The organism is Streptomyces sp. NPDC003635, assembly GCF_053587635.1.
Map to the genome: position 1 here is coordinate 1 of NZ_JBSFOK010000040.1, position 88413 is coordinate 88413.

Below are 88413 nucleotides of genomic sequence, written 5' to 3' on the forward strand. Positions count from 1 at the left end.
GCCCTCGTACTGGACGTACTTGGGCTTGTGCCCGGTGCGGCGAGAGTGCGTGCCGGGCGTCGCGACGGGGCGAACGTTGCCTGACGCGGCACTAGTGCCGGGGGAGCCGACTGGGGGCGGAACCGCGCGGCCGGCCTGGTCAGGCCGCCACGGGCTGTCGTGTCTTGGCGGGCGGCGCCCCTCGGGCGCGGGCGAGCGACACTCCCCCGCACCCAGAGGCAGGCGTCAGGCCGAAGGCTCCTCCGGCGTCGGATGTTCCGGATGGACATTCGCCCCTTCGGCGGAGCCCTTCCGCGCCGAACCCGCCTCGTCCGCGTCCGGCACCTCACCACCCCGGTCCTCTTCCGAGGGCTCAGGATCCACATCGATGTCCCATGGGTCCTCACCCTCACCGGCCTGCTGATCCGGCAGATCCCTGGGGACCGGCTCACTGTTCCGGTCGGTCACGGCGTCCTCCTTCCCTCGCGTCACCAGAGGCCTCACGCGAGTACCTCCCGCCCCCGGCGCGAAACGTCACCGGGGCGCCCGCTCCTCCAGCGCCGCCCGCCAGGCAGGCTGCGGCCCCTCGGGCGCGGGTTCGGCACGGCGCCCCCCGTGGGCGAAGAAGTCGGCCAGCGGAAGAATCGCCGCCCCGACGGTCACCGCGTCGGGCCCCAGCCCGCCGAGGTCGATCGCGACCCGCTCCGCGGGGTACCGCAGCGCGTACGCGCCCGCGTGCCGCCGTACGTCCGCCAGCAGCGCGGGCCCGAGCCGCAGCCCCGCCCATCCCCCGATCAGGATGCGCTCGGGCTGGAACAGATTGATCAGGTCGGACAGCCCGGCCCCGATGTACTCGGCGGTCTCGTCGAGGAGAACCCGCGCCGCGGGCTCGGGCTCGGCCCCGTCCGCCGGGTACGCGGCGGCGACCAGCGCGGTCAGGGCGCTCTCCTGGTCGGCGCCCTCCGGCGGACGTCCACCCGCCTCACGCCACCGCTCCAGCAACGCCTCCGCCCCGGCGTACGCCTCCAGGCAACCGAGCGCCCCGCACCGGCACCGGCGTCCCCCGACCCGTACCGTCAGATGCCCCCCTTCGACCGCCCGCCCGTCCTCCGCCTCCGGAGTGACGACACACGCGCCCACCCCCGAGCCGATCAGCACGACGATCGCGCTGTGCGCACCGCGGCCCGCCCCGAACCACATCTCCGCCTGGCCGAGGGTGCGGGCGCCGTTGTCGATGAAGCAGGGCACGCTCGTGGGCAGTTCGCAGCGCTCCCGGAGCAGTGACTCCAGCGCCACGGCGTCCCAGCCGATGGTCTGACCGTGCACCACGGCTCCACGGTCCTCGGTGCGCTCGACGATCCCGGGGACGCCGATGCCGACCCCGAGCAGCCGGTCCGGAGCGAGGTCGGCGGCGCCGAGCACCTCGGTGACGGCGTCACGGATGTGTCCGACGACGACGTCGACCTCGTACCCCTCGGCACCCAGCAACCTCTCGGCGCGGGCGAGTTCGGTGAGCGCGAGGTCGAACAGCTCCACGCGCACCCGGGTCTCCCCCACGTCCACACCGATCATGTGGCCGCTGCCGGGTGCCACCCTGAGCAGGGTGCGGGGCCGGCCGCCGTCGGAGTCGACGTTGCCCGCTTCCTCGAGCACACCGTCGGCGAGCAGGTCGGCGACGACGTTGCTGACCGAACCGGAGCTGAGCCCCGTGGCCGGCCCGAGCTCGAAACGGCTGAGGGGCCCGTCGAAGTAGAGGCGCTGCAGGACGGCCGAGCGATTGGCCCGCCGAAGATCGCGTACCGTGCGCCTGTTCCGCCCCACCATTGGCTCCCCCTGTCGACACGCCGTCCGATCTGGACGTCCTGGAAGATACCGGGTCAGCGGCTGAAGCCCGCGATCTCGTCCAGCGCGGCCACCAGCTCCGGTCCCACGACCTCCCGCGCCCAGCGCAGCCGCCCCCCGTCGACGGCGCGCGGGACCGTCTCGGTGAGCATGATCAGGTAGAGGTAGGCGCGGTAGAGGGCGAGCCGGAGCCGGGTGGGCCCGTCGAACTCGACCAACCCTCCCTCCTGCCGATAGCCACCGAGGAACGCCGTGTCCTTCTCGATGTCCCCCAGCAGAGCCAGCGAGACGAAGTCGGCGACCGGGTCGCCCCAGAACATGCGCTCCCCGTCGATCAGCCCGCCGATCCGGGGCGTGCCGGTGGAGTCGTCCACCAGGATGTTCCCCGGCCAGAGGTCGAAGTGGACCAGGGACGGGACGGTCACGTCGTCGAGGCAGGAGTAGGCGCTGCGGAGTGTCCCGGCGGTCTCCTCGACGGACCGGGGCAGCCAGGGGCGGTAGCGGCGGGCGTCGTCGAGGACGGCGTCGAGCATGCCGGTGAAGGCGGTCCGCCAGTCGGCGGCGAGCGGACCGAGAGCACCGGACGGATAACCGAACCCCGGCCCACCGACGCGGTGCAGTCGGGCCACCTGACGCCCCAACTCGCTTCGCAGGGCCTGTTGTTCGACCTCGCTGGGCGACTCGTCCCAGGCCTTCCCGGGGCAGGTCGTCATCAACAACTCCCGCGTGGTGGCGGCAACGACGCGCGGAGCGGCCACCCCGACGGTGGCGGCCCCCCGGTAGAACTCCGCCTCGGCGACCAGCAGTGCCCGTTCGTGCCGCATCCCCGGCACGTCCTCCGAGGGCGGCACCTTCAGCACGTACCGGCTGCCGTCGCCGAGCAGCAACTCCTCCACGGTGTTGTAGGTCCCACCGGTCAATGGGCGGACGCCAGTGAGCTCGCCGGGATCGAACCCCGCCGCCCCCAGAATCCGCCGGGCCCGCTCCCACGACTCCGCCCCCACGCCCCGCCCCTTCCCCTCTCGGCCGGCCGGCGTCCTCCAGGTACCGTCCGGCCGGGCATGCGCTCGCGGTACAGCGTACGAAACGCCTCCCCGAAATCGACGGCCTCGAAATTCACTGGCCCCTCCCGGAGCAAGACCTTTAACCTTAGGGAGAAACCTAGGAACCCTAGGCATTACACGAAGGCCTTACGTGAGCAACCAGCGGCAGGCGACCCGCGACGGGCGACAACCCAGGAGGCACCCATGCGAGCACTCACCGAGCCGGAGATCCGGAACTCGTTCGTCAACTGCTCGAAAGGCGAAGCCAAGCGACTGAGCGTGCCGCGGGAACTGGACCGGCTCCCGTGGGGCGACCTGGACTTTCTGGGCTGGCGAGATCCGGGGGCGCCCGACCGGAGCTTCCTCGTCACCGAGCGGGAGGGGCGGCTCGTCGGGGTCACCCTGCGTTTTCCGTCCCAGCAGCGCGGATTCCTGCACCGCAGCATGTGCTCGCTGTGCCTGACGACGCACCGGGGCGGCGGCGTCTCCCTGATGACCGCCCGCAAGGCGGGCCCGGCCGGCCGCGAGGGCAACTCCGTCGGCCTCTACATGTGCACCGACCTCGCGTGCTCGCTCTACCTGCGCGGCCGGAAGACCCCGGACTGGGGCCTGCGTATCGAGGAGAGCCTCACGCTGGAGCAGCAGATCGCGCGGACCGTGGGCAACCTGGCTGCCTTCCTGGACAAGCTGTACGCCTGAACCGGCGGCGGCCGAGAGGACGGACGTCGCGCCGCCGGGGATGATGAACAGGGTCGGGGCCCACGCACGCGGTCCACCGCCGTTTCATGATCACAGGTCGGGGGGTTTCCCCGGTCCTCCCGCCCGCGCCTCCCGTCAGGTGACCCCGAGTCGATCAACTCGGCCTCCTTGCGGAGTGTTGCAGTCCGCTTCACGGGGAACCGTGATCACGTTCGTTGCACCAGGAGAGGGAACGGCGCAAGGATGCTAGACGTACGACAGTGGCGGGTGTCGCGGGAGCGGCTGACGAGGCTGCGACGGGACCCCGTGGTCGTCCAGATGCTGCGCTCGACCGCGGCGGCGACGGTCGCGTACGTCATCGCCCTGCACCTGAGCCCAGAGAAGGCGCCGCTCACCGCGCCGCTGACGGCGCTGCTGGTCGTCCAGGTCACCCTGTACGCGACGCTCACCAACGGCGTGCGCCGGGTGAACTCCGTGGTGGCCGGGGTCGTCGTCGCCATCGCCTTCAGCCTTCTGGTGGGTCTGACCTGGTGGAGTCTGGCCCTGCTGATCCTGGCATCGCTGGTCGTCGGTCATCTGGTCCGGGTCGACGAGTACGTCCCCGAGGTCGCGATCAGCGCGATGCTGGTACTCGGTGTGACGACCGTCGGGGACACCGCGTGGGCGCGGATCCTGGAGACGCTGATCGGCGCGGTGGTCGGGCTCGCCTGCAACGTGCTGCTCGCGCCGCCGGTGTGGGTGGGCGAGGCGGGCGAGTCCATCGAAGGGCTGTCCCGCCGGGTCCGCCAGTTGATGCTGAGCATGGGCGAGGAGGCCGCGGGCCGTACGCCCTTCGAGCGCGCCGCCGCCCGGCTGCACGAGGCGCGCCGCCTGGACCACGACATCGTCGAGGTGGACGCCGCCCTGAGACAGGCCGAGGACAGCCTGCGGCTCAATCCACGGGTGCGTGAGGGCCTGCTGCACCGGGTGGTGCTGCGTACCGGCCTGGACACCCTGGAGATCTGCACGGTCGTCCTGCGCGTGCTCGCCCGCACCCTCACCGACCTGGCCAAGGAACGCGACCCCGACCCCCTGTTCGCACCGCAGATCGGTGCCGCGGTGGAGCAGCTGCTGTCGGAGATCGCGGATGCCGTGGTGAGCTTCGCGGTGCTGGTCACCGCCCATGTCAGCGAGAACGCCGAGTCCGCGGAGGAACGTCTCGCCAACGAGCTGCGGCACGCCGCGGCCACCCGCGACAAGCTCGCCCAGCTGCTGCTCGAGGAGGTCCAGCGTGACGCCCGCCAGTGGCAGCTGCACGGCGCCGTGCTGACCGAGGTCAACCGCATCCTCGACGAGATGGACACCGAGCACCGTTCCCGCCGGCTGCTGGAGGAGCTGGACCGGGTCTCCAGCGAGCAGCGTGAGCGCATGCCCCGGCTGACCCGGCTGCGGGAGACGGTGCGCACCGGCCGGAACCGACTGGCGGTCGTACGTCGTTCTAGGTGACGAAGTCAGCCGAAGGGGCGAGGGGCGAGCGGATGAGCGTACGGATCGACGGGAACACACTGACGCTGCCGGGTGGGGTGGCGGTGCGGTTCGTCCGCACGCTGCGGCTGCCCGAGACCGGCACGCACCCGCTGCCGCCGGGCCTCGGCGAGTTCCCGCTGCGGCGGGTGGCGGACTACCCCGACACCGTGCCGGAGTCCTGGCGGGCGCGCGGCGGGGTGATGCTGCCGATGTACCTGCGCGAGGCGATGTGGCTGAGCTTCGCCGGCACCACCGAGCCCGCCGCCCTCCAGGTCGGCGTCGGCAAGGTGTGCGCGGTCTCCGGCAAGCCGTGGAGCGACCGGCTGACCCGGGACCCGCAGAACTACGTCGTACTCCCCCGGCAGCCGTGGCTGGACGGGATCAACTCCGGCAAGGGCACGGTCCGCCAGTTCGTGGCCGTACCGCTCGGCCTCGGGGCCACCGTGGAGGGCCAGGTGACCGGGGAGGAGGTCTGGGGCGGGGTCCAGTTCCAGACGTTCCCGCTCGGGGAGGCGGCGCTGACGCGCTGGCGCGAGGAGGAGCGGCGCCGGGCCGAGCAGGCGCGGGCCTTCGCCGCGCCGCCCGGCGGTTACGGCGCGGCGATGCCGATGGCGATGGCGGCGCCGCCCGCTCCGGGCGCCGCACCCGGGGCCGCTCCGGCGGGCGCCCCCCGGTCCGCCCCGGCGATGGGCCTGGGCGTGGGCGGTTCGATGCGCCAGGAGGTCTACCGGGACGACCGTCCGGCGACGGACTGGTCCGAGGAACCGGCCGGCCGGGTCTTCGTCCACCTGGTCACGCCCCCGCAGTGGCGCGCCATCACCGGCGAGGAGCCGCCGCCGTCGCCCGTGGACCGCGCCGCGTACACCCGGGCGGGATTGCCCTGGTTCGACTACTACGACGACCAGGCGCAGGACCTCGCCCCCACGGACACCCTGGGGGCGGTGAAGCCGGTCGGCGACTGGCTCGGGGACGACCACGAGCCCTGGGCGCCGCCGTCGCCGGGCCAGGTGAAGCAGCTGAAGGGAAAGCCGGTCGACGACGGGGAGTGGTGACCTGGGAGTTTGCAACCGCCGCCGGCTCCGCGCGAGGGTGACTGTCCCGACGACGGACGACCCGAAGGTGGGCACATGGGCAGTGGTGGCGTGAGCAGGCGCCGGTTCGTCGGCGCCCTCGCGGGAACCGCCGCCGCGGCGGCCCTCCCGGCCTGCGACGAGGCGTCGGCACCGGCCACGGACACGGAGACGGGCAGGGGGACGACGTCCCCCGGGCCGAGCGCCTCCCGCGAGGCCGCGCGGCGCACCGGACCCCGGCCGCTGTATCTGGGCACGTACACCTCGGCCGAGGGCGGCGGACGGGGTGTCGGCATCGCCTCGTACGACGCCGCCACGGGTCGGGTCACCGGTGTGGGCACGGTCAAGGACGTCGCCGATCCGTCCTATCTCGCGCTCCATCCGGACGGCCGCACCCTGTACGCCGTGAACGAGCGGGAGGACGGCGCGGTGACCGCCGTCCGGCTCGCCGACCGCAAGGTCCTGGGCAGCCGGAGCACCGGCGGGGCCGCGCCGTGTCATCTGTCGGTGCATCCGGGCGGGCGCTGGCTGCTGAGCGCGAACTACGGCACCGGCAGTGTGGCCGTGCATCCCGTCGACGGCTCGGGCGCCCTCGGCGAGCGCACCGATCTGGTCGCGCACTCCGGTCCGGCGCCGGGGCCGGGCCAGGACGGTCCGCACGCCCACCAGATCGTCACCAGCCCCGACGGCGGCCATGTCCTCGCCGTCGACCTGGGCACGGACACGGTGTACACCTACCGCCTCGACGAGAGGAAGGGCACGCTCACCGAGGTTGCCCGCGCCCAGGCCCGGCCCGGTGCGGGGCCGCGCCATCTGACCTTCCATCCCGGCGGGCGGTACGCCTATCTCGCCAACGAGGTCGACAACACCGTCGCGGTCTGCGCCTACGACGCCCCGAGCGGCCGTATCACCGTCGGCGACGGGCAGCCCACAGGGACCGGATCGGGGACCAGCTACCCGGCGCAGATCCTGGTGACGGCGAACGGGCGGTACGCGTTTCTCGCCAACCGGGGCCACAACAGCCTCACCCGGTACGCGGTGGAGGCGGACGGGGCCCGGCTCAGACTGCTGGGCACGGTGCCGGTGGCCGGGGACTTCCCGCGCCAGATCGCCCTCTCGCCGGACGGCGGGCTGCTGTTCGCGGCGAACCAGCGGTCGAGCACCGTGAGCGTCTTCCACGTCGACGACGGCAGCGGTGAACTGCGGCTCGCGGGTGAGCCGTTCGCCTCACCCGTCGCCGTGTGTGCGCTGCCGCTGTAGGGGCCGCGGGCAGGCGGCCGCGCTCGCCTGTCCGAGCAGCACGTGCATGCGCTCGGTGAGCTGGGCGACGTCGTCGGCGGGCCGGTGGAACGGCAGGCGTACGTCGCCGTGGGCGCGGGTGCGCTCGATGCGCAGGGTCAGCCCGTGCCGGTCGACGGCGAGGGGCTGGACGCGGACCGCGCCGTGCAGGCTGTCGGGCTCGACGAGGCGGGTGAGCCGCTCGACCGCGTCGGAGTGGCAGTCGGCGAGGTGGGTCAGCAGCCGGGCCTCGGCGGTGGCCAGCGGGTCGGGACAGGCGGCGGCGAACTCGTCCAGGTCGACGACGACGGCGCCGCAGGGCCGGCGCAGCACCACACGCGTGGGGCGGAAGGCGAGATGTCCCTCCTCCGCCGCGAACCAGCCCGCCAGCCACAGCCGGGCCCGGATGCGGTTGCGCACGGGGACGGGCGAGACGTCGGCGAACTCCAGCACGGCGGACGGCTCTCCGCGCGGCGCGCAGATCGCGGCCGTCACCAGCGCGCTGTCCTCGGGCACGTGCAGGAGCACCCGGCCGTCCTCGGTCACGGTGTGCGCGCCGACGAACTCCTCCCGGCTGCCCTCCGCGGTCACCGCGCAGGACCACGCGGTGGCCAGTACCGACCGGGCGCGTTCCGCCGCGGCAGGCGTGGCCGTCCAGCTCTGGCTGTCACCCATTCCCATACCTCCTTAGGTAAGCCTTGCCTAACCTATCGAAGATCGGGGCGCACGCCAACCATGACGCGCGACCGTGCGCGGAGTCACTGGACGACTCGAGGCTCCCTCAGGGTGCGATGACGCCCAACAGGGCGCGGGCGCACAGGTCGCGCACCTCGTCCCGGGTCAGCTCCTCCGAGCCGCGCAGCCACTCCAGACACACGGCCGTGGTGAACGCCAGCCAGCCCCGCACGGCATACCGGGCATGGGGCCGCCGCTCGAGAACCGGGCCGAACTCGGGGTCGGCGGCCATCGCCGCGAGGATCTGCCTCTCCTGCGCGGCCAGGGCCCGCCGGTAGACCGTGCGCACGGCCCGGTCACCGGAGGCCTCGGCACGGTGGAAGGCCCGGAAGCCGTGCGCGTGCTCCTCGACGTACGCCAGGTAGGTGTCGAGGTTGGCGGTGAGCTGCTCGCGTACCGGAACGCCGGGCGCGGCGGCGGTCATGCGCAGCATGCGCTCGCTCTCGCGGTCCACGACGGCCGCGAAGAAGTCCCGCTTGGTCGGGAAGTAGTGGTAGAGCAGCCCGCGCGAGACACCGGCGATCTCGGCCACCTGCTCGATCCACACCTCGTCGTACGGGCTCTCCGAGAACAACCGCGCCCCGACGGCGAGCAGTTGCTCCCTGCGCTCCTCGTTGCTGAGCCGGCGCCGGGTGCGCTCGCCCTGGTTCGCGCTCATGTCCGCACCTTACTTGACGCCGGTTCAACAACCGGACCAGACTGAAACCGCGCTATTGAACCGACGTACAACACGCTCGACCTGCCGCAGGATCAAGGGAGATCGCGTCATGGCGGAGACGACGACCAGGTCCGCGCTGCCCAAGGGGTTCCGCAGCGCGGAGCAGGGCTGGCCCGAGTTGCACCGCATCCCGCATCCGCCCGGCCGGGTCCCGCTCCTCGGGGACGTCCTGGGCGCGAGCCGGACCAAGCCCTTGCAGGACTCGGTGCGGCACGCCCGCCGACTGGGGCCGATCTTCCGGCGCAAGGCGTTCGGCAAGGAGTTCGTGTTCGTGTGGGGCGCCGGTCTCTCGGGCGATCTCGCGGACGAGACACGGTTCGCCAAGCATGTGGGGCTCGGCATCGCCAACCTCCGGCCCGTCGTCGGGGACGCGCTGTTCACGGCGTACAACCACGAACCCAACTGGCAGCTCGCGCACGACGTCCTGGCGCCCGGGTTCAGCCGGGAGGCCATGGAGGGCTACCACGCGATGATGCTGGACGTGGCCGGCCGGCTCACCGGCCACTGGGACCGCGCCGCCACCACCGGCCGCACGGTGGACGTGCCCGGCGACATGACCAAGCTGACCCTGGAGACCATCGCGCGCACCGGATTCGGCCACGACTTCGGCTCCTTCGAACGCTCCCGCCCGCACCCCTTCGTGACGGCGATGATCGGCACCCTCGCCCACGCCCAGCGCCTGAACACCGTCCCCACGGCCTTCCTCCTCCGGCGGTCCGCGCGCCGCAACGACGCCGACATCGCCTATCTCAACCGCACGGTCGACGACCTGGTCCGGGCCCGCCGCACGACGAGCGGGAACGGCGATCTGCTCGACCGGATGCTGCAGACCGCCCACCCCGAGACCGGCGAGCGGCTCTCGCCCGAGAACGTCCGCCGCCAGGTCATCACCTTCCTGGTGGCCGGCCACGAGACCACCTCGGGCGCGCTGTCCTTCGCCCTCCACTACCTCGCCCGGCACCCGGACGTCGCCGCCCGCGCCCGCGCGGAGGTGGACCGGGTCTGGGGCGCCACGGCCCTGCCCGGCTACGACCAGGTGGCCAGGCTGCGGTACCTGCGCCGGGTCCTGGACGAGTCGCTACGGCTGTGGCCGACCGCCCCCGCCTTCGCCCGGGAGGCCCGCGAGGACACGGTCCTGGCCGGTGAGCACCCCATGCGCCGGGGTGCCTGGGCACTGGTCCTCACGCCGATGCTGCACCGCGACCCGGAGGTGTGGGGCGCCGACGCCGAACGGTTCGACCCGGACCGCTTCGACCCCAAGGCGGTACGCTCCCGGCCCCCGCACACCTTCAAGCCCTGGGGCACCGGCGCCCGGGCCTGCATCGGCCGCCAGTTCGCCCTCCACGAGGCCACCCTGGTCCTGGGCCTGCTGCTGCGCCGGTACACGTTTCGGCCGGACCCGGGCTACCGCCTCCGTGTGACAGAACGGCTGACGCTCATGCCGGAGGGGCTGCGCATGGGGTTGGAGCGGCGGGCACCGGTCGAGGCGGAGGCGGAAGGGCGTCGCTCGGTGGGTGAGGCGGAGCCGAAGGAGCGTTGCCCCCTGGGCGAAGCGGAGGAACGCTGTCCCGTGGGCGAGTCAGGCGAGGGACCGGGGACGAAAGATCACGCGCCCTGACCCGACCGCCCCGCCTGCCCCCGGAGCCCTCTGCCGCACCCACTCGGACCGCACGCCCCCGGCGCGCTCCCGAGGCGTACGCCCGCACCACCGGGCACCTTCAGATCCCTGCCGTCCAATGCGCGGGGCGCGTCAGTAGACCCGGCAGCCTCGTCCCCTCGCTCCCCCTGGCCGCGTTCAGTTGCGGCTGGGTGACGAAGAAGGCGTCGGTCAGGTCCGCGTCCGTGAGGTCGGCGTCGCGCAGGTCCGCGCCCAGGAGCTCCGCTCCGCGCAGGTCCGCGCCGGTGAGGTCGGCGGCGATCAGGTAGGCGCCGCGGAGGCTGATGCCGCGCAGGTCCGCGCCCTTGAGGCGGGCGCCCATCAGGTCGGCGCCCCGGCGGTCCTTGCGCCGACCGCGCAGACCCGCCCGCGTCAGCTCGCTCGCCCGCGTCAGGAGCGCGCCCACCTGCTGCCGGTGCGCACCCACATCCAGCCCGGCCAGTTCCTCCGGGGTGCCCGCGGCGAGTTCCTCGGTCTTCCTCAACAGCCCGCGCAGATCACCGTGGACCGGGCGGGCGGCGGGCAGGGTCAGCGCCTCGGCCAGGTACCAGAGCAGCTCGTGCAGCTGGCGCACGACCGGGAACACGTCGAACATGCGCCGCGCGTCCTCGGCGGGCCCGGCGCGCCAGTCCCGCCCGCCGAAGGTGACCTGCGAGACCCGCTGGCCGGCGCCGAAGCAGTCGTAGACCGTGCAGCCGGTGAAGCCCTGCTGCCGCAGCCGGGCGTGGATGCCGCAGCGGTGGTCGTCCCGCAGGTTGCGGCAGGGCGTACCGGCCTGCTTGTCGACCGCGAAGTCGGCCGAGGCCGCGAACGGCAGGGCGACGCAGCACAGCCCGAAGCAGTTCGCGCAGTCGCCGCGCAGGCCGGCCGGGTCGAGGGTGAGGTCTCGCATACCGACCAGCCTACGGGCGCCTGTGCGCCGCTCACTCCCCCAGGTCAGGCAGCTCCAGCCGGTGCAGCCGCGCGGGGTCGGCCAGGATGTACATGCCGGTGATCCGGCCGTCGGCGACGGTGAGGCCGGTGACCGACATCAGCTTGCCGCCGGGCGCGTTCAGCATGCCGAGCTCGCCGTTGACCAGCACGAACCGGGCGTGCTGCGCGAACTCGCTGAACAGCATGGCCTGTTCGGCCACGGGCCGCGCCCCGCGCACCAGCTTCGAGGCCGCCACCCCGCCGACCAGCGCCCCGGAGTCGGCGCGCAGCACGATCTCGGGGTCGAGGACTTCGAGCAGGGCGTCGAAGTCCCCGGCCCGGCAGGCCGCCATGAACGCGTCGAGGACCTTGCGCTGTTGTGCGAGGTCGGGCTCGGCGGACGGCGTGGCCCCCTGGACCCGGCGCCGGGCCCGGCTGGCGAGCTGCCGGGTGGCGGCCGGGGTGCGCTCCACGATCCGCGCGATGTCGTCGAAGGGCACGGCGAACATGTCGTGCAGCACGAACGCCAGCCGCTCGGCGGGCTCCAGCGTCTCCAGCACCACCAGCAGGGCGAGGCCGACCGTGTCGGCCCGGACCACTTCCTGTTCCGGGTCGACCTGGGACAGCGGCCGGATCACGGGGTCGGGGACGAAGGTGTCGTCGAGCGGGTCCTCACGCCGCGTGGTGCGCGAGCGCAGCATGTCCAGGCAGATCCGGCCGACCACGGTGGTCAGCCAGCCGCCGAGATTGCGGATGTCCTCGCCGTCGCTGCGGCTCAGCCTCAGCCAGGCCTCCTGAACCGCGTCCTCCGCCTCGGCGAGCGATCCCAGCATCCGGTAGGCGACGGCGTTGAGGTGGTCCCGGTGCTCCTCGAACCGCGCCGCCTGCGCCTCGGCCCCCGTCCCGGCCGTCACCGGCTGAACACCTCGAAGGCCACCGCGGGCTTCCCGCCGAACCGCTCCCCCGTCGCCGTGGCGTGCTGGGTGAGGAAGCCTCGGACGTACGTCTCCGGGTCCTCGTCCGTCAACGCCTCGATGTAGGCGCGGTGTTCGAGCAGCGAGTGCACCGCCCGCTCCAGACCGGGCGTGGCGTCCACCGCGTGGGTGGGCGTGCTGGACCCTGCGACGGCGACCCAGCGCACCCCGTTCCAGGGTTCGAGCCCCTGTTCCACGAGCTCGGGGAAGATCCACCGGTTGCCGGCGTCACCGGCCGCGTCGAGGGTGGCCCGGCCCACCGCGACATGGTCCGGGGTGTTCCAGGCGACACCTCCCCAGGTGTCCCGGTGGTTGAGGGTGATCACCAGTTCGGGACGGTGGCGGCGGATCGCGGCGGCGATGTCCCGGCGCAGGGCCGTGCCGTACTCGATGACGCCGTCCCGGTGGTCGAGGAACTCCACCACCGACACCCCCACCACCGCCGCGCTGGCCCGCTGCTCCCGCTCCCGCAGCGGACCGCACACGGCGGGCTCCATCGTGTCGATCCCGGCCTCGCCCCGGGTGGCCAGCACATAGGCGATCTCCCGGCCCTGGTCGGTCCAGGCGGCGACGGCCGCCGAGCATCCGTACTCCAGGTCGTCCGGGTGCGCCACGACGGCGAGAGCCCGCTGCCAGTCCTCGGGCATGGGCCGGAGCTGAGTGATCATCGGCTCGGTCATGTCCGCAGACTAGCCCGCGGCGCCCCGCGCCGACCTCACAATTCGTCGCGCGTCAGCGCCAGGAGCCGGTCGAGCACCCGGGGGCCGCCCGCGCGCACGCCGTCGTGCTCGAACTCGTCGGTGACCCAGGTGCGCAGCCCGCGGATCGTGCGGGCCGTGGCGAGGGAGTGGGTCGTGTCGACGTACATGTCGTCGTGGTAGATCGCCGCGGCGGCCGGGACCTCGTTGGCGGCGAGGCGCGTCGGGTCGTACAGCGGTGTCCAGTCGGTGCGCGCGGCGAGGAGTTCGGCGGTCTCGCGCAGGGGGCGCAGGGCCGGGTCGCAGTCGAACATCCAGGGGTGGATGGTCTCGCCGGTGAAGAGCAACGGGCCGTCGCCCGCGAGGGTCTTGGCCGCGTCGAACTGCGGGAACTCGGCGCGGACCCGTTCGGCCGACCAGGCCGTGGGGCGGGCGTCCTGACCGTAGATCGCCTCGTGGACGAGGGCGTAGAGCGGGTGACCCGCGTACGACAGCAGGCCCTGGACCTCTTCCTGGAAGGCGTCGGAGAGGGTCATGCCCTGGGCGGCGCGGACGAAGGCGTGCTCCAGGAGGTAGTGCAGGCGGTGGCTGCCCTCGCCGCCGCCGAGGAGGATGCCGAGCGACTGGAAGGCCTCCGCCGTGAGGCGGTAGCCGTTGGCGAGCACGACCTCGTGGCTCAGCAGGTGGTCGGCGATGCGGCGGGCCCGCTCCACGTCCTGCGGGTAGCGGGCGTAGTGCGCGGTGACCTTGCGCTCGATGCGCGGGTAGGCGGCGCGGTAGACCTCGTCCGCGTGCGCGTCGAGTGAGGGCAGGCCGCCGGTGACGACCGCGGCGGCCAGGCCCTCGGGGGCGGTGGAGAGATAGTTGACCGCGCAGAAGCCGCCGAAGCTCTGGCCGAGGACGGTCCACGGGGCACCGCCGGTGACGGCCGGGCGGATCGCCTCGCAGTCCCGGACGATCGAGTCGGCGCGGAAGTGCGTGAGGTAGTCGGCCTGCGCGGCGGGTCCGCCGCGCAGCGGGAGCGTCTGGCGGTTGGCGGGCGTGGAGTGTCCGGTGCCGCGCTGGTCGAGGAGGAGGACGCGGTACTCCTTCAGAGCACGGCCGAGCCAGGCCTGCTTGCCGACGAACCGGTTCGCCCCGAAGCCGGGGCCGCCCTGGAGGTAGACCAGCCACGGCAGGTTCTGGTGCACCCGGTCACCGGCGACGACCTCACGGGCGTAGAGCTCGATGCTCTCCCCCGCCGGGTCGTCGTGGTCGAGGGGCACGGTGAAGTGGCGGTCGGTGAGGACGACGCCGGGCTGGCGGTAGGTCGCGGTCAACAGGGCTCCCGGGACGGACGGATGTTCAGGCGCGTCCCAGTTCAGCACATGTGCGTCCGATATCCGATCCCCGGGATCATGAAATCGTACTGAACGCCGGATCAGCGGGCCGAGAGACTGGAGCGCCGTACCACCAGCTCGGGCTGGAGCACGACCCGCCGGTGCTCGTGCGCCCGTGCGCCGCCCTCGCCCTCGGTCTCCTCCAGGAGCAGCTCGGCCGCCAGGGCGCCCATGGTGACGGCGGGCTGCCGTACCGAGGTCAGGGGGACGGCCGCGGCGGCGGCGAACTCGATGTCGTCGTAGCCGACGATGGCGAGGTCGTCGGGGACGCTGACGCCGGCCGCGTACATCGCCTGCAGAACGCCGAGGGCGAGCAGGTCGTTGGCGCAGAACACGGCGGTGGGGCGATCGGCGAGGCCGAGGAGGCGGGCGCCCGCGTCCCGGCCCGCGGCGACGTCGAGCCGCTCGGTGGGCAGCTCGCGCAGCACCTCGGGGCCGAGCCCGGCCTCGGCGAGCGCGGACAGCGCGCCGGTACGGCGGTCGCGGACCTGGTTCAGGCTGGGCGGGCCGCTGACGTACGCGAGGGAGCGGTGCCCGGCGTCCACGAGGTGGCGCACGGCGAGCGCGCCGCCCGCGACGTCGTCGACGGAGACCGAGCACTCCGTGGTGCCCTCGGCGACCCGGTCGACGAGGACGAAGGGGATGTTGTGCCGACGGAACGTCTCGATGTTGCGCCCGGTGGCGTCCGCCGGGGTCAGCAGCACCCCGCGCACCCGCTGCTCGGCGAAGAGCGACAGATAGTCGGCCTCCTCCGCGGCGTTCTGCGCGCTGTTGCAGACCATCACGCCGAGTCCCGCCTCGCGTGCGGCCCGCTCGGCGCCGCGCGCCACGTCGACGAAGAAGGGGTTGCCCATGTCGAGGACGAGCAGCCCCATGATCCGGCTGCGGCCCGCGCGCAGTTGGCGTGCGGACTCGCTGCGGACGTAGCCCAGCCGGTCGATCGCCGACAGCACCCGTGCCCGGGTCTCGGTGGCGACCGTGTCCGGGCGGTTGATGACGTTCGAGACCGTGCCGACGGAGACTCCGGCGGCACGGGCGACGTCCTTGATACCCACCGACTGGGCCATCAGGCAGGGACCTCCAGAGGAACGAGGGGCGGCGGGCGGGACGGCCTTCACATTACCGTCAGACCGCCCTTCGACGGCATCGGTCGAACGGCCACGGCCGCGATCAGGCGGGCAGCCGGAAGTCGACGACGCGGAGCGCCGAGGGGGTCGTACCGGTGGACCTGACCTGGTACATCACCGACAGGGTGTCGTCCTGCGCGATGCGGGTCTCGTCGATCACGACCTCGCCGAAGGCGTTCAGCCCGGCGGCGACGCCGTCGTAGAGCAGTGTCCAGTCGGTGTGGCCGGACGCCTGGGAGGCGCCGGCGATCCGGCCGAACGGGAAGATCGCATAGGCGTTGTCGTACTTGTCCAGGACCAGCTTGGTGCGCTGGCTGGAGTTCAGCGGGACCGGGATCTCGCTCTTCTGCCAACGGCCCGAGGCGTTCTTGCGGACGTGGAAGGCGCGGCCGTTGGCGGTGCGGTCGGCGACGTAGTCGGTCGTGCACTGACCGAATCGACCGGGTACGTAACTAATGATCGCGTGTGGCAGACCGGTCGAGTCGGTGAACTGGCTCTCCTGGTTCATGAGCGAGTGGTCCGGATTGAGCGAGTCGATCACCAGGCCGCCGTCGGTGACCGCCACCTTGTCGGAGCCGCCCGTGGTGCCGACGACCGTGCCCGCGTCGGTGCGCCAGGTCCGACCGCGGTCGTCGGAGTAGACATAGCCGGTGTCGTGGTTGGTGATGCCGCCGCCGTCGCACATCACGGCGCCGTTCTGCTCGCGCCAGGTGAAGAAGGAGTGCAGGCGCCCCTTGCGGTCGTAGTCGATGCCGTGCAGATACATGTTCCGGACGGCCGAGGAGCCGTGCTCGCTGCTGTACGTCCCGGTGGACGACGTCCACTCCCCCAGCGCGGTCCACGTCGAACCGTCGTACTCCGCAAGGGCGTTGCGGCCGTTGCCGGAGACGCCGACCCGGTAGCTGAGCTGAAGGCGACCCTCGGGGGTGGCGATGAACTGGGGGTAGGTGAACTGGCTCGTCAGGGTCAGGCCGTCCAGGGTGGGCTGGGGCGCGCCGAAGCGGCTCGCGGTCCACGACAGCCCGGCCGGGTTGTCCAGCAGTCCGGCGACCGACTTGACGTAGGTGAAGCCGTCGCTGTGCGAGTCCATGTTGAGGTGCAGTCGGCCGTCGGTCCGCGAGACACCCATGGAGATGACGTTGTGGGAGTCGTTGTAGCGGAGCGTGTGCCCGACCTCGACCGTGGACCAGGCGGTGGCGCCGAGGGCACGGCGGCCGACGACGGCGTTGCGGTCGGCGGTGTACCAGGCCGCGTACTGGTAGCCCTTGCAGGTCAGCAGGCCGTTCTTCTGGAAGGAGTTGTTGTTGACCAGGCCGTCGTAGGAGACGAAGAAGACGGCCTGTGAGTCGAGCGTGGTGGTGCCGGTGAGGGTGACGGAGGGTCCGGGGCCGGCGGCCCGCGCCGTACCCGGGGCGGCAGCGGTGGCCAGCAGCGCGGTGGCCAGCACAGTGCGTCTTCTCATGAACTCGGCTCCGGTTCAGGCTAGATGGAAGACTTCGGTGAGGGGTTTCATCGATGCGTCGGGTCGGGCGCCGTCCAGCGACTCGAAGAACGGCGCCATCTCCGCCTGCCAGCGGGCGTTGACCTCGGTGGCCTCCATGCCGGCCCGGGCCGCGGCGAAGTCCTCGGTCTCCAAGTAGCCGACCAGCAGGCCGTCTTCGCGCAGGAAGAGCGAGTAGTTGTGCCAGCCCGTGGCCGAGAGCGCGCCGAGCATCTCCGGCCATACGGCGGCATGCCGCTCGCGGTACTCGTCGAGACGGTCCGCCCGGACCTTCAGCAGAAAGCACACGCGCTGCATCAACAGCCCCCTGGAGCTCAGAAGTCGTACTGGTCGATGTTCTTGGCGTCGAACACGGTCGGCTTGCCCAGGCTGATCACGCCGTCCTTGCCGATCGTGTACTCGCCCATGTCACCGGCGGTGAACGTCTCGCCCTCCTTGCCGGTGATCTGCCCGGACACCAGCGCCACGGCGGTACGGGCGGCCAGCTCGCCGAGCTTGGCCGGGTCCCACAGCTCGAACGCCTCGACGGTGCCGTTCTTGACGTACTTGCGCATGTCGTTCGGGGTGCCGAGACCGGTCAGCTTGACCTTGCCCTTGTACTTCGAGCCCGACAGGTACTGGGCGGCGGCCTTGATGCCGACGGTCGTCGGGGAGATGATCCCCTTCAGATTCGGGTACTCCTGGAGCAGGCCCTGGGTCTGCTGGAAGGACGCCTGCGCGTCGTCGTTGCCGTACGCGACCTTCACCAGCTTCATGTCCTTGTACTTCGGATCCTTGAGCTCGTCCTTCATGAACTCGATCCAGGTGTTCTGGTTGGTCGCGGTCTGCGCGGCCGACAGGATCGCGATCTCGCCCTTGTAGCCGATCTGCTCGGCGAGCAGCTGCACCTCGGTACGGCCGAGGTCCTCGGCGGAGGCCTGCGAGACGAAGGCGTTGCGGCAGTCGGCCTTGGTGTCGGAGTCGTAGGTGACGACCTTGATGTCGTTCTTCATGGCCTGCTTGAGCGCGGTGCACAGGGCGCCGGGGTCCTGCGCGGACACGGCCATCGCGTCGACCTGCTGCTGGGTGAGCGTGTTGACGTAGCTCACCTGTCCCGCGGTGTCGGTGGCGCTGGACGGCCCGACCTCCTTGTAGCTGTTCCCCAGCTCCTTGAGCGCCGCCTCACCGCCCTTGTCGGCGGAGGTGAAGTAGGGGTTGTTGACCTGCTTGGGCAGGAACCCGACGGTCAGCCCCTTCTTCAGCTCGGCATTGGGGTCGGCCTTGCCGGCGGTCGCGGCGGAGGCGTCCTCCTTGGCGACGTCCTCCTTGGTGGTGCCGCCACAGGCGGTGAGGGCGAGGGTGAGGGAGGTGACGGCGGCGAGCAGTGTGGAGGCACGCCGGACGGATGACTTACGCATGGAGGGGTTCCTTTGAACGAGGGTGAGCGGAGGCGCGCCCCAGGGGCGCGGGGAACTGCGCGACCAGCCACGACGGCGGCTCAGCCGGACGATTGCGCACGCATTACGGCGATCTGCCGGGCAACCCGGGGCCCGAGCACGGAAAGAACAAGCAGCACACCGGTGACCAGGATCTGCGTCTGCGCGGAGACGTCCTGAAGACTCATGACGTTCTGCAGTGCACCGAGCAGGAACACACCGGCGATCGCGCCACCCAGCGTGCCCTTGCCACCGTCGAAGTCGATGCCACCGAGCAACACGGCGGCCACGACGGACAGTTCGAGCCCGGTGGCGTTGTCGTACCGAGCGGACGCGTAGTGCAGCGCCCAGAAGATGCCGGTGAGCGAGGCCATGAACCCGGTCACCGTGAACAGGACGAGCTTCTGCCGCTTGACCCGGATCCCGGCGAACCGAGCCGCCTCCTCGCTCGCCCCGATCGCGAACAGTGACCGCCCGAAGGGCATGGCGTGCAAGACGATCACAGCGATCGCGAGCAACACCAGGAAGGGCAGCAGCGCGTACGGGATGAACGTGTCGCCGATCCGACCGGAAGCGAAGTCCAGGTACGGGGTGGGAAAGTCGGTGACCGCGTCGGAGCCGAGCACGATCTGCGCGATGCCCCGGTAGGCGGCGAGCGTTCCGATGGTCACCGCGAGCGACGGCAGCCCCAGCCTGGTCACCAGCAGACCGTTGATCAACCCGCACACCACACCGATCAGCAGGCAGATCGGAATGATCGTCTCGACGGTCATGCCCTGGTTCCACAGGGCACCCATCACCGCCCCCGAAAGCCCCGCGGTCGAAGCGACCGAAAGATCGATCTCACCGGAGACGACCAACAGGGTCATCGGCAGCGCGATCAGGGCGATCGGAAGCGTGTTACCGATCAAGAAGGACAGGTTGAGCGAGTTGCTGAACCCGTCGACGAACCCGAAGGACAGCAGCAGCACGACGATCAGGAGGGCGCCGACCACCGTGTCCCAGCGGATCGCGCGCGTGAGGGAGTCAGGCATGGCGGGCGTTCCTCTTCTTCAGGGCCGAGGCCACGCGCAGCGCGACGACCCGGTCGACCGCGATGGCGAGGATGAGCAGGATGCCGTTGATGGCGAGCACCCAGACGGAGCTGACACCGAGCGCGGGCAGCACACTGTTGATGGAGGTCAGCAGCAGCGCGCCGAGGGCGGCGCCGTACACGCTGCCGGAGCCGCCGGTGAAGACGACGCCGCCGACCACGACGGCGCTGACGACGGTGAGTTCGTAGCCGTTGCCGGTGCCGGAGTCGACGTTGCCGAACCGGGCGAGGTACATCGCGCCCGCGAGGCCGGCCAGCGCGCCGCAGAACGTGTACGCGGCCAGGATCCGCTTGCGCACCGGGATTCCGGCGAGGCGAGCGGCCTCCGGGTTGGAGCCGAGGGCGTACAGCTCGCGCCCGCTGCCGAAGTGCTTGAGGTAGTAGGCGGTGGCGATCAGGACGGCGAGGGCGATGAGCGCGAGATACGGCACCGCGGAGAGGCCGCCGGAGCCGAAGTCGACGAAGCCGTCCGGGAGGTCGGCCGCGGTGATCTGCCGGGAGCCGACCCAGATGGAGTCGATGCCGCGGATGATGTACAGGGTGCCGAGGGTGACGACGAGGGCGGGTACCTGGCCGAGGCTGACCAGCAGGCCGTTGAGCAGACCGAAGCCGATGCCCATGAGCACCGCGAGCAGCACGGCGACGACCGGGTTCCCGCCGCCTTGGAGGTACGTACCGGCGGCGAAGGCGCTGATGCCGAGCGTGGAGCCGACGGAGAGGTCGACGTTGCGGGTGATGACGACCAGCGACTGGCCGACGGCGACCAGCACGAGGATCGTCGCGTTGAGCAGCAGGTCCTTGATGCCCTGCTCGGTCAGGAACTCGCTGTTGCCGGCCTGGGTGACGGCGATCATCACCAGGAAGACGACGAGGATGGCCAGTTCGCGCATCTTGAAGACACGGTCGACCAGCCGGGTCGCGCCCGCCTTGGGCGCCTCGGCGACAGGGGCTGGCTGAGGAGTGGTCACCGTCATGCGGCGGCCCTCCCCGTGGCTGCGGCCATCACGGTTTCCTCGGAGGCTTCGGAGCGGGGGATCTCGGCGGCGAGGCGGCCTTCGTGCATCACCAGCACGCGGTCGGCCATGCCGAGGATCTCGGGCAGGTCGGAGGAGATCATCAGGACGGCGACCCCGTCGGCGGCGAGTTCGGAGAGCAGCCGGTGCACCTCGGCCTTGGTGCCGACGTCGATCCCCCGGGTCGGTTCGTCGACGATGAGCACCTTGGGGCCGGTGGCCAGCCACTTGGCGAGGACGACCTTCTGCTGGTTGCCGCCGGACAGGGTGGAGACGGCGTCGGCGATCCGGGCGTACTTCACCTGGAGCTTGACGGCCCAGTCCAGCGAGCGGCTGCGTTCGGCGCCGCGGTCCATCAGGCCGCCCTTGACGGTCGTACGCAGCCCGGTGAGGCCGATGTTGCGCTCGATGGACATGTCCATCACCAGGCCCTGGGCGCGCCGGTCCTCGGGGACGAGGGCGAGGCCGGAGGCCATGGCGGTGGAGGGGGCGCCGTTGACGAGGTTCTTCCCGCCGACGCTGACCTCGCCGGCGTCCCAGCGGTCGATGCCGAAGACGGCCCGGGCGACCTCGGTGCGGCCCGCGCCGACCAGTCCGGCCAGGCCCACGATCTCACCGCGCCGGACCTCGAAGGAGACGTCGGTGAAGACGCCCTCACGGGTCAGCCGGCGCACGCTGAGCGCGACCTCGCCGGGCTCGACGTCCTGCTTGGGGTACAGCTCCTCCAGGTCGCGGCCGACCATCCGCCGTACGAGATCGTCCTCGGTCATGCCCGCCACCGGCTCGCTGGCGATCCAGGCGCCGTCGCGCAGGGTCGTCACGCGCCGGCAGATCTCGAAGATCTCCTCGAGTCGGTGCGAGATGAACAGCACGGCCGCGCCCTGCTCGCGCAGGGTGCGTACGACCCCGAAGAGGCGGGCGACCTCGCTGCCGGTGAGGGCGGCGGTCGGCTCGTCCATGATCAGGACGCGGGCGTCGAAGGAGAGGGCCTTGGCGATCTCCACGATCTGCTGGTCGGCGATGGACAGGCCGCGCGCCGGGCGCTCGGGGTCGAGTTCGACGCCGAGGCGCCGCATCAGGGCCAGGGTGGCCGCGTGGGTGGCCTTGTGGTCGATCCGGCCCAGGGCGCGGCGCGGCTGGCGGCATATGAAGATGTTCTCGGCGATCGACAGGTCGGGGAAGAGCGTCGGCTCCTGGTAGATCACGGCGATGCCCGCGTCCCGGGCGTCGCCGGGGCCGTGGAAGGTGACGGGCGCGCCGTCGAGCAGTACCTGGCCGGCGTCGGGCCGGTGCACTCCGGCGAGCGTCTTGATGAGGGTCGACTTGCCCGCGCCGTTCTCTCCGGCGAGGGCGTGCACCTCCCCGGGCAGCAGCTCCAGGGAGACGTCCCGCAGGGCGCGGACCGCGCCGAAGGACTTCGAAACGTCCCTCAGCGCCAGTACCGGGGCCGGACCCGTGGTGGACGGGTGGGTCATGGGGGCTCCTCGACGACGTCGGCGGGACGGCCCTCGCGACGTCGTGAAAGGTTTCAACTTGGTTGCCGGGACGTTAGGCACGCCGCGCATGTCACGTCAATGGGTTCGTATCGAAAAACTTTCGATGAATGAAGGTCACGGCGGAGTCACGAGTAACTGGCTCGGGTCCGGGGCTTGACACCCCCTCGGGGGGCTCATAGCTTCCCGTCTTGAATCGTTTCACCACGGTGCACTTCTGACGTTCCACCGTGCTGCGTTTGTGAAGACTTTCCGACCCGATGTCACAGGAGCCCGAAGTGACCGACCTCGCCGCGGTGAAGGCCGCGCTCAAGACCCAGGCCGTCGAGACGCCGTCGTGGGCGTACGGAAACTCGGGGACCCGGTTCAAGGTGTTCGCCCAAGCGGGGGTGCCACGGACGCCGCGGGAGAAACTGGAGGACGCGGCGCAGGTGCACGCCTTCACGGGAGTGGCGCCGACGGTGGCGCTGCACATCCCGTGGGACAAGGTCGAGGATTATGCGGCGCTGGCGAAGTTCGCCGAGGCGCGGGGTGTGCGCTTGGGCGCGATCAACTCGAACACGTTCCAGGACGACGACTACAAGCTGGGCAGCATCTGTCATCCGGACGCCGCCGTGCGGCGGAAGGCCGTTGATCATCTGCTCGAGTGCGTCGACATCATGGACGCGACGGGCTCAGCCGATCTGAAGCTGTGGTTCGCGGACGGGACCAATTACCCCGGGCAGGACGACATCCGGGCGCGGCAGGACCGGCTGGCGGAAGGGCTGGCCGAAGTGTACGAGCGCCTGGGGGACGGGCAGCGGATGCTGCTGGAGTACAAGTTCTTCGAGCCGGCCTTCTACACGACCGACGTGCCGGACTGGGGGACCGCGTACGCGCACTGTCTGAAGCTCGGGCCCAAGGCGCAGGTTGTGGTCGACACCGGGCATCACGCACCCGGCACCAATATCGAGTTCATCGTCGCGACGCTGCTGCGTGAGCAGAAGCTCGGAGGGTTCGACTTCAACTCCCGGTTCTACGCGGACGACGACCTGATGGTGGGGGCCGCGGATCCGTTCCAGTTGTTCCGGATCATGTATGAGGTGGTGCGCGGGGGCGGGTTCTCGCCCAGGGTCGCGTTCATGCTCGACCAGTGCCACAACATCGAGGCGAAGATTCCGGCGATCATCCGGTCAGTGATGAATGTGCAGGAAGCGACGGCGAAGGCGCTCCTCGTTGACCGCGTCGCTCTTGCCGAGGCGCAGGCCTCCGGGGACGTGCTCGGGGCCAATGCCGTGCTGATGGACGCGTACAACACGGATGTGCGGCCGCTGCTGCGTGAGGTGCGCGAGGAGATGGGGTTGGACCCCGAGCCCCTCGCCGCGTATGCGCGGTCCGGGTGGGCCGAGAAGATCGTTGCTGAGCGAGTCGGCGGGGAGCAGGCCGGTTGGGGCGCGTAAGCGTCTGCCGGGTTCTGTTCGTCGCGGGGTGCGCGCCGGTCGCGGCTGGTCGCGCGGTTCCCCGCGCCCCTAGGTAAGAGCACGCACCCCTCTTTCGAGAAAGTAAGGAATCTCCATGGCCGCCCACTCCGAAGCCGCCGCCCTCCTCGCTCGTTCCCATCGGCTTGGCTCCGATCCCCGCAACACCAACTACGCCGGGGGCAATGCCTCCGCCAAGGGCACCGACACCGATCCCGTGACGGGGGGTGATGTGGAACTGATGTGGGTCAAGGGGTCCGGTGGGGACCTCGGGACGCTCACCGAGGATGGGCTCGCGGTGCTGCGGCTGGACCGTATGCGCGCGCTCGTCGATGTCTATCCCGGTGTCGAGCGCGAGGACGAGATGGTCGCCGCGTTCGACTACTGCCTGCACGGCAAGGGCGGTGCCGCTCCCTCCATCGACACCGCCATGCACGGTCTGGTCGAGGCCGCTCACGTCGATCATCTGCATCCGGACTCGGGGATCGCGCTCGCCTGCGCCGCCGACGGGGAGAAGCTGACCGCCGAGTGCTTCGGGGACACCGTGGTGTGGGTGCCCTGGCGGCGACCCGGGTTCCAGCTCGGGCTCGACATCGCCGCCGTGAAGGCCGCGAACCCGCAGGCCATCGGGTGTGTGCTCGGCGGGCACGGGATCACCGCCTGGGGGGACACCTCCGAGGAGTGCGAGCGCAACTCGCTGCACATCATCCGGACCGCCGAGGCCTTCCTGGAGGAGAAGGGGAAGGCCGAGCCCTTCGGACCCGTCATCGAGGGGTACGAGGCTCTCGGCGAGGGTGAGCGCGGGGAGCGGGCGGCGGCTCTGGCGCCGTACGTCCGTGCCGTCGCCTCTCAGGACAGGGCTCAGGTCGGACACTTCACCGATTCCGACGTCGTCCTCGACTTCCTCGCCCGCGCCGAGCACCCCCGGCTCGCCGCGCTCGGCACCTCCTGCCCGGACCACTTCCTGCGCACCAAGGTGCGGCCGCTGGTGCTTGATCTGCCGCCGACCGCTCCGCTGGACGAAACCGTGGCACGGCTGAAGGAGCTGCACGCCGAGTACCGCGAGGAGTACGCCGCCTACTACGAGCGGCACGCCCTGCCCGACTCCCCCGCGATGCGCGGGGCGGATCCGGCGATCGTGCTGATCCCCGGCGTGGGCATGTTCTCCTTCGGCAAGGACAAGCAGACCGCCCGGGTCGCGGGCGAGTTCTACGTCAACGCCATCAATGTCATGCGGGGCGCGGAGGCCGTGTCGACGTACGCGCCGATCGAGGAGTCCGAGAAGTTCCGCATCGAGTACTGGGCCCTCGAGGAGGCCAAGCTCCAGCGAATGCCCAGGCCGAAGCCGCTGGCCACCCGGGTCGCTCTGGTGACCGGGGCCGGCAGCGGGATCGGGAAGGCCATCGCGCAGCGGCTGGTGGCCGAGGGGGCGTGTGTCGTCGTCGCCGACCTCAACGGTGAGAACGCCTCCGCCGTCGCCGAGGAGCTGGGCGGGGCGGACAAGGCCGTCGCCGTGACGGTCGACGTGACGGACGAGGAGCAGATCGCCGCCGCGTTCAAGGCCGGCGTGCTCGCGTTCGGCGGGGTCGATCTGGTCGTGAACAACGCCGGGATCTCCATCTCGAAGCCGCTGCTGGAGACTTCGGCCAAGGACTGGGATCTCCAGCACGACATCATGGCCCGCGGTTCCTTCCTCGTGTCGAGGGAGGCCGCCCGGGTGATGATCGCGCAGGGGCTCGGCGGTGACATCGTGTACATCGCGTCCAAGAACGCCGTCTTCGCGGGGCCGAACAACATCGCGTACTCCGCCACCAAGGCCGATCAGGCGCATCAAGTGCGACTGCTGGCAGCCGAGTTGGGCGAACACGGGATCCGTGTCAACGGCGTCAACCCCGACGGCGTCGTGCGCGGCTCCGGGATCTTCGCCGGTGGGTGGGGTGCCCGGCGGGCCGCGGTGTACGGGGTCGAGGAGGAGAAGCTGGGCGAGTTCTACGCACAGCGGACCATCCTCAAGCGTGAGGTGCTGCCCGAGCATGTCGCGGGCGCCGTCTTCGCGCTCACCGGCGGGGAGCTGACGCACACCACGGGCCTGCACGTCCCGGTCGACGCCGGCGTCGCCGCCGCCTTCCTGCGGTGAGCGGGTCCGTGAAGTCGTACGCGGCGGTCGACCTCGGCGCCTCCAGCGGGCGCGTCATGGTCGGCCGCGTCGGCCCGGACAGTCTGGAACTGGCCGAGGCGCACCGGTTCGTGAACCGGCCGGTGCGCCTGCCCGAGGGGCTGCGCTGGGACATCCTCGGGTTGTACGCGGGGGTGCTGGACGGGCTGCGGGCGGCGGGGCAGGTCGACTCCGTCGGCATCGACAGCTGGGCCGTGGACTACGGCCTGCTGGACGCCGACGGGACGCTGCTCGGCAACCCGGTGCACTACCGGGACGCCCGTACGGACGGGATCGCGGAGAAGGTGTGGGCGACCGTGCCCGCCGAGGAGCTGTACGCCGCGACGGGATTGCAGTACGCCCCCTTCAACACGCTCTACCAGCTCAAGGCCGAGCAACTCAGCGGTGCGCGTCGGCTGTTGCTCGTGCCCGATCTGCTGACGTACTGGCTCACCGGCGAGCAGGGCACCGAGCTCACCAACGCCTCGACGACCCAGCTGATCGATCCCAGGACGCGGACATGGTCGTACGACATCGCCCAACGGGTCGGTGTAGACCTGGTGTTGTTCGCGCCACTTCGGCAACCCGGCGATTCCGCGGGGTTCCTCCGGAGCGAGGTGCTGGAGGAGACAGGGCTGACCGGGCCCGTGCCGGTGACCGCCGTCGGTTCGCACGACACCGCCTCCGCCGTGGCCGCGGTTCCGGCCGGGGCCGGTGAGCGGTTCGCGTACATCTGTACGGGGACCTGGTCGCTGGCGGGGCTCGAGCTGGACGCGCCGGTGCTGACCGAGGAGAGCCGCGCCGCCAACTTCACCAATGAGCTGGGGCTCGACGGCACGGTCCGCTATCTGCGGAACATCATGGGCCTGTGGCTCCTCCAGGAGTGCCTGCGCGCCTGGGGAGAGCCGGATCTGGGCGGGCTGCTGCTCCAGGCGGCCAAGGCGCCGGCGCTGCGGTCGGTCGTGGACGCGGGGGACGCCGCCTTCCTCGCCCCCGGCCGGATGCCGGAACGGATCGCCGAGGCCTGCCGTGCCTCGGGGCAGCCGGTGCCGAAGTCACCCGCCGAGATCACGCGGTGCATCCTCGACTCGCTCGCGCTGGCCCACCGCAGAGCCGTCGCGCAGGCCCAGCGGCTGGCCGACCGCCCCGTCGAGGTGGTGTACGTCGTCGGCGGCGGCACCCGCAACGCGCTGTTGTGCCAGCTCACCGCCGACGCCTGTGGGCTGCCCGTGGTGGCGGGTCCGACGGAGGCCGCCGCCCTCGGCAACGTCCTGGTCCAGGCGCGCTCGCACGGACTGGTCCGGGACCTCGCGGACGGGCGGCGACTTCTCACCCGTACCCAGCCGCTCACCCGCTACGAGCCGCGCGGCGAGACCGCCCGCTGGCAGGCGGCCGAGGACCGGCTCGCCGGGGCCTGAGCGGGCCTCCCCCGGGCCTCGACCCCGCACTACCCTGCACTCATCCGATGATCGACGACAAGGAGCCGCGATGCGTGTCGCTCTGTTCCTGACCTGTGTCAACGACACGCTCTATCCGGACACCGGGCGCGCCGTGGTGAAGCTGCTGACCAGGCTGGGTGTCGAGGTCGACTTCCCGATGGCACAGACCTGCTGCGGGCAGGCGCACTACAACACCGGATACCGGCACGGGGCGGAGCCACTGGCGCGGCATTTCTCCGATGTCTTCGGGGACTACGAGGCGATCGTCACGCCCTCCGGGTCGTGCGGGGCGATGGTGCGGGAGCTGTACCCGCGGATGGGTGAGCGGGCGCGGGCGGAGGGGCGCGGGGACTCCCTCGCGGCCACTCTCGCGCCCGTGGTGCCGAAGACCTACGAGCTGACCGAGTTCCTGGTCGACGTGCTGGGCATGACGGACGTCGGCGCGTACTACCCGCACAAGGTGACCTATCACCCGGCCTGTCACGGGCTGCGCGGTCTGGGGCTCGCCGACCGGCCGCAGCGGCTGCTCCAGGCGGTGAAGGGGATCGAGCTGGTCGAGCTGCCCGGTGCGGACGAGTGCTGCGGCTTCGGTGGCACCTTCGCGGTGAAGAACTCCGACGTCTCGGCGGCGATGGGTGCCGACAAGGTGCGCAACGCCGAGTCGACGGGCGCGCAGGTGCTGTGCTCGGCCGACAACTCCTGTCTGATGCACATCGGCGGGACGATGGCCCGGCTCAGGACCGGGATGCGGCCGGTGCACATCGCGGAGATCCTGGCGAGCACGGAGGAGGAACCGGCCGCATGAGCGGGACGTTCGTCGGTATGCCGGCCTTCCCCAAGGCCGCGCACGAGGCCGTGCACGACCAGACCCTGCGCGGCAATCTGCGCCACGCGACGCACACGATCCGCGGCAAGCGGGCCAAGGCCGTGGCGGAGTTGTCGGACTGGGACGCTCTGCGGGACGCCGGGGCGCGCATCAAGGACCGGACGCTGCACCACCTCGACCGCTACCTCGTCCAGTTGGAGGAATCGGTGACCGCGGCGGGCGGCACCGTCCACTGGGCCGTCGACGCCGACGAGGCCAACCGGATCGTCGCCGACCTGGTCAAGGCGACCGGCGAGTCGGAGGTCGTCAAGGTCAAGTCCATGGCCACGCAGGAGATCGGGCTGAACGAGGCCCTGGAGGCCGAGGGAATCCGGGCCTACGAGACGGATCTCGCCGAGCTCATCGTGCAGTTGGGCCAGGACCGGCCCTCGCACATCCTCGTCCCCGCCATCCACCGCAACCGGGGTGAGATCCGGGACATCTTCGCCCGTGAGATGGGCGAGTGGGGCCGTCCGGCCCCGGACGGTCTGACGGACACACCCGCCGAACTGGCCGAGGCGGCCCGGCTGCATCTGCGGGAGAAGTTCCTGCGCGCCAAGGTCGGTGTCTCCGGAGCCAACTTCATGGTCGCCGAGACCGGCACCCTGGTCGTCGTGGAGTCCGAGGGCAACGGACGCATGTGCCTGACCCTGCCCGAGACGCTGATCTCCGTCGTCGGGATCGAGAAGGTGGTGCCGACCTGGCAGGACCTGGAGGTGTTCCTGCAGACCCTGCCCCGCTCCTCGACCGCCGAGCGCATGAACCCGTACACCAGCACGTGGACGGGTACCACGGACGAGGACGGGCCCCAGAACTTCCACCTGGTCCTCCTCGACAACGGTCGTACCGACACGCTCGCCGACGAGGTCGGCCGCCAGGCCCTGCGCTGCATCCGCTGCTCGGCCTGTCTCAACGTCTGCCCGGTGTACGAACGGGCGGGGGGCCACGCCTACGGCTCGGTCTACCCGGGGCCGATCGGTGCGATCCTCAGCCCTCAACTGCGGGGTACCGGGAGCGAGATCGACGCCTCGCTGCCGTACGCCTCCTCGCTGTGCGGCGCCTGCTACGAGGTCTGTCCCGTCGCGATCGACATCCCGGAGGTGCTGGTGCACCTGCGGGAGCGGGTCGTCCAGGGCGGGCCGGTCGTCCAGGGCGGGAACAAGGTCGTGCTCAAGCCCGCGAAGGGGCACGCGGCCGAGCGGGCGGCCATGCGGGCGGCGGGCTGGGCGTTCGGCCGTCCGGCCGCCCTGCGCACCGGACAGCGGCTGGCGTCCCGGACGCGGCGGCTGCATCCGCGCAGCCTGCCCGGTCCCGGCAGGGCGTGGAGCGGGACCCGGGAACTTCCGACGGTGCCGCCCGAGCCGTTCCGGGACTGGTGGAAGCGCACGCACGGTGGAGAGGACGGCGCCAAGTGAGCAGCAGGGAAAGGATCCTGGGCCGGGTGCGGCGCGCGCTGGCCGACGTACCGGAACAGGACACGCCGATCGAGCGCGGGTACCTGCGGGAGCACGGCGAGCGCGGTGTCGAGCAGACCGTGGATCTGCTGGCGGAGAACCTCGCGGACTACCGGGCGGTGGTGCACCGGTGCGCGGAGCAGGAATTGCCCGGTCTGCTGAGGCGACTGCTGGCCGAGCGGGGTTCCCAGAGCGTGGTCGTGCCCGCGGAACTGCCCTCCGAGTGGCTCAAGGCCGTGGACGCGACCCGGGTGCCCGACCGCGCGGACAGCACCCCGCAGGAACTCGACCGTGTGGACAGCGTGGTCACCGCCTGCGCCGTCGCCATCGCCGAGACCGGCACCATCGTCCTGGACGGCTCCCCCGACCAGGGCCGGCGCCGGATCACGCTCGTCCCCGACCATCACATCTGCGTCGTACGCGTCCCCGACCAGGTCGTCTCCTCCGTACCGCAGGCCCTCGAACGCCTCGACCCCATCCGGCCGTTGACCTGGATCTCCGGCCCTTCGGCGACCAGCGACATCGAGCTGGACCGGGTCGAGGGGGTGCACGGTCCGCGCACCCTGGAGGTGGTGCTGGTGGGCGACCAGGCGCGCGGGGACGTCAACTCGTAGCTTCCGGAGCGGAGTCGATGGGAGACGGTGCCGTCCTCGAAGCCGAGGTACTCACCGGTGACCACCCCCCACCGGATACACGCCCGGGTGCCGGCGGGCGCTCAGGCGGCCTTGGGCTTACGTGTCGACTCGCGCCCCAGGATGCCGAAGGCCCACCGCTCGTTGAAGCCGGCGACGAACCCGATGGCGCACCAGAACCCCCAGAAGTCCGTGCCCTTGACGGCCGATCCGGGGCTCGCGGCGGAGGGGCAGATCTCGGCGGCGGTTGCCGGTACCTCGAAGACGGGCACGAGTCCGCCGCTGAGCAGGAAGTACACGGCGAGCGCCAGGATCCACCCGACGAAGACCCGGTACACGCCCTCGTGGCGCATGCTGCGGGCCATCTGCCCGGGCACGATCAGGCCGTCCCGCCCGCTGTTCTGCCGCTTCGTCAACTGCTCGGTGCTGCCCCGCAGTCGGACCAGGACACTGAGGACCGCGCCGAGCGCGCCGACCCCGCCGCACACGAAGGCGCCCAGCAGATGCCAGCGGTTGGTGCAGTTGAGCGTGACGCCCAGCGCCTGGAGCAGACCGGCGCCCCACAGCAGCGGCACCACCAGCAGCACCATGCTGGCGGCGGAGCCGAGCATCAGGCCCATGTTGAGGCCCCTGCTCACGGCGGTGGCGCTGTCCTGCGCGAGCCGCCCGCGCAGGTCGGCTATCTCCTCGTCGAGGTACTCGGCGAGGTGATCGCTCGGCTTGGCGTCGTCGATCCGTGGATCGCTCAGCGCGTTGAGGAGCACGCGCTGCACGGCGACGCGCGCCGCGACTCGGGTGTTGCGCTCGAAGGCGCGCTGCGAGGCGCCGTACAAGAGCTGGAGTTGGAGTTGCTGTTCGGGATAGGTGTCGCCGAACTTCCGGTAGACCGGACCGAGTCCGGTCGGCACGATGTGGGTCAGTCCCTCGGGGCGCAGATCGGTGTCCGCCCCCTCGACCGACTCGCGTAGCCCCTGCCACCACGAAGTGTGGAGGCGTCCCCCGTCGACCGTCATGAGGTAGCTGTACCCTCGCGCGCGACGGCCAGAAAGACGGCGCGCCGCACCAGTACGGTCACGGTTGTCACGGGCGTGCCACTTCGGCGGACCCGTGTCCTGGAGGTGGGCCCGGGCGACGTCGGTGGCCGACCTCCCCCGGCTGTCGACGTGTTGATTCTGGGGCGGCGGCCGCCCTACGTCATCCCGGCAGCGTCCATCAGCGCCGCCACCGTAGCCGTCGTCAGCCCGTCCAGCGTCTCGATCCCGGCCCCCGCGCGGGCGCTCGCCCCGTCGAAGACCAGCATCAGCTGGCGGGCGAGAAGCTCCGGATCCCGTGCTCCGCCCGCCTCGGCCTGCTGACGGAAGGACGCCTGCAGGCGCCCCTTCGCCTCCCCGGCCACCTTGCTCGCCGGATGCTCCGGGTCCTTCAGCTCGACCAGCGCGGCCAGGAAGGGACACCCCTGGTACTCCGGCTCGGTGGAGGCCTCCTCCAGCCGCCCGAACAGACGCAGGATCCGCTCACGAGGGCCTGCATCGTCCTGGGCGCCGCCCGCCAGCCGGGCCTCGTACGCCGGGACGCGCCGCTCCAGGCTCGCCGCGAGCACCTCGTCCTTGCTCGCGAAGAGCTGGTACATCGAGCGCTTGGAGACCCCCGCGGACCGGCACAGCGCGTCAACGCCGATGGAGACGCCGTCGCGGTAGAAGAGCTCGGCGGCCGCGTCGAGGAGCCGGTCCTTGGTGGACACCTTGTCTGAGGCCATACGGCGAGGTTACCGCGCGGGACGGACAGACGGAAACCGATCGGTATCCATCTCGCATCCGCGCCGGATTCCCCGTGACAGGATCGGTGAACAAGCGCTTAGATAGGTCTCCGTACCGCCACCGCCCGGGAGGCCCCGTTGTTCACATCCGTCGACGACGTCGCCGCGCGTCTGGCCGAGACCGGCTACCTCGCCTCGCCCGCGGTCGCCACGACCGTCTTCCTGGCCGACCGGCTCGGCAAGCCCCTGCTGGTCGAGGGCCCGGCCGGCGTCGGCAAGACGGAGCTGGCCAAGGCCGTCGCCCAGGTCGCCCAGGCCCGGCTCATCCGTCTGCAGTGCTACGAGGGCGTGGACGAGTCCCGCGCGCTGTACGAGTGGAACCACGCCAAGCAACTGCTGCGCATCAGCGCCGGCCGCGACGAGAGCTGGGACGAGACGCGCACCGACATCTTCAGCGAGGAGTTCCTGCTCCCCCGCCCTCTCCTCACGGCGATCCGCGGCGACGACCCGAAGGTGCTGCTGATCGACGAGACGGACAAGGCGGACGTGGAGGTGGAGGGCCTGCTGCTGGAGGTGCTCAGCGACTTCCAGGTCACGGTCCCGGAGCTGGGCACCGTCACGGCGACCCGCCGCCCCTTCGTCGTGCTCACCTCCAACGCCAGCCGCGAACTCTCGGAGGCGCTGCGCCGCCGCTGCCTCTTCCTCCACATCGGCTTCCCCGACGAGGAGTTGGAGCGCCGGATCGTCCGGCTGAAGGTGCCGGGGCTCGACGAGGCACTGGCCCGCTCCGTGGTCCGGGTGGTGGGCGCGCTGCGAGCGATGGACCTGCGCAAGCTGCCGTCGGTCGCGGAGACCATCGACTGGGCGCGCACCCTGCTCGCGCTCGGCGCCGACTCCCTGGACGAGACCGTCGTACGGGACAGTCTCGGCGTGCTCCTCAAGCACCAGGACGACGTCCTCAAGGCCACCGCCAAGCTCGACCTGGACGCCCTGTGACCACGCCCGCCGGCGTCGCCGAGCGACTGACGTCGCTCGTCGCGGCGCTGCGCGCGCACGGCATCCGGATCGGCACCGGCGAGACGGTGGACGCGGCCGAGGCCGTGGCGGCGCTCGGCCTGGAGGACCGGGAGCGGCTGCGCGAGGGTCTGGCGGCGACCCTGTTGCACGGTACGGCCCAACGGCCGGTCTTCGACCCGGTCTTCGACCTGTACTTCCCGCGCGGGGTCGGCGCGCCGGAGGGGGAGGCCGCGGGGCGGGACGACCTGCGCGACCGGCTGGCGGCCGCCCTGGCCGCGAACGACCAGGCGATGTTGGGCCGATTGGCGGTGGAGGCGGTCGACGGTTTCGGCGGCTACGGCTCCTCCCCCGCCTCCGACGGCTGGTCGTCGTACCAGACCCTCGACCGCCTGCGCCCCCAGACCCTGCTGGCCCGCGTCCGTGACGACGTCCGTGCGCGCGGCGGGAGTCCGGGGTTCACCGACCGGCTGCTGGAGGACGAGATCCGGCGGCGCGTCGAGTCCTTCCGCTCCCTGGTGGCCGTGGAGGCGCGCCGGCGGGTGGCGGAGCGGCGCGGCCGGGACGAGATCGCCCGGCGGGCGGTGGCCCCGACCGCCGAGCGAGTCGACTTCCTCTTTGCCGGAAAGGCCCAACTCGCCGAGCTGCGCAGGGCCGTTCAGCCCCTCGCCCGCAAGCTCGCCACCCGGCTCGCGGCCCGCCGTCGCCGGGCCGCGCGGGGCTCGATCGATCTACGGCGGACCCTGCGCGGTTCGCTGTCGACGGGCGGTGTGCCGATGAAGCCGGTGCTGCGCAGGCGGCGGCCGGTCCGACCCGAACTGGTGCTGCTGTGTGACGTCTCGGGCTCGGTGTCCGGGTTCTCGGATTTCACCATGCTGCTGGTGCAGGCGCTGCACGACCAGTTCAGCAAGGTGCGGGTGTTCGCCTTCGTCAACCGCGTCGACGAGGTGACCGGCCTGCTCGTGCACGGCAGGGCCGACCCGGAGGGGCTCGGCGCCCGCATCCAGGCGGAGGGCGCGCTCACCGCCTGGCACGGCAGCAGCGACTACGGCATGGCCCTGGGCGAGTTCGCCGAGCGCTACGGCGACGCGGTGGGCCCGCGCACCACGGTGTTCGTGCTCGGCGACGCCCGCACCAACATGAGCGACCCCAACCTCGCGGCCGTCCGCGAGATCACCGAACGGGCCCGCCGCGTCTACTGGTTGAACCCCGAGCAGCAGGACAGGTGGGGCACCGGCGACTCGGCCGCGCCCGCCTACGCCGAGCTGGTCGAGATGCACGAGTGCCGCAACACCGGCCAGCTCAGCGACCTGGTGAGCCGTCTGCTGCCCGTATGACTCCGCTGTGACCCATCCGTTCTCGCATCACCTGCCCGTATCCGCCGTGATCAGGCGGCGAGTTGCGGGTACAGCGCCCCGAGGTCGGCGGCCAGACCCGCCTTGACCTGCCGGGAGATGTCGTCGGCGAGCACCTCGTAGGCGCCGGCCTCGATGCCGTCGAGGGCCTGGGCGGCGACGCTCCCGGGCGTGGACTTCGGGGCGTCGACATGTGCCGCGAGATCGGTGTCGACGTAGCCGACATGCAGCCCCGTGACCTCGATGCCGCGCGGCTTCAGGTCCAGGCGCAGGGAGTTGGTCTGCGACCACAGCGCGGCCTTGGAAGCGCTGTAGGACCCGGCGAGTCCGATCCAGGACAGCACGGAGTGGACGTTGAGGATGTGGCCGCCGCCGTTGCGCTCGATGACCGGGACGAAGGCCCGGGTGACCAGGAGCGGGCCGTAGAAGTTGGTCTCGAATTCGCGCCGGACGTCCTCCAGCGGGGACGTGAGGAAGTTGGCGTTCACGCTCGCGCCGGCGTTGTTGATCAGCAGGGTGACGTCCTGGGCCTGCTCGGCGGCGGCCCTGACGGACTCCGGGTCGCCGACCTCCAGAGCCAGCGGGACGGCGTCGGGATGCGTGACGGTCCGCGGGTCGCGTGCCGTGGCGTACACCTTCTTCGCGCCCCGCTCGTACAGGGCGGCGACCAGTGCCCGGCCGATCCCTCGGCTGCCGCCGGTGACCAGGGCGACGGAACCTTCGATGGTGGTCATGAGCAACTCCCGACTCGTTCGCGGCGCGCACGGCACGCCCGGGAAACCGATCGGTTTCCTCTCTTGCCACCACCGTAAACCGATCGGTTTCCAGGAGCAAGGCGATCGGTCGCGAGGAAGGAAGGAAGACCCACCCCGAGGAGGGAAGGGAGGGCCACCCCGAGGAAAGTCCGGGGTCCGCCCCTGATGCCCGAACCCGGCCGGATCCCTAATCTCGAAAGTGGCGAAGGGGGAGATCATGAAGGCAGTGGTGCAGGACCGGTACGGACCCGCGGACGTGCTGGAGTTCAAGGACGTCGAGCGGCCGGAACCCGGCCCCGGCGAGGTGCTGGTGCGGGTGCGCGCGGCGTCGGTGAACGCCTACGACTGGCACTTCCTGCACGGTGACCCGAAGGTGGCACGCCCGGTGATGGGATGGCGCGGACCCAAGGCACGCATCAGGGGCCGGGACTTCGCGGGCGTCGTGGAGGCGGTGGGAAGTGCGGTCTCGGACCTCGAGCCCGGTGACGAGGTGTTCGGCGAGGCCGACGGCGCCTTCGCGGAGTACGTGTGCGCGCCGGACCGCTCAGTGGGCCCGAAGCCGTCCAACCTCGGCTTCGAGCAGGCCGCGGCGATACCCCTGGCCGGGAACACGGCGCTGATCGGCGTGCGGGACGTGGGCGCGGTGCAGCCCGGACAGCGGCTGCTGGTCAACGGCGCCTCGGGCGGGGTCGGCGCCTTCGCCGTGCAGCTGGGAAAGGCGTACGGCGCGGAAGTGACGGGGGTGTGCAGCGCGCGCAACGCGGACATGGTCCGCTCCCTGGGCGCGGACCATGTCATCGACTACGCCCGCGAGGACTTCACCCGGGCGGGCCGGACCTACGACGTGGTGCTGGACCTGGTCGGCAACCACTCCCTGGCGGCCTTCCGGCGCACGGTCACCCCGACCGGCACGCTGGTGCTGTCCGGCGGCGGGGTGTACGAGGGCGGCAGCTTCCTGGGGCCGATGAGCCTGTTCGTCAAACGCAAGCTGATGGCGCCCTTCGCGCGCCGTCGGCTGCTCGAACTCCCGGCGCGTCAGAGCAAGGGGAACCTCACGGCCTTGAAGGAGCTGGCCGAGTCGGGGCGCATAGCGCCGGTCATCGAGCGGACGTACCCCCTGAGCGAGGCGGCCGAGGCCATCCGGTACCTGGAGGTGGAGCACGCGCGCGCGAAGGTCGTCATCACGGTCTGAGCGTCGCTACTCCTTCGCCTTCGCGTAGTCCGTGGCCATACCACCGGCGAAGTCGTAGACGACGACCTGTTCGTCGCCGACCACCCAGGCGTCGTGTCCGGGCGGGACCACGAAGACGTCGCCGGGGCCGACTTCCGCCTCGCCACCGTTGTCGTCCATGGTGATGTGCATCCGGCCCTGCACGACATAGCCGTTGTGGTGGACCATGCAGCTCTCGGTGCCCGCGATCGGGGCCACGGACTCCGACCACCGCCAGCCGGGCTCGAACGTGCCCACGGCGAAGTCGAGTCCGGACATGTGAACGGCTTCCAGGTGTCCTCGGGGGAAATCGCGCCGCTCGTCCGGCTTGTCGAGCGTCTTCACTTCGATCATCACGGCTCTCCTTCCGGCCGCCCTCGGTACGGCCGGGGCCGGTCTTCCGGCAGCCCTGTGCACCGCCGTCGGCCGCCGACCGCGTACCACTCCATCGTCCGCCCGGCCACCAGGGGCCGCCATTCGGGGGATGACCGCTCGGACGGCCGTTCCGCGGAGTCGCTCAGGACGCCGTTCCGCAGAGTTCGGCGAACCGCCGGGCGTCCACGTTGCCGCCGGAGACGATCACCCCGACCCGGCGCGGCAGCGCGCCGGCCCGACCGGAGAGAAGGGCCGCGAGCGGAGTGGCCCCGCTCGGCTCGACAACGATCTTCAGCCGCTCGAAGACGAACCGCATCGCGTCCCGGATCTCGTCGTCGCTGACCAGGGCGATGGCGTCGACGAGCCGTCGGTTGACGGAGAAGGTGAGTTCACCGGGCGCGGGCAGGGCCTGGCCGTCGGCGATGGTCCTGGGCACCGGGATCTCGATGCGCCGCCCGGCTTCGAGGGACCGCTTGGTGTCGTCGCCGGCCTCGGGTTCGACCCCGATGAGTCGCAGACCGGGGTAGAGCGCCTTGGCCACGGTGCCGCTCCCCGCGATGAGCCCACCGCCGCCGACCGGAGTGATCAACGCGTCCAACTCGCCCACTTCTTCGAGTAGTTCGAGCGCGGCGGTGCCCTGCCCGGCCATGACATGGGGGTGTTCGTAGGGTGGGATGACGGCGAGGCCACGCTCGGCCGCCAGTTCCTCGGCAATGGCGGAGCGGTCGCCGCTGTAGCGGTCGTAGGTGACGATCTCGGCGCCGTAGCCCTCTGTCGCACTCCGCTTGGCGGGCGGGGCGTCCTCGGGCATGACGATGACGGCGGTGGTGCCGAGTTCCCGGGCGGCGAGGGCGACGGCCTGGGCGTGGTTGCCGGAGGAGTAGGCGGCGACGCCCCGGGCCAGTTGTTCGGGGGTCAGCCGGGAGACGGCGTTGTAGGCGCCGCGGAACTTGAAGGCGCCGACGCGCTGGAAGTTCTCGCACTTGAGGAAGACCTCGGCGCCGACGAGGCCGTCGAGGGTGCGGGAGCGCAGGACCGGGGTGCGGTGGGCGACGCCCTTGAGGCGTTCGGCGGCGTCGCGGACGTCGTCGAGGGTGATGGGCGGGGTGGTCGTGGTCACGCTTCTCCTCCGTCGGAGTCGGAAGTCGGGCCGGTCGTGGCGCTGGTCGTGGCGCGTGCCTGGGAGAGGTAGCTGTAGGCGGAGGCACGGGAGATGCCGAGCCGGGCGGCGACCTGCTCGACCGCGCGCCGCACGGCGAACACACCCCGCCCGTCCAGTCCGCGGAACAGCTCCAGGCGCTGGGCGCGGTCGAGTTGGGCCCAGCTCCGGTGCTGCCGTAGCTGGTGGGCGTCGAGGATGGCGTCGACGACGGAGTCGATGTCGTTGCCGAAGGCGGTGACCGGTGTCTCCGCGGGGTCGCGGCCGATACCCGCGAGGGCGCCGAGCAGGGCGTGGGCCTCGGTCACGGCGGTGACGTCCAGGTTGACGCAGAGGGCGCCGAAGACCTCACCCGTGGAGTCCCGCAGCACCATGGTGGACGCCTTGACGAGTTTTCCGGTCCCGGTCCGGGTGACGTAGTTGAGATCGTCGTCCGCCGCGGCGCCGCGCGAGACGATCCGCATGCCGATCTCGCTCATCGCCCCGCCGACGTGCCGCCCGGTCACCGAACCGGCGACCGCGACGACGGACTTCTCGGGCTGCCGGTAGTCGTGCAGGACCACCTCGCACAGCGGCCCGAACGTCGCCACGAGCCCGTCGACGACCGGTGCCAGCGCCGCGATGATCGCGTCCCGTTCGGAATCCAAGGCCGGTTCGGCCGTCATCGCGCACCCCTCTCGGTGGACCCGTAGCTAGACTACACGTCCAAGCGTTGTACGAACAGTCCAGACATCGAGCCCGAGCACCGCACGGGGCCCCGAGGGGCGCTCAGGGGTGACACCGTGAACCCTGCATGCGCCCCCTGCCCGGTGGGGAGAATGCGATACGCGTTTGAACGAGACCCATCGGGAAAGCAGGTCCGCTCCGTGTTGTTGCATCTGCCCACGTCCGTGTCCGAGGTCCAACAGCACATAGCCGAGGGGGCGTTGCCGATCGGTGGAGCCACGCTCGTCTGGGCGACCTTCCAACGCGACGGTTTCCCGGACCGGGCGATGTCCCTGCGCGACCTGCCGGAGGCGAACGTCCTCGGGCCCGAGACCCTGGGCTCGGCGGTGGTCCTGCAACGGATCGACGACCGGGTACCGGAGGTCCTCCGCAAGGCGGCCGCCACGATCGGCACCGGCGCCGTACGCCGAGCGGCGACGGTGGGAGGCAACATCGTGGGCAGCACCCTGCGCTGCCTGCTCCCCGCCGCCCTGGTCCTGGACGCCCGCGCGACGGTCCTGGACGCGGCGGGCGCCTACGAGACCGACCTGACCGAACTCCTGGCGAAGCGCCCGGTGTTGCTGAGCATCACCTGGCGGACCCCGCTGGCCAGCGGGTACGTGAAGCAGGAGGGCGAGGCGGGCGGCCCACCGCCCTTCGTGGTCGCCACGGCCGTGCACACGGAACCCGACGGCACGAAGCGCCTGCGCGTCGCGGTCCGCGACGGTTACGAGTTCCTGCCCGCGTCCGCCGCCTGCGCGACCGACGTCGACGAGGTCCTGCAGGCCGTGGAGTCCACCGACATCGGGGCGCTTCCCGTGGGCGCCCGGGACCTGGTCCGCCGGCAGGTGACCGAGGTGCTGTCCGCCGTATGACGTGAGAGTCGGCCAGCCGCTCCGGCCCGTCCGGGGCGGCTGATTGCGCATGCCCGCGTACGGATCCGGTGCACCGCCGCGGTCCCCTCGACGCTTTCAGCTACTCAGCACCTCCGGGCGTCGCGCCGCGAGAGGTGAGTTCGCCGCGCCCACCCGCAGGGGGTTCCGCTGTGCGCGCCGCTGTCATCGCAGGTCCGGCGGACAACCCCGTCCATGCTCATTTCTGCTCGCAACTCCTCTTCTTCGAGCACCTATTGACACATGGCGTCCGCGTGGACAGAGTCGTGCCGCAGCAAGAGCAGCCGGCCGCCACGCATTAGGGAGCGATCTCGCCATGCCTGAAATCCCTGCTGTCTCACGCCGTACCGTCATGGGCGGAGCCCTGGCCTCGGGGGCCGTGGTCGCCGGACTCGGCACCCACGCCTCCGCCGCCCCCACGGCTCCGAGCGCGCCGACCGTCGACGGCACGCCGTCGCGGCGGCCGGGGCAGAAGTCGATGATCGGCGTTCCGTTCGGCCAGTATCAGACCGTCCGCGTCGGCATGATCGGTCTCGGGAACCGGGGACACGGAATGTCCTCGGGCTGGGGCGCCGTCCCCGGCTGCACGGTGACCGCCGTGTGCGACATCCGCGCCGACCGCGCCAGACGCACCGCCGACAAGCTGGTCGCGGAAGGCCGGCCCCGCCCGGCCGAGTACGGCGGTTCCGCCGACGCCTACGCGCGCATGCTGCGCCGCGACGACATCGACCTCGTGTACATCGCGACCCCTTGGGAGTTCCACTACGAGCAGGGCCGCGCGGCCCTGCTCGCCGGAAAGCACGTCCTGGTCGAACTGCCCATCGCCACCGAGCTGGACGAGCTGTGGGACCTGGTCGACACGAGCGAGCGCACCCGCCGCCATCTGATCCTCTCCGAGAACTGCTCCTACGGCCGCAACGAGCTGGCGATGCTGAAGATGGCCCACGACGGCCTGTTCGGCGAGGTCACCAACGGCCACGGCGGCTACCTGCACGACCTGCGCGAACTGCTGTTCTCGGACACGTACTACACCGACTCCTGGCGGCGGCTCTGGCACACCCGCAGCACCGCGTCGTTCTACGCGATGCACGGCCTCGCCCCGATCGCCGCGGCGATGGACATCAACCGCGGCGACCGCATGACGATGCTCCGGGCCACGGCCACCGAACCCCGGGGACTGGCCGACTACCGCGAGCGGTTCATGCCCAAGTCCCACCCGAGCTGGAAGGAGACGTACATCAACGGTGACCTGGTCACCTGCCTGATCGACACCGAGCTGGGCCGCGTCATCCGGGCCGAGCACGAGGTCAGTTCGCCGCGTCCGTACAGCCGTATCAACTCACTCGCCGGCAGCCGGGGCATCTTCGAGGACTACGCCGGAGTGACGTCGGCGGGCGGCGGCCGCATCTACGTCGAACCGGACCACAGCGGTCACACCTGGCGGGCGTTCGACGCCTACCGCAAGGAGTTCGACCACTGGCTGTGGCTGAAGATCGGCGACGACGCGGCCAACAACGGCGGCCACGGCGGCATGGACTACGTCCTGCAGTGGCGGACCGTCCAGCAGATGCGGGCCGGTCTGGTCCCCGACATGGACGTCTACGACGGCGCGGTCTGGTGCTCCCCGATCCCCCTGAGCGTCAAGTCGCTTGCCGCGGGCGGGCGTCCGGTCGCGGTGCCGGACTTCACCCGGGGCTCCTGGGTCAACCACCGCACGGGCCTGGACTCCCGGCCGAGCGACATGCCCCCGGTCGCCTGAGCGTGCAGCGCCGCGTCGCGGAGACGCGCGGGACCTCCCCGTCGCGGGCGAAGGCTATTCTTCGGCCAGGCAAGCGGCGGGGAGGACACCAGTGAGTGACGGACCGATCGATCTGATACGGCTGACGGGGGACGGCAACAGCGTCGTCCTGCGGATCACCGGGCCCGATCACCGTCGGGGTGCGCTCTCCGATGAGGTCCTGGCCGGGGCCTTCGTCGTCGACACCCGCTTCGTGAAGGGCAGTCTCGCGGTCTGGGTCTTCCCCCGGGACCTGAGCGAATGGCAGGAGGCCCTGGACGCTCTCGACGCCGGGCGGGACATCGCCTGGCGCGAGTTCTCGCGAGGGCCCGCACTGTTCGTCGAACGGGACCTCGAGGAGGAACGGGCGCACGTCACCGTCAAGGACAGCGCCGGTTCCCTGACCTCGGTCACGGTGACCGTACCGATGACCGACTCCTGGTTCGATGACGCCTACGAGCGGCTGGAACTCGTCCGCAAGACCTGGCCGTCCGACGAGGACTGACCGCTAGCGCACGCCGCCCGCCTCCGGCACCGGTACCGGGCGGCGCACGAGGTAGACGGCCGCCGTGGACACCAGCAGCGCCATGCAGGCGATGAAGACGAGGCCGGCGCCCTCCAGCCCGATCGGTCCGACCAGCAGGCCCACGCCGATCACCGGGACCGAGATGCCGGCGTAGGCGACGACGAACAGGGCCGAGATCACGGCCGCACGCTTGTCGTCCTCGGACACCTGTGCCACGGCCGACAGCGCGCCGCGGAACGACAGCCCCTGCCCGGCCCCGCCGACGAGCGCGCTGAGCACGACCAGCGGCAGCAGATCCCAGTGCAGCGCGCCCGCCAGCAAGGCGAGTCCGGCGAGCAGCGCGACACAGCCGAGGGGCAGGGAGCGGCTCACGCCGACGCGGCCGACGGCCAGTTGCCCGGCGGTCGAGGCGAAGAAGGCGAGCGCGACGACCAGTCCGCTGACCGCGCGGTTGTGCACGTCCAGGGACTGGGCGAGGAACGACGGGCTGACCGAGGTGAACACACCGAACAGGGCGAAGCCGACGAAGGAGGCGGCGGCAGCGGGGCCGAAGACCGGCCGCACCCTCGGCGGCAGGCCGGGCTTCTGCGGCCGTACGGTGTTCAAGGGCCGCCGCTCGCGCACGGTCTCCGGAAGCCACAGCAGTACGAGCGCCGAGAGGGCCACCAGGGCGAGGTGGACGAGGAACGGCAGGTACAGCGGCCGGTCGGCGTACTGCGCGAGCACCCCCGCGAGCAGCGGGCCGCAGCCCAGGCCGCCCATGTTCGCGGCGGTCGCCACGAACGTGGCCCGCGGGGAGCCGCGCGGCGCCAGCTCGATGACGTACGCCGAGGCGGCCCCGGTGAACAGGCCCGCGGACAGGCCCGACAGCAGCCGTCCGACGTAGAGCCAGCCCAGGGCGGTGGCGCTCAGGAAGCAGACGGCGCTGGCGGCGGCGAACCCCAGGCCCCACCACAGCACCGGGCGTCTTCCTACGGCGTCGGAGGCGTTGCCCGCGAGCAGCAGGACGCCGATGACTCCGAAGGCGTACACGGCGTAGACGACCGTGACGGTGAGCTCGGAGAAGTCGAACTTCTCCTGGTAGAGGCCGTAGAGGGGGGTGGGGAGCGTCGTACCGGCCATGCAGACCGCGAAGACCGCCCCGGCGAGCAGGCAGGGACGCCAGCCTCGGGGCTCACCGTCCATGGTGGGCGGTGAAGTCGATCAGCCGGTTCAGCCGGTCCAGGTGGGTGTCGAGCGCCGGGACGGGGAGCCGCCGTGCGAGTCCCGCGGCCAGGTCCGTGACGAGCCAGGCGTGCGAGGGGACGGGCTCGGCGGTGTCGTTCATGGACGTCCTTTCGGCCTGGCCGCGTCGACGGCGCGGGGGCCGCGGTGCCGGGTGAGCACCGGCACCGAGGGCCGGGAGCCGGTCCGTGGATGCCCCCATCACGGTGGCACAGAGTGGGCACCCCTGCGAGTCGCCATATGCCAAAGGCATGAAGAAGCGGACGGAGTGCCGCAGCCGCTTCACCACCACCCGCCGCAGCCGCTTCACCACCGCCCGCCGACGCCCTCTCGGCATGCCGGACAGGCCCGGAGGAACAACACTGGAGCCGTGAGGCCGGCCCACGCACGGGGGCGTCGGCCCCCGTCCGAGTGAGGCGCCCATGAGTGCGGACGCGAAACGTGTCGCCGTCGTCGGCGACTGCCCGCTCCTGCGCAGGGGTGCGGCCCATGCCGTCGAGGACGCCGACGGCATGGTGCTCGCCCTCGCCACCCGATCGGCCGACGAGGCCTTACGCGTCCTCGGCCGGGGCGACCTCGCGCTCGTGGACCTCCAGCTCCCGCCCGCCTGTCTGGCGGAGATCGTGGGACGCCTCGCCGCCCGCGGGATCTCGGTCCTGGTCCTCTCCTCCGTCCAGGACGGCCACGCCCTGCCCGCCATGCGCGCCGGTGCCCTCGGCTGCCTGAGCCGGCACGCGGACGAGTGCGAGTTGCTGGCCGCGCTGCGGCTCGTCGCCGGGGGCCGCCCCTACATCTCCGCCGATCTCGCCGTACGTCCCGCCGCCGAGCCCGCCTGCCATGTCACGGACCGCGAGCGGCAGATCCTGGAACTGGTCGCCCATGGTGAGACCGACCACGACATCGCCGTACGGCTCGGCATCAGCGAGCACACAGTGCACTCGCACCTGGACCGGCTCCGCGACAAGATCGGCTCTCGGCGCCGGGCCGACCTGACCCGCTTCGCCATCGCCCACGACATCATCCCCGCGGCCACCTGGAAGCGGTAGCGCAGGGGTAACGCTGCCCCTCTTCGGCGTGGGTCCTTCTGCCCTGTGCCCGCCCTCCCCCGACCTCCACACTGAGTGCATGAGCCTTCTCGCGCCGATTCGGGAGGTCATCCGCGATGAGTGGCACCTTCGGTGACGACAAGTACGCACGCTACGAGACCCTCGACGGCTGCTCGGTCGTCCACGACGCCGACCGCGGCGCCTACTGCTACGCGGAGACCGACAGCGCCGGTGCCGACCGCCGGTTCGTGTCCAGCGGGATCCCCCATCCGGTGCTGCCGACTCCCCCGGGCCGCCGGGCGGTGACCTCACAACCGCCCTCCCCCCTCGCGCCGCTGCTCGGCGACGCCGTGGCGGGCGGCTGGAAGCTCAGGATCTCGGACGCGGTCCAGGGCTCCACCGGGGTCCCGCGCGACGGGAAGATCACCGTCCGGACCGGCACCTGACCCACGGTGGGAGACAGATGGACCGAAAGAGGCTCGAGGAACTCTTCTACGGGAAGGGCCCCCGGCCCGTCCCCTGGGCGACGGACTGTCCGGTCCGCTTCGACGCCCTGCTGGCTCTCGCGCAGCTTCCCGAGGACTCGCTGGAGTCCAGGGAGGACCTGATCCTCGCCATCAACGAGGAACACGGTGTCCACCAGATACTGACCCGCTTCAGGTATCTGGACATGATGCGCGACTCCGAGCCGATCGCGTCGGGCAGTTTCATCGTGGCGAAGCTGACCCTGCGCGAACTCGTGCAGACCGTGCTGCCCAAGTCCAACCTCAACCGTGTCGTCCGCGACGCGCAGGATCTGGCGAAACGTCAGGGGGGCGCCGGCATCGCGGACGCGTTGCGCGACGACACCCCGACGTCGGCGCGGCCCGGCGGGATCCCCGGGCGGGCCAGCGACGTGCACGACAACTCCGCGAGGCGGCAGGAACGCACCCGGCACCAGCGGTGGTTCCTCAGACTGCTGACCGCCATCGTCGCGGAGTCGGATCCGGCGCTGCGTGCCAGAGCGCCCTCGGACCCGGCGGTCTGCGCCGAGGTGGCCGACATGCTGACCGGCGTTCATCTGGAGCGGGCGGACACCGAGATCCCCACGGATCCGGCGGGGCAGGTCGTCGTCGACCGCAGGCATCGGTATCCGATCCTCTCCGTGACCGCCAACCGGCAGGCGTCCTCGGCGGTCGTACGGTCCCGGGCCACCATCAAGGCCGACGCCGCCGAGCAGGTCTTCTCCGTGAACTGCAGCTCCATCGGCTGGGCCGTGGTCGACAGCGGCATCGACGCACGGCACCCCGCCTTCTACGACTGGGACACCACGGCCACCCCGGCGCCGGTGCCGCGTCGACTGCGCATCCCCCGCGCCTTCAACTTCGTCGGCGTACGCAAGACGCTGTCCGAGGACGCGAAGAACGACGGGCGGATCGACTGGCAGCTCGCCCTGCCGTTCGTCGAGTACGACCTGTCGACGGTGACCGCCGCGGCGCAACCTTCCGAGGTGGTGTGCTCCGAGGAGTACACCACCCCGATCGACCCGCACGGCACGCACATCGCCGGAATCATCGGTGGCTGGTGGCCTCGTCCCCATGAGGTCTTCCGTGGCATCTGCCCGCGCATCCAGCTCTACGACTTCCGGGTCCTCGGCGCCGAGGGGAAGGGGGACGAGTTCTCGATCGTGACGGCCCTGCAGGCCATCCGGTACATCAACGAACAGGCGGGCCGGTTCGTCATCGCCGGGGTCAACCTCAGCCTGTCGGTGCCGCACGACGTGGCGAGCCACTCCACCGGCTGGACCCCGGTGTGCATCGAATGCGACCGTCTGTCCCGCTCGGGTGTGGTGGTCGTCGTCGCGGCCGGGAACTCCGGATACGCGGGAGCCGTGCACACGTTGGGCCAGGACTACCGCGGCGCCAGCATCTCCGATCCCGGGAACGCCGATTCCGTCATCACGGTCGGCTCCACGCATCGCAGCAACCCGCACCGCCACGGCGTCAGCTACTTCTCCAGCCGCGGCCCGACCGGCGACGGCCGGCTGAAGCCCGATCTCCTGGCGCCGGGTGAGGACATCGACGGTCCGGTGCCCGACCAGGGCATCGCCGCACTGCACGGCACCAGCCAGGCGGCGGCCCACGTGAGCGGAGCCGCGGCGATGCTGCTGGCCCGCAACCGGGAACTGATCGGCCGCCCCGAGCGGGTCAAGCAGATCCTGTGCACGACGGCGACGGACCTGGGCCGGGAACGGCACTACCAGGGGTACGGCCTGGTCGACGTCCTGCGCGCGATGCAGTCCGTGTGAGGGGTCGAGCCCGAAAGGAACGACCATGTTCACCTTTGACTTCCTCAACGCCCGGCACGGAGATTCCTTCCTGGTCCGCTGGGGGGAACCGAAGGAACGGGTCATGCTCGTCGACGGCGGACCGAGCCAGGTGTTCGAGACGTCGCTGCGCGACCGCCTGGCGCAACTCGCCCCGGACGCCCACGGCAGCCCGAGGATCGACGTCGTCTGCCTGTCCCACGTCGACGACGACCACGCGGCCGGCCTGCTCCAACTGCTGCGGCAGATACAGCACACGCGGGACGACCAGGAACCTGATCCGTTCGCGGTGAAGAGGATCTGGTTCAACTCCGTGGACGAACTGGTGGACCGCAAGGCGCCTGGCCTGAGCGCCTCGACCCGGGAGATCGTCGACCGCGCCGGCGAGGAGAGCGGCGCCGTCAGGGCGAGTTACAACCAGGGCCGGGCCATCCGGGACGCGGCGGCCGGACTGGGCCTGGACGGCAATCCCCTCTTCGACGGCCCTCTCGTCGAGGGCGAGGAGGCCACCCTCGACCGGTTGCACGTCATGGTCGTCGCCCCGGACGACGCGGCGCTGGAGGAGCTGACGGAACGCTGGCGCGAGGCCAAGCAGCGCAAGGACCCGACGGTCATCACGTCCGCCTACTCGGACGGCTCCATACCGAACCTGTCCAGCATCGTCCTGCTGGTGACGCACGAGGGCCGGACCGCGCTGCTCACCGGGGACGCCAGGGGCGACCGCATCCTGGCCGGGCTGCGTGCCACCGGGCTGCTCGACGACGGCGGCCCCCTCCACGTCGACCTGTTGAAACTCCCCCACCACGGCAGCGACCGCAACGTGGAGCAGGACTTCTTCGACAGCATTCACGCCGATCACTACGTCATCTCGGCCGACGGGGTGAAGCACCACCATCCCAGCGAGGAAACCCTGCGCATGCTTGTCGACTCCAGGGGCCGGGACGACGAGTACACCGTCCACCTGACGAATGAGATCGAGTTCGCCCGGGACACCCTCAAGGATCTCCGGAAGAGGCGGAGTTTCACCGTGAGCGAGCGTTCGCCCGCGGATCCGGCCCTGGTCATAGACGTCGGTGACCGGTCATGAACCCGCCCCGGCCGTCCAGCGGGAACCGGTGGGCCGTCGACTCACCGGCCCTCGGCACCGGTCTGCGGGCCCAGCCCTGCGGCGACACCCTGCGGCCCGCCCAGCCGGCCCCCTCCGACGACCCGGTCGCCGTCGCCCTGTCCGGCGGGGGCTTCCGGGCCACGCTCTCCGCACTCGGCGTCATCCGTCTCCTCGCCGACGCGGGCATGCTGTCCCACCTCAGGTACGCGTCCTCGGTGTCCGGAGGTTCGGTGGCCAACGGCCTGCTGGCCACGGCCTGGCGCGGCCTGCGCCAACAGGGCTTCACCGGCACGGCCGTCGACGACCTCCTCATCGACCCGACCATCGGCCGGATCAGCGCGCGTTCGCTGAAGAAGGCGCTGCTGCGGGGGGTGTGGCGCACCGTGGGCCCGTCGACGCGCACCGACCTCCTGGCCCGGCGCTTCGACGAGTGGTTCTTCGACGGGACCCGGCTGGAGGACCTCGACCCGCAGGTCAGATGGATCCTCAACGCGGCCAATCTGACCACCGGCGCCCGCTTCACCTTCGAACGCGACGTGTTCGGCGACTACACGATCGGGCTGACGCCCACCGCGGGGACCGACCTGAGGCTGAGCACCGCGGCAGCCGCATCGGCAGCGGTACCAGGGGCCTTCCCGCCGATGGTCCTCGAGCACGCGAGCTTCCCCTGCGGCACGGAGGCACCTGCCCTCCTCGACGGCGGCGTCTACGACAACACCGGTTCGGAGTCCGTCGACGGGGAGCGCTACCGCGATGTCTTCCTGCTCGTCCTCAACGCGGGCGGCCTGCTGCGCCCCGGAGCGTACGGCGGCATGCCGGTGGTCCGCGATCTCGCGCGCGCCAACTCCCTGCTGTACCGCCAGAGTACGGCCCTGCGCACGCGGTTGATCGTCGAGCGCTTCCGGCGCGGTGACGCGGTCGGCCCGGACGAACCCCTGCCACCCGGCGCCCGCCGGGGCGTCCTGGTGGCGCTGGCCACCGACTTCCCGCAGAACGGCGTCGGACGGCTGGAGCAGTGGCGGGACGCCTTCCCCGAGCACCGCACCCACGAGGGCCGCGACCTGGCGCTCGTACCGACGGTCTTCGACCAGCTGACGGAACGCCTGTGCCGGGCCCTGGTGTACCGCGGCTGGTGGCTCGCGGGGGCCGGTCTGGCGGCCTTCCATCCGTACCGGCTGCCGGACCTCGCCTCGCTGAAGGCCCCGCCCCTTGAGGACGGAAACTGACCGCAAGGCCTCCTACGGTCGTTCCATGACCCAGACGCAGAACATCCTTGTCACCGGTGCCACCGGAACCGTCGGCCGTCAGGTCGTCGCCGAACTGCTCGCTCGCGGCCACCGGGTCCGCGCTCTCACCCGGGACGCGGCGAAGGCCGAGTTCCCGGCCGGGGTCGAGGTCGTGGAGGGCGACCTGACCGACCCCGACAGCCTGGTCCCGGCGCTGGACGGAGTCACCGGCCTTCACCTGATCACCTTCGGCGGCGCCTACTTCGCCCCGCTGGAGACGGGTCCGCGGATCCTGGAACTGGCCCGCGCGGCCGGCGTTCGCCGGGTCACCGTGCTGCACGGCGGCGGGCCGTCGCTGCTGGAGGACGCGGTGCGCGCGGACGACGGGGTGGCCTGGACGGTACTCATGCCGGTGGAGTTCATGGCCAACGCGCTGGAATGGGCGGAGGGCGTCGTGACCCGGGACGAGGTCCAAGAACCCTTCGTCTCCCGGCTGAGCGCCATGGTGCACGAGGGCGACATCGGCGCCGTCGCCGCGGTGGCGCTCACCGAGGAGGGCCACGGCGGCCAGGAGTACGTGATCACCGGCCCCGAACTCCTCACGGTGGGCGACAAGGTGGCCGCCATCGCCGCCGCTCGCGGACAGGAGATCGCCCTGGTCGAACTGACCGAGGAACAGGCCGTCGCGCAGTGGCGGGCGGCGGGCCATCCGGAGGACGTGATCGGCTTCCTCCTGGAGGCCTTCGGCAACACCCCTGAGGTCGGCCGCACGGTCGTCGACACCGTGGAGAAGGTCACCGGCCGCCCGGCCCGCACCTTCACCGAGTGGGCAGCGCGGCACGCGGACGCCTTCACGGCGTAGCTCCGCGCCCTCGCGTCAGCGCAGGTCGACCGTCTCCACGGGGTGATTCAGCCGCGCCCGTTCCGCCGCCAGCACCGCGAGATGGCTGGTGAGCGATTCCCGTGGGCCCGACTTCACCAGGCCGGGACTGCCGGTGGCGACGGCGGCGACGAACGCTTCCATCAGGCCCGCGTCGCCGCCGCCGTGGCCACCGGCCGCGTTCATCGCGCCGCCGCCACCCAGGTCGACGTCCTCCTCGGCACGGGTCAGGAAGTCGTAGACCCGCAAGTGCCTTCCGTCGCCGCGCGTGCCGAAGATCCGGGTCTGCCGGTCGGCCTGTTCGGTGAACGCGGTCATGGTGAAGGTGCCGGTCGCGCCGGAGGCGAACTCCATGGCGACGACCTGGTGGTCGACCACGTCGTTGTCGCACGCGTACACGCAGCGGCCGTACGGGCCCTCGCGCAGGGCGGTTTCGAGCGCCTGCGGGGTGAAGTCGTCCACCACCACGCTCAGCGGCCAGCGATGCTCCCCGCGGGCGAGCCGGTCGCCGTACTCGCGCGGGGCGGAGTACGGGCAGTGCGCCTCGACCGAGCAGTCCAGGCACCGTTCGGCGGCTCCGGCAGGGCGGTTGTCGGGGCGGAAGTGGGAGAGCCGGCCGAAGCTGGAGACACGGACCGGCGGTTGGCCGAGGACGTACTGCAACCAGTCCAAGTCGTGGCAGGACTTGGCCATCAGCATGGAGGTGGCCTCGTCCTCCCGGCGCCAGTTGCCCCGTACGAACGAGTGGGCCTGATGCCAGAAGCCGACGGGTTCGAGGTGCTGGACGCTCACTATGTCCCCGAGCCGCCCTGAGTCCACGACCGCTTTCAGCGCGCGCGTGTACGGCGTGTACCGCAGGACGTGGCCGACGGCCAGCGTGACCCCGGCCTCCTCCACGGCGGCCACGATCCGTCGGCACTCCCGCGCGGTCAGCGCCATCGGCTTCTCCAGCATGATGTGGTGGCCGAGTTCCGCGAACGCCAGGACGGGCTCCAGGTGGTCCCGGTCCAGGGTGCAGATCAGTACGGCGTCGGCGACCCGCCCGCGCGCGGCCAGCACCCGCCAGTCCTCGACCGCCGCCCCGGGCGCCAGGGCGTGCGCCGCCGCGAACCGGTCGCGCCGGGTCTCGCGCGGCTCGGCCACCGCGACGACCCGGGCCCGATCGGGATGTGCCAGCGCCCCCCGCGCATGGCCGGTCCCGCGGTCACCGGCACCGACGACGGCGAGAGTGACGACGGAGGGCATGGGCCCGCCTTCCTTGTGCCTCGGAGACTGGGGCGGTGGCGCTCCCGAACGGGGGCGACGCCAGCGGCGCCGCCTCCGCGCGACAAGGTGGTGGCCACCCGTCATCGCCTCTCGTCGGCCGTGGCCCGCTCAGGCGCTCGTGCGCTGCTCGACGGGTTCGCCGGGCTCCGGCTCCCGCGTCGCCGCCACCGCGTCGTCCTCCTGCTTACGGGTGGTCCGGCGGCCGGGAAGGACAGCGAGGACGATCATCGTGCCGGCGGCCATGATGATGCCGCCGATGAGGCTGGTGTGGGCGACCCCGTGGGCGAAGGACTCGTTGACCGCGTCGGCCAGCGCCTGGGCCTGCTGGGGCGTGGCACCGGGGGTCTTGGCGACCTGCTCGGCGACCGCGAGACCCGCGCCGACCGACTCCTTGGCGGTCTCCAGCGCGTCGTGCGGCAGTTGGGTGCTCACCAGGTCGGTCAGCCGGTCCTTGTAGGCGGTGCCCAGCAGGGAGCCGAGGACGGCGATGCCGAGGGATCCTCCGAGCTCCAGCGAGGTGTCGTTGGCGCCGCCACCGACGCCGAGTTCGGACTCGGGGAAACAGTCCATGATCGTGTCGGTCGCGGGCGAGACGCTCAGGCCGATCGCGAGACCGAGCAGCAGCAGCGTGGGCAGGAAGTCGGTGTACGTCGAGCCCCTGTCGACCTGCGTGAGCAGGAACACGGCCACGGTGCCGATGGCCATGCCGGGCACGACCATCGCCCTCACGCCGAGCCTCGGGGTCAGCTTCCCGGTCACCGCGGCCCCGACGAACACGGCACCGGCCAGCGGCAGCAGCCGTATGCCCGTCTCCAGGGCGTCGTAGCCGAGGACGAACTGGAGGAACTGGGTGGAGTAGTAGATGGAGCCGAAGGTGCCGAAGAAGAAGAACAGCACCGCGATCATCGAACCGCTGAAGCCGCGCAGCCTGAACTTGCGGACGGCGAGCATCGGGTGCGGGTGCTTCAGCTCCCACACGGTGAAGGCCACGAGGCCCACGCCTGCGGCGACTGCCGCCGCGACCGGACCGGCGCCCCAGCCGAAGTGCGGGCCCTCGATGATGGCGTAGACGAGTGAGCCGACCGAGATGATCGACAGCAGGCCGCCGACGTAGTCGATCCGGCCCATGCCCTCCGCCTTGGACGGCGGCACCAGGACGAACGCGCCGAGGACGGCGACGACCGCGATCGGCACGTTGATCAGGAACGTCGAACCCCACGCGTGGCTCTCCAACAGCCGGCCGGCGACGACCGGGCCGACCGCGATGGCCAGGCCGGACGTGGCGGTCCAGGCCGTGATGGCGCGCGCCCTCTCCCGCCTGGGGAACATCGCGACGAGCAACGACAGCGTGGCCGGCATGACCACGGCGGCGCCCACGCCCATGATCGCGCGGGCCGTGATGACCAGGCTCGTGTCGTCCACCAGGCTGCCCATCACCGAACCGCCCGCGAAGACCAGCAGACCGGCCACGAGCGCGCCGCGGCGGCTGTACTTGTCGCCGATCGCGCCGAGGACCAGCATCAGCGCGGCATAGGGGACCGTGTAGCCGTCGATGACCCACTGCAGATCACTGCTGGACAGCCCCAGGTCGGTGGTCATGTCGGGGGCCGCGACGATCAACGACGTGTTGGCCATGACCACGATCAGCAGGCTGAGGCACAGGACGAGCAGCGCCCACCAGCGCCGGGCGTACGGCCCGGCCGTCCGGTCGACGGGGGTGGTGGCGAGCACAGGCATGGGCACTCCAGAGGACGCACTAATTGCTCAACGATGAGCAGCTTATTATCTTGCCCATTGACGTGCAAATAAGCCACTGGATGCCCGCCGAAGGAGAACCATGTACGAGTCCCGGCCTGCCCACGACACCGCGCGCCGCCCGCAGGGCGAACCGCCCGACCCCCCGCGGAGCGGAACTCCCCCACCCCGGGCCCGGCGCCCGGTCGCCGTCGCCGTCGGCTGCCTGCTCGCGGTGGTCCTCGTCCCCGTCGCGGTGGACCGCGTGGCGTGCGCGCGCACGGAGGACAGCACGGCGCGCGCCTTCCAGGACGCCATGAACACGACCCTGCCGCCGAAGGTTCGGGTGCACGGTTTACCCGTGCTGTCCCAGCTGGCCGCAGGAACCCTGCGGGACGTGGACCTCACCGCGCAGGACATACCGGCCGACGGCGAAACGCGCCCACTGCCCGTCTCCGAGCTCTCCCTGCACATGGAGGGACTGCGGAAGTCGGACGACGAGAACGAGGCAACCGCGCGCGAGGCCGAGGCGACCGCCTTCCTGTCGTACGCGGATGTGTCGAACGCCCTCGGCGTGAAGGTCGCCCGGGGCGATGGGCCCCGCCGGATCACCGCCCGTGTTCCCCTTCCCTTCGGCGACGAGGCCACCGCGACGGCCACGGTCTCGGCGCTCCCCGGCAACCGCGTCGGCTTCGGCGGCTTCCAGGTCACCGGCGGCGCGCTGCCCACCGTCGGAGAGGCCCTGCTGGACATGGCCTTCGAACAGCCGACCCCGCTACGGAACATCCCCGATGGTCTGCGGCTTCGCTCGGTCACGACCACGGCGAAGGGACTCAGGGCCCACTTCTCGGGCGAATCGGTCACCTTCCGCCCGGCCGGCCGCGCCTGACAGCGGCCGCGGAGCCGGTCCCGCCGCCCTTGCCGGGGAGGCTACGGCCCTGCTCGCCCACCCAGGGTCCCGTCAGGTTCCCCTGTCGACGGTGCCGGTCCGTCTCGTGATGCCCGTGGTGCTCGTGGTGCCTCACTCGCGGTGAGGTGTTCCAGCACCTCGACCAGTTCCTGGCAGGCCCGCTCCACCGAGCGCCGGGTGTTGCGCTGCTCGGTGATCACGGCGGAGAGGAGCAGGGCGGTCAGGGCCATGGTGCCGTTGAAGGCCTGCAGTTTGATCATCACCTCGGTCCGGTTCATCCCTTGGAAGGGACCGACCGCCTCCGTGGCGGCGACCGTGGCCGCCACGGACGTGAAGAGAGCGCAGAGCATGCTGCCGGCGAGCTGGAAGCGCAGGGCCGCCCAGATGAGCAGCGGGTAGACCAGGAACAGCACACTGATGGTGACGTGCGTGACCAGCAGCACCGCTGCGCAGGTGACGAGGGCGAGTCCGGTGGCCTCCGGCAACCGGGACATCTTCGGGGGCCATCGTGCGGTGTAGAGCAGCAGCAGGAGCGGGGTGACGATCAGGACACCCATCGCGTCGCCCACCCACCACGCCAGCCACACCGTCCAGAAGCCGTGGGTATGGAGCCGGTCTGTCAGCACGAGCATGCCGACACCCGTCGTGGCACTGATCAGCATGCCGGTCAGGGCGCCGAGGAAAACCAGGGCCAGGCCGTCCCGCAATCGGCCGAGATCGGTACGGAAGCCAACGTAGAGCAGCATGAGGCAGGCGCAGACGGGGGCGACCGTGTTGCCCGCCAGGATGCCGACCGTCTCGGGTCGGACCGTGGTGAGGTGCATGATGACGAACAGGGCACCGAGTGCGATGCCGAGCCAGACGCGCAGTCCGAAGATCAGCAGAGCGGCCACCGCGACGCCCGTCGGCGGCCAGATCGGGGTGACCACCGCCCCCTCGACGACCAGGTTCCGCACGAGTCCGAGCCGCCCCGCGGCGTAGTAGCAACCGGCGACGGCCAGCGTCTGGAGGGCGAAGACGCCGGTCCGGCGCAGATTCTCGGTACCCACCACACAAGCCATCAGACACCGCGGCGGCCGTTTCGGCGAGGCGGGCGCGGCGGCATGCCGCCCTACGGCTGAGCTTCGGACCCTTCGTGACCGAGGACCAGCACCGCGGCGTCGTCGTCGTGCCCCACCCGCTCCGCTCCCCGGATCACGGCGGCGGCGAGCGAGCCGGCGTCCATGCCCGCCACCGCGGCGATGCCGGCGAGCCGGACGACCTGGTCGAGACCCTGGTCGAGCTCCATGGACGGTCCCTCCACCACACCGTCCGTGAGCAGGACGACCACGCCGCCCGTGGTGAGCCGGTACCGGGTCACGGGGTAGACGGTGCCGGTCTGGATGCCGAGCGGCGGGCCGCCCTCGTCCTCGGCGACCCCGGACTTTCCGTCCGCCGTCGCCCACACGCAGGGGATGTGCCCGGCCCGGGCGCTCTCCAGCACGCCCGAGGCCGGATCGAGGCGTATGAAGGTGCAGGTGGCGAAGAGATCGGTACCGAGGGTCAGCAGGAGTTCGTTCGTCCGCGCGAGGAGCTCACCCGGCTCACTCGTCACGGAGGCCAGGGCGCGCAGACCGACGCGTACCTGGCCCATGAAGGCGGTGGCCTCGATGTTGTGGCCCTGGACGTCCCCGATGGACAGTCCGATACAGCCGTCCGGCAGGTGGAAGGCGTCGTACCAGTCGCCCCCCACGTTGAGGCCGTGGAAGGCCGGGACATAGCGCACTGCCAGGTGGTAGCCGGGCGCCGCGGGCATCTGTGCGGGCAGCATGTCGCGCTGCAGGGCGATGGCCAGTTCGACCCGGGAACGCTGCAGCTCCGCGTGCTCCCGCGCGAGGGAGGTCAGCGAACCGAGTCGGGCCAGCAGTTCGTCGCCGTGGTCCGCGGGGCGCTTGCGGGACATGGCCGCTCCGGATGATTTCCCGCCCTTTTCAGGGCACCAGCCCCCAAACGTCTCACATCGGATGATAGTGGCGCATCAGCACCACCCGGAACCTCAGCCCCGACCAAACGCGGCCAGGCCGGTCATGGGCGAGGAGGCCGCGCCTCGATCGCCGCGACACGTGCGGCCAGCTCGTCGTACATCGCTTCCAGTCTGGCCACCCGGACGGCGAGGTCCTCTCGGGGTGCGCCCGGCGGATGGTCGGGGCCGGGATCGAGGACGTACGTGTCCAGATAGTCGTCGTGCAGATGCAGATGCTCCGTCCTGCGCAATTCACGGATCGCGCGCCGAACGTGCTCTTCCGGCAATCCGTAGTGGCGGCGCACCTCGGCCAGGGTGGGCAGTACGTCGCCGGCTGCGAAGCGGCCTGCGGCCAGGCCGTCGCGGATGTGCCGGGCGAACTCGTCCCGCGCCCCGTCCACGTCGCTCCGCGTCGGTCCGGGCAGGCGGATCGTTTCCAGGTCGGACGGCCTGTCGTACTTCCTCTCCGGCATCGCTAACGCACTCGCCCTCGAGCCTTCAGCGGCACCGGCGGCAGCTCCGGCGCGGGCAGCGGCTCTCCGTCGTAGCCCTTCACCTCGCCGAACCGTGTGCCCTCCATCCAGTCCCGGCGGGCCTGTTCGATCTCCTGCTGGGAGCGGCCGATCCAGTTCCAGAACATGATGAGCTCCTCCTCGAACGGCTCGCCGCCCAGGAGCATCAGGCTCGCGTCCGACGCGGCGCGCAAGGGGAGTTCGGTGCGGCCGCAGCCGAGGTAGAGCATCGAACCGGGGAGGACCGGGACGCCGTCCACGTGGGCCTCGCCGGACATGGAGAGGACGGCGTACTCGAAGTCCGGCTCCAGGGGGAGGCGTACGTCCGCGCCGCATGCGAGGGAGAGGTCGGCGCCGATCAGAGGGGTGTACGTCGTGCCGGGGGAACTCGCGCCGTCCAGGTCGCCCAGGATCACGGTGGCCGACAGGCCGGGCGCGGTGACCACCGGGAGTTCCGCGTGGTGCTCGAAGCGGGGCTCCGTGTGGCGGTCGCGGTCGGGCAGGGCGACCCACAGTTGCGCGCCGTGCAGGAAGCGGGCGTGGGACCTCGGGCTCTCCTCGGAGTGGCTGATCGCCCGGCCCGAGGTCATCAGACCCAGTTCGCGGGGGCGGATCGTCTGCAGGCTGCCGGTCGAGTCGCGGTGCAGCACCTCGCCCTCGTGCAGCCAGCTCACCGTCTGCAGGCCCATGTGCGGGTGCGGGGGCACCTGCATGCCGGGCTCGTCGGCGATGTCGTCGGGGCCGTAGTGATCGACGAAGCACCAGGCGCCGACCATGCGGCGGCCCAGGTTGGGCAGGAGTCGGCGGACTTCCGATGACTCGCCGAGCTTGACCCTGCGCGGGCTGAGGAGTTCCCGTACGGGCTCCGCCACGACGAAGCCACGGCCGCCGCACACCGCGGGCACGGCCTCGCGATCAAGATTGCTCATGTCGCCCAAACTAGCCGCGCGGCGGCCCTCGCGTCAGTCCATCCCCCACGGCGGCCGGGGCGGCTCACCCGAAAATAGTAGCCATGTACATAGTAGCCATGTACTCTATCTGTCATGAGTTCGGCATCCGAGGGCGCGACGCCCGGTTTCCTGGTCTGGCGGCTGTCCATGAAGTGGCGGGTGGCGGTCGACCGCGCGGTGGCCCCGCTGGGCCTGACGCACGCTCAGTACGCCCTGGTGGCGTCGCTGTACGGCATGCACCGCACCGGACAGCGCCCCAGCCAGCGGCGCCTGGCCGATCACACCGGACTCGAACCGCTCTACGTCTCCAAGCTCGCCCGCTCCCTGGAGTCCGCCGGACTCCTGGAGCGCACCCGTGACCCGAGGGATCCGCGCGCCGTGCAGCTGGCGCTCACCGAGACGGGCCGCGAGGTGACCGGGCAGGCCGTCAAGGTCGTCCACGGCCTCCTCCAGCAACTGCTGGCGCCGCTCGGCGGCCTCGACAGCCCGCGCGCACGCGAGTTCGGCGCCGATCTGGCGACCCTGCTCGACGCACCACTCGATCCGTTCAGCGAGAACACCGAGCCACCCAAGGAGCAGTCATGACCACCACCGCCCCCGCCGTCGACAGCCGCGTGATCGGTCTGGCGCACTACGCCGCCCGCGCCGTACTGGAGAGCGTCCTCGCCGGCTACGGCCTCACCTTCCAGGAGCAGATCACCCTGCGGCTGGTCGTCGTCGCCGAGGCGCCCGTCACCCGCGAGGCGATCGTCGAGCAGGTCGTCGGATCGCTCAAGGTCGACGCCGACAGCGCGCGGTCCGTCATAGCGGGGCTGACCGAGAAGGGGCTGCTGGAGGACGACGGCGCCTCGGACTTGCGGGTCACCGACGCCGCCGCGGCACTGTTCGCAGAATCCGGCGCGGAGATCTCGAAGGTCGCCGCCCGTATCTACGCCGGCATCCCGGCGGAGGACCTGGCCGCGGCCGGACGGGTGCTGACCCTGGTCACCGAGCGGGCCAACGCCGAACTGGCCGCCCGGGCCGCATGACAGCACGAAGGCGGCGGACGGGACCCAGTGTCCCGTCCGCCGCCTCCCCGGCCCGCTACGCGGCCGTGCGCTTGCGGCGATGCGCGATCTCGCCGAGCACGACGTCCACGGCCAGGAACGCCAGCAGCGAGATCCCGAGCAGCGGCACGAAGTAGCCGACCACGGCCGCCACCACCGCCAACGGCACCAGGATCTGCGGCGGTACGTGCTGCCAGGCGCCGCGCGCGATCGGGCGGCCGAAGGCGGAGTCCCGGCCGCGCTGCCACCACATGCGGTAGCCCCAGACGATCAGCAGGACGAGGGAGAGCGCCAGCAGCATCAGGGCGATCTGGCTGACCAGGCCGAACAGAATGCCGGTGTGCAGGTCGATGCCCCAGCGGGTGAGCTTGGCGAGCACCGGGTAGTCGCTGAACCGCAGCACGTCGACGACCTGGCCGGAGCCGGGGTCCACGGCCACGGAGTCCTGCTTGGTCGGCCAGGAGCGCTGGATCTGCTTGACCACGTACGCCGATTCCGCGTCCGCGGGCGGCACGATCTCCACCGGGTCGCCGAGCCCCTTGGCCCGAGCCGCCGCGAGCACCTTGTCGAGGCCGACCCCGTGCGCCGCGTCCCCGGCGGCGGAGGAGGCGCCGTGTCCGGAGTGCTCGCCGCCCGCGCCCGCCGATATCGACGGGGTCGCTCCGCCGAGCGAGGTGCGCAACTCGTCGATGTTGGCACCGGCGTACTGCGACCAGGTCAGACCGGTCGCCGACAGGAAGAGGAACCCGGCGGCGGCCCAGGCGCCGACCGTGCCGTGCAGGCCGAGGGTGCGGCGGCGGCCGCTGGTGCCGCGCAGCTTGCGACGCGCCCGGCGCCGGGAGAACCAGAGCACCAGACCGCCGAGGGCGATCACCCACAGCCAGCTCGCGGCGAGTTCGCTGTAGAGGCGTCCGCTCTCCCCGAGGTGCAGATCGCGGTGGAACTCGTCGATCCAGGTGCGCAGCGGAAGGGCCCCGGTGGAGCCGTACTGTTCGAGCGAGCCGCGCACCTTCGCCGTGTACGGGTCGACGAACACGGCGAGGGTGTGCGTCTCGTCGACGCCCTCGACGCCGGACAGCAGCACCCTGGTGGTCGCGTCGTCCTCCGGCGAGGGCCGTACCGCGGAGACCGTGCCCTCCGGGTGGGCCTCGCGGGCCGCGGCGACCTGCTGGGAGATCGGCAGCTTCTCGTCGCCGACGGGGACGGTCATCTCGTGCGCGTACACGATCTTCTCGGCCGGGAACGCGGCGGCGTAGAGGAAGCCGGTCGCGGCGGCGACGAGCAGGAAGGGGGCGACGAGCACCCCGGCGTAGAAGTGCAGCCGCAGGACGAGCGGGCGCAGGGGTGCCCAGGTGCGGCGGGCCGGCGCCGGGGCGGCGTCGGTCTGTGAAGCCTCGTCCGGTCTGGTCGAGGGAGCGGTGGACATCGGCGGGCCTCTCCGGGGCTGGGGACGCTTGGGTGCGGTTGCGGTCCAGTAGTCGGGGCGAACGGCCCCGGAGTTCCCGGCATGTGAAGTGACCCGAGTCACACCCGGCGGGGGCGTGGCATCCTGACCCGATGGCATCACCGAACGACCACACGCCCCTGACCGACCTGGTCGAACAACTCCTCGCCACCGGCGGTCCGTTGCCGATCGTGGCGGCCGGCGATCCGGTGCTGCGCCGCCGGACCGAGCGCTACGACGGCCAGTTGTCCCCCGCCCTGCTGGCCCGCTTCGTCGAAGCGCTGCGGCTGACCATGCACGCGGCGCCGGGGGTGGGTCTGGCGGCACCACAGGTCGGCGTGCCGCTGCGGGTCGCGGTGATCGAGGATCCGGCGCCGGTTCCGGAGGAGGTACGGCTGGCGCGTGGCCGGGTGCCGCAGCCGTTCCGGGTGCTGGTGAACCCGTCGTACGAACCCGTCGGTTCCGTGCGTGCCGCCTTCTTCGAGGGCTGTCTGAGCGTGCCCGGCTACCAGGCTGTGGTGGCGCGGGCCGCCGAGGTGCGACTGAGGGGCGAGGACGAGCACGGGCGTGCCCTCGACGAGGTGTTCACGGGCTGGCCCGCCCGGATCGTGCAGCACGAGACCGACCATCTGGACGGGACGCTCTATCTGGACCGGGCCGAACCGCGCTCGCTGTCCGCCAACCCGGCGGTGGCTGAACGATGGGCGCAGCCTACGCCTCGGGAGGCGGCTCGAGCGCTCGGCTTCGACCTGCCGGACTAGGTGTTCCCAGGGCAGCGGACCACCATGACGGAGATCACCAGAACCCTGACTATCCGCGCCAACACGCAAGAGCGGCCCGGCTTTTCCCCTACCCCGCCACCAGCACGATGCCGCTGACCTCGTGCACCTGCCCCGGGTTGACCGGGTCGCCCACGGTGACCCGCCAGGCGCCGGGGGCGGGTAGGGCGAGGCGGGTGGAGTAGATGCCCTCGCCGCGGTTGCGCAGGGTCCGGCGCGCGCCCACCTCGCCGGTCTCGACGTCCACGGCCGTGGCGGACAGGACCAGCCGGTCGTCGTCGGCCACCGCCTGAACAGGACAGTCACCACCCTCGGCGACGTCGGGCAGGTCCACGCCCAACTCCTGCCCGCCGTCGAGGAACTGCCGTGGATCACGGGCGGTCAGCACGGCTTCGAGCTGGTTCAGCAGGGCCCGCTCGTTCTGCAGCGCCCCGTGCTTCTGGGCGAAGAAGCGGACGCTGGAGTCGTCCGTCAACTGCGCCGGGAAGCACGAGAAGCGCGGGACCGTACCGTCCCCGAGATGATCGGTGCCGTCGAGCTCCCGTCGGCCGGCCAGCACGTCGGACGCGAGCAGCGCGGACTGACGGGTGGGCTGCCGGCACCCGCCGAACACGTGCAGGGCGTACCCGTCACCGTCGGCCCGGTCCAACTCGTCGTGGAAACGCAGGGCTTCGGCCGCCGATCCCGCGTCCACCCCCGGCACCCGGGCACGGGCCGGATCCGACCGGGAGCCGTCACCGTCCACGACGCAACGCCACGTCGGCAGGAGTTGGTACAGCGAGGGCATCGACCGCGCCAGCCGGGTGAACGGCCCCGACATCCGACCCAGCCGCGGCGCCACCCCCTCGTGCAGCGAGACAAGGGCGTTGACCGATCCCCGATAGGGCGTCCCGACGGTGATCAGGCCGCGGGCGTGCGCGCTGCCGCCGAGGACGTCCAGGTAGTAGCGGGCGACGAGTCCGCCCATCGAGTGGGCCACGAACACCACCCGCGCCTCGGGATGGCCGCTCCGCCTGCGCCAGTCCTCCAGCGCGGGCTCCACCCGTTCCGCGAGCCGACGGGCCGTCAGCCGCACCGAGAGCCGCCAGTCGTACGGGAACGGCAGCAGGTTCCCGGACCGCGCGGACAGGCCCAACCGCCGTTCCAGGAAGGTCAGCAGGGTCTCGTAGCCGTCGATCGCCGAGACCCCGGGCAGGATGTGCAGGCCCTTGATCAGGCCCACGGCCTCGACACCGTCACCCGGATCCGAGTCCCCGAGGTCGGCGGGCAGCGCGAGCCGCCGTATCTCGTCGAGACCGCCCAGCGCGTGCCGTCCGGCGACCGCGAGGGTGTGGTTCCACACCTCGCGTCCGTCCCGCGCCAGGACACTGCCCATGATGCCCGGCAGCACCACGACCAGATCCGTCACCGCAGTGCCGCGCACCGTGTCCCCCCGGGGTTCAAATCGCCGTATTATGCGCCTGGTTGACAGCGCGCCACATGGTACGGCGTCGACGTCGGCCGGGTACGGAAGCGGGGGACCCACGGTGCGGTGGCGCGTATGACGGACGACGGTCGGTTCGTCCTGGTCGGAGTCGGCGACTACCGGAACGCGCGATGGCCGAGGCTGCGCCATGTTCCGGCCAGCGTGAACAAGCTGTTCAGGCTGTTCCGATCGCTGGGGTACGGGCACGACCTGCCCGAACTCACCGCGGGCGGAGACTGGGCGACGATCACCAACCGGCTCAGGGACTGGCAGGGTGACGGCACCCGGCTGGTGCTGTACTGGACGGGCCACGGCTGCGTCGACGCGGGCGAGCACTTTCTGATCACGTCCGACTCCCCCGGCAAGCGCCTGCACGACCTGCGGGCGATCACCGCGAGAAACCTGGCCCGCTTCCTCGCCCACCAGGACTTCCGCGAGGTCCTGATCCTCCTCGACTGCTGCGCGAGCGGCGTCGCGGCGTCCCGGGTCGCCGCCCAGATCTGCGAGGTGCTGGACCACACCAGCGCCTCGGGACCGGAGCGGCGGTACGCGGTGATCGCCTCCACCCGCGGTTACGACAGCGCCGAGGACGGGGTGTTCGCCGAGGCCCTGGAGCAGGTGGTGCGGCAGGGCCCCGAGGACCGTCGGTGGACCGAGCACGACGAGACGATCCGCTCCGACGAACTCGCCGACGTGATCAGCCGGATCCTGGCGGACCGCGACGCCGCGACCGCGTACGTCGCGCTCGGCGCGCCCGTGCCCGCGCTCCGCAACCCCCTGCATCCCTCGGCCACCGTGCCGGACGAGGACGTGGAGACCAAGCGGCTGCGCCGGTTGCGGGCGGTCGACGTGGACCGGCACCTGGTGCTCTCCGCCCGGGGGATCGAGGTCGGCGAGACCGGCTGGTACTTCTGCGGCCGACGGCGGCTGATGCGCCGGCTCATCGCGTGGCTGGCCGCGGCGGATCGGGGCCTGTTCGTCGTCACCGGCTCGCCCGGCACGGGGAAGTCCGCCCTGCTCGGCCGGATCGCCACGCTCTCGGTACCGGATCTGCGGACGGTGGCCGAGGCGGAGGGCGCGTTGAACGACACGCCCAACTCCGAGCTGCCGCCGCTCGGTTCGGTCGATCTCGCGCTGTCCTGCCGGAACAAGACACTGGACGACTGTCTGCGCGCGGTCGCCGACGCCCTGGACCTGCCCCTGCGGGGGGACGGTTGGCTCCGCGCGGCGCAAGTCGTCCGGGAGGTCGGTGAACTGGGCCGCCGGGTCACCGTCGTCCTCGACGGCCTGGACGAGGCCAAGCCGGCCGAGGCCGTGCCGATCGCCTCCGACCTGCTCCGGCCACTGGCCGGGCTGCCCGGCGTACGGGTGCTGGTCGGAACCCGCCCGCACCGGGCCGGCGGCGCCTCCGTCAGCGCCGACGCCGGTCCGCTGCTCCAGGCACTGGCCGCCGACGAGACGGCCGTACTCGACGACGAGCCGGAGACCCGGGCCGACCTCGCCGCGTACGCGTTACGGCGCCTGCACCGGGCCGAGCACTCGCCGTTGCGGAACCGGGAGGACCTCGCCCGCCACTGGGCCGAGCGGGTCGCCGACGCCAGCGACGGGATCTTCCTGTACGCGCGGGTCGCCAGCCGCGCCGTCCTCGACGCCCTCTCCCGCGCCGGCGCCACGGACCGGGATCTCCGGCTGGAAACGCTGCTCTCCAGCGGCCTGTCCGCCGTACTGGACGAGGAGTTCGCCCGCTCCCCCGACCCCGAACGCCTGCGCGACCTGCTGCGCCCACTGGCCTGGGCCGAGGGCGCGGGACTGCCCCGCCGGGACCTGTGGCCGGCCCTGGCCGGGGCGCTCTCCGGCCGAGGCCGCCGCTACCGGGACGAGGACGTCGCCTGGGTCCTGGAACACGCCGGATTCCACATCGTCGAGTCCGGTGAGTCGGGTCAGACGGTGTACCGGCTCTACCACCAGGCGTTGATCGACCACTTCCGCCGCACCTCACCGACGGACGCGCACACCCGGATCACCCGCGCCCTGCGCGCGACCGTCCCCGGGCGCGGCCCGGCCGCCTGGGAATCCGCCCACCCCTACCTGCGCCGCCATCTCGCGGCGCACGCCCTGGCCGCGGGACTGCTGCCCGAGGTGATGCGCGACGTCGGCTTCCTCACCTGTGCCGATCCCGCCCGTACGGAAGCCGCCGTGCGCTCCCTGCCGGAGCGGTTCAGCCTGCCGGTGGCCCGGCTGTACCTGCGGACCGCGCACCGGCTGGCCTCGCTCGCCCCCGCCGAGCGGCTGCGCACCCTGCACATGACAGCCGCGTTCGAGGAACCCACCGTCACGGCCTGGTTCCGAGGCCACGCCATCATGCCCGCGACGCTGGAGGCCGCGTCGGCACCCTCGGACGACTTCAGTGTCGTCCTGCGCGGGCACGCGGGCCCGGTGGTCGCCCTGGAGCCCGTCGACACCGGCGACGACCGGGAGTTGCTCGCCTCGGCGGGCGGGGACACGACCGTCCGGCTGTGGGAGCCCGACACGGGCGAGACCCGGATGGTGCTGACCGGCCCGGAGGCGACGGTGACGGCGCTCACCTCGCTCACCGACGCGCGGGGCCGTCGGCTGCTGGTCGCCGCGGCCGGCCGTGAATTGCACGTGTGGGACGTCGGCACCGGCGCCCCAGTAAGGGTGTTGCACGGGCACACGGACACCGTGCTGACCCTGACGACGGTCCAGGACACGCTCGTCTCCGCCGGAGAGGACCGCTCGTTACGGCTGTGGCGTACGGACGACTGGACCGCGACGGTCCTGACGGGTCATCTGGGCCCGGTGACCGCCGTGACGTCGGGACGCCTGCCCGATGGACGGCGTGTCCTGCTGTCCACGGGCGCCGACTGCACCGTGCGCCGCTGGCGCTTGGACGGAGCGGAGGGGCCCGAGGCGGCCGGAGTGTTGTACGGGCACACCGGGACGGTCTACGCCCTCGCGTGCCAGGAACCCGCCGACGGCCGGACGCTCGCGGTGTCGGGCGGGGAGGACGGAACCCTGCGGGTCTGGGACGTGGGGCGCCCGGCCCTGGTCCGGGTGCTGCCCGGGAAGGTGCGCGGGGTGCGCTCGCTGGCGTCCTTCACGGCCGCGGGCCGCAGCTTCGTGGCCGCCGCCGGAACGGGGTCCCGCATCACCGTCGTCGATCCGTCCACCGGAGCTCTGAGGCACACGGTCAGGAACCGTGTGGTGGCCACGACGGATCAGCTTCATTCCCGGGGCGCGCCGAGCCGGCAGGTGGTCGTCTCGTCCCTGCCCGAGGATCCGCAGCCGCTCGCGACGGGCGGCTCGTACGCACTCGCCCCGCTCACCGCGGGCAGCCGTTCCGGCCTGTTCGCCTCGGCCGGCTGGGACGGCACGGTACGGCTGTGGGACGCGCACCTCGGCGGGACGACCGACGCACCCGACTACGACGGCCTGCGCGCACGCCGTGTCGTCGCGCTGCAGCATCCTCCGCAGGGCCTGCCCTGGGCGCTGGCGGTGGCGGGGCGGGACGGCGGGGTGTGGCTGACCGGCCCCAACGGAGAGTTGCGGACCGCGCTGTGGCCCGCTCACCGCAAGGTCCGGACGCTGGCGGCGCTGACACCCCCCACCGGGCATCCGGTGGTGGCCCTGGTCGAGGAGGACCACCGGCACGTCCGCTTCGTCGACGTGGTGACGGCAGAGGAGTTCGGGGCGCCCGAAGGGCTGGTCCCCGCCGTCCTCACCGCGGACAGCGTGACAGACCTGCGCGCTTGCACGGTTCCGGGACGGCTGGCGGCTCTGCTCGTGCAGTACGAGCTGGGCGGGGCCCGCACCGTCCTGTGGCTGGGCCACAACGGGGCTCGGGTCACCACCCGGTTGGCGGCGGCGCGGACCGGCGTGCCGTTCGAGCACCGGACGGTCGCGGTGGACGACGAAGGGCTGATCTCGGTACACGGCACCGACGACCATGTCGTGGGCACCGTCCACCGGGAGTGCACGTCCGTGCCTCCCATCGCCGTGCGCACGTCTGTCGGTGCCTGGCAGCTCGCGCTCGTCAGCCGCTACGAGACGGGCGACTTCGAGGCCCGGCACGCCATCGAGATCTTCGACCTGGGGCCCGCCGACGCCAAGACGAGGCCGCGGGCCGAGCTCCTCCCGGGCCTCACCCTGAGCCATCTGGCGCGGCTGGAACGCCCCGAGCAGGACCTGATCGTCGCCGCTTGCTCGGATGACACCCTTCGCGTCTGGAACCCCACCCGCCCCGACCGCGCCCCCCTCACCGTCCCGCTGCCGGGCGCGGCCACCGATGTCTCCACGGCCGCGCCCGACCTCGTCTACGTCCTCGTCGAAGAGCACTGGTTGGCCCTCCGGCTGACCGGCGTCGGGCAACTGCTCACCGCATAGGGTCAGTTGTCCCGGTACGTCTCCAGCAGTCGCAGCCACACCTCGCTGATCGTCGGGTACGAGGGGACCGCGTGCCACAGGCGGCTGATCGGGACCTCGCCCGCGACCGCGATCGTGGCCGAGTGGATCAGTTCACCGACGCCGGGGCCGACGAAGGTGACGCCGAGGAGGATCTCGCGTTCCAGATCGACGACCATGCGGGCCCGGCCCCGGTAGCCCTCGCCGTAGAGGGAGGCGCCGGAGACGTGCGCGAGGTCGTAGTCGACCGCGCGGACCCGGTGGCCGGCCTGTTCGGCCTCCGCGAGGGAGAGGCCCACGGCCGCCGCCTCGGGATCGGTGAAGACGACCTGCGGGACGGCCGCGTGGTCGGCCGTCGCCGCGTGGGCACCCCAGGGGTCCGATTCCAGCGAGGGGGCACCGGAGGCGCGGGCGGCGATCGCCGCGCCCGCGATGCGGGCCTGGTACTTGCCCTGGTGGGTCAGCAGCGCTCGGTGGTTGACGTCGCCGACCGCGTAGAGCCAGTCGCTGCCGGTGACTCGCAGGCTGTCGTCGACCGGGAGCCAGGAGCCGGGCTCGATGCCGATGACGTCCAGGCCGATGTCGTCGGTGCGCGGGGCGCGGCCGGTGGCGAAGAGGATCTCGTCGGCCTCGATCCGGTCGCCTCCGGCGGTGACGACCACGACCGTGCCGTTCTCACGGGTGACGGACTCCACGGAGGTGCCGGTGCGCACGTCGGCGCCCGCCTCGGAGAGCGCCTCGGCGACCAGCTCCCCGGCGAACGGCTCCATGCGCGACAGCAGGCCCTTGCCCCGGACGAGGAGGGTGACCTGGGAGCCGAGGGCCTGCCAGGCGCAGGCCATCTCGGTGGCGACCACTCCTCCGCCGACCACGACCAGGCGACCCGGCGCCTCCTTGGCGCTGGTGGCCTCGCGGCTGGTCCAGGGCCTCACGTCGGCGAGGCCGGGCAGGTCGGGCAGGACGGCGCGGGTGCCGGTGCACACGGCGACGGCGTGCCGGGCGGTCAGGACCCGCTCACCGCCGTCGGCACCGGTCACGGTGACCGTGCGGGGGCCGGTGACACGGCCGTGGCCGCGGTAGAGGTCGGCGCCGACGCCCTCCAGCCAGCCGACCTGTCCGTCGTCCTTCCAGTGGGAGGTGTACTCGTCCCGGCGGGCGAGCACCTTGGCCGCGTCGAGGGGCCCCTGCACGGCCTCGGCGAGGCCGGGCAGGCGGCGGGCGTCGGACTGGGCGATGACCGGGCGCAGCAGGGCCTTGCTGGGCATGCACGCCCAGTACGAGCACTCCCCGCCGACCAGCTCGCTCTCCACGACCGCGGTGGAGAGTCCGGCCGCGCGGGTGCGGTCGGCCACGTTCTCCCCCACGGGCCCGGCTCCGAGCACTACGACGTCGTACGCGATGGATTCCGTTTCCGTCATGGGGTCAGTCTGGTGGGTGGTGTGCGCCGTGGCCACACGGGTACGTGCGCGGACGCGTGACTGTCCGCGCACGGAAATATCTGCCGGTCCGGCCGTGTTGTGGCCGACGGCTTCGCCCGACACCAGGAAGAGGGAACACGCCATGAGCAGCACCGTGGAGCTCACCAAGGAGAACTTCGACCAGACGGTCACGGAGAACGAGTTCGTCCTGATCGACTTCTGGGCGGCCTGGTGCGGCCCGTGCCGGCAGTTCGCCCCGGTCTACGAGAAGGCCGCGGAGGAGAACCCCGACCTCGTGTTCGGCAAGGTGGACACCGAGGCGCAGCCGGAGCTGGCCGCGGCCTTCGGTATCCAGTCCATCCCCACGCTGATGATCGTCCGGGACCAGGTCGCCGTGTTCGCGCAGCCGGGCGCCCTGCCCGAGGCCGCCCTGACGGACGTCATCGGCCAGGCCCGCAAGCTCGACATGGACGAGGTCCGCAAGGCCGTGGCCGCCCAGCAGGCACAGGCCGAGCAGGACGGCCAGTAGGCCACGGATCGAAGGCGTACGGGATCCCGGAGGGGTACGGGAGTCAGAAGGGGTACGGCGCCACGTCCCCGCGTACCGTCGTCCAGCGCAGGTCGGTGAAAGCGTCCAGGTTGGACTCGCCGCCGAAGCGTGCGCCGGTGCCCGAGGCGGCCGTACCGCCGAAGGGGGCGACCGCCTCGTCGTTCACGGTCTGGTCGTTGATGTGCACGATCCCGGTGGGGATGCGCTCGGCGAGGTCCAGGCCGCGGGCGGTGTCGCGGGTGACGATGCCGAGGGACAGTCCGTAGGGTCCCTGCGCCGCGAGTGCGGCGGCCTCCTCCGCGTCGCTGAAGGGGCGGACCGGCGCGACCGGTCCGAAGACCTCCTCCGCGTAGGCGGGGGTGTCGTCGGCGACGTCGGCGAGGACGGTGGGCCGGTAGAACAGCCGCTCATGCGTGCCGCCCGCGGCCAGCTTGGCGCCGTTCGCGGCGCTGGCCTCGACCAGGCCGTGCACCTTGTCCAGCTGGGTGCCGTCGATGAGCGGGCCGAGATGGACCTGGGCGCGGTGCGGGTCGCCGACGGCGAGCGAGTCGGCCTTGGCGGCCAGGCGCTCCACGTAGTCCGCGTACAGGGACCGGTGCACCAGGTGGCGGCCGGTCGTCATGCAGATCTGGCCCTGGTGGAAGAAGGACCCCCAGGCGGCGGTGGAGATCACCGCGTCGATGTCGGCGTCCTCCAGCACGACCAGGGCGGAGTTCCCGCCCAGCTCCAGGTGGGCCCGCTTGAGGTGGCGTCCGGCGGCCTCGCCGACCGCCCGGCCGGCGGCGGTGGAGCCGGTGAAGGAGACGACGGGCACCCGCGGGTCCTCGACCAGGGCGGCACCGGTCCTGGCGCCGCCGGGCAGGACGTGCAGCAGCCCGTCGGGCAGCCCGGCCTCGGCGAACACCGCGGCGAGAGCAAGGCCGCCGCAGACCGCGGTGCGCGGGTCCGGCTTGAGGATCACGGCGTTGCCGAGCGCGAGCGCGGGGGCGACGGAGCGGATGGACAGGATGAGCGGGGCGTTGAACGGGGAGATCACGCCGACCACGCCGACCGGGACGCGGCGGGTGTAGGACAGCCGGGGCGCCTCGCTGGGCAGGACGTGTCCGGCCGGGCGGGAGGCGAGGGCGGCGGCCTCGTAGCACTCCTGGGCGGCGACGTGCAGCTCGAAGTCGGCCTTGCCGGGGACGGAGCCGGACTCCCGCACCAGCCATTCCCGCAGTTCGTCGGCGTGGGCGGTGAACAGGTCGCCGGCCCGGCGCAGGACCCCGGCGCGCACGAAGTGCGGCAGGCGGCCCCACTCGGCCTGCGCCGCCCGGGCGGCCTCGGCGGCCGGTGCCACGTCCTCGGCGGCGGCGAGGGTGACCGTGCCGAGCGGGTCGCCGGTGGCGGGCTCGGTGACGGTGTGCTCGCCGCCCTTGAGGGGGCGGGGCTGCCAGGACTTGGGGTCGAGCAACGGCATGACGGCTCTCCGTTCGGTCACCGCGGGACTCAGTCCGGGAGGGGAAGTCCCGTGTAGTTCGCCGCCAGTTCGGCGGCCGCGTGGCGGGATGCGGTGATCCGGCGCAGACGTGCGAGCTGCATCCGCTGATCGAACGCATCCCCGTCTGGTTGAGCATGCAACATCTTAGTCATGTCATAGGAGAAGCGCGTGGCCTGCCACACGCGGGCGAGACACGCTTCCGAGTATCTGTCGATCAGTTGTGTCGCGCCTGTGGAGCGCCAGGCGGTGAGGGCACGCGCCATGATCCGGACGTCGGACACGGCGAGGTTGAGGCCCTTGGCCCCGGTCGGCGGGACGATGTGGGCGGCGTCCCCGGCGAGCAGCAGTCGGCCGTGCCGCATCGGCTCGTGGACGTAACTGCGCATCTCGGTAACGGACTTGACGGTGATCGGACCGCGCGCCAGGGTCCAGTCGCCGTCGATCGCGAAGCGGGCGGCGAGTTCGTCCCAGACGCGGTCGTCGGGCCAGTCGGCGGGGTCGGTGCCGACCGGGACCTGGAGGTAGAGCCGGGAGACGGACGGCGAGCGCATGCTGTGCAGGGCGAAGCCGCGCTCACCGCGTGCGTAGATCAACTCCTCACAGGACGGCGGTACTTCGGCGAGGATCCCGAGCCAGGCGTAGGGGTGGTCGTGCGCGTAGGTCCGGCGGGCGGCGGCGGGGATCGCTGCGCGGGAGACGCCGTGGAAGCCGTCGCAGCCGGCGACCCAGTCGCAGGTCAGGGTCTCTTCCCGGCCTTCGTGCCGGAACCGCACGACGGGCCGCTCGCTCTCGGCGCCCTCGACGGCGAGCGCCTCCGCCTCGAACAACACCGGTGGCCCGTCGGCCAGGTGAAGGGTGATCAGGTCCCGCACGATCTCGGTCTGGGCGTAGATGGTGACGGTGCGGCCACCGGTGAGGGCCGGGAAGTCGATGCGGTGCCGCTCGCGCTCGTAGCGCAGCTCGATGCCCTGGTGGACCATACCCTCGGCGTGCAGCCGGTCGGCGGCGTCGGCCTGTCGCAGGGTGTCGACCGTGCCCTGCTCGAGCATGCCCGCACGCTGGCGGTGCTCGACGTACTCGCGGGTCCGGCTCTCCAGGACGACGCAGCCGATCCCCGCGCGGTGCAGCAGGCGGGCGAGGAGCAGCCCGGCGGGGCCGCCGCCGATGATGCCGACGGTCGTGCGCATGGAGTGCCTCCCGTGCGTCAGCTGGAGTCGCGGTGCACCACCGATGCTCCCAGTACTTTGTGCGTCTCGGGCGCCGCGGCGGGGTCGCGCACCGCCCGGTCGACCAGTTCGGCGAGGTCGCGGCCGGACGGCAGCTCGATGTGGACGGTGCTGAGCCGCGGCCTGAGGAGCCGACCGAGCATCAGGTCGTCGGCGCCGATGACGGCCGTATCCGCGGGGACGGCGACGCCCTCGTCCTGCAGGGCCCTCATCAGCAGCATCGCGTATTCGTCGTTGTAGGCGAACACGGCGTCCAGGCCCAGTTCCCGCCAGCGTGCGGCGAGCCGGGCGGCGGCCTCCTCGTCGTAGCCGAGCGGCAGCTCCGTGACGGTGGCGTCGGTGCCGGCCAGGGCGCGGCGCGCCCCGGCGAGTCGAGGCCCGGAGAAGGCCTCCAGGCCCTCCTCGGCGGGTACGACCACGCCGATCCGGCGCCTGCCGCGCTCGTAGAGGTGGCGCCCCGCGCTGTGGCCGACCGCCGTGTGGTCCATCTGGAGGGCGTGGGCGCCCTCGACGCACTCGGGGCCGATGGTGACCACGGCCCGGGCGCCGGAGCGCTTCAGCACCGTCACGCCCTGCGGGCCGAGTCCGGCGCCGGGGACCAGGACGGCGACGGGACGCAGCTCGGCCCAGGCGCGGGCGGCCTCGTCGCCGTGCAGGCCGACGCTGCCGTACTGGACGACGGTGTAGTCGAGGCGGCCGAGGGCGGACTGCAGGTCGCTGATGAACTGGCTGTAGAGGGGGCCGACCGGGAAGGCCGGGGCGGGCATCAGGACCATCCGGCTGTGGCCGGCGCGCAGGCTGCGGGCGGCGGCGTGCGGGACGTAGCCCAGTTCCTTGGCGGCCTCGTGGACGCGGCGCCGGGTGGGCTCGCTGATCCGTACGGCGCTGGTGTTGTTGAGCACGTAGGAGACGGTTGCGCGCGAGACTCCGGCCAGGCGGGCCACATCGGCGCTCGTGGGCACGGAGCGCGGTGCGGGAGACGCGGACGCGGACGTATTCGGTATCTGCACCATGACGCACGGCATCCTTGCAGACCCTGACAACCGGCGTCCGCGCGGGGCTCAACAGCCGGGCGCGGCCCCCGTGATCCGGTCGACCAGATCCAGCCAGCCCGCCTCGACCCGGTCGTGCTGCATGCCGCACACCTTGCTGCGGTAGTGGACCATCGACGGCTCCAGATAGGCCATCAGGGTCAGGGCGAGCAGTTCGCAGTCCGCGTCCGGGACGATCTGGCGCAGCAGGATCAGGACGTGGCCGCGCAGGAAGCGGCGGGCGGCGTGGGAGTAGCGGCGCTCGGGGCCGGGGTCGGCGGCCAGCTGCAGCTCCAGTTCGTCGGCGGAGCGGCGCAGCTGGACACGGCCGAACTCCCTCAGCCGCTCCACGGGCGGTGCGCCTGGCCCGAGCGGCGCGGGGCCGGTGATGACCGCCGCCTGGAACTTCCGCTCGGAGTGGTCGAGCAGGGCCGTGAGCAGGCCCGTGCGGTCGCCGAAGCGGCGGAAGACCGTCCCCTTGCCGACCTCGGCCGCCGCGGCCACGGCCTCCATGGTGACCCCGGCCGCACCGTGCTCCGCGACCAGCCGGGCGGCGGCCTCCAGCAGCCGGGCCCGGTTGCGGGCGGCGTCCGCGCGCAGGCAGGGCTCGTCCTCCGGCGCGCCCAGCTGCAGCAACTCGGGCTCGTCGACGGGTACCTGAGGCAGCGGGAAGGGCGGCAGGGACGCGGACATGAAGCCAGCGTAAAGCATCGGGAATGAAACTGGACCGCGGTCCGCTTAGGATGCTAGAAAGTTAACCGGACCCCGGTCCGGTTACCCGACCCCCCTGCTTGACCTCTTGGAGTTCGCATGTCTGTTCGCATCCTCGCGCTTGTCGGCAGCCTCCGTGCCGGTTCGCACAACCGCCAGCTCGCCGAGGCGGCCGTCAGGCTCGCCCCCGAGGGCGCCCAGGTCGAGCTCTTCGAGGGCCTGGCCGAGATCCCCTTCTACAACGAGGACATCGACGTCGAGGGCAACGTCCCGGCCCCGGCCGCCAAGCTGCGCGCCGCCGCGCAGTCCGCCGACGCCTTCCTCTTCTTCTCCCCCGAGTACAACGGCACCATCCCGGCCGTACTGAAGAACGCCATCGACTGGCTGTCCCGCCCGTACGGCGCCGGCGCCTTCGGCGGCAAGCCGGTGGCCGTGGTCGGCACCGCCTTCGGCCAGTACGGCGGCGTGTGGGCGCAGGACGAGACCCGCAAGGCCGTGGGCATCGCGGGCGGCAAGGTCCTGGAGGACGTCAAGCTCTCCATCCCCGGCTCCGTGACCCGCTTCGCCGAGACCCACCCGGCCGACGACGCCGAGGTCGCGGCGCAGCTGACGGAGGTCATCGCGCGCGTGCACGGCCACGCGGGCGAGACCGTGGCAGCCTGAGGCGCATCGCCCGGCACACCGAAGCGGGGCGGGACCACACGGTTCCCGCCCCGCTTCTCGCGTGTCAGGCCACCGCCGCCGTCGCCAGCTCCCGCAGCTCCGCCAGGGCCGCCGCCACCGCCGGGCGGGTGCGGCAGCCGCTGCGGGTGGCGGTGAGGATCTTGCGGTGCGGGTCGCCGGCGCAGCGGACCCTGGTGATCGCCAGATCCGGGGGCAGCCGGGCGAGGCGGGGGACGAGGGCCACCCCCAGGCCGTGGGCGACGAGGTGGGCGGTGACGTTCCAGTCCATCGCGTGATGCGTCACGTCCGGGCTGAATCCGGCCGCCCCGCACGCCGACATGACGTGCGGCCGGCAGGGACTGTCCGGCACCGGCGCGATCCAGTCCTCGTGCGCCGCCTCGGCAAGGTCGACATGGCCTTGCGCGGCCAGCCGGTGGCCGTCGGGGACGACGAGGTCGTACGGATCGTCCAGCAGCGGCCGCTGGTCGAAGCGGGTGTCGCTCAGCGGCGGGTGGTACGGGGTCACCTCCACCACGGCCAGGTCGGTCTCCCCCTCGAAGAGCAGGTCGAAGCTCTCCGGCACCCTCGTCTCCTGGATCCTTACGGTCAGCCGGGGATGCCGCTCCCTGAGCCGTACGGCCATCGGCGCGAGCAGCACCGACACCGCCGTCGGGAAGCCGCTGACCCGTATCTGTCCGGCCGGGGCGCTGTACTCGGCCCGCAGATCGAACTCGGCCTCCTCCCAGCGGGCCTGGATGGCGTCGGCGTGGGTCAGCAGACTCTCCGCGGCCGGGGTGAGCCGTACCCCTCGTCCCTGCGGTTCCAGCAGGTCGACGCCCAGGTCGCGGGCGAGCTGCCGGATCTGCTGGGAGGCGGCGGAGGGAGTGAAGTGCAGGGCGCGGGCGGCCGCGGTGACCGTGCCGTAGTGGGCGACCGCCCTCAGGACGTGGAGTCGGCGCAGGTCAATCATGAAGCCCACGCTTCAAGGTGTCGTACGGAAAGTCAACCTGGACGTGTACGGAGCCGGGGCCGCACCCTGGGCAGTGAACCGACCGAGCCGTAGGAGGAGTTGCCATGACCCGCACCACCGGTACCGTCTGCCCGCACTGCGGCTGGCCCGACGGCGCCAAGCCCTTCCAAGTGGTGTCCCGCCACAGCACCGCCGCGGGCCGCACGATATGGACCCGCTGCGGCTGCGGCTCGCTCCAGGTCCGGATCGTGGACGACGGCGGGGTACGGATCGTCTCGCGCAGCCGCCCGCCGGAGACCGCGGAGGTCGGGCCGAGGGGTCGCTGAGCCCACGGGCCCGCTCGGCGCGGCCCGGCCCTCGGCACCCGCCTGCCCGGCCGGCCTGCCCGTCGGCCTTCCGGCGTCACTCAGTCAAGAGCCGCCAGTCGCTCGACCGCCGGGGCCGCGAAGTCCTCGATGAACGCGGCCGGTTCCTCGGTCGCCGGGCCGAGGATCACGGTGTCGATGCCGAGTTCGGCGTACCCCGTGATCTCGCGGGTGAAGGTGTCGAGGTCGCCGTCGTTCGCCGCGTCCCCGGCGTAGAGGACGGTCCGGCGGATGTCGTCGTAGTCCCTGCCCTCGGTGTCGCAGTGGCGGCGCAGCACGTCCAGTTTGTGCGCGACCTCCTCCGGGGTGGAGGCGAAGAGGTTGCAGGCGTCCGCGTGCCGGGCGACCAGGCGGAGGGTCTTCTTCTCTCCCCCGCCGCCGATCATGATCTCCGGGTGCGGGGCGCTGACCGGGGCCGGGACGCACAGGGTCTCCGCGAGCCGGTAGTGGCGGCCCTCGAAGGGCCCGTTGTTCTCCGGGTCCCACATCTGGCGGCAGATCCGCAGGGTCTCGTCCAGCCGCTCGAAGCGCTCGGCGACCGGCGGGAACTCCACGCCCAGGCCCCGGTGTTCGCGGTCGTACCAGGCCGCCCCGATCCCGAGCGCGGCCCGTCCGCCGGAGAGCACGTCGAGCGAGGTGACGATCTTGGCCAGCAGCCCCGGGTGGCGGTACGTCACCCCGGTGACCAGCGCGCCGAGCCGGACGGTGGAGGTGTGGCCGGCGAGATAGCCGAGCGTCGTGTAGGCCTCCAGCATCGGGGCCTCGGCACCGCCGTTGAACTCCATCTGGAAGTAGTGGTCCATCACCGACAGCCAGCTCAGCCCGGCCTCCTCGGCGGCCCGGCCCGCCGCCGCGAGCTCCGGACCCGGCGCGGAACCGCCGCCGGGGTGACCGAACCGGTTGATGTGCACGCCCACCTGCATGTCCTGCTCCGTTCACCCGGACCGTCCCCGTCGCCGGTGACGCTAGTTCTTCGAGCGCGCTAGAAGTCAAGCGGCCGCACCCCCAGGCCACTTGCTCGTTGAAAACCGTTCAAACAGAGGACCGATTCCGGTCAACTCTGCCAGGGTGGGCGGATGCAGACCCTTTACCGCAGACTGCTCCAGTTGATGCCGCGCCTGGGGGTGCGGGTGACGGACCTGGCCCCGGGCACGGCGCTGCTCTCCCGGCGCGGGAACTACCAGGTGACCGGCGCCGGCAAGGACGCCTGGTTCGTCCAGCGCGGCGGCTTGAAGAGCGTCCCGCTGGGCGAGAGCGGCGCCCGGCTCGTCCTCGGCAGGACATCCGCGAAGGACGAGCGCAAGCTCCAGATGGCGGCGGCCGAATACCTGGGCACCCAGCATGTCGCCGCGATGCTCGAGCTGTACGGCGTGAACTGCGTCCTGGACGTCGGCGCCAACCGCGGCCAGTACGCCAAGCGGCTGCGCCGACACGGCTACCGGGGCCGGATCGTCTCCTTCGAACCGACGCGGGAGGCCTACGACCGGCTGAGCGACGCGGCCGCGAACGATCCCGACTGGCGGGTGCACCACTGCGGTCTGGGCCGCGAGGACACCACCGCCGAGATCCACGTCGGCTGGAACACCATGAACTCCCTGCTCCCGGCCAGCGACTACGGCCGCGACCGTTACAAGCGCTTCCACACCACCCGCACCGAGGAGATCCGCGTCCGGCGCCTGGACGCCGTACTGGACGAGGCCCTCGACGGCCTGTCCGATCCGCGTCCCTTCCTGAAGATGGACACCCAGGGCTACGACCTGGAGGTGTTCGCCGGGGCCGGGGAGCGGATCGCCGACTTCGTGGGTCTGCAGTCGGAGGTCGCCGTGCTGCGGCTGTACGAGGGCAGCCCGGCGATGAGCGAGGCACTCGCCACGTACGAGGACGGCGGCTTCGAGATCACCGGCATGTACCCGGTGACGAGGGAGGCGGCCACCGGGCGGGTGGTGGAGTTCGACGTCGTGATGATGCGCGCGAAGGCGGCGCCGCCGACCCCCTGACAGCGCGGGTCACCGTTGTCGCATCCGGGGGTCCTCGGTGGGGTCGGCGTACATGGCCGGGCAGCCCTGCCCGGTCGCCTCCGGACGCAGTTCGTAGTGCCAGGGTTCGTTGCGGTAGATCGGGCAGAGGCCGTACTCGGCGCCGTGCTCGGACAGCCATTCCGCGGCGTCGGAGGGCCCGATGTCGACCGCGTCCCCGGACACGTGGGGAGAGGTCTCCGCGGTGGCCACCCAGCGGGCGGCCTCCTCTTGCGAGCCGTACTTCGAGACCGCCGCGCGCAGCAGCTTCTCCTGGTACTCCGGGGAACGCCAGCCGCTGTTGACGACGAACCCGACGTCGTCGTCCGAGGCGTCGGTCGCGGCCCGGCGCAGGGCGGTGAGCAGTCCGGGGTCGAGGTTGGCCACGGCCGGGATGCCGTCGTCGAAGACGGTCACGTCGTCGGGGACGGAACCGTCCTCGCCCAGTGCGGGACGGCCGGTTCCCGGTGAAGCCGACGAGGAGGGGGGCGGGGTCGAGGCGGACTGCGGCGACTGGCAACCGAGGACACCGGCGAGGGTCGCGACGACCAGGGTCGTGGGCAGAGCCGCTCGGCTGCGACGGGTGCCCGTTCGTACTGTTTCGCTGCGATTCATGCCCGCAGTCAAGGCGGCGCGGTGTTGCGGGCCTGTATGCGGTTTTCGATATGCCGACGATATGTCCCGGCTCGTAGCCTCGAAGCATGCGAGTGTTGATCGTCGAGGACGAGCCCTACCTGGCGGAAGCCATCCGCGACGGCCTGCGCCTGCAGGCCATCGCGGCGGACCTGGCGGGCGACGGCGACACCGCTCTGGAACTGCTGGGCGTCAACGCCTACGACATCGCCGTCCTCGACCGGGACATCCCCGGGCCCAGCGGTGACGAGATCGCCAAGACCATCGTCGCCTCGGGAAGCGGCATGCCGATCCTCATGCTCACCGCCGCCGACCGGCTCGACGACAAGGTCACCGGGTTCGAGCTGGGCGCCGACGACTACCTCACGAAACCGTTCGAGCTCCAGGAACTCGTGCTCCGGCTCAGAGCCCTCGACCGCAGACGGGCGCACAGCAGGCCGCCGGTACGGGAGATCGCGGGTCTGCGGCTGGACCCGTTCCGCCGCGAGGTCTACCGCGACGGTGCCTATGTCGCGCTGACCCGCAAGCAGTTCGCGGTGCTCGAGGTCCTCGTCGCCGCCGAGGGCGGTGTCGTCAGCGCCGAGGAGCTGCTGGAGCGGGCCTGGGACGAGAACGCGGACCCGTTCACCAACGCCGTACGCATCACGGTCTCGGCGCTGCGCAAGCGGCTCGGCGAGCCGTGGATCATCGCCACCGTGCCCGGCGCCGGGTACCGCATCGACGCGCGTCCGGACGCCGGTCCCGAGGGAGCGGAGCGTGGATAGGCGGCCCGGGTTGAGCGTCCGGATCAAACTCACCCTCAGCTACGCGGGATTCCTCATGGTCGCGGGCGCTCTGCTGCTCGCGGCGGTGTGGCTGTTCCTCCTGCGGTACGTCCCCGACCGCGCCATGCTCTACAACCCCGACGCCAAGCCCCCCGGCGACGTCTTCCCCGTCCGGTCCGCGCTGCTGAACGTGTTCGCGCCACGGGCGGTCGCGGTACTGGCGTTCCTCCTGGTGTTCGGTCTGGTCGGCGGGTGGATCCTCGCCGGGCGCATGCTCGCCCCGCTGACCCGCATCACGGACGCCACCCGCAGGGCCACCGGCGGATCCCTCTCCCACCGCATCCAACTGCCCGGCCGCAGCGACGAGTTCCGCGAACTGGCCGACGCCTTCGACACGATGCTCGCCCGGCTCGAATCACATGTGGCCGAACAGCGCAGGTTCGCGGCCAACGCCTCGCACGAGCTGCGCACCCCGCTGGCGATCTCGCAGGCGCTTCTCGACCTGGCCCGCAGCGATCCGGCACAGGACCTCGGAGAGATCGTCGACCGGCTGCACGCCGTCAACGCGCGGGCGATCGACCTCACGGAGGCGCTGCTCGTGCTCAGCCGCGCCGACCAGCGGTCCTTCACCCGGGAACCGGTCGACCTGTCCCTGCTCGCGGAAGAGGCCACCGAGACCCTGCTCCCGCTGGCCGAGAAGCGCGGTGTCACCGTCGAGACCTCCGGTGATCTCGCCCTGGCCCTCGGCTCGCAGCCGCTCCTGCTGCAACTGACGACGAACCTCGTCCACAACGCGATCGTGCACAACCTGCCCGGGCGGGGCTCGGTGCGGGTGGAGACCGGCACCGAACCCGGGATCGTGACGCTCACGGTCGAGAACAGCGGCGAGAAGCTCGCCCCGGAGCTGGTCGCGACCCTCACCGAGCCGTTCCGGCGCGGCACCGAACGCATCCACGGCGACCAGTCGGGCGTCGGCCTCGGTCTGGCCATCGTCAAGCGGATCGCCGAGGTGCACGACGGCACCCTCACCATCGCTCCGCGCCCGGCGGGCGGACTGCGCATCGGCGTACGACTGCCCGCCTCGACAGCGCCTTTCACCCAGAGGACGTCTGATCAGTGAGTGAAGCAGTACGAGAAATCCGAGAAGCGCGGCAGCGGCCGGCCCCCGAGCCGCGTGCGGGCTCGGCCGGGCGGCGCGCGCGGGTCCTGCGGGCAATCCGGGGTCTTCGCGGGCCGGGTCCGTGGCGGCGCGGCCTGGTGCTCGCGGCGCTGGCGCTGCTGCTCGGCCTGTTCACGGGGCTGCACTCGAAGGTCACGGACCGTGGGGGCCTCGGCAGCCTGGTGGAGACCTTCCTGCCCTGGTTCGGTCTGTTCGTGCCGGTGCTGCTCGCCTGCGCGCTGTGGCGGCGCTCCGCCTCCGCGGTGGTGGCACTGCTGCTGCCGGCCGTGGTGTGGCTGAGCCTCTTCGGCGGGCTGCTCTCCGACAAGTCCCGGCCGGGCGGCGACCTCACCGTGGTCAGCCACAACGTCGGCGCGGAGAACTCCGACCCGGCCGGCACCGCGCGCGACCTGGCAGCCTCCGGCGCCGACCTGCTGGCGCTGGAGGAGCTGACCGACCAGGCCCGGGACACGTACGAGACGGAGCTGGCGAAGACCTACCCGTACCACTCGGTGCGGGGCACGGTCGGGCTGTGGAGCAAGCTGCCCCTGTCGGACGTCGGGTCGGTCGACGTCCTGCGGGGCATGGTCGGGCCGCTGGCACAGACGGAACAGGCCAAGGACATCCCGGCGGACCCGCCCCGGGCCCTGCGCGCCACGGTGGCCACGGAACGGGGGCCGCTCGCCGTGTACGTGGCCCACCTCGGTTCCGTACGCCTGATGCCACGGGGCGGCTTCTGGACGGACTCGAGGGACGCGGGCGCGGAGAAGCTCGCCGAGGCCGTCGCCGCCGAGCGACTCGAGCGGGTGGTGGTACTCGGCGACATGAACGGCACCACGGAGGACCGCGCCCTCGACGGCCTCACCTCCCGCCTGAGCTCGGCCCAGGGGAAGGCCGGGAACGGCTTCGGCTTCACCTGGCCGGCGTCCTTCCCCATGGCGCGGATCGACCAGATCCTGGTCAGGGGCGTGGAGCCGAACAGCTCGTGGGTGCTGCCGGCCACCGGCAGCGACCACTTGCCGGTGGCGGCGGCGATCAGCTGGTGAAGAGCGCCCGGGGGTGGGGCCCGGAAGTGGTCCCGGCGTGAGTCAGCTGTCCCCCCGGCGGGATGCGCGGAAGGTGCGCCGGTAGCTGTCCGGGGGGACGCCGAGGGTGCGGTTGAAGTGGCGGCGCAGGGTGGTGGCGGTGCCCATGCCGGTGGCGGTCGCGATGGCGTCGACGCTGTCGTCGGTGGTCTCCAGCAACTCCTGGGCGCGGCGGATGCGTTGGTTGAGCAGCCATTGCAGCGGGGTCGTGCCGGTCGCGGCCCGGAAGTGGCGGCCCAGGGTGCGTGAGCTCGTCCGCGCCCGGCGGGCCAGGTCCTCCACGGTGAGCGGCTGGTCGAGCCGTTCCATCACCCAGGGCAGCAGCGCGGAGAGCGAGTGGTCGTCGCGGGCCGGGACCGGGGTGGTGACGAACTGCGCCTGACCACCGGCCCGGTGCGGCGGCACGACCAGGCGCCGGGCGACTGCGTTGGCGACGGCCGATCCCCGGTCCAGCCGGACCAGGTGCAAGCACAGGTCCAGGGCGGCGGCCTTCCCCGCCGAGGTGAGCACGCTGCCGTTGTCGACGTAGAGCACGTCCGGATCGACCTCGACGAGCGGATGGCGGGCGGCCAGCACCTCGGTGTGCGCCCAGTGCGTGGTCGCGCGCAGCCCGTCCAGCAGCCCCGCGGCGGCCAGCACGAACGCGCCCGTGCACAGCGAGGCCACCCGGCTGCCCGCCTCGTGCGCCGCACGCACCGCGTCGACGAGACCGGCGGGCGGATCGACGTCGATGTCCGCCCACCCCGGGACGATCACGGTGTCGGCGCGCGCCAGATGATCGAGCCCATGGTCGGGCTCCATCCGGAACCGGCCGACCGTCACCGCGTCCGCTCCGCACACGCTCATGTCGTACCAGGGCCCGGGCACGGCGTCCGGGGCGGACCCGAACACCTCCTGGGCCACGGCGAGTTCGAAGTGCAGCATCCCGTCGGTGAGGGCGAAGGCGACAGAGGTCATGTCCGGAATTGTATGCGCAGTGTCGTTCCAGACACTCACGGTGGGGCGCCACGGGCGGCCAGGATGGTCGTAGTCGATCGAACAAGAGCGGGGAGAGGTCATGGGACCGGGTCAGAAGGTGGCGGTGTTCGGGGCGTACGGGCACACCGGACGGTTCGTGGTGGCGGAGCTGCTGGACCGGGGGTTCGTGCCGGTGCTCCTCGGCCGCGACGCCGAGCGGCTGCGGGAGGTCGCGGCCTCCGCACCCGGCCTGGAGGCCCGTCCGACCTCCGTCGACGACCCGGCGTCGCTGGACCGCGCGCTGGCCGGTACGGCGGCTGTGATCAACACCGCCGGCCCGTTCGCCACGACCGCCGCTCCGGTGATCGAAGCGGCGCTGCGCGCCGGGATCCCGTACGTGGACGTGGCGGCCGAGATCGAGGCGAACGCCGACACCTTCGCCGACTTCGACGAGCGCGCTCGCGCGGCGGGCGCGCTGATCGTCCCCGCGATGGCGTTCTACGGCGGACTCGGCGACCTTCTCGTCACGGCCGCGATGGACGACTGGACGAGCGCCGACGAGGTGCATGTCGCGTACGGGCTGAGCGGCTGGCACCCCACCCCCGGGACACGCGTCGCGGGCGACGTCTCCCGGGAGCGTCGCGGTGGCAAGCGGGTCCGGTACGCCAAGGGACAGCTGGAGTACCACGAGGACGAACTGGCCGTGGTGGAGTGGCCGTTCCCGGAGCCGCTGGGCAAGCGGTCCGTGGTCGCGGAGTTCACGATGGCCGACGTCGTGACGGTGCCCAGCCACCTCACGGTCCCCGAGGTGCGCACCTACATGACGACCGAGGCCGCCAGGGACCTGTCGACCGCCGACACCCCGGCCCCCACGGCCGCCGACGAGCGCGGCCGTTCCGACCAGACCTTCCTCGTCGACGTCCTCGTCCGCTCCGCGGGCCGCGAACGCCGGGCCGTGGCACGCGGCCGGGACATCTACGCGGTCAGCGCACCGCTCGCGGTGGAGGCGGTAGGGCGCGTCCTCAGCGGACGGACCAGGACGACGGGCGTCGCGTCGGCGGGAGCGGCGTTCGACGCGGCGGACTTCCTGGAGGCGCTGGCGGGACACGTCTCCGTGGGCCTGAGCCGCGAGTAGGAGGCGGGGGCTCCTCGAAAGCCTCGTGGGCATGCGGCGCTTGGCGCGCGGCTACGACGGAGACCGTACGGCGACCCGGTCGACGACGGCAGCGGCCCGCCGCGGGGACTCCGCCAACCATGCGCCCACATGTTCGCGGACGACCTGGGCGACCCAGCCGCGTACCGCGGGATCGCCCAGCCTGCCGCGTGTGGCGCCTTCGTACTCGGGATGGTCGAGGGTCACCGCCACGACAGCGGTGAGGCCCTCGACGATTCGGTCGACGCCGAGGTCGGGTCGGGCACCGGTCAGCAACTGCCGCTCTGTCGCGAAGGCGTTGACCGCGCCCGCCAAACCGTCGTAGAAGCCCGCCAGATGCGTCCCCCCTTCAGCCGTGGGAGCGCTGTTGGCGAAGCTCATGGCCCTGTGGCCGGGCGTGCCGCTCCACGTCAGGGCCACCTCGACGACCCCTCCGCTCCCGGGGTCCTCGCCTTCGAAGGCGAGGACGTCCGAGGGAGTGCCGGTCGGGTCGAGGCAGGCGACGAAGTCCCGCAGTCCGTCGGGGAAAAGGAAGCGTACGGATCGCGATCCGCCGGAGGGGCGCCGGTCGGTCAAGGCGATGGCGAGCCCGGGGTGGAGGAAGGCCAGTTCCCTGAAGCGCGACTCCACCCTCTCGTACGAGCACTCGCCCGCGCCGAAGATGTCGGCGTCCGGCCGGAAGACGATGGTGGTGCCGCTGCCCGTGGCCGGTCCGTCCGGTGCGTCCTCCGATGCGGGCGGGCCGACGTCGACACCGCGCTCGTACCGCCGCGCCCAACGGACGCCGTTCCGCCGCACCTCCGCGGTGAGATGGCTGGACAGGGCGTTGGCAACGAAGGGGCCCACCCCGAACAGGCCACCGCCCAGGTAGCGGCGGCCACCGGGCCACGGCCCGGTATGCGGCCGGGTCAGCAGCGCCTCGAGGCCGTCGGCGTCGATGTTCCCGGCTCCCGGCCCGTCGACGGTGACCCGCACACGACCGTCGGCCGCCAGAACCACGTCGACGCCGTTGCCGCGCCCGGCGAGGACCTCGTTCAGCGCCCAGTCGAAGACCTCGAAGGCCAGGTGGTACAGCCCTCGTTCACCGGTGGACCCGACATACATCCCGGGTCGCTTCCGGACGGCTTCCACCCCCTCCAGCACGTGTATGCGACTGGCGTCGTACCCGGTCCGTTCCTCGCTCACGAAGCCCCCTTCGGCGGTGCCCTGTTGACGTACACAGCCTAGGCAAATTCCAATAAAACACCAGGTCAGAGCGGGTACGCCAAGGGATTGGACGGACGCGAGAAGGCCTGTCACGGGCGGATCGACCGAAGGGGATGCACAGGGCTCCAGCAGGGCGGCTGCAACGCCCCCGAAGCCCCGCACGCCCCCCTTCAGGGCGGCCGGTAGACCCCTGATTCAGCCAATTCCGCAATCGATCGGGCCAGTGGCCGAGACGGTTTCGCAGCGCACCGTGGCCAAGGCGGCGTTCATCGGAACTCGTGCACCACTTCGATCGTCCCGACGATGTGCGCGTTGAACTCCTCCAGTTCCTCGGCCGGCACCCACAGCTCCAGGATCGTCTCGCCGCCGGCCCGCTGGACGGGATAGCGGCGCAGGAAGTCGGTCTCGACCTCGAAGCGGGTGACGTAGCCGGCGCCGTCGTGCTTGACGTTCCAGTCGCGGGCGATCTTCGTCGCGTAGTCCTCGTTGAGGACCGGGTAGAAGATCGGCTGCTCCGGCAGTCGTGGCGGCCAGGCGCGCCAGTCCAGCTCGCGGACCAGATCCAGCTCCACCGGGCCGGTGGGGCGCCAGAGGGTGGTCGTCGCGGGCGGGTGGGTGCTCATGGAGGCACTGCTTTCCATCACGGAGAGCCGGTCGTCGGTGCCGACCGGCGGGGATCATGAAAGCTAGCCGGGAACAAGGCGGCGCGTCATCACCTTAACCAGATACTTGCACACGAGCTATAATCGCGTACGACGACAATTTCAAACATGGCATACCCTGTCTGAACAGCACACCGGACGGAGGAGACGGCCCCATGACCGCCACAGACCCCGCGCTCACCGCGCTCGCCCAGAGCTGGTGCGCGCTCTCGCTGCTGCACGGGCGGATCGAGGCCCACATCGAGCGCGCCCTCCAGTCCGGGCACGACCTCAGCGTGCGGGAGTACTCGCTGCTCGACGTCCTCAGCCGCCAGCACAACGGCGAGGGCGGCCATCTGCAGATGAAGCAGGTCGCCGACGCCGTCGTCCTCAGCCAGAGCGCCACCACCCGCCTGGTCACTCGCCTGGAGGACCGCGGACTCCTCTCCCGCTACCTCTGCCCCACCGACCGCCGCGGCATCTACACCGACGTCACCGAGTCGGGCCTGAAGCTCCTCGAGGAAGCCCGCCCCACCAACGAGTCCGCCCTCCGCGAGGCCCTCGACGAGGCGGCCAGGAATCCCGAACTCGCCCCGCTGGTCAAGGCCGTGGAGACCCTCCGCGTCCCCGTCTGAGCAGGTCACCGCATGGCAGGATCATGCGCTGACCTGTGACGGGTGCGGGCACGGGATGCGACGGACACCCCGGACCGGCCACCCTGGTGAACCTCCGGCTCAGCCTGCCAGCCCCGCCCGCGCAGCCCCCAGCGCCTGCTCCGCGTACCCCCGGCCGAACAGCACCGCGTGGACGAGCAGCGGGAAGAGCTGATGCAGGGCGATACGGGCGCTCCAGCCGTACGCCAGCGGTGCCGTCCGCTGGTAGCCGTCCAGCAGTCGGTCCAGGTGGGGGCAGCCGAACAGGTGCAGCATGGCGAGGTCCGTCTCCCGGTGGCCGCCGTGCGCCGCCGGGTCGATCAGCCAGGCGCGGCCGTCGGCGGCCCACAGGACGTTGCCGTTCCACAGGTCGCCGTGCAGGCGCGCGGGAGGTTCGGCCGGGCCCGCCAGTTCGGGCAGGCGGGCGCAGGCCCGCTCGAAGACCTCCGCCTCGGCGCCGCTCAGCATCCCGCCGTCGACCGCCTGACGGACGTACGGCAGGACCCGATGCTCGGCATACCAGCGTGGCCAGTCGGAGCCCTCGACGTTCCGCATGGGCGCCAGGCCGATGTACGCCTCGCTCGGCCCGTCCGGCGGCGGCGCCCCGAAGGCGGGGGCACCCGAGGCGTGCAGCGCGGCCAGCTCGCGCCCCAGCCGCTCGGCCGCCTCGGCGCTCGGACGGCCGACGACGACACGGTCGGTGACCAGCCACTCCTCGTCGTGCCCGTGGACGGCGGGCACGCGCACCGCGCCCGCCGCGCCCAGCCACCGCAGCCCCGCCGCCTCGGCGCGCGTCGCACCGGGACCCCCGTCACCGCGCTTCACCATCACCACCCTGCCTCCGTCGAGGGTGACTTCGGCCAGCGTCCCGGACAGCCGCCGTACACCGAGCGCGCGACCTCCGGTGAAGCGAGCGGCGACGGCGGCAGGGGCCTCCTGCGTTCCCGTCATGACGTTGCCCTCATGACGGCAGCCTAGGGCCGTCGCAAACCGAGCACGTTCTGGTCCGGCGGACGCTCCGGGGCGCCCGGGCTGAACGTGCCCGTCAGGGCAGGGCCACGAAGGGCGACAGGAACGCCCGGGCGCCTGGCGTGTCCAGCCGGTACGTCACGTTGGTGGCGTAGCACGGGGTGTCCCCGGTGATGGTCGTGGCGGCCAGGACGGACTTCCCGCCGAGCATCGCGAAGTTGGGCCCGCCCGAATCGCCGTAGCAGGCACCGCCGTTGCCCTGCGGCGCGGTCATGGCCAGGCGGACCCACGCGTTGTTGAGCCCGTTGAAGGTCACCGGGGCCTTCATCCGGACGCCGCCGCCGGGGTGGGTGTGGCCGCCGGGTCCGCGTACGGCCTCCTGGGTGCCGTATCCGGCGACGAGCCAGTCGGTGGAGTTCAGCGCCGTCGTGCCGAGCTGGTCGGCCTTGGGCAGCGTGGCGGGCGTGAAGCTCCAGCGGGACGCCATCTTGGCGGCGGGCACCTCGACCACGGAGATGTCGTGGGTGTCGGAGGCGGGACCGGGGAAGCCGGGGTGGCTGTGGGCGGTGCCCTCCACGGCGACGGCGTTCGCCTGTGCGGCCGGGTTCCCCGGGTAGCGGGCGGCGGCCGCGTCGAGGCCGGACTGCACGTCCTGGTCCAGGGAGACGTAGAAGCGCACGTTCTCCGGCCAGTCCGTGGTGCAGTGCGCGGCCGTCAGGAAGGTGTTCGCGTCGATCATGGTTCCGGAGCAGACCCAGTCGACCCGGTCGGGGGTGGTGGGGTCGTCGTCGTTGTCCCAGGTCGCGACGAGCGCGCCGACCTCGGTGCGTTCGGGCGCGGGCGTCGCGTTGTAGGAGTTGATGGCTGAGGACGGCAGTGCGGTGGTGAGCACGGCCGCACAGGCCGCCGCGGTGACGGCGGTGACACGGATCGCGGACAAAAGAACTACCCCTTCTGCATGGTGGGCTCGGGCGTTCTCCTGTGGGAGGTGCGCCCAGTGAAGCGCCTGGGTGGGGTGGTGGCAAGACGTGCGCGATCATTGAGCGGCGGGGACGGGTGCCTTGCCGACCACACGTGCCAGGACGTGCGCGCGGCTCGCGGCCACCGGGCCCAGTACGGCGAGGACCAGGACGTATCCGGCGATGAACGGTGCGAGTCGTCCGTCCAGGCCGGCGCCCGCCGCCATCGCGGCGAGGATCAGCGCGAACTCGCCTCGCGCGACGAGGGTCGTGGCGATCTCGGCGGCGGGGCCCGGGCCGTAGCCGTACAGGCGCGCCACCCACAGGCCCGCGACCACGTTCATGACGAGCGTCAGTACGGCGGCCACGGCGACCGGCAGGGCGACGGCGGCGAGGTCGCCGGGGTCGATGGCCAGCCCGAAGGCGAAGAAGAAGATCGCGGCGAAGGCGTCCCGCAGGGGGTGGACCAGAGTCCGTATGCGCGGTCCTGACGGGGTCCCCGCGAGGATCAGGCCGACCATGAACGCGCCGATGGCGTCGGCGACGCCGAGCACCTCCGACACACCCGCGACGAGGACCGCGGCGCCGAGGAAGCTGATCACGAGGAGTTCGTCGTCGCGGACGTGGATCGCGCGCCCGATCAGCCGGGTGCCGTAGCGGGCCGCGGCGGCCAGGAGCAGCAGGAAGCCGAAGGCCTTCGCGGCCTGGAGCAGCATCTCCGCGACGCCCTCGGCACCGCCGATGACCGGCTGGAGCGCCGCGAGATACAGGGCGAGGAAGATGTCCTCGACGACGATGACGCCGAGGATCAGCCGCGTCTCCGGGCGGCCGATGCGGCCCAGGTCGATGAGGATCTTGGTGACGATCGCGGACGAGGAGATCCCGAGCACGCCGGCCAGCACCAGCGCCTCCCGGGTGCCCCAGCCGAGGGCGAATCCGAAGCCGAGACCGGCGCCGACGTTCAGCAGCAGATAGACGCCCCCGGCGGTCAGCAGGCGTCGGCCGCCGTCGCGCAGGTCGTCCAGGTGGAACTCCAGACCGAGGTAGAACAGCAGCAGGACCAGGCCGAGCGCGGAGAGCATCTCGAAGTCGTGCGGGTCCTCGACGAGGACGAGTCCCGGGGTGTGCGGGCCGAGCAGGATGCCGGCGAGGGTGAACAGCGGGATGGTGGGCAGTCCGATCCGGCTGCCGAGCCGGGCGAGGACGGCGGCGGCGAGGAAGGCGCCGCCCATGGCCAGGAGGCTGTCAGCGTGCCCCACAATGCGTCACCCCCTCGGGCCGACGGGCCTCGGGCCGGCGGGCCTCGGGCCGGCGGGCCTCGGGCCGGTGAGCCGTTGGCCCGTGGGCCCCGGGCCGGCGGGCCTCGGGTCGGTGAGCCGTAGGCCCGTGGGCCTCGGGCCGTTGGGCCTCCGGCCGATGGGCCTCGGGCGAATGAGCTTCCGGCCGTTGGGGCTCGGACCGGTGGGCTTTCGACGGGTGGGGCTCGGGCCGGTGCGCTGTAAGCCCGTGGGCCTCCAGCCGACAGGTCCCGGACCGGTGGGCCTCCGGCCGGCGGATCTCGGGCCGGTGGGCTGCCGACCGATGAGCCTCGGACCGGTGCGCCGTAAGCCCGAGGGCCTCCAGCCGGCAGGTCCCGGACCGGTGGGCCTCCGGCCGGCGGGTCTCGGGCCGGTGGGCTCCCGACCGATGAGCCTCGGACCGGTGCGCCGTAAGCCCGAGGGCCTCCAGCCGGCAGGTCCCGGACCGGTGGGCCTCCGGCCGGCGGATCTCGGGCCGGTGGGCTGCCGACCGATGAGCCTCGGACCGGTGCGCCGTAAGCCGGAGGGC

Annotated in this window: 83 protein-coding genes and 2 pseudogenes; 38 read left to right on the forward strand and 47 right to left on the reverse strand. The window is 71.9% G+C overall.

All coding sequences use genetic code 11. From position 1 onward, the window contains the following. Positions 1–225 precede the first annotated feature (225 nt). From ACWDRW_RS29875 to ACWDRW_RS29885, 3 genes are all read right to left on the reverse strand, one after another. Positions 226–447 carry a hypothetical protein gene (locus ACWDRW_RS29875; protein ID WP_451728170.1) on the reverse strand — a complete coding sequence of 74 codons (222 nt, stop codon included), beginning with the start codon at positions 445–447 and terminating at the stop codon, positions 226–228. A 66-nt stretch (positions 448–513) separates the two neighbouring features. Next, on the reverse strand, positions 514–1803 hold the full coding sequence (locus tag ACWDRW_RS29880; protein WP_451728172.1) for an ROK family protein: 1290 nt from the start codon (positions 1801–1803) through the stop codon (positions 514–516). 53 nt (positions 1804–1856) lie between these two features. Next, positions 1857–2825, reverse strand: coding sequence for a phosphotransferase family protein (locus tag ACWDRW_RS29885; RefSeq protein ID WP_451728175.1), 969 nt, complete (start codon positions 2823–2825; stop codon positions 1857–1859). A gap of 243 nt (positions 2826–3068) precedes the next feature. Here ACWDRW_RS29885 and ACWDRW_RS29890 point away from each other — a divergent pair, with 243 nt between their 5' ends. From ACWDRW_RS29890 to ACWDRW_RS29905, 4 genes are all read left to right on the forward strand, one after another. Beyond that, entirely contained in the window at positions 3069–3563 is a 495-nt protein-coding gene (locus tag ACWDRW_RS29890) for an FBP domain-containing protein (RefSeq protein ID WP_451728177.1), read from the forward strand. A 243-nt stretch (positions 3564–3806) separates the two neighbouring features. Beyond that, the gene (locus ACWDRW_RS29895) at positions 3807–5048 is read left to right on the forward strand and encodes an FUSC family protein (protein ID WP_451728180.1); all 1242 of its coding nucleotides are present in this window, start codon (positions 3807–3809) and stop codon (positions 5046–5048) included. A 32-nt stretch (positions 5049–5080) separates the two neighbouring features. Next, positions 5081–6121 carry a hypothetical protein gene (locus tag ACWDRW_RS29900; protein WP_451728183.1) on the forward strand — a complete coding sequence of 347 codons (1041 nt, stop codon included), beginning with the start codon at positions 5081–5083 and terminating at the stop codon, positions 6119–6121. 75 nt (positions 6122–6196) lie between these two features. After that, positions 6197–7399 (forward strand): lactonase family protein, encoded by a 1203-nt coding sequence (locus tag ACWDRW_RS29905; protein WP_451728186.1) that lies wholly within the window; start codon positions 6197–6199, stop codon positions 7397–7399. On the opposite strand, the gene ACWDRW_RS29910 is transcribed toward ACWDRW_RS29905, so the two are convergent. Together ACWDRW_RS29910 and ACWDRW_RS29915 are read right to left on the reverse strand one after the other, a co-directional pair. Beyond that, a complete protein-coding gene (locus ACWDRW_RS29910; RefSeq protein WP_451728188.1) occupies positions 7367–8092 on the reverse strand; it encodes a DUF2470 domain-containing protein in 726 nt (241 codons plus the stop codon). The two genes, ACWDRW_RS29905 and ACWDRW_RS29910, sit on opposite strands and share 33 nt — an antisense overlap. 106 nt (positions 8093–8198) lie before the next feature. Then, a complete protein-coding gene (locus tag ACWDRW_RS29915) occupies positions 8199–8810 on the reverse strand; it encodes a TetR/AcrR family transcriptional regulator (RefSeq protein WP_451728191.1) in 612 nt (203 codons plus the stop codon). A 109-nt stretch (positions 8811–8919) separates the two neighbouring features. Here ACWDRW_RS29915 and ACWDRW_RS29920 point away from each other — a divergent pair, with 109 nt between their 5' ends. Then, positions 8920–10488, forward strand: coding sequence for a cytochrome P450 (locus ACWDRW_RS29920; RefSeq protein ID WP_451728194.1), 1569 nt, complete (start codon positions 8920–8922; stop codon positions 10486–10488). Positions 10489–10588: 100 nt separating this feature from the next. Here the strand turns inward: ACWDRW_RS29920 and ACWDRW_RS29925 are convergent, their stop codons facing one another. The 11 genes from ACWDRW_RS29925 to ACWDRW_RS29975 all read right to left on the reverse strand — a co-directional run bounded on the left by ACWDRW_RS29925 (position 10589) and on the right by ACWDRW_RS29975 (position 22114). Next, entirely contained in the window at positions 10589–11419 is an 831-nt protein-coding gene (locus tag ACWDRW_RS29925; RefSeq protein ID WP_451728197.1) for a pentapeptide repeat-containing protein, read from the reverse strand. 31 nt (positions 11420–11450) lie between these two features. Then, positions 11451–12353 (reverse strand): RNA polymerase sigma factor SigJ, encoded by a 903-nt coding sequence (sigJ, locus tag ACWDRW_RS29930; protein ID WP_451728199.1) that lies wholly within the window; start codon positions 12351–12353, stop codon positions 11451–11453. Next, the gene (locus tag ACWDRW_RS29935; protein WP_451728202.1) at positions 12350–13093 is read right to left on the reverse strand and encodes a PIG-L deacetylase family protein; all 744 of its coding nucleotides are present in this window, start codon (positions 13091–13093) and stop codon (positions 12350–12352) included. The genes sigJ and ACWDRW_RS29935 overlap by 4 nt, the downstream gene beginning before the upstream one ends. Positions 13094–13128: 35 nt before the next feature. Beyond that, on the reverse strand, positions 13129–14430 hold the full coding sequence (locus ACWDRW_RS29940; RefSeq protein WP_451728205.1) for an alpha/beta fold hydrolase: 1302 nt from the start codon (positions 14428–14430) through the stop codon (positions 13129–13131). A 101-nt stretch (positions 14431–14531) separates the two neighbouring features. Further along, positions 14532–15557, reverse strand: coding sequence for a LacI family DNA-binding transcriptional regulator (locus ACWDRW_RS29945; RefSeq protein ID WP_451728208.1), 1026 nt, complete (start codon positions 15555–15557; stop codon positions 14532–14534). A 103-nt stretch (positions 15558–15660) separates the two neighbouring features. After that, entirely contained in the window at positions 15661–17079 is a 1419-nt protein-coding gene (locus ACWDRW_RS29950) for a BNR repeat-containing protein (RefSeq protein WP_451728211.1), read from the reverse strand. A 15-nt stretch (positions 17080–17094) separates the two neighbouring features. Then, positions 17095–17415, reverse strand: coding sequence for an L-rhamnose mutarotase (locus ACWDRW_RS29955; protein WP_451728213.1), 321 nt, complete (start codon positions 17413–17415; stop codon positions 17095–17097). Positions 17416–17432: 17 nt separating this feature from the next. Beyond that, positions 17433–18515 carry a rhamnose ABC transporter substrate-binding protein gene (rhaS, locus tag ACWDRW_RS29960; protein ID WP_451728214.1) on the reverse strand — a complete coding sequence of 361 codons (1083 nt, stop codon included), beginning with the start codon at positions 18513–18515 and terminating at the stop codon, positions 17433–17435. 80 nt (positions 18516–18595) lie between these two features. Next, complete coding sequence (locus tag ACWDRW_RS29965) at positions 18596–19567, reverse strand: ABC transporter permease (protein WP_451728216.1); 972 nt, start codon at positions 19565–19567, stop codon at positions 18596–18598. Then, the gene (locus ACWDRW_RS29970; RefSeq protein WP_451728218.1) at positions 19560–20600 is read right to left on the reverse strand and encodes an ABC transporter permease; all 1041 of its coding nucleotides are present in this window, start codon (positions 20598–20600) and stop codon (positions 19560–19562) included. Before ACWDRW_RS29970 ends, ACWDRW_RS29965 begins: the two co-directional genes overlap by 8 nt. Beyond that, a complete protein-coding gene (locus ACWDRW_RS29975) occupies positions 20597–22114 on the reverse strand; it encodes a sugar ABC transporter ATP-binding protein (protein WP_451728221.1) in 1518 nt (505 codons plus the stop codon). The genes ACWDRW_RS29970 and ACWDRW_RS29975 overlap by 4 nt, the downstream gene beginning before the upstream one ends. Positions 22115–22410: 296 nt before the next feature. Between ACWDRW_RS29975 and rhaI the strand changes: the two genes are divergently transcribed. The 6 genes from rhaI (at position 22411) to ACWDRW_RS30005 (ending at position 30116) form a co-directional block, all read left to right on the forward strand. Continuing rightward, the gene (gene rhaI, locus ACWDRW_RS29980) at positions 22411–23571 is read left to right on the forward strand and encodes an L-rhamnose isomerase (RefSeq protein ID WP_451728223.1); all 1161 of its coding nucleotides are present in this window, start codon (positions 22411–22413) and stop codon (positions 23569–23571) included. Positions 23572–23686: 115 nt separating this feature from the next. After that, a complete protein-coding gene (locus tag ACWDRW_RS29985; protein ID WP_451728226.1) occupies positions 23687–25726 on the forward strand; it encodes a bifunctional aldolase/short-chain dehydrogenase in 2040 nt (679 codons plus the stop codon). An 8-nt stretch (positions 25727–25734) separates the two neighbouring features. Further along, positions 25735–27162: a rhamnulokinase gene (locus tag ACWDRW_RS29990; RefSeq protein WP_451728375.1), complete on the forward strand. Its 1428-nt coding sequence runs from the start codon at positions 25735–25737 to the stop codon at positions 27160–27162. Between the two features lie 70 nt (positions 27163–27232). Further along, positions 27233–27988, forward strand: a complete 756-nt coding sequence (locus tag ACWDRW_RS29995) for a (Fe-S)-binding protein (RefSeq protein WP_451728228.1) — start codon at positions 27233–27235, stop codon at positions 27986–27988. Further along, the gene (locus ACWDRW_RS30000; protein ID WP_451728231.1) at positions 27985–29463 is read left to right on the forward strand and encodes a LutB/LldF family L-lactate oxidation iron-sulfur protein; all 1479 of its coding nucleotides are present in this window, start codon (positions 27985–27987) and stop codon (positions 29461–29463) included. The genes ACWDRW_RS29995 and ACWDRW_RS30000 overlap by 4 nt, the downstream gene beginning before the upstream one ends. Beyond that, positions 29460–30116, forward strand: a complete 657-nt coding sequence (locus ACWDRW_RS30005; protein WP_451728233.1) for a LutC/YkgG family protein — start codon at positions 29460–29462, stop codon at positions 30114–30116. The genes ACWDRW_RS30000 and ACWDRW_RS30005 overlap by 4 nt, the downstream gene beginning before the upstream one ends. A 101-nt stretch (positions 30117–30217) precedes the next feature. Here ACWDRW_RS30005 and ACWDRW_RS30010 read toward each other — a convergent pair whose 3' ends face one another. Then, entirely contained in the window at positions 30218–31147 is a 930-nt protein-coding gene (locus ACWDRW_RS30010; protein WP_451728236.1) for a hypothetical protein, read from the reverse strand. Positions 31148–31323: 176 nt separating this feature from the next. Continuing rightward, positions 31324–31890, reverse strand: coding sequence for a TetR/AcrR family transcriptional regulator (locus ACWDRW_RS30015; RefSeq protein WP_451728239.1), 567 nt, complete (start codon positions 31888–31890; stop codon positions 31324–31326). Positions 31891–32028: 138 nt separating this feature from the next. On the opposite strand from ACWDRW_RS30015, the gene ACWDRW_RS30020 reads away from it, so the two are divergent. Both ACWDRW_RS30020 and ACWDRW_RS30025 read left to right on the forward strand, forming a co-directional pair. After that, on the forward strand, positions 32029–32886 hold the full coding sequence (locus ACWDRW_RS30020; protein ID WP_451728241.1) for an AAA family ATPase: 858 nt from the start codon (positions 32029–32031) through the stop codon (positions 32884–32886). Continuing rightward, a complete protein-coding gene (locus ACWDRW_RS30025; RefSeq protein WP_451728244.1) occupies positions 32883–34241 on the forward strand; it encodes a vWA domain-containing protein in 1359 nt (452 codons plus the stop codon). The genes ACWDRW_RS30020 and ACWDRW_RS30025 overlap by 4 nt, the downstream gene beginning before the upstream one ends. Before the next feature lie 50 nt (positions 34242–34291). On the opposite strand, the gene ACWDRW_RS30030 is transcribed toward ACWDRW_RS30025, so the two are convergent. Beyond that, the gene (locus tag ACWDRW_RS30030; protein ID WP_451728247.1) at positions 34292–34993 is read right to left on the reverse strand and encodes an SDR family oxidoreductase; all 702 of its coding nucleotides are present in this window, start codon (positions 34991–34993) and stop codon (positions 34292–34294) included. A gap of 238 nt (positions 34994–35231) precedes the next feature. Between ACWDRW_RS30030 and ACWDRW_RS30035 the strand changes: the two genes are divergently transcribed. Further along, positions 35232–36206: an NAD(P)-dependent alcohol dehydrogenase gene (locus ACWDRW_RS30035; protein WP_451728249.1), complete on the forward strand. Its 975-nt coding sequence runs from the start codon at positions 35232–35234 to the stop codon at positions 36204–36206. A 6-nt stretch (positions 36207–36212) separates the two neighbouring features. Here ACWDRW_RS30035 and ACWDRW_RS30040 read toward each other — a convergent pair whose 3' ends face one another. The 3 genes from ACWDRW_RS30040 to ACWDRW_RS30050 form a co-directional block, all read right to left on the reverse strand. Next, positions 36213–36578 (reverse strand): cupin domain-containing protein, encoded by a 366-nt coding sequence (locus tag ACWDRW_RS30040; RefSeq protein WP_451728252.1) that lies wholly within the window; start codon positions 36576–36578, stop codon positions 36213–36215. A gap of 163 nt (positions 36579–36741) precedes the next feature. Next, positions 36742–37719 (reverse strand): threo-3-hydroxy-L-aspartate ammonia-lyase, encoded by a 978-nt coding sequence (locus ACWDRW_RS30045; protein WP_451728255.1) that lies wholly within the window; start codon positions 37717–37719, stop codon positions 36742–36744. After that, positions 37716–38423, reverse strand: coding sequence for a helix-turn-helix transcriptional regulator (locus ACWDRW_RS30050; protein WP_451728258.1), 708 nt, complete (start codon positions 38421–38423; stop codon positions 37716–37718). The genes ACWDRW_RS30045 and ACWDRW_RS30050 overlap by 4 nt, the downstream gene beginning before the upstream one ends. Positions 38424–38624: 201 nt before the next feature. Here ACWDRW_RS30050 and ACWDRW_RS30055 point away from each other — a divergent pair, with 201 nt between their 5' ends. The 3 genes from ACWDRW_RS30055 (at position 38625) to ACWDRW_RS30065 (ending at position 41638) form a co-directional block, all read left to right on the forward strand. Further along, complete coding sequence (locus ACWDRW_RS30055; protein ID WP_451728260.1) at positions 38625–39338, forward strand: FAD binding domain-containing protein; 714 nt, start codon at positions 38625–38627, stop codon at positions 39336–39338. A gap of 334 nt (positions 39339–39672) precedes the next feature. Continuing rightward, positions 39673–41115 carry a Gfo/Idh/MocA family protein gene (locus ACWDRW_RS30060; RefSeq protein WP_451728263.1) on the forward strand — a complete coding sequence of 481 codons (1443 nt, stop codon included), beginning with the start codon at positions 39673–39675 and terminating at the stop codon, positions 41113–41115. Between the two features lie 91 nt (positions 41116–41206). Then, complete coding sequence (locus ACWDRW_RS30065; RefSeq protein WP_451728265.1) at positions 41207–41638, forward strand: DUF5959 family protein; 432 nt, start codon at positions 41207–41209, stop codon at positions 41636–41638. Between the two features lie 3 nt (positions 41639–41641). On the opposite strand, the gene ACWDRW_RS30070 is transcribed toward ACWDRW_RS30065, so the two are convergent. Next, positions 41642–42844, reverse strand: coding sequence for an MFS transporter (locus ACWDRW_RS30070; protein ID WP_451728268.1), 1203 nt, complete (start codon positions 42842–42844; stop codon positions 41642–41644). Beyond that, complete coding sequence (locus tag ACWDRW_RS30075; RefSeq protein ID WP_451728271.1) at positions 42834–42986, reverse strand: hypothetical protein; 153 nt, start codon at positions 42984–42986, stop codon at positions 42834–42836. The genes ACWDRW_RS30070 and ACWDRW_RS30075 overlap by 11 nt, the downstream gene beginning before the upstream one ends. A 319-nt stretch (positions 42987–43305) precedes the next feature. On the opposite strand from ACWDRW_RS30075, the gene ACWDRW_RS30080 reads away from it, so the two are divergent. From ACWDRW_RS30080 to ACWDRW_RS30105, 6 genes are all read left to right on the forward strand, one after another. Next, positions 43306–43929 (forward strand): LuxR C-terminal-related transcriptional regulator, encoded by a 624-nt coding sequence (locus tag ACWDRW_RS30080; protein ID WP_451728273.1) that lies wholly within the window; start codon positions 43306–43308, stop codon positions 43927–43929. 116 nt (positions 43930–44045) lie between these two features. After that, positions 44046–44375: a hypothetical protein gene (locus ACWDRW_RS30085; RefSeq protein ID WP_451728276.1), complete on the forward strand. Its 330-nt coding sequence runs from the start codon at positions 44046–44048 to the stop codon at positions 44373–44375. Between the two features lie 17 nt (positions 44376–44392). After that, complete coding sequence (locus tag ACWDRW_RS30090) at positions 44393–46216, forward strand: S8 family serine peptidase (RefSeq protein ID WP_451728278.1); 1824 nt, start codon at positions 44393–44395, stop codon at positions 46214–46216. 25 nt (positions 46217–46241) lie between these two features. Beyond that, the gene (locus ACWDRW_RS30095; protein WP_451728280.1) at positions 46242–47321 is read left to right on the forward strand and encodes a ComEC/Rec2 family competence protein; all 1080 of its coding nucleotides are present in this window, start codon (positions 46242–46244) and stop codon (positions 47319–47321) included. Continuing rightward, complete coding sequence (locus ACWDRW_RS30100) at positions 47318–48568, forward strand: patatin-like phospholipase family protein (RefSeq protein ID WP_451728282.1); 1251 nt, start codon at positions 47318–47320, stop codon at positions 48566–48568. The genes ACWDRW_RS30095 and ACWDRW_RS30100 overlap by 4 nt, the downstream gene beginning before the upstream one ends. Before the next feature lie 25 nt (positions 48569–48593). Continuing rightward, positions 48594–49430 carry an NmrA family NAD(P)-binding protein gene (locus tag ACWDRW_RS30105; protein WP_451728284.1) on the forward strand — a complete coding sequence of 279 codons (837 nt, stop codon included), beginning with the start codon at positions 48594–48596 and terminating at the stop codon, positions 49428–49430. Positions 49431–49445: 15 nt separating this feature from the next. Here the strand turns inward: ACWDRW_RS30105 and ACWDRW_RS30110 are convergent, their stop codons facing one another. Beyond that, entirely contained in the window at positions 49446–50693 is a 1248-nt protein-coding gene (locus ACWDRW_RS30110) for a Gfo/Idh/MocA family protein (RefSeq protein WP_451728287.1), read from the reverse strand. A gap of 129 nt (positions 50694–50822) precedes the next feature. Beyond that, on the reverse strand, positions 50823–52451 hold the full coding sequence (locus ACWDRW_RS30115; protein WP_451728290.1) for an MFS transporter: 1629 nt from the start codon (positions 52449–52451) through the stop codon (positions 50823–50825). Positions 52452–52551: 100 nt separating this feature from the next. On the opposite strand from ACWDRW_RS30115, the gene ACWDRW_RS30120 reads away from it, so the two are divergent. Then, positions 52552–53337: an LmeA family phospholipid-binding protein gene (locus ACWDRW_RS30120; RefSeq protein ID WP_451728293.1), complete on the forward strand. Its 786-nt coding sequence runs from the start codon at positions 52552–52554 to the stop codon at positions 53335–53337. Positions 53338–53378: 41 nt separating this feature from the next. Here ACWDRW_RS30120 and ACWDRW_RS30125 read toward each other — a convergent pair whose 3' ends face one another. The 4 genes from ACWDRW_RS30125 to ACWDRW_RS30140 form a co-directional block, all read right to left on the reverse strand. Then, positions 53379–54419: an MASE1 domain-containing protein gene (locus tag ACWDRW_RS30125; protein ID WP_451728295.1), complete on the reverse strand. Its 1041-nt coding sequence runs from the start codon at positions 54417–54419 to the stop codon at positions 53379–53381. A 50-nt stretch (positions 54420–54469) separates the two neighbouring features. Then, positions 54470–55300, reverse strand: a complete 831-nt coding sequence (locus ACWDRW_RS30130) for a PP2C family protein-serine/threonine phosphatase (RefSeq protein ID WP_451728298.1) — start codon at positions 55298–55300, stop codon at positions 54470–54472. Between the two features lie 122 nt (positions 55301–55422). Continuing rightward, positions 55423–55833, reverse strand: a complete 411-nt coding sequence (locus ACWDRW_RS30135; protein ID WP_451728301.1) for a GntR family transcriptional regulator — start codon at positions 55831–55833, stop codon at positions 55423–55425. A gap of 2 nt (positions 55834–55835) precedes the next feature. Continuing rightward, complete coding sequence (locus ACWDRW_RS30140; protein ID WP_451728303.1) at positions 55836–56801, reverse strand: pirin family protein; 966 nt, start codon at positions 56799–56801, stop codon at positions 55836–55838. A gap of 114 nt (positions 56802–56915) precedes the next feature. On the opposite strand from ACWDRW_RS30140, the gene ACWDRW_RS30145 reads away from it, so the two are divergent. Together ACWDRW_RS30145 and ACWDRW_RS30150 are read left to right on the forward strand one after the other, a co-directional pair. Further along, on the forward strand, positions 56916–57407 hold the full coding sequence (locus ACWDRW_RS30145) for a MarR family winged helix-turn-helix transcriptional regulator (protein WP_451728306.1): 492 nt from the start codon (positions 56916–56918) through the stop codon (positions 57405–57407). After that, entirely contained in the window at positions 57404–57850 is a 447-nt protein-coding gene (locus tag ACWDRW_RS30150) for a MarR family transcriptional regulator (RefSeq protein ID WP_451728308.1), read from the forward strand. Before ACWDRW_RS30145 ends, ACWDRW_RS30150 begins: the two co-directional genes overlap by 4 nt. Positions 57851–57905: 55 nt before the next feature. On the opposite strand, the gene ACWDRW_RS30155 is transcribed toward ACWDRW_RS30150, so the two are convergent. Beyond that, positions 57906–59294 carry a PepSY-associated TM helix domain-containing protein gene (locus ACWDRW_RS30155; RefSeq protein WP_451728311.1) on the reverse strand — a complete coding sequence of 463 codons (1389 nt, stop codon included), beginning with the start codon at positions 59292–59294 and terminating at the stop codon, positions 57906–57908. A 131-nt stretch (positions 59295–59425) separates the two neighbouring features. Between ACWDRW_RS30155 and ACWDRW_RS30160 the strand changes: the two genes are divergently transcribed. Then, on the forward strand, positions 59426–60073 hold the full coding sequence (locus ACWDRW_RS30160) for a peptide deformylase (protein ID WP_451728313.1): 648 nt from the start codon (positions 59426–59428) through the stop codon (positions 60071–60073). A gap of 88 nt (positions 60074–60161) precedes the next feature. On the opposite strand, the gene ACWDRW_RS30165 is transcribed toward ACWDRW_RS30160, so the two are convergent. Continuing rightward, a complete protein-coding gene (locus ACWDRW_RS30165; RefSeq protein WP_451728316.1) occupies positions 60162–61514 on the reverse strand; it encodes a lipase/acyltransferase domain-containing protein in 1353 nt (450 codons plus the stop codon). 117 nt (positions 61515–61631) lie between these two features. Between ACWDRW_RS30165 and ACWDRW_RS30170 the strand changes: the two genes are divergently transcribed. Continuing rightward, complete coding sequence (locus tag ACWDRW_RS30170) at positions 61632–65960, forward strand: hypothetical protein (RefSeq protein ID WP_451728319.1); 4329 nt, start codon at positions 61632–61634, stop codon at positions 65958–65960. 2 nt (positions 65961–65962) lie between these two features. On the opposite strand, the gene ACWDRW_RS30175 is transcribed toward ACWDRW_RS30170, so the two are convergent. Then, a complete protein-coding gene (locus tag ACWDRW_RS30175; RefSeq protein ID WP_451728322.1) occupies positions 65963–67396 on the reverse strand; it encodes a dihydrolipoyl dehydrogenase family protein in 1434 nt (477 codons plus the stop codon). Between the two features lie 142 nt (positions 67397–67538). Between ACWDRW_RS30175 and trxA the strand changes: the two genes are divergently transcribed. Next, positions 67539–67925, forward strand: coding sequence for a thioredoxin (trxA, locus tag ACWDRW_RS30180; RefSeq protein ID WP_451728325.1), 387 nt, complete (start codon positions 67539–67541; stop codon positions 67923–67925). A gap of 43 nt (positions 67926–67968) precedes the next feature. Here the strand turns inward: trxA and ACWDRW_RS30185 are convergent, their stop codons facing one another. Genes ACWDRW_RS30185 through ACWDRW_RS30200 form a run of 4 tightly spaced genes read right to left on the reverse strand, consistent with a single transcriptional unit; the run spans position 67969 to position 71839 of the window. Continuing rightward, positions 67969–69405: an aldehyde dehydrogenase family protein gene (locus tag ACWDRW_RS30185; RefSeq protein ID WP_451728328.1), complete on the reverse strand. Its 1437-nt coding sequence runs from the start codon at positions 69403–69405 to the stop codon at positions 67969–67971. 29 nt (positions 69406–69434) lie between these two features. Next, the gene (locus ACWDRW_RS30190) at positions 69435–70613 is read right to left on the reverse strand and encodes a 4-hydroxybenzoate 3-monooxygenase (RefSeq protein ID WP_451728330.1); all 1179 of its coding nucleotides are present in this window, start codon (positions 70611–70613) and stop codon (positions 69435–69437) included. A gap of 17 nt (positions 70614–70630) precedes the next feature. Then, complete coding sequence (locus ACWDRW_RS30195; protein ID WP_451728333.1) at positions 70631–71665, reverse strand: LacI family DNA-binding transcriptional regulator; 1035 nt, start codon at positions 71663–71665, stop codon at positions 70631–70633. A 48-nt stretch (positions 71666–71713) separates the two neighbouring features. After that, a complete protein-coding gene (locus tag ACWDRW_RS30200) occupies positions 71714–71839 on the reverse strand; it encodes a hypothetical protein (RefSeq protein ID WP_451728336.1) in 126 nt (41 codons plus the stop codon). Positions 71840–71850: 11 nt separating this feature from the next. Between ACWDRW_RS30200 and ACWDRW_RS30205 the strand changes: the two are divergent. Further along, positions 71851–71962: pseudogene (locus ACWDRW_RS30205) on the forward strand (PH domain-containing protein); the annotation flags it as partial. Between the two features lie 159 nt (positions 71963–72121). Here the strand turns inward: ACWDRW_RS30205 and ACWDRW_RS30210 are convergent. Continuing rightward, positions 72122–72394: pseudogene (locus ACWDRW_RS30210) on the reverse strand (TetR family transcriptional regulator); the annotation flags it as partial. Positions 72395–72493: 99 nt separating this feature from the next. Here ACWDRW_RS30210 and ACWDRW_RS30215 point away from each other — a divergent pair. Next, entirely contained in the window at positions 72494–73057 is a 564-nt protein-coding gene (locus tag ACWDRW_RS30215; RefSeq protein ID WP_451728338.1) for an NAD(P)H-dependent oxidoreductase, read from the forward strand. A gap of 64 nt (positions 73058–73121) precedes the next feature. Here the strand turns inward: ACWDRW_RS30215 and ACWDRW_RS30220 are convergent, their stop codons facing one another. Further along, positions 73122–74027, reverse strand: a complete 906-nt coding sequence (locus ACWDRW_RS30220) for a LysR family transcriptional regulator (RefSeq protein WP_451728378.1) — start codon at positions 74025–74027, stop codon at positions 73122–73124. 104 nt (positions 74028–74131) lie between these two features. On the opposite strand from ACWDRW_RS30220, the gene ACWDRW_RS30225 reads away from it, so the two are divergent. Next, entirely contained in the window at positions 74132–74353 is a 222-nt protein-coding gene (locus ACWDRW_RS30225) for a hypothetical protein (RefSeq protein WP_451728340.1), read from the forward strand. Positions 74354–74433: 80 nt separating this feature from the next. Here the strand turns inward: ACWDRW_RS30225 and ACWDRW_RS30230 are convergent, their stop codons facing one another. Next, positions 74434–75315 carry an LLM class F420-dependent oxidoreductase gene (locus ACWDRW_RS30230; protein WP_451728342.1) on the reverse strand — a complete coding sequence of 294 codons (882 nt, stop codon included), beginning with the start codon at positions 75313–75315 and terminating at the stop codon, positions 74434–74436. A gap of 153 nt (positions 75316–75468) precedes the next feature. Here ACWDRW_RS30230 and ACWDRW_RS30235 point away from each other — a divergent pair, with 153 nt between their 5' ends. Continuing rightward, positions 75469–76389 (forward strand): FkbM family methyltransferase, encoded by a 921-nt coding sequence (locus ACWDRW_RS30235; RefSeq protein WP_451728344.1) that lies wholly within the window; start codon positions 75469–75471, stop codon positions 76387–76389. A gap of 9 nt (positions 76390–76398) precedes the next feature. Here ACWDRW_RS30235 and ACWDRW_RS30240 read toward each other — a convergent pair whose 3' ends face one another. Continuing rightward, positions 76399–77022 carry a M15 family metallopeptidase gene (locus tag ACWDRW_RS30240; RefSeq protein ID WP_451728347.1) on the reverse strand — a complete coding sequence of 208 codons (624 nt, stop codon included), beginning with the start codon at positions 77020–77022 and terminating at the stop codon, positions 76399–76401. 86 nt (positions 77023–77108) lie between these two features. Between ACWDRW_RS30240 and ACWDRW_RS30245 the strand changes: the two genes are divergently transcribed. From ACWDRW_RS30245 to ACWDRW_RS30255, 3 genes are all read left to right on the forward strand, one after another. Next, complete coding sequence (locus ACWDRW_RS30245) at positions 77109–77804, forward strand: response regulator transcription factor (protein WP_451728350.1); 696 nt, start codon at positions 77109–77111, stop codon at positions 77802–77804. Next, positions 77797–78924 (forward strand): sensor histidine kinase, encoded by a 1128-nt coding sequence (locus tag ACWDRW_RS30250; RefSeq protein WP_451728353.1) that lies wholly within the window; start codon positions 77797–77799, stop codon positions 78922–78924. The genes ACWDRW_RS30245 and ACWDRW_RS30250 overlap by 8 nt, the downstream gene beginning before the upstream one ends. 95 nt (positions 78925–79019) lie before the next feature. Continuing rightward, positions 79020–80009 carry an endonuclease/exonuclease/phosphatase family protein gene (locus ACWDRW_RS30255; RefSeq protein WP_451728380.1) on the forward strand — a complete coding sequence of 330 codons (990 nt, stop codon included), beginning with the start codon at positions 79020–79022 and terminating at the stop codon, positions 80007–80009. Positions 80010–80051: 42 nt separating this feature from the next. Here ACWDRW_RS30255 and ACWDRW_RS30260 read toward each other — a convergent pair whose 3' ends face one another. Continuing rightward, entirely contained in the window at positions 80052–81005 is a 954-nt protein-coding gene (locus ACWDRW_RS30260) for a helix-turn-helix domain-containing protein (protein ID WP_451728356.1), read from the reverse strand. Positions 81006–81105: 100 nt separating this feature from the next. Between ACWDRW_RS30260 and ACWDRW_RS30265 the strand changes: the two genes are divergently transcribed. Then, positions 81106–82140: a saccharopine dehydrogenase family protein gene (locus ACWDRW_RS30265; protein WP_451728359.1), complete on the forward strand. Its 1035-nt coding sequence runs from the start codon at positions 81106–81108 to the stop codon at positions 82138–82140. A gap of 51 nt (positions 82141–82191) precedes the next feature. On the opposite strand, the gene ACWDRW_RS30270 is transcribed toward ACWDRW_RS30265, so the two are convergent. Both ACWDRW_RS30270 and ACWDRW_RS30275 read right to left on the reverse strand, forming a co-directional pair. Beyond that, positions 82192–83343, reverse strand: a complete 1152-nt coding sequence (locus ACWDRW_RS30270; RefSeq protein WP_451728361.1) for a DNA gyrase subunit B — start codon at positions 83341–83343, stop codon at positions 82192–82194. A gap of 287 nt (positions 83344–83630) precedes the next feature. Beyond that, a complete protein-coding gene (locus ACWDRW_RS30275) occupies positions 83631–83987 on the reverse strand; it encodes a hypothetical protein (protein WP_451728364.1) in 357 nt (118 codons plus the stop codon). Between the two features lie 194 nt (positions 83988–84181). Between ACWDRW_RS30275 and ACWDRW_RS30280 the strand changes: the two genes are divergently transcribed. Beyond that, on the forward strand, positions 84182–84640 hold the full coding sequence (locus ACWDRW_RS30280) for a MarR family winged helix-turn-helix transcriptional regulator (protein WP_451728366.1): 459 nt from the start codon (positions 84182–84184) through the stop codon (positions 84638–84640). A gap of 99 nt (positions 84641–84739) precedes the next feature. Here the strand turns inward: ACWDRW_RS30280 and ACWDRW_RS30285 are convergent, their stop codons facing one another. The 3 genes from ACWDRW_RS30285 to ACWDRW_RS30295 all read right to left on the reverse strand — a co-directional run bounded on the left by ACWDRW_RS30285 (position 84740) and on the right by ACWDRW_RS30295 (position 87845). Then, complete coding sequence (locus tag ACWDRW_RS30285; RefSeq protein ID WP_451728369.1) at positions 84740–85609, reverse strand: fructosamine kinase family protein; 870 nt, start codon at positions 85607–85609, stop codon at positions 84740–84742. A gap of 94 nt (positions 85610–85703) precedes the next feature. Continuing rightward, positions 85704–86567, reverse strand: coding sequence for a trypsin-like serine protease (locus ACWDRW_RS30290; RefSeq protein WP_451728371.1), 864 nt, complete (start codon positions 86565–86567; stop codon positions 85704–85706). 96 nt (positions 86568–86663) lie between these two features. Next, a complete protein-coding gene (locus ACWDRW_RS30295; protein WP_451728373.1) occupies positions 86664–87845 on the reverse strand; it encodes a cation:proton antiporter in 1182 nt (393 codons plus the stop codon). Positions 87846–88413 lie beyond the last annotated feature (568 nt).

Excerpts from the sequence above, each read along its gene's own strand:
- ACWDRW_RS30040 (WP_451728252.1), bottom strand. The coding sequence starts at position 36,578 with ATGATCGAAGTGAAGACGCTCGACAAGCCGGACGAGCGGCGCGATTTC.
- ACWDRW_RS30135 (WP_451728301.1), bottom strand. The coding sequence starts at position 55,833 with ATGCCGGAGAGGAAGTACGACAGGCCGTCCGACCTGGAAACGATCCGC.
- ACWDRW_RS30050 (WP_451728258.1), bottom strand. The coding sequence starts at position 38,423 with ATGACGGCCGAACCGGCCTTGGATTCCGAACGGGACGCGATCATCGCG.
- ACWDRW_RS30060 (WP_451728263.1), top strand. The coding sequence starts at position 39,673 with ATGCCTGAAATCCCTGCTGTCTCACGCCGTACCGTCATGGGCGGAGCC.
- ACWDRW_RS29910 (WP_451728188.1), bottom strand. The coding sequence starts at position 8,092 with ATGGGTGACAGCCAGAGCTGGACGGCCACGCCTGCCGCGGCGGAACGC.
- ACWDRW_RS30095 (WP_451728280.1), top strand. The coding sequence starts at position 46,242 with ATGTTCACCTTTGACTTCCTCAACGCCCGGCACGGAGATTCCTTCCTG.
- ACWDRW_RS29985 (WP_451728226.1), top strand. The coding sequence starts at position 23,687 with ATGGCCGCCCACTCCGAAGCCGCCGCCCTCCTCGCTCGTTCCCATCGG.
- ACWDRW_RS30225 (WP_451728340.1), top strand. The coding sequence starts at position 74,132 with ATGACCCGCACCACCGGTACCGTCTGCCCGCACTGCGGCTGGCCCGAC.
- ACWDRW_RS30125 (WP_451728295.1), bottom strand. The coding sequence starts at position 54,419 with ATGGCTTGTGTGGTGGGTACCGAGAATCTGCGCCGGACCGGCGTCTTC.
- ACWDRW_RS29895 (WP_451728180.1), top strand. The coding sequence starts at position 3,807 with ATGCTAGACGTACGACAGTGGCGGGTGTCGCGGGAGCGGCTGACGAGG.
- ACWDRW_RS29970 (WP_451728218.1), bottom strand. The coding sequence starts at position 20,600 with ATGACGGTGACCACTCCTCAGCCAGCCCCTGTCGCCGAGGCGCCCAAG.
- ACWDRW_RS29880 (WP_451728172.1), bottom strand. The coding sequence starts at position 1,803 with ATGGTGGGGCGGAACAGGCGCACGGTACGCGATCTTCGGCGGGCCAAT.
- ACWDRW_RS30260 (WP_451728356.1), bottom strand. The coding sequence starts at position 81,005 with ATGACCTCTGTCGCCTTCGCCCTCACCGACGGGATGCTGCACTTCGAA.
- ACWDRW_RS29965 (WP_451728216.1), bottom strand. The coding sequence starts at position 19,567 with ATGCCTGACTCCCTCACGCGCGCGATCCGCTGGGACACGGTGGTCGGC.
- ACWDRW_RS30175 (WP_451728322.1), bottom strand. The coding sequence starts at position 67,396 with ATGACGGAAACGGAATCCATCGCGTACGACGTCGTAGTGCTCGGAGCC.
- ACWDRW_RS30155 (WP_451728311.1), bottom strand. The coding sequence starts at position 59,294 with ATGTCCACCGCTCCCTCGACCAGACCGGACGAGGCTTCACAGACCGAC.
- ACWDRW_RS30170 (WP_451728319.1), top strand. The coding sequence starts at position 61,632 with ATGACGGACGACGGTCGGTTCGTCCTGGTCGGAGTCGGCGACTACCGG.
- ACWDRW_RS30035 (WP_451728249.1), top strand. The coding sequence starts at position 35,232 with ATGAAGGCAGTGGTGCAGGACCGGTACGGACCCGCGGACGTGCTGGAG.
- ACWDRW_RS30245 (WP_451728350.1), top strand. The coding sequence starts at position 77,109 with ATGCGAGTGTTGATCGTCGAGGACGAGCCCTACCTGGCGGAAGCCATC.
- ACWDRW_RS30015 (WP_451728239.1), bottom strand. The coding sequence starts at position 31,890 with ATGGCCTCAGACAAGGTGTCCACCAAGGACCGGCTCCTCGACGCGGCC.
- ACWDRW_RS30230 (WP_451728342.1), bottom strand. The coding sequence starts at position 75,315 with ATGCAGGTGGGCGTGCACATCAACCGGTTCGGTCACCCCGGCGGCGGT.
- ACWDRW_RS29925 (WP_451728197.1), bottom strand. The coding sequence starts at position 11,419 with ATGCGAGACCTCACCCTCGACCCGGCCGGCCTGCGCGGCGACTGCGCG.
- rhaS (WP_451728214.1), bottom strand. The coding sequence starts at position 18,515 with ATGCGTAAGTCATCCGTCCGGCGTGCCTCCACACTGCTCGCCGCCGTC.
- ACWDRW_RS30285 (WP_451728369.1), bottom strand. The coding sequence starts at position 85,609 with ATGACGGGAACGCAGGAGGCCCCTGCCGCCGTCGCCGCTCGCTTCACC.
- ACWDRW_RS30235 (WP_451728344.1), top strand. The coding sequence starts at position 75,469 with ATGCAGACCCTTTACCGCAGACTGCTCCAGTTGATGCCGCGCCTGGGG.
- ACWDRW_RS30275 (WP_451728364.1), bottom strand. The coding sequence starts at position 83,987 with ATGAGCACCCACCCGCCCGCGACGACCACCCTCTGGCGCCCCACCGGC.
- ACWDRW_RS29900 (WP_451728183.1), top strand. The coding sequence starts at position 5,081 with ATGAGCGTACGGATCGACGGGAACACACTGACGCTGCCGGGTGGGGTG.
- ACWDRW_RS30200 (WP_451728336.1), bottom strand. The coding sequence starts at position 71,839 with ATGGCCTATCTGGAGCCGTCGATGGTCCACTACCGCAGCAAGGTGTGC.
- ACWDRW_RS30150 (WP_451728308.1), top strand. The coding sequence starts at position 57,404 with ATGACCACCACCGCCCCCGCCGTCGACAGCCGCGTGATCGGTCTGGCG.
- ACWDRW_RS30030 (WP_451728247.1), bottom strand. The coding sequence starts at position 34,993 with ATGACCACCATCGAAGGTTCCGTCGCCCTGGTCACCGGCGGCAGCCGA.
- ACWDRW_RS29890 (WP_451728177.1), top strand. The coding sequence starts at position 3,069 with ATGCGAGCACTCACCGAGCCGGAGATCCGGAACTCGTTCGTCAACTGC.
- ACWDRW_RS30115 (WP_451728290.1), bottom strand. The coding sequence starts at position 52,451 with ATGCCTGTGCTCGCCACCACCCCCGTCGACCGGACGGCCGGGCCGTAC.
- ACWDRW_RS30215 (WP_451728338.1), top strand. The coding sequence starts at position 72,494 with ATGTCTGTTCGCATCCTCGCGCTTGTCGGCAGCCTCCGTGCCGGTTCG.
- ACWDRW_RS30085 (WP_451728276.1), top strand. The coding sequence starts at position 44,046 with ATGAGTGGCACCTTCGGTGACGACAAGTACGCACGCTACGAGACCCTC.
- ACWDRW_RS29945 (WP_451728208.1), bottom strand. The coding sequence starts at position 15,557 with ATGGCCCAGTCGGTGGGTATCAAGGACGTCGCCCGTGCCGCCGGAGTC.
- ACWDRW_RS30280 (WP_451728366.1), top strand. The coding sequence starts at position 84,182 with ATGACCGCCACAGACCCCGCGCTCACCGCGCTCGCCCAGAGCTGGTGC.
- ACWDRW_RS30070 (WP_451728268.1), bottom strand. The coding sequence starts at position 42,844 with ATGGACGGTGAGCCCCGAGGCTGGCGTCCCTGCCTGCTCGCCGGGGCG.
- ACWDRW_RS30240 (WP_451728347.1), bottom strand. The coding sequence starts at position 77,022 with ATGAATCGCAGCGAAACAGTACGAACGGGCACCCGTCGCAGCCGAGCG.
- ACWDRW_RS30075 (WP_451728271.1), bottom strand. The coding sequence starts at position 42,986 with ATGAACGACACCGCCGAGCCCGTCCCCTCGCACGCCTGGCTCGTCACG.
- ACWDRW_RS29920 (WP_451728194.1), top strand. The coding sequence starts at position 8,920 with ATGGCGGAGACGACGACCAGGTCCGCGCTGCCCAAGGGGTTCCGCAGC.
- ACWDRW_RS30185 (WP_451728328.1), bottom strand. The coding sequence starts at position 69,405 with ATGCCGTTGCTCGACCCCAAGTCCTGGCAGCCCCGCCCCCTCAAGGGC.
- ACWDRW_RS29950 (WP_451728211.1), bottom strand. The coding sequence starts at position 17,079 with ATGAGAAGACGCACTGTGCTGGCCACCGCGCTGCTGGCCACCGCTGCC.
- ACWDRW_RS30010 (WP_451728236.1), bottom strand. The coding sequence starts at position 31,147 with ATGACGGTCGACGGGGGACGCCTCCACACTTCGTGGTGGCAGGGGCTA.
- ACWDRW_RS29995 (WP_451728228.1), top strand. The coding sequence starts at position 27,233 with ATGCGTGTCGCTCTGTTCCTGACCTGTGTCAACGACACGCTCTATCCG.
- ACWDRW_RS29975 (WP_451728221.1), bottom strand. The coding sequence starts at position 22,114 with ATGACCCACCCGTCCACCACGGGTCCGGCCCCGGTACTGGCGCTGAGG.
- ACWDRW_RS29955 (WP_451728213.1), bottom strand. The coding sequence starts at position 17,415 with ATGCAGCGCGTGTGCTTTCTGCTGAAGGTCCGGGCGGACCGTCTCGAC.
- ACWDRW_RS30110 (WP_451728287.1), bottom strand. The coding sequence starts at position 50,693 with ATGCCCTCCGTCGTCACTCTCGCCGTCGTCGGTGCCGGTGACCGCGGG.
- ACWDRW_RS29915 (WP_451728191.1), bottom strand. The coding sequence starts at position 8,810 with ATGAGCGCGAACCAGGGCGAGCGCACCCGGCGCCGGCTCAGCAACGAG.
- ACWDRW_RS30160 (WP_451728313.1), top strand. The coding sequence starts at position 59,426 with ATGGCATCACCGAACGACCACACGCCCCTGACCGACCTGGTCGAACAA.
- ACWDRW_RS29935 (WP_451728202.1), bottom strand. The coding sequence starts at position 13,093 with ATGACCGAGCCGATGATCACTCAGCTCCGGCCCATGCCCGAGGACTGG.
- ACWDRW_RS29905 (WP_451728186.1), top strand. The coding sequence starts at position 6,197 with ATGGGCAGTGGTGGCGTGAGCAGGCGCCGGTTCGTCGGCGCCCTCGCG.
- ACWDRW_RS30190 (WP_451728330.1), bottom strand. The coding sequence starts at position 70,613 with ATGCGCACGACCGTCGGCATCATCGGCGGCGGCCCCGCCGGGCTGCTC.
- ACWDRW_RS30195 (WP_451728333.1), bottom strand. The coding sequence starts at position 71,665 with ATGGTGCAGATACCGAATACGTCCGCGTCCGCGTCTCCCGCACCGCGC.
- trxA (WP_451728325.1), top strand. The coding sequence starts at position 67,539 with ATGAGCAGCACCGTGGAGCTCACCAAGGAGAACTTCGACCAGACGGTC.
- ACWDRW_RS30220 (WP_451728378.1), bottom strand. The coding sequence starts at position 74,027 with ATGATTGACCTGCGCCGACTCCACGTCCTGAGGGCGGTCGCCCACTAC.
- ACWDRW_RS30140 (WP_451728303.1), bottom strand. The coding sequence starts at position 56,801 with ATGAGCAATCTTGATCGCGAGGCCGTGCCCGCGGTGTGCGGCGGCCGT.
- ACWDRW_RS30145 (WP_451728306.1), top strand. The coding sequence starts at position 56,916 with ATGAGTTCGGCATCCGAGGGCGCGACGCCCGGTTTCCTGGTCTGGCGG.
- ACWDRW_RS30000 (WP_451728231.1), top strand. The coding sequence starts at position 27,985 with ATGAGCGGGACGTTCGTCGGTATGCCGGCCTTCCCCAAGGCCGCGCAC.
- ACWDRW_RS30100 (WP_451728282.1), top strand. The coding sequence starts at position 47,318 with ATGAACCCGCCCCGGCCGTCCAGCGGGAACCGGTGGGCCGTCGACTCA.
- ACWDRW_RS30120 (WP_451728293.1), top strand. The coding sequence starts at position 52,552 with ATGTACGAGTCCCGGCCTGCCCACGACACCGCGCGCCGCCCGCAGGGC.
- ACWDRW_RS30090 (WP_451728278.1), top strand. The coding sequence starts at position 44,393 with ATGGACCGAAAGAGGCTCGAGGAACTCTTCTACGGGAAGGGCCCCCGG.
- ACWDRW_RS30080 (WP_451728273.1), top strand. The coding sequence starts at position 43,306 with ATGAGTGCGGACGCGAAACGTGTCGCCGTCGTCGGCGACTGCCCGCTC.
- ACWDRW_RS30130 (WP_451728298.1), bottom strand. The coding sequence starts at position 55,300 with ATGTCCCGCAAGCGCCCCGCGGACCACGGCGACGAACTGCTGGCCCGA.
- ACWDRW_RS30265 (WP_451728359.1), top strand. The coding sequence starts at position 81,106 with ATGGGACCGGGTCAGAAGGTGGCGGTGTTCGGGGCGTACGGGCACACC.
- ACWDRW_RS30105 (WP_451728284.1), top strand. The coding sequence starts at position 48,594 with ATGACCCAGACGCAGAACATCCTTGTCACCGGTGCCACCGGAACCGTC.